This window comes from Pseudomonas pichavaramensis (assembly GCF_050473265.1).
In the GTDB taxonomy this organism is placed as follows: Bacteria; Pseudomonadota; Gammaproteobacteria; order Pseudomonadales; family Pseudomonadaceae; genus Aquipseudomonas.
On the sequence record NZ_JBJKFJ010000011.1, the window covers coordinates 1 to 114,079 of the forward strand.

A 114,079-nucleotide genomic window follows, 5' to 3' on the forward strand; every position below is an offset into this window, starting at 1 on the left:
TCGCGAGCAGTATCCAGAGGAACCTCTTGAGCTGCATCTTGAGCCCTTTAATGATGATGACGCGGCAACCTTCCTAAGCGCCTCGCTTGGGGGCGAGACCGCCAAGGCGGTGGTCGGGCATTTCAACGCACGCGGGCTCAACGGACTACTTGGCAATCCGCAGACTCTCGAACTCATCGCCCGTGTTGCCGGATCGGGAAACCTGCCTGAGACACGTAGCGAGCTCTTCGAGCGAGCAATCGAAGTTTTGCGAGTCGAGCATCGAGATGCCAAGGCCGACGGTCAGCTCGCACGGGAGACAGGGCTTGATGCCGCAGGCGCTGCTTTTGCTGGCTTGATTCTTACTGGCAGCGAAGCCATCGTCCGAACGTCCGCAGCGAACGACGCTGAAGGCGAGGTGCAGCTAGCCGATATTTCCCGACTCTCTGAGGGAGAGTCCATAGATGCCATGCTTGGCACACGGCTGTTTAAAGCCGATGGTGCCGATCGCTTCGGCTATCTGCATCGCCGTGTCGGCGAATATCTGGGGGCTCGATGGCTTGCGAAGCAGGCTGATACCCCGCCTAAACGCAGGCGTCTCTTATCAATGTTCCACAGCCATGGACTCGTGCCGGCAAGTCTACGTGGCATTCATGCGTGGCTTGCTCGTGATCCGGCTCTTGCCCAAGCGGTGATAGCCGCTGATCCAATGGGCTTGATCGAGTATGGTGATGCCGACGATCTAACGGTTGAACATGCTCGTTCGCTTCTTGCGGCGCTGGAGCGACTGGCAGAAAACAGTCCTCGTTTTCGTGATTGGGGACCATATTCTGTGGGTGGAATCACACAGCCCGAGCTAATCGAAGACATACGGCGACTGATCAACGTTCCTAAAACACCGTTCAACCTACGCCTCCTTGTGCTCGAAGCGATTAAGGGACAGAAGATTGCTACAGAGTTAGCAGGAGATTTAAGGAGGATTATTCTCGACCCTCAGGCGGTTTTCGCGAGCCGGAGAGCAGCAGGTGAGGCGCTTGCCGAGCAAAATGGCGAGGATGATTGGCCGGCCATCCTCCGTACGCTGCACAGTTATGACGATCAGCTCTCGACTCGACTGGCCATCGACTTGGCTGAGGACATTGGCTATGAAGGGATCGACGACGATCTGATCGTCGACCTAGTGATTGCTCACGCTCTAAATGACGGTCGTACGATTGGCGTGTTGATGGGCCTGGAAAGACACCTTCCTGCCCCTAGGATCGGAGGTGTACTTGATCGCTTAGCCGTAGTGGTAAAAACGCTCGGCAAACCGTACGAACGCCCCGGGAATGAAGTCGTAACGGATTTCGCATATCACCTGATCGTGCGTGGCGTGGCAGCCGGTGGCGTTACTGCCGAAAAGCTTTGGTCTTGGATTGAACCATTTGATACCAGCGTTGGGTATCAGCGCGAATCTCGTCAGCAGCTAGATGCCCTCATCCGTAATGACGATAGCTTTCGCCAGGCCATACAGCGTCACGTACTGCTCGAACTGCCCAGCGATAAGAGTCCCTGGCAACTAGCATGGCGGTTGCGCCAGCGGTCATCTGGTTTTTCGCCGACAGCCGCCGACGTCCTCACCTTACTTGAAACGCTTGATCCTCTTAATCACAGCGATGAACGCTGGCGCGATTTGGTTCAACTTACTCCACATGGCAAAGAAATAGGGGTAGAGGTTCGTGCGGCCGCCAAGCCCTTCGCAGCACACAGCCCCGAACTATTGGAGTGGATAGACAAGCTTGCCACGCCGGTTTTACCCGAATGGGAGATCAAGCAGGCTGAAAACGAACGCATTCGCCGAGCAAAGCAAGCTGCAGCGCACGCAGAACACCGAAAGCAATATGTGGCTTGTATCGACCAAATGCGTTTAGGTGAATACGAAACAATCATTGCCCCCGCTAAAGCCTATCTCAACCTCTTCAACGATATTGGAGAAGATCTGCCTGCCCATAAGCGAATCTCTCAATGGCTTGGTGACGATATCGGCGACGTCGCGCATGTGGGGTTCGAAGCGTTTCTGGTGCTCGATCCACCTACGCCCACTGCGCAGGACATTGCAGAAAGCCTTGCACAAGGCAAGTACTACGAGGCTAGCTACATTATCGTTGCCGCACTCGCCGAGCGTTTTCGGAAGGGTATAGGGTTCGACGACCTTGCTGATGAGCGCCTGATGGCGGGGTTCTTCGAGCTGCGCCGTACCAGTATCGACGGTCATGCTGGAGTTGTCGGCCTCAGAGAGGCGATCGAGGCCGCTATCCAGGGTCGCGGCATCTGGGGGGAGGCGATGCGGTTCTACCATGAACCTCAACTTCAGGCTCGGCGTGAATCAGTAGACGGCCTCTATGCACTTGTACGAGACGAGGCTCATGCTGAGTTGGCTGCCGAGCTGGCTGCAGAATGGTTAGAGCGTTTTCCAGATATTCCGGTCGGGCCGGAAACAGAACTGATCGATCGGCTTATCCGCTCAGGACGATTCGAGGCGTTACGCCGCGCCGCCGCTGATCACGTAGGGCTGGCTGACGATGAGCGACGGCGAAATTGGGATGCGATTGGTCTTATCGTCGACTTTGAGCAGACTGTGGCGCGGCTTGAGGTGTCCCCGATCGAGCCCGAGCTATTCTGGCACTTGCGGCATCGCACAGGTGGACGTTTCGACGACGGTGCCAATATTGCCCTTAGCCCCGCACAGCTTGAATGGATCATCACGACCTTCCGCCCACTCTGGCCAATGGTGGAGCGTCCCAGCGGCCCTTCTGGGGGCGATACCAACCCTTGGAATGCAAGTGACCATATCGTTTATCTGATTCGTCGGCTGGGCAACGACTCCAGTGAAGGCGCGGCCACTGCGTTGATGCGCTTGAGGACCGCGCCGGCCGACGATTATTCCGAATCGGTCAAGATTGTGATCGCCGAGCAAGCGCGCATCCGTGTCGAAGCGGCTTACGCTCCTCCCACTCTCGAAGCGATCAATGCAATTACCCGTAATCTCCTGCCCGTTTCAGCCACCGATCTGCAGGCTTTGGTGCTCGAAGAACTCGCGATCGTCCAGGCTAAGATCAAGAGCGACGATGCCGAATCCTGGCGCGGCTTCTATGACGACAATCGTGTGCCCTTCGCGGAGGAGCGCTGCCGTGATCATCTGCTAGGGCTGCTTCGTCAGGGGACGAAAGGGATCACGTTTGATCCCGAAGCGCATGTCGCTGCAGATAAAGAAGTTGATATTGCCTGTTCGGCGGGGGGAATTCGAATGCCGATCGAAGTCAAGGGGCAGTGGCATTCGGAACTCTGGCGAGGCGCAGATATGCAGCTAGATGCACTCTACACGCGAGATTGGCAGGCAGAGGATCGCGGCATCTATCTCGTCCTCTGGTTTGGCAATCAGCAACAAGCGAGCAAGCGTCTTAAAAACCCAGGGCGAGGTACGAAAGCACCTCAAACAGCGGACGAATTGCGGGAGATGCTCATTACCGAAAGCAAATCAGCTCGAGAAGGGCGTGTCGTCATTTTCGTGCTTGATCTGGTGCGTTCTTAGCCGGAAACCAAATGGCTGACTGTGACAGGTACGTTCGGCCCTTCATGATCGTCGACTCTCGACCCATTATAGGCGATTCAGAACCGGCAGAACGCGACCAATTGCAGGCGGTTGGAATCTGTCCCCTTTTCGTTCATGTCCCCTTTTCGTTTTCTGGGCTATTGCGCCTGCTGTTCCCGTTAAGCCAACCCTAGCCGCCTGAGTGGCGTGACAATTGGTTATGGGGTTATTGGTTTGTGCTCGGTGCATTGTAGGATCAAGGAGTAATAATGGCGCTTTATAAATATGTAACAGCAGGAACAGCGGTAAGAATTTTGAAAGGAAGTATTCGTTTTACTCAGCCTGGTGCGTTCAATGATCCATTTGAGTTGCTTCCGCAGTTCCTGGTTTCAACCGAACTGGAGGACGTTGAGAGGAGTTTCCGTTTTTGTATGTATAGCCCCCGTAGGACGGGTCTTGATCGAAAGCGCAAGGTCTCTATCGAGGCAATCCAAGGAGACTTCCAAGCAAGAAAAATCGTCGCTTCCTTAAACGACAAAGTTGGTATTTTGTGTTTAAGCAAGAATCACGAAAGCCTTCTCATGTGGGCACACTACGCTGACGAATATGCCGGGGCAGTCGTAGAATTCGATGAAAGTCACGAGTTCTTTACAGGGCCAATTCCTGTCAAATATCAGACGCGTCGTCCGGTCTATGACTTAAAAGACTTTTACGATTGCACCATCCCCCTTGCGGACTTGTGTGTGAAGTCGAATGTCTGGAGTTACGAACGAGAGGTTAGGTTAATTCGCGCTCTCGCTGACTGCAAAGAAACAGGAGGCACTGCTGCTTCAGGCCACCCAATTTATGCCATGGATGTGCCAATAGAGGCGATTTCCGGGGTGATTTTGGGTGGAAGAATGAATGTAGATAATCAGAAGGAAATTTGGAATTTGGTGAAAGATACGAATATAGCTCTCTGCCATGCAGCAGTTGGTAACTGGGAGTACGGATTCATGCGGGAACCGATCAAATTCAAGGGGCCACTGGTGGGAACGCCAGTGGTCTCTCCGAGAACTGCTCTTATGTTTATTGATGAGCCTGGACCGTTGGGAGAAATGGCCAGATGGGTTCTTGCCAGTCATCCGATGATGCCGCTCGCTGAGCTAAGGGCATAAGCCCAGTAGCACCACCTAAACCCACTGGCCGAATTGGCAAGGAAGTGCCGGGGGGAGTGGGTTAGATAAGACCATCCAACGATGACCGGGGCATGTTTTCCACGGCATGACGAACTCGGAAAAGGGGACCGATTCTTTGCTAAACGCTCGCTACAGGCCGATTCTGTCTAAAACAGTCTCGCCGCGATTTTTGCCGACGAAAGAGCGTTAGTGACGTTGGAACCTGGCTCGCTCAGAAGTCGTATCTTTCTTGGTTTTTACGTGGAAACGGCAAAGTCGAGCGATTGTTGAGCTGCCGAACAGCAGCTCTCTCAGAGGCCGACGCTCTCCACAGAGTTAGCCGGAGGCAGACGCTGGTGGTCAGTTAAATCCAGAGCCGCAAGCGGGTGTGAATCAGGCTATCCAAAGCAAATTCTATAATCACTCTATGATTGACTATAAATTCCTATAAAGCTGACAACAGTGCGTTATATGTGGCAGTGCTTTTTGCACAAAACCTAGCTCAAGCTAAGCACAAGTGACGTTTAATTGGGTACCGGGCAAGGATGAGTTAGTCGAGTTCTTGGTTGCTACCTATGCAGGACGGACCGTTGAGTCAACGATATGTGCTACACAACTGGCTTCTGAGCGCAAACCGTATCGAAGACGAAAAAATGAAAGATGAAGTGTTTGCACTAGTTCTTGTTGGTATATTTACTGTTCTATAATAAAAGTCAGGAGACTTTGAGAGACCTCTGTGTTTGTGAGAGATCTGTTTTAAAATCGAATATTTATCGAAGCTGACCTTCGAAAAGGCTATTTTTTGAGGGGCTTCTGGTTTGTTAAATATTGCATTCAGCGCTAGCATAGTCTTCTCCGAGGGCTCCCATATTGCGTATTTCTTCAATTGAGTCCAGAGTAATTTGTTCGAATTCGCCATTTGGACCAAAGTACAGAATAGCCCCGAGACGCTGGCCTCTAATATTTAGTACTGTGCCAATTTGCGCAAGAGACGCGATTGGTGATGCCTGATAGCAACCATAAGAAATTCCCTTGCCGAATTTGGCGAGTCTGCTGACCGGATCTTTGATGCTCATGTCTAAGCTTTCATTTCCCCAATTTATCCCGCTAAGATCTCGAGTGCGGAGTGCTTTGTTTTCATTGGAGAGGAAAGAACGTATAGATTTTTCGTCACCTGACTTTATAGCTTGAAGGACTGGACCTATAATTCTTGTCACATCTTTATCGCGGCGTTCATCATTCATCCGGGTCGGGTCTTGTAGCGGGAAGTAGTTAGGGTATTTTTCTAGTGTTTTTCTATCGCTGGCGTTTATGCATATCTCATTAGCAAATTTCGGATTTGTTAGGGTCTGTGGGGCGAAGCTATTTAGTATAGAGTATTTTGCAATAGTAACATCTGTGTTTGTAAATGCCTTGCCTAATCCCTGCTCTAAATTTTTACATGCTAATTCGGCCTGTTTGAAAGTGCTGATGTTCTCTAGGTTGCTTGGTGTTACACCTTCGATACCCTTTCTTAGAAGTTCTAGCAAGGTTCCATGGTCAGGTATTTCTGTTCTGGCAAGCTGTGTAGAAATCACTTTGTAGTATGGTGTTGGAGTGTCGTTGGCTATGAAATGTGATTTCATTGTTTCTAGCCCGATTGTAAAGGATGCATATTTTTCTGAGTCGAGACTAGAACCGGTGGCAGCATTGTTTACTTGGGGTAGCTTGATTCTTAAGGCTTTAATGTTGCCTTTTCCAGGAATAACGCTTAATTGTTCTATTTTGGTGTCTTGTGTTGAGATGCTTACGTTGTCTTCCACACTTTTGCGAAGGCTTTCTGAAACATTCTTAAAGCCTTGGCTTGCAAGTTGTTTCACCATGAAGCCGTTAGTTCCAATTGATAGTATTTTCATCCCTTCTGAGAGAGAGCTTAGATTTTCAGATGCTTTGAAGTCAAATTTCTTCTTATGCCCGAATTCTAGTTTTATTGTTTGAGTGGCGTTAGGAGTTGCCACATTCCATGGGGAAAGTGAAGCGGAATACGTATAGCTATGGCATTTGTTAGCTTCATTGGCTTGCTTTGTCTCGTCTATAGCGAAGCTATATATCGGGGCCTTAATTTCGGATAGGCCTGAGTTTTCGAAGGTGATAATTGCAAAGACCTCTGTTGCATTTTTATAAAGAATTTTTCTAAAGTAATCGAGTAGTCCTTGGTCTATGCACTGATTTGATGATATGACTGTTTTTTCTGAAATACTTTTTAGGGATACGTAGTATTCGTTGTTCTTGAGTTCGTCTCTTTCGCTGTCAGACCAATACACCGGTTCAATAATGAACTCGGCAGGTCTAGGTGTGGTAGCAGGCTTCACGCATCCAAGAGTTGTAGTGCAGGCCAGCAGTGTGGCAACGGTTTTAGATAGAGTTAGTCCCGGCATATGATGCTCCCTGAGTAACTTAATGAAAAAAGAAGAACACGAGGACGGACTGTAGAAATCTAGAAGGACATTGAGGATCTGGCAAATAGCCATCGTTGATGAGGTTTTGTACGTTAGGCCCAAACACAGAAGTCGTTGGAGCAGCGACAGTGTTCAAAGTACAAGGCCACCGAAGGTGGCCTTGGTTTACGCCGCAATGAGTTGTCTGGCCAAGGCCATCTCAACCGAGTCACCGCCCTGGTTCAACGAGTCGAGTCCTGATTCCGATACGTCTCCCGACGTGCTCTGTGCCACGGCTATTTTCTTTGCCATCAGCTGCAGGCAGGTAATCTGTGAGCTGCTTGCATAGCCGAAGAACACCACCTGTACTGGCTGCCTTTGTCCGGAAGCTGACGCTGGTGGTCAGTTGAATCCAGAGCCGCAAGCGGGTGTGAATCAGGCTCTCCAAAGCGGATTCTATAATCACTCTATAATTGACTATAAAAGCCTATAAAGCCCACCCTAGAGCTGTCGTGCTACCCCTGCATGCCTCAGCGCGAAGCTGGAAAATTCCTTCCGACGCTTGGTGTCAGACTGTGCAAACAGGTGGTCAAGTCAGGGCAATTTCATAGTGGGTTGCAGGAGATATCCACTTGCTAGGCCCCTCTAACCGACTTTATTCCCAGACGTTAAAGCATTTCGTGGAAAAACCAGGGATCGAACCGACTTTGGATTTTTCCCCATAAGGCTGGAGGCCGCGCTGTCTTGGGGGGACAGTAGAACCGACTTCATTCCTGAATATCAGCAGTGCCAGCGTGGCCAGCAGGCCACCGCCGGGGCGTGCGGTGAGCGTCAGGCTGCCGCCATGGGCGCTGGCGATCTGCCGGGCGATGCTCAGCCCCAGGCCATAGCCGGCAGTGCCTTCGCCACGAGCTTCATCCCCGCGGTAGAACGGTTCCATGACACGTTCCAGCAGCGTTTCTTCGATACCCGGTCCGCGGTCGGCGATGCCGATACGCACCTGCTCATCGCGATCTTCGAGCTGAATTTCGATGGGGCCGCCGGCATGCCGCACGGCATTCTCCAGCAGGTTCTGCAGGCAGCGGTGCAGGCCACTGGCATGCGCCACCATGGGACGCGTGCTGCCATGGACCGTCACATCGGCGCCGAGATCATCGAAGTCCGCCTGCAGGCCCTGCAGCAGGGCGTCGATATCCACCTGCTCGCGAGCATCGTCCAACTCGCCGCTGCGCAGGAAGTCGAGGCTGGCCGAGACCATTTCCTCCATGCGTTGCAGGTCGTCGCGAAAGCGCTGACGGGTGGTTTCGTCGGCGAGCATTTCGGCACGCAGGCGCAGGCGTGTGATCGGCGTGCGCAGATCATGCGAAACAGCGGCGAAGAAGCGCGTGCGCTCGGCGATGCTGTCGATCAGGCGGCGCTGCATGACATTGAACGCCTGCGCCGCCTGGCGCACCTCGCGCGGGCCGTCGACTGGTAACGGCGGGCGGTGGATGTCCTGGCCGAGCGTTTCCGCCGCTGCGGTCATGCGCTGCAGCGGGCGCAGCACCAGGCGTACGGCAAACAGGGCGATGAGCACGACGACGACGATGCGTAGCAGGTAGATGCGGGTCAGGTAGTCGAGCAGCAGCGACAGCGGCGGGGTGTTCGTCCAGCCTTGTTCCTCGGTGGCCTGCAGGTAGAGTTGCGGGCCGCTGGCCAACTGCAGCTCCACCAGGAAGCGACCGCTGGCCAGGCCGGTGCCGAACAGCACCGGCAGACTGGCCGGGTGGCCGTCCTGATCGAGTACCTCGAGGCTCAGCAGGCGCAACCTGGGGCGTTCGCCAGTGCGTTGCTCGACCACTTCACGCAGCAGCGTTTCACGATTGCGATCGACCTTGTCCAGCACCGGTAAGCTCGGGGGATGTTCGAGCAGACGAAAGTCATCGGTTTGCAGGGCACTGATCAGCTCCAGCGCCTGATCCGGGTTGCGCCGGTCGAGCAGAATCAGGTCGGCCAGTCGTGTGGCCAGCAGGCGCGTGGGGATCTCCAGCACCTGGCCATGGCGCACTTCGTACCAGATGCTGCTGGTGAGGATCTGCGCAGCGAGCAGGCCGGTCACCAGGATCAGCACCAGGCGACCGGACAGCGAGTCGGGCCAGAAGCGCTTCACCCCTGTTGCACCTGCTCGACGGTCAGCGCATAGCCTTCGTTGCGCACGGTGCGAATCAGCTTGGGAACGCGTGGGTTGTCTTCCAGATGCTGGCGCAGACGGCTGATGCACACGTCGATGCTGCGGTCGAACGGTGCGCGTTCCTTGTCGAAGGCGTGGCCGAGCAGGAAGTCGCGGCTCAGCGGGCGGTTGGGGTGCTGCAACAGCAGGCGGAGCACGCGGTAGTCGGAATTGCCCAGGCTGATCACCATTCCGGCGGGTGAGCGCAATTGTCGCGTGGCAGTGTCCAGACGCCAGTCGGCGAAACGCAGGATGGTGGCCTCATCGAGGCGCGCCCGGTCCGGGAAGCTTTGTGTGCGGCGCAGCACCACCTTGATCCGTGCCAGCAGCTCGCGCGGATCGAAGGGCTTGCCCAGGTAGTCGTCGGCGCCCATTTCCAGGCCGACGATGCGGTCGACCAGGGTGCCACGCGCGGTGAGCATGATCACCGGCACATTGCTGCGCACACGCAGTTCGCGGCACAGCGAGAGGCCGTCCTCGCCAGGCAGCATCAGGTCCAGCACGACCAGATCGATCAGGTGTTCCTCGAGGCGTTTGCGCATCTCCACGCCCTGACTGGCAACGTAGGTCTGGTAACCGGCATCGCTCAGGTAGGTGGACAGCAACTGACGAATCTCGGGGTCGTCATCGACGATGAGAATGTGATTCGGTCGGGACATGGGTATCACCTGTGGGTGGGACGGGCACCTTACACCGGCCCCGCGGGAAAAATGTAATGGAATGTTGTGGCTGGCGTGTTCATGTCGCCATCGATACATCTGCCGGACAGGGGGAGAAGGGACTGTCGATAGTATTCGCCGAATACAAATGCGACTGATTGTATTTAAGGAATCTTGATGTCCCAAGTGCTCCCCGCTGCGCCCTCGAGTCTGTCCAGAACCCTGGCCCCGGCATTTGGCCTGATGCTGGGCGCCTGCGCTTTGCCGACGCTGGCCGACGACGCAGCGGTCGAACTGTCGGCCACCCAGGTGACCGGCCAGAACGTGCCATACAAGGCTGACCGCGCTTCCTCGGCGAAGATCGCCGTGCCGCTGCTCGATGCCCCTCAGAGCATCAACGTGGTGCCACGTGAGGTGCTCGAGGAACAGAATGCGCAGAGCCTGCAGGACGTGCTGCGCAACGTGCCTGGCATCACCTTCATGTCCGGCGAGGGCAATCTGGGCTGGGGCGATCTGTTCTCCATTCGCGGTTTTTCCTCGGAGCAGAGCCTGACCGTCGACGGGGTACGTGATTCCGGTATGTCCAGCCGCACCGACACCTTCAACCTGGAGCAGGCCGAGGTCTACAAGGGGACCGGCTCGGTGGAATCCGGCGTCTCGGCCATCGGCGGCAGCGTCAACCTGGTCAGCAAGCGCGCCCACCTCGGCGATGACGGCAAGCTGTCGGCAGGCATCGGCAGCGACAACTACAAGCGCCTGACTGCGGACATCAACCGCGAAATCAACGATACCAGTGCGGTGCGCATCAACCTGATGAAGCACGGCAATGCCGTGGCCGAGCGTGACGAAGTCGACTACGACCGTTGGGGCCTGGCCACCTCCTTCGGCTTCGGCCTGGGCAGCGACACCCGTTTCTGGCTCGATGCCTTCTACCAGAAGGACGAGAACACCCCGGACGGCGGTGTGCCGATCCAGCGTGGCAGCAACGGCAAGCGTATGCCCGGGGTATCGCGCGACGCCTGGTACGGCGACTCGAGCCTGTACACCCAGCAGACCGAAACGCGCTCGCTGACCGGCCTGTTCGAGTATGACCTCGATGACAGCACCATGCTGCGTAACCAGTTGCGCTGGCAGCAGACCGACAACTGGGCGGTGCTGTCGCCGGCGCGCTTCGTCGCCGCCAACGCCGATGGCAGCCGCACCTGCACCGGCACACGCTGCGCCAGCCTTGGCTATGTCGGCGTCGGTCCGGTCAGCTCGGTCAATGGCGTCAATTCCTACACCGACTACGCCAACAGTAGCGATACGCGCTATGGCTACCTGCGCGGCAGCGACTTCGGCCAGTCCAAGCGCTATTCGATCATCGACAACCAGACCGACCTGAGCTTCGCCTTCGCCACCGGCAGTATCGGCCACCAGGCGGTGACCGGCGTTGAGCTGTACAAGGAAACCTACGCCGGCCTGCACAAGAGCATGAAAGTGCCGGACGGCACGATGTTCTTCGACATGACCGACCCGGCCTATCACTTCACCTCTACCTATGCGCGCAAGGGCTACGGCGACCCGGCCACCGAGGTGAAGAACGCCGGCCTGTACGTCTCCGATACCCTGACCTTCAGCCCGCAATGGCAGCTGCTGCTGTCGTTGCGTTATGACCGCTGGAAGGTCAGCACCGAGAATGGCGGCAACGAAACCAATCGTCGTGACGACACCTTTGGCGGTCGTGCCGGGCTGGTGTTCAAGCCCGTGCACAACGGCAGCATCTACCTGTCCTATAGCCAGTCGGCGCAGCCTTCGGCCATCGGTGCCACCACCAATAATCAGGTCTACGGCGCGGCCAGCACGGCGAGCTACGAGCCAGCCAAGGCCAGCACCTACGAGCTGGGCACCAAGTGGGAACTGCTGGGCAAGCGTCTGGGCCTGACCGCCGCGATCTTCCGCACCGAACTGGAAAACAGCTGGGAGTACAGTGAAGGCGAGGCCACGCCGGTACGTGCGCTGCCGGCCAAGCGCGTCGACGGCATCGAGCTGGGTCTGCAGGGCGAGCTGACCTCGAAGTGGAGCGCCTACGCTGGCTTCGCGGCGATGAAGAGCCGCCAGACCAAGGGCACCAACAAGGGCGAGGAGGCGAAGAACGTTCCCGATCTGACCGCCAACCTGTGGACCACCTACGACCTCAGCAATGACCTCAGCCTGAGCTATGGCGCCAACTACGTGGGGCGTCGTCGCTACAGCGACAACAAATACGTCGGTGGCCTGAACAACAACAGCAGCTACGCCGACGGCCCCGGTGGCGTGTTCCCCATCTACACCCGTGACCATGAGAAGGCGCCAGGTTACTGGTTGCACAGCGTCGCCGCGCGTTACCGGGTGGATGCCAGCACCACGGTCAACCTCAACGTCGACAACCTGTTCAACAAGTACTACTACAGCCGCATCGGCGCCTCGCTCGATGGCTTCCAGCTGTATGGCGTGCCAGGCGCCGGACGTACCGTCACCGCCAGTGTGGATTACAGCTTCTGATGCTGATCGAAATCGAAGGGCTGCTCAGCGCCGAGGAACTGGACCAGGTGCGCCGGCAATTGCTGGCGCAACCTTGGGTCGACGGCAAGGCCACTGCTGGCGTGCAGTCGGCGCAGGTCAAGAGCAACCGCCAGCTGGACGAGGAAAATCCACTGGCCCGCCAGCTCGGTGAGCTGATCCTGCGGCGCCTGTCGGACAACGCGTTGTTCATGTCCGCTGCGCTGCCCAAGCGCATCTACCCGCCGCTGTTCAATCGTTACGGCGGTGGCGAGGCGTTCGGCTTCCACGTCGACAACGCCATTCGCGGCATCAAGGGCGTGCGCGAGCGGGTGCGCACCGACCTGTCGGCGACCCTGTTCCTGGCTGACCCTGCCAGCTACGACGGCGGTGAACTGGTGGTCCGCGACACCTTCGGCGAGCAGCGCGTGAAGCTGGCGGCCGGGCACCTGGTGCTCTATCCCGGCAGCAGCCTGCATCGTGTCGAGGCGGTCACACGCGGCGAGCGCCTGGCAGCGTTTTTCTGGATCGAGAGCCTGGTGCGCGAGGACAGCCAGCGGCAGATGCTGCTGGACATGGATGTGGCCATCCAGCGCCTCACAGCCCAGGGCGCCGACGATCAATCACTGCTGGAACTCACCGGCGTCTATCACAACCTGCTCCGCCGTTGGAGCGACACCTGAATCCACTCGAGGTCACCTGCGTGAACATTTCCCTGCTGCGGCGCGTCTGCGCGCTGCCTCTGTTGCTGCTGGCTCTGGCCGGCTCCGCCCATGCCGTGGAAGTCACCGACGTGCTCGGCCGCAAGGTCGAGGTGCCGGCCGAACCCAAGCGCGTGGTGCTCGGCGAAGGCCGGCTGTTCTTCGCCCTGGCCCTGCTCGACCGCGAAGCACCATTCAAGCGCGTGGTCGGTTGGCAGAACGACATGCGCCTGCTCGATCCGCATACCTATGAGGTGTATGCCGAGCAGTACCCGGCCATCGCTGACCTGCCGCTGATCGGTCAGGCCTCGGAGCAGAGCGTCAGCGCCGAGCAGATTCTGGCCCTCAAGCCCGATCTGGCCGTGTTCAGCATCGCCGGCGAAGGCCCGACCCAGCACAGCCCGGTGGCCGATCTGCTGGCTGCGGCGGGCATTCCCGTGCTGTTCATCGATTTTCGCGTGCACCCGATCAAGAACACCCGCGTCAGTCTGGAGGCCTTGGGCAAACTGCTCGGTCGCGAGCATGAGGCACAGGAATATCTGAGCTTCTATGACCGTCACCTGGCGCGCATCACCGATGCGCTTGTCGGCCTGCCCGAGGAGCAGCGACCCAAGGTGTTCCTCGAACTGCTTGCCGGTGTCTGGCAGGCGCCGGGTCACACTACCGGCAAGAGCGGCCTGGGCGGCGTGGTGGAGGCGGTCGGTGGGCGCAACATCGCCGCTGGCGTGGTGCCCGGGGCGCTTGGCGATGTCAGCGTGGAATACGTGCTGACCGCCGATCCGGATGTCTACATCGCTACCGGCAACCGTAACCCTGGCGTGTTGCTCGGTGCTGGCGTAGACGAGAAGACCGCCCGCGACAGTCTGGCGAAGATCACCGCGCGCCCGGAGTTCGCGCCGTTGCGGCCGATCCAGAACGGTCAGGCCCATGGTCTGTGGCATGACTTCTACAACTCGCCGTTCAACATCCTGGCGATCGAGAACATGGCGCGCTGGATTCACCCCGAGCGCTTCGCCGACCTCGACCCGCAGGCGACCCAGGCCGAGATCAACCGCTTCCTGGCTGTTGGCCTGGATGGCCACTACTGGATCGATGCAACGCCGTGAGTGCCTATCTGCAAAGCACCGCCGCGCCCGCGCTGGAGGCGGCAGCGCTGAGTTACCGCCGGCTGTTGCTGCGGCGTTGCGTATTGGTGGGGCTGTTGCTGGCCCTCTTGGTCTTCAGTGTGCTGACCGATCTGGCCAGCGGTGCCTCGGGCATGGGGCTGGGCCAGTTGCTGGCTGGCGTTCTCGACCCTGGCGCGTTGAGCCCCACCGAACGGGTGATCATCTGGAACGTGCGCCTGCCCTATGCCTTGATGGCGGTGCTGGTGGGTGCTGCGCTGGCGCTGGCTGGCGCCGAGATGCAGGCGATCCTCGATAATCCGCTGGCCAGCCCCTTCACGCTGGGGGTGTCCTCGGCGGCCGCGCTCGGCGCCTCGCTGGCCATCGCTTATCCGCTGGCCATCGACTGGCTCAGTCCGAGCGGCCAGGTGACGGTGGCGGCGTTCGTCTTCGCCTGCCTGTCGGTGCTGCTGTTGCAGGCCATGTCACGCCTGCGCGGTGCCGGTGTGGAAAGCCTGGTGCTGTTCGGCATCGCTCTGGTGTTCAGCTGCAATGCGCTGGTGTCGCTGCTGCAACTGCTGGCCACTGAAGACGTGTTGCAGCAACTGGTGTTCTGGACGCTCGGCAGTCTGGCGCGAGCCAACTGGGAAAAGCTCGGCATTCTCGCCGCGGTGCTTGCCGTGCTGCTGCCGTTTTCTCTGCGTGCGGCGCCAGGCATGACCCTGCTGCGCATGGGCGAGGACCGCGCACGCAGCTTCGGCGTCGACGTGCGCCGCTTGCGCTACGCCTCGCTGCTGCGCATCAGCTTGCTGGCGGCGACCGCGGTGGCCTTCGTCGGCACCATCGGTTTCGTCGGCCTGGTCGGTCCGCACATGGCGCGGCTGCTGGTCGGTGAGGATCAACGCTTCCTGCTGCCGGCCAGCGCGCTGGTCGGTGCCTTGCTGCTGTCGCTGTCATCTATCGCCAGCAAACTGATCCTGCCGGGTGTGATCGTGCCGGTGGGCATCGTCACTGCGCTGGTCGGCGTGCCGGTATTCGTCGTGCTGGTATTCCGCCGCGGGAGGCGCCTGTGAGTCTCAAGGCCGACAACATTGCGGTGGCCTACGGTCGCCGGCAGATCCTTCACGGTCTTTCACTGCCCGATTTACCGCCTGGCGGCCTGGTGGCGCTGGTCGGCCCCAACGGCGCTGGCAAATCGACCCTGCTGCGCGCCTTGGCCGGGCTGGAGCGGATGCAGGGCGAGCTGAGCCTGAATGGCCGTGACCTGACCCGGCTGAGCGCCGCCGAGCGCGCGCGGCTGCTGGCCTACATGCCGCAGCAATTGCCCCCCGGCATCGCCCTCGGTGTGCTGGAAAGCGTGATTGCCGCCTTGCGCGTGGGCAACGAGAGCGATGTGCTGCGCTCGGCCTTCGAGGCGCTGGCGCGGATCGGCATCGAGCATCTGGCCGAGCACTCGCTGGATGGTCTGTCCGGTGGCCAGCGGCAACTGGTTTCACTGGCCCAGCTGATCGCACGCAAGCCCCAGGTGCTGCTGCTCGATGAGCCGACCAGTGCGCTCGATCTGCATTACCAGCTGCGGGTGATGGACTGCGTCCGTGACCTGGTGCGCGAGCATCACCTGCTGGCGGTGGCGGTGCTGCACGACATCAATCTGGCCGCGGCCTGCGCGGACGTGATGGTGGTGCTGCACGGCGGGCGGGTATATGCCAGCGGCACGCCCGAGGCGATCCTCACGCCAGCGCTGCTGGCCGAGGTGTACGGCGTCGAGGCGCGCGTCGAGCGCTGCTCGCGCGGTCGCTTGCAGGTGCTGGTGGATCGGGCCATCAGTGGCGCTCGACAAGCCGTCAGCGCGGTAGCCGGTTAGTCTCCTCCTGGCGCAGTGTCAGCACCTGCACCCCAGTGGCGGTAACCGCCACGGTGTGCTCGAACTGCGCCGATAACCGGCCATCGCGAGTGACCACCGTCCAGCCGTCGCGCAGGGTGCGGACATCCGCCTTGCCCTGATTGAGCATGGGTTCGATGGTGAAGGTCATGCCTTCACGCAGCGTCAGCCCGGTGTTGGCTCTGCCCCAGTGCAGGACCTCGGGCGGTTCGTGCATTTCCCGGCCGATGCCATGGCCGCAGTATTCTCTGACCACTGAATAACCGTGGGTTCGTGCGTGCCTTTCGATGGCATGCCCTATATCGCCCAGGCGAGCGCCAGGGCGCACGGCCGCGATACCTTTGCACATCGCTTCATAGGTCACGTCGACCAGCTTACGCCCGGCTTCTGGAACCGCGCCAAGCAGATAGGTCTTGCTCGAATCGGCGATATAGCCGTTTTTCTCCAGGGTGATGTCGAAGTTCACCAGATCGCCATCGCGCAGAACGTCGTCAGCACTGGGCACGCCGTGGCACACCACTTCGTTGCGCGAGGTGTTCATGGCAAAGGCAAACCCGTACTGGCCCTTGCTCGCAGGGCGGGCTCCGAGCGTGTGGACGATGTAGTTATCCACAAGGGCATTGACCTCGAGTGTCGACCTGCCGAGCAGGTCCAGGCCATCGAGGTAAGTGAATACGGAGGCCAGCAGGCGGCCGGACTCGGCCATCAGGGCGATTTCCTGCGCACTCTTGGGCATGCCAGGGCCTCGGCGTTGACTGGCACCGCGACGCCGGCCGCACGCAGCTCGGCAGCCATGACTTCGTTGAAGCTCAATGTCGGATTCATTTCGCAGAGCATGCCGATGCGAATCCAGAAACCCGCCTGGGCATTGATGGAGCGACTCGACACGGCGCTCGCGCGGCGAATCTGATCATGCAGTTGGTCATCGATATTGACGATCCCCACGATGCTTGCCTCTATACGTTTCGTATATGAATCATATAGAAACGATCAGCAATTGCCATCCACCGATTGCGTCTGGCAATGCTGACCAAGCGTCTGCATCGCACCATCCTTTAAAATGCAGGTGCCATTCGCAGGCAGATGCACTCGAGTGGTCGGAAAATTGGAGTCATGTTGAAACAGGAGAGACGATGAAGCGCGCGGATGTAAAACGCAGAACGGCTGAGGGGATCACGTTCGACACCCAGATCATGGCCAATCCGGCCAATACTGCCGAATGGATCGTCTTCTTCAAGAAAGATGCCGGACGCAGCTTTTTTCTAGTGGATGCGGCGGAGCAGGTCGAGAGCTTTGCCTGCCTTGATGAATTGGTGGTGGAGTTGCGGGCGCTTGGCATCAAGCGGTTGGAAGTTCAGCTTTGAGCAGTTGCTAACAATTGGCGTGGATCATCCTGTGGATATCCTCGTGATACCTGGCTGAAACCGTTGTAGTCAGTGATCTCAAGCCAGTTGTACAAAAACTGATCCTCTTTTGAGCATTATCCACAAAGCTTTGGGGTAACTTCTTTTCTATCCTGTGGATAATCATCTGAAAGCCATTTGTATCAAGGGTTTCAGCGCTTTGTACAGTTTTTCGACAAACGCTGCTCAGTCTCGGTCGCTGCCTGGCCGATAGAGATGGCGATGTGTGGCGTTGTACAGTGCCGACTCTGCAAAGTGGTCGGGGTCCAATACGCGTCCGACAAGGATCAGCGCGGTGCGACGAAAGCCCTTGTTGGCGACTTTGCCTTCGATGTCGCTCAGAGTACCCAGCACCCAATCCTGGTCCGGCCAGCTCGCTTTGTGGATAACCGCTATGGGGCAGTCAGCGCCGTAGTGCGGCAGCAGTTCGCTGACGATGGCCCGCAACTGGCGTACGCCGAGGTGGATGGCCATGGTCGCGCGGTGGCGGGCCAGGTCGTGCAGTTGTTCACCCTCGGGCATCGGCGAGGTGGTGCCGTAGCGGGTGAGGATCACCGTCTGGGCGATGCCGGGCAGGGTCAGCTCGGCTTCCAGCAGCGCGGCGCAGGCGGCGGTGGCGGTGACGCCGGGGATGATCTCGAAGGGAATGCCGAGCGCGCGCAGCTCGCGAATCTGCTCGCCGATGGCGCCATACAGCGAGGGGTCACCGGAATGCACGCGGGCCACGTCCTGGCCGCGTTCATGGGCCTGGCGCAGCAGTGTGATGATCTCGCCCAGGTTCAGCTCGGCGGTGTTGACCACCTGCTCGGCACGGTGGCCCTGCAGCACGGCCTCGGGCACCAGCGAGCCGGCGTAGAGAATCACCGGGCAGCTGTGGATAAGGCGCTGGCCCTTGACGGTAATCAGCTCGGGGTCGCCGGGGCCGGCGCCAATGAAGTAAACGGTCATGCACGGGGTTCTCGGTCAAACTGCGCCAGCGCGCAGGTGGCGCTGGCGCTACGGGTTCTGTCGGCCAGCAGGCGGGCGTTGTTGCCCAGGCGCGCAGCCAGGGCCAAGGCGCAGGGTTCGGCGACGGCCGGGCTGCCGGTGGCGGCCAGGGTCAGCGCGCTGCCTGGCGTCGTCTGGTAGGGTGCCAACTGCTCCGGACTGAGCCAGGTGATGGGCAAGCCAAGACGCGCGGCGAGCTGCTGCAGGCCGGCTTCTTCCTGTTTATGGCTGATGCTGGCCAGCGCCGCGAGGTTATCCACAGTCTGCCCCTGTTGCTGCAGGCTGTGCTCGAGCAGGCTGTGCAGCTCGTCCAGGCTGCAGCCGCGGCGGCAACCCAGGCCGGCGACAAGGGCGCAGGCGGGGCGTGTGGTGTGCTCGGCGGGGCTGGGCATCATGAGGCAGATTCGTCTGGGGCAGGGCAGTAGCTCATCATGGCCCCTTGCCGGCGGTCAACCGCGATTGACCGGCCCAGCCGGGCTGCGTAGCCTTCACCGTTTCGAGGTTCTTGGCCGCCGGTTGCGGCCAAGCTAAGAGGGAACAGGGTCGATGCCCTGGCTGCCCCCGCAACTGTGAACGGTCTTAAACCCTTCGATATACCACTGCCAATGGCGGGAAGGTGAAGGGCGCACATCAGTGCAGACCCTGAGCCAGGAGACCTGCCTCGATCAACCGCCATTTGCTCGGACGGGGTGTTCCGCAGCGGCCAGCACGCTCAGGCGTGCCTGTCTGCGTGCGCCCCGTTCGCCGAACTCATCGTCGCCACGGGGCCTTTCATGCAAACCCTCGCCAAACTGCCTGTCACTATCATCACCGGTTTTCTCGGTGCCGGTAAAACCACCCTGCTGCGTCACCTGCTGGCCAATGCCGGCGGCCGCCGCATCGCGGTGATCGTCAACGAGTTCGGCGAGCTGGGTATCGACGGCGATATCCTCAAGCAGTGCTCCATCGGTTGCAGTGAGGAAGAAGCCAACGGCCGCGTCTTCGAACTGGCCAACGGCTGCCTGTGCTGCACCGTGCAGGAAGAGTTCTTCCCGGTGATGCGCGAGCTGGTGGCGCGCCGTGGCGACCTCGACCACATCCTCATCGAGACCAGTGGCCTGGCGCTGCCCAAGCCGTTGGTACAGGCCTTCAACTGGCCGGAAATCCGTAACGCCTGCACCGTCGACGCGGTGATCACCGTGGTCGACAGCCCGGCGGTGATTGCCGGCACCTTCGCCGCCTTCCCTGATCAGGTCGACGAGCAGCGCAAGCTCGACCCCAACCTCGACCATGAATCGCCGCTGCACGAGCTGTTCGCCGACCAGCTGGCCAGCGCCGACCTGGTGATCCTCAACAAGGCCGACCTGCTCGACACCGAAGCCCTGGCGGCGGTGCGCGCGGAAGTCGCCGAGGAGCTGCCGCCGGCGGTCAAGGTGATCGAGGCGCACGGCGGCGAGCTGCCGCTGGATGTGCTGCTGGGCCTGAACAGCGAAACCGAGCTGCATATCGACAGCCGCCGCACTCACCACGACGATGAAGACGAAGACCACGATCACGAGGAATTCGACTCGTTCCACGTGGAACTACCGGAAACAGAGGAGGCGCGCCTGCTCGCTGCACTGAAAGCGGTGGTGGCCAAGTACGGCATCCTCCGGGTGAAAGGCTTCGCGGCGATTCCCGGCAAACCCATGCGCCTGCTGGTGCAGGGTGTAGGCCAGCGCTTCGACCGTCACTTCGACCGCGCCTGGCAGGCCGACGAGCCGCGCATCAGTCGTCTGGTAGTGATCGGCCAGCAGCTCGACCGCGAGGCGATTCAGGCCGAGCTGCAAGCGGCGCTGGCCTGAGTGATTGTGGGAGGGGCTTCAGCCGCGAGCGGGTTTGTTGATAGTCGCGGCTAAAGCCCCTCCCACAAAACGAATATGCATTTATTACGCACCCAGCCCGGCGCTCAATTGCCGGCCGACAGCATTGCCGATCTCGGCCAGACGCCCGCCGAGCTGGTCATTCTCTGCACTGGCGACTCGCACCTGTCGCTGCTGGCCGAGGCGGCCAGGCAGTTGCCGGACGACTACCCCAGCCTGCGTCTGGCCAGCCCGGCGCAGCTGAGCAACCACGCCTCGGTGGACTTCTACGTCGAGCAGGTGCTGCAGCACGCCAAGGTCATCCTCATCTCCGTGCATGGCGGGGTGAGTTACTGGCGCTACGGTATCGAGCGGCTGGTCGAGCTGGCCGGGCTGGGCGCGCAGGTGATCATGGTGCCGGGCGACGATCAGCCCGACCCGCAGCTGATGGCCATGGGCAACGCCAGCGAGGAAGACAGCCATCGCCTCTGGCAGTACCTGCGTCAGGGCGGGTTGGAGAATGCCGGGCAGCTGTTCCGCTTTATCGGCAGCCGCTGGCTGGGGCGTGGCGACAGCTGGGGCGAGCCGCAGCCGCTACCGCGCGTCGGCCTCTATCACCCGCAGCACAGCCCGGCCACGCTGCGCGACTGGCAGGCGCAGTGGCAAGCCGGCGCGCCGGTGGCAGCGCTGCTGTTCTACCGCAACCATGTGCAATCGGCGAACACCGCCTTTGTCGATGCCTTCTGTGCTCACCTGCAACAGCAGGGCCTCAACCCGCTGCCGATCGCCGTCGCCAGCCTCAAGGAGGCGGCCTGTTTTGCTCAGGTGCAGGACTGGCTGGATGAAACCGCCACGGCGCTGATCATCAATACCACCGGCTTTGCCCTGTCCAACCCCGAGGCGCCGCAGAGCCGGCCGTTCCGCCGTGATATTCCGGTGCTGCAGGCGATCTGCGCGCTGGATAACCAGGCGCAGTGGCAGGCCAGCGCGCAGGGCCTGGGCAGCCGCGATCTGGCCATGCACGTGGTGCTGCCGGAGCTGGACGGCCGCCTGATCGGCACCGCCATCAGCTTCAAGGGTCTGGCCTGGCGCAGCGAGCGCAGCCAGAGCGATGTGGTCTGCTACCAGGCGCATGCACCAGGCATGGCCCATGTCGCCGCGCTGGCGCGCAAGTGGTGCGATCTGGCGGAGAAAAACAATGAAAACAAGCGCATCGCGCTGATCCTGGCCAACTACCCGACCCGCGACGGCCGCATCGGCAACGGCGTCGGGCTGGATACGCCCGCGGCTGCGCTGAATATCCTCCGTGCCCTGCAGGCGCAGGGCTACCCGGTGGATAACCTGCCGGCCAGCGGCACCGCGCTTATCCACAGCCTGCTCGGCGGCGTCACCAACGACCTCGACAGCCTCGACGCGCGGCCTTGCGCGCAGAGCCTGGCGCTGGACGACTACCTGGCGTTTTTCCACAGCCTGCCGCAGCAGAACCAGCAGGCTGTGCGCGAGCGCTGGGGCGAGCCGCAGAACGACCCGATGTTCCGCAGCGGGCGGATGATGGTCGCCGGCCTGCGCTTCGGCCTGACCTTCGTCGGCATCCAGCCGGCGCGCGGCTATCAGCTCGACGCCGCAGCGGTCTATCACGACCCCGATCTGGTCCCACCGCACGGCTATATCGCCTTCTACGCCTGGCTGCGCACGGCCTTTGCCAGCGATGCGCTGATCCACGTCGGCAAGCACGGCAATCTGGAATGGCTGCCGGGCAAGAGCGTCGGCCTTTCCGAACAGTGCTGGCCGCAGGCGCTGATCGGCCCGCTGCCCAACGTCTACCCGTTTATCGTCAACGACCCGGGCGAGGGCGCGCAGGCCAAGCGGCGTACTCAGGCGGTGATCATCGACCACCTGATGCCGCCGCTGACCCGCGCCGACAGCTACGGCCCACTGCGCGATCTGGAGCGCCTGGCCGACGAGTACTACGACGCCAGCCAGCTTGACCAGCGCCGCGCCGTGGAGCTGCGCGGCGAGATTCTGGCCAAGGTGCGCGAGGCCAGCCTCGACCGCGAGCTGGGCCTGCAACTCAATGATGACGGCGACAGCTGGCTGCCGCAGCTCGACGCCTACCTGTGCGACCTCAAGGAATCGCAGATTCGCGACGGCCTGCATGTGTTCGGCGAATCGCCCGCCGGGCAACTGCGCCGCGACACCCTGCTGGCGCTGCTGCGCATTCCCCGTGGCGACGGCCAGGGCGCCAACGCCAGCCTGTTGCGCGCGCTGGCGCGCGGCCTGGAACTGGGCCTCGACCCGCTCGACTGCGACATGGGTCAGCCTTGGGAGGGCGCGCGGCCCGAGGCGCTGCAGGCTGTGGATAACAGCCCGTGGCGCACCGTCGGCGATACCCGCGAGCGCCTGGAGCTGCTGGCGCTGCGGCTGATCGAGCAGCGCCTCGGCGGCACCACCAGCGACGCCTTCGGCGCGGCGGTCGCGCTGATTCTCGATGGCCTGGCGGAACAGATCGCACCGCTGCTGGATGCCTGCGGCGCTGCCGAAATGGGCGGCCTGCTCGCCGCGCTGGAAGGGCGCTTCGTCCCTGCCGGGCCGAGCGGCGCGCCGAGTCGCGGGCGCCTCGATGTGCTGCCCACCGGGCGCAACTTCTTCACCGTCGACGTGCGCCACCTGCCCACGCCCACCGCCTGGCGCCTCGGCGTGCAGGCGGCGGATCGTCTGCTCGAACGCCATCTGCAGGACGAGGGCGACCACCTGCGCCAGCTCGGCCTGTCGGTGTGGGGCACGGCGACCATGCGCACCGGCGGCGACGATATCGCCCAGGCGCTGGCGCTGATGGGTGTGCGCCCGGTGTGGCAGCCGGGCAGCCAGCGCGTCGAACGCTTCGAAGTGCTGCCGCTGGAGCAACTGGGGCGGCCACGGGTGGACGTCACCCTGCGCGTGTCGGGCTTCTTCCGCGATGCCTTCAGCAACCTGATCCGCCTGTTCGACGACGCCGTGCAGGCGGTGATCGAGCTGGACGAACCGGAAGACATGAACCCGCTGTCGGCGCGGGTCTGGCGCGAGTCGCTGGCGCTCAAGGACGGCGGCCTGGATGAAGCCGAGGCGCGCCGCCAGGCCGGCTGGCGGGTGTTCGGCGCCAAGCCGGGCGCCTACGGCGCCGGGGTGCAGAACGCCATCGAGGAACGCCTGTGGCAGAGCCGCGCGGATCTGGCCGAGGTCTACCTGAACTGGGGCGGTTACGCCTACGGCAGCGGCGCCGAGGGCGCCCCGGCGCGGCAGCGCTTCGTCGAGCGCCTGGAGCAGATGCAGGCGGTGCTGCACAACCAGGACAACCGCGAGCACGACATCCTCGATTCCAACGATTACTACCAGTTCCAGGGCGGCATGCTGGCGGCGGTGGAAACCCTGCGCGGGCTCAAGGTGGCCAGCTACTTCGGCGACAACAGTCAGCCGGACACCCCGCGCATCCGCAGCCTCAAGGAAGAACTCAATCGCGTGGTACGCGCCCGCGCGGCCAACCCCAAGTGGATCGAGGGCATGAAGCGCCACGGCTACAAGGGCGCCTTCGAACTGGCCGCGACCATCGACTACCTGTTCGCCTTCGACGCCACCAGCGAACTGGTCGACGACCACCAGTACGCGCTGCTGACCGATGCCTACCTGCTGGACAAGGACACCCGCGACTTTATCCAGCAACACAACCCCGGCGCCCTCAACGACATGCTCGAACGCCTGCTGGAAGCCCAGCAACGCGGCCTGTGGGAGAATCCCGGCGAGTATCGGGCGGCGCTGGAGAATTTGTTGCTCGACAGTGAGGAAGGTGCATGAAAGAAACACTGGCCCGATTAGGCGTATGGTGGCGCCGGCCGATTACCCGGCGCGAGCGAGTTCGCTCGGCTTGCATCGGTGCTATGGCTGGCATATGGATTGGCTTGTTTTCGTTCATTCTGATTGCCAGCGGCCCCACCAGCCTTGCCGAAATCGGCATCTGGATTCTGTCTGGAGTAATAGGCAGTGCTGGATTGGCCGCTCTGTTTCCACGAGTGCTTGGGATCGTGCTTTTCCCTCTGAGCATCTGCGGTATCGGTAACTGAGCATGGTCTGCCATGCACCTGCTGTGGGAGGGGCTTCAGCCGCGAGCTTGTCGCCGCTAAAGCGCCTCCCACAGGGTCGTAGCCCGGATGCAATCCGGGTATCTCGCAACGGCCCCGGATTTCATCCGGGCTACAGTCGCAAAGCATTTATCCACAGGCCAGAGTCATGACCGAACATCACTTCCCCCTTGCCGCCGTGGTCGGTGCCGATTCGCTGAAGCTGGCGCTGTGTCTGGCGGCCATCGACCCGGCCATCGGCGGGGTGCTGATCGAAGGCCCGCGCGGCATGGCCAAGTCCACCCTGGCCCGTGGCCTGGCCGATCTGCTCGAAGGCGGGCGCTTTGTCACCCTGCCGCTCGGTGCCAGCGAGGAGCGCATCGTCGGCACGCTGGATCTGGACGCCGCGCTGGGCCAGGGCCAGGCGCGCTTTTCCCCCGGCCTGCTGGCGCACGCCGATGGCGGCGTGCTGTATGTCGATGAGGTCAACCTGCTGCCCGATCATCTGGTCGATCTGCTGCTCGATGCCGCCGCCAGCGGGGTCAACCATGTCGAGCGCGACGGCATCTCCCACCGCCACGCCGCGCGCTTCGTGCTGATCGGCACCATGAACGTCGAGGAAGGCGAGCTGCGCCCGCAACTGCTCGACCGCTTCGGCCTCAATCTGGCGCTGGATGGCCAGCCGCAACCGGCCGCGCGCGCCGAGATCGTCCGTCGTCGGCTGGCCTTCGACGCCGCGCCGGCGGCCTTCTGCGCACACTGGCAGGCCGAGCAGGATGTTCTCGCGGCGCGTTGCCAGAGTGCCCGCGAGCGGCTGGCCGCGATTCCGCTGGATGACGCCGCGCTGGGCGAGATCAGCCAGCGCTGCTTCGCCGCCGCTGTCGACGGCCTGCGGGCTGATCTGGTCTGGCTGCGCGCCGCTCGCGCCCATGCCGCCTGGCGCGGCGTCGCCGGCATCGAGGCTGTGGATATCGACGCGGTGGAAGATTTCGTCCTGCGTCATCGCCGTCGTCAGCAACCGCCGCAACCGCCCGCCGCTACGCCGCCCGAGCCGCCGCAGGCGCAGCAGCCCCAGCAACAGCAACAACAGCCGCAGCAGGGCGAAGGCCAGTGGGGCGATTTGCCGGCGCAGCAACAGGCCATGGGTGAGCGGTGGGTGCCGCCGCGCTGGACAAAAAAGCCCTGAGCATCCGCCCACGCAATGCCACAGGCGCGGATGCCGGCAAACGGCCCGGACGACTCGGCGGCGGCCTGCGTGGCGCCGCACGGGCGGGCGCGCATGGCCGTATCGACTGGCCGGCGACTTTGCGTCAGGGCCTCCCGCAGCGCCGCGAGCAACTGGTGCTGCGCCCGCGCAGCCGGCAGGCCGATGAACTCTGGCTGGTGCTGGTGGATGCCTCCGCCTCGACCCGCCGCCACGGCGCGCTGAGCCTGAGCAAGGGCCTGCTCGCCGAACTGTTCGACAGCGCCTACCGCCAGCGCGCGCGCCTGGCCGTACTGCAGGCCGGTGGCCGCGAGGCGCAGTGGCTGTGGCAGGGGCGCAAGGCCAGTGCCGAGCTGCATCACTGGCTGCAGCAACTCGGCGCCGGTGGCGGCACGCCGCTGCTCGACGCGCTGCAGCAGGCCGGCGACTGGCTGCTCCAGCGCCAGCGGCTCAAGCCTGCCGAGCAGCAGCGCCTGCTGATTCTCACCGACGGCCGTCTGCGCGACTGGCCGGCGCTGCAGCCACTGGGCTGCCCCACGTTACTGATCGACAGCGAACGCGCGCCGATCCGCCTCGGCCGCAGCCGCGAACTGGCGCGCCAGCTCGGCGCCGATTACCAACATATCGACGATCTGGCGCCGAGCGCGCCGGGCCGCACCTGGAGAACCCCATGAAAACCCTGCTGCTGGTCGGCATTGGCGCCGGCGACCCGGACTACATCACCTACCAGGCGATCAAGGCGCTGCGCCGCAGCGACGTGATCTTCCTGATGGACAAGGGCGCGGCCAAGCACAAGCTCAACGCCCTGCGCCGCGAGATCTGCGCACGTTTCCTCGACGGCCACACGCCGCGCTTCGCCGAGGGCCTGCAGCCGGAGCGCGAGCGCGAAGCCGCCGACTACCGCGCCAGCGTCGACGAACTCAACCGCGACAAGCAGGCGGTGTTCGAGCAACTGCTCGACGAGCAGATGGCCGATGGCGAAACCGCCGCCTTTATGGTCTGGGGCGACCCGTCGCTGTACGACAGCAGCATCCGCATCATCGAGGCCATCGCCGCGCGCCGCAGCGACTTCGCCTATGACGTGATCCCCGGTATCACCAGCCTGCAGGCGCTGACGGCCCGCCATCGCATCCCGCTCAACAGCATCGGCCGCGCCGTGGAAATCACCACCGGCCGCCTGCTCGCCGAAGGCTGGCCGCAGGGGGTGGACAGTGTGGCGGTGATGCTCGATGCCAAGGACACCTACCGGCGGTTTACCGGGCAGGGGCTGACCATCTATTGGGGGGCTTACGTTGGTACGGCGGATGAGATTCTGATGGCGGGGCCGTTGGATGAGCTGGCCGACAAAATTGCGGCCACTCGGGCGGAGGCGCGGGAGCGCAATGGCTGGATCATGGATAGCTATCTGTTGCGCAAGGAAGGTGCGGCGGGGGCGTGAGGCAAGAGCGTTGTTCAGTTGCCGTGATTGGCAAGGCTAGGCAACTTGCCTACACTTCTGTCCATGAAAGCGCTCTTTCTGGAAACCAGCAGCTTCACGGCTCATCTGGGTGACTACCTGACAGACGAGCAGTATCGCGAGTTGCAGCAAGCGATGTTGGCCAATCCGCAGATGGGCGATGTCATGGCGCGCACGGGTGGCTTTCGCAAACTACGCTGGGCCGACAACCGCCGCGCCAAGGGCAAGCGTGGCGGGTTGCGGGTGATCTATTACTGGCTGCTGGGTGATGGCCAGTTCTGGATGTTCGCCATCTATGACAAGGACGAACTGGAAAACCTGACTGCCGAACAGGAAAGAGCCCTGAAACACGCCATCACCCAAGAGCTGAAAGCACGAGGTGTCTCATGAAGAAACGTGACCTGTTCACCGAGCTGATGACGGGTGTGGAAGAAATGTCCGCCCATCGCGAGGGCAAGATCACCCTGCGCACTTCGACCTTGGAAGAGAAGCCCGCACCGCAGGTTTCGGCAGCCGAGATCGTCGCCTTACGCAAGAAACTGAGCATGTCGCAGGCGGTTTTTGCCCGGCGCATTCGCACCAGCACCGAGACCTTGCGTAACTGGGAGCAGCAAAAGTCCAGACCCAACACCCAGGCTGCTCTGCTGATCAAACTGGTCGAACAGTATCCGGACATGGTGGAGCGGCTGGAGGCGGTTTGAGGTTGAGCAAGTTGACTCGACGCCGTCTTGCGGGGCTTTAGACGCCCAGATAATTGCGTATCACCCATTCCTCGTCAGCGTCTGCTGGCGAGATGCGCGCCCATTCCCCGATAAGCTCGTAAACGGGAAGTTTTTCACCTAGTACTAGCCGCCGTACACGGGGCGATGTCCGTGACGGTAGTGCGTGGATGAACGCCGCATCGGTTTGCGCGTGGCCCCAGGCGATTACATCTTTGGGCTGAGTAACCTCGTACTTTAGTGGTTGCTTCTCTGGCTGAGCAGAGCTGTGGGACGGCTGAGTGACGCTCACGTCTTGCCGGGTTATCCACTCATCAGGCTGCCCCGACTCGGAGATACGAATCCAATCACCGACTTGTTGATAAGCGCGCACCATTTCACCAAATGCCAACCGCCTCAGGCGTCGGGCGGTATGAGTGGGAGTGCTGACGGAGTACGTATCATCACCTTGCACGTACAGCTCTGAGGCCGTTTTTGTTTCATAGGATGCTGCGGGAGGCTGCGCCTGAAGCGTAGACCTGGGCGCGACATAGCTGGATGTCCCTATGCGGCAGGTCTTGTTCCAGGAAATACAGGAGTTGCCGCATGGCTGGCTATTGCGGCAGTTCTTGGCCTAAGCGTCTGTGGTGATCAGGCCAAGCAAGATCAGGAGAGCCGGCAAGGCTTTCATGGCAATCCCTAGCGCGGTGGTGGATGGCATTAGGCTACTTCTGAACAAGGCTGCTGGACAGCAGCAAGTTATGCGGAACGCCGCGCAGCGTTATCCACAAGCCTGCAGCGTCTTTTCCATCACCACGGTGCGTTCCGCTCCGTGGTATTCATCGTGCACTTTGTGGTAACCCAAGCCAGCGTAGAACCCTTCGGCAGTGAGTGAGGACGGTACCCGCAGTTTGGTGATGCCGGCGTTCAGCGCCTGGGCGTGGAGCCTTTGCATCAGTTGGCGACCCACGCCGTTACCCTGCTGTGCGGGGTCGACGAAGACGGTTCTGACCACATCGCCATCGAGACTGGCAGTGGCGATCAGTGCGCCGTTTAGCGAGGCGACGAAGACTCTGCGCTGGTCGAGCAATGCCGTCACAGCTGCAGGGGTGAAGCTTTGCGCGACCTGATTGATCACCTCGGGCGGGTAGTCCGCGGCATTCGATTCGCGTAACGCGGTGATCACGATTCGGCTGATTGCCGCCGCATCGTCCGGTGTAGCCAGTCTGATCATGCAGTCCATGCCGCTCTCGCTCGATGATTCCTGAGCTCCGGTGGGAATGCAGCCCCCGGCGCTCTGCGTCCACCTGCAAGCCAGCCAGCAAGACGCAGGGCGGACATCGCTTTTCATGTCCGCCAATATGGCGGCTGCGAGGCCGGTTGCTGGATGAGCAGAGCGTCATCCACCCTGCGCGATACGGCTACTGCACCTTGAAGCCGTTTTCTTCCGCCCACTCGGTCAGCGCTTCGCGGGTGGCCTGGTTTTCATACTGATGCCAGCGATCCAGCAGGCCCTTTGCAGCCAGCAGGTTCTTGAAGCGCGAGTAGGCGCCTTTGTGCCGGAAGATGTCGTAGACGTCCTGTTCCAGATGGGGCGCCTGTTCGCCAATGAAGCGATGAATCAGCCGCTGGCCAAGGTCAAGGTCGTGCTGGCTGGGGACGCAGGCGTATTGGCTGTCATCCTCGATATCGTCCGGGATTTCATCCGGGCTCTCATCGCCGCAGTAGTAGCACTGGCCTGTCGAGCGCGAGATGTAAGCCGCCGTATCGTGACTGTACGAGCCGGATGCCCACAGGAAGGCTTCTTCCAGGTCGCTGAAGTCGATGGTCGTGGCCATGTTGCTGTCCTCGGTTACTGCTGGGTAAACCCTATCCTAGATCGATTGGTGATCAGCTTTCGATACCCTGTCAGTCAGCGCTGACCTCTTCCTTGTAAACCCGCATCCCCCGCGCCTGGTAGTTGGCCAGCGCCGCCGGGTGGTCGAGGGTGCAGGTGTGTACCCAGACGCGCTCGCTGCCCGGCCATTGCCAGGCCGAGGCGATGGCGTGGCTCAGCAGGGCGCCGCCGAAACCGCGGTCGAGGAACTGCGGGGCCAGGCCGAAGTAGCGGATTTCCACGTTGCCGCGCTCGTCGCGGTTGAGCTCGTAGTAACCGGCGATGGCGCCGCGGTGGTAGGCCACCCAGGTGCGGTGCCCTGGGTCTTCGACCTGGGCCTGCCACTGCGCGTCGCTCCAGCTGTCGAGATCACCCCATTCCCAGGTTGAACCGACCAACTGGTAGAGAAAACGGTTGAGCGCGCCCTGCGGCTCTTCGCATTCGATGATCTGCAGGTCGCTGCGTGGCGGTTTGGCGCGCAGCTGTTCGGCGCTGGTCATTTCCAGGTAGTAGGTGGTGCAGTGCTGACTCATTACGGACCTCACGGATAAAACCGGACTATAACCCGGCTCCTGCCGTGTATTGATATCGCCAGGTTTGTTGGCGCCAGAGCGTTGTCCACCCTACGCGGGGCATGCGTAGGGTGGATGTCGCTGTTTACATCCACCAGCGAGCGGGGGCTTACAGCCAGCTCCACGACAGCCCCGTATACACGCCAAAGCCTTCCCCCGGCGTCGAGCGGGCGGCGTCCGCGCCGTTGTCGTCATAACCCGGGGTGACGGTGGCGGCGTAGCGTTTGTTGGTGAGGTTGCGCAGGTCGAGCCAGGTTTGCCAGTCGCCTTTGGGGGCGTTGTAGCCGAGGGTGGCGCCGAAGGTGGCGTAGGCGTCGGCGTAGTAGGAGTTGGCGTAGTCCACCGCCACCTTGGAGGCGTACAGGGTGTTGAGGCCGGCGTAGAAGCCGCTCGGATGGTCGTAGCGCAGTTCGGCCTGGTAGCAGTGGCGCGGCAGGCCGGGCAGGCGGTTGTCGCCGAAGGTGTCGTCGTCACGGTAGTGGAAGTCGCCGAAGGTGTCGTCGTCACGGTAGTGGAAGTCGCTGAAGGTGTAGGCCTGGCGCAGGCTCAGCGCGCCGCCGCTGCCTTGCCAGAGTGTGCTGCTCAGGCCCGCTTCGATGCCCTGGTGCACGGTGGGGCTGGCGTTGGATTCGGAGAAGACGTTGTTTTCGACCTCGACGGTGAGCAGTTCGTGGCGTACCTGGGAGTAGTAATAAGCGAGATCCCATTGGCCCAGCGCCGAGTCGCCACGCCCGCCGATTTCCAAGGTGGTGGCGGTCTGGTTGTCCATCGAGATGGGCGCGCGCTGGCGGGTGCTGTACGGCTGGTTGCCAGCCGGGAAGCGTAGCGGTGAGCTCCAGATCATCGACCAGGCGTGCGGCGGCTCTACCGAGCGGCTGAGGTTGCCGTATAGCTGCACCTCGGGGTTGAGCTGGTAGCGCAGGCCGAGGCGCGGGGCGTAGTCCCAAGTATGTTCGCTGAGCTTGTCGTCGGTGGCCGGCCAGGTCACTTCGACCTGGCGGCGGGTATAGATCAGCGCCAGGCCGCTGGTCAGCCACAGGTCGGGCGCCAGCTCCGTGTCGTTGCTGAAGTGCAGCACGCTGTCCGAACCCAGGTGCTCGTAGGCGCGCATCAGGGTGCCGGCCGGGTAGGGCGTGCCACCGACGGTAATCGGCAAGGCGGCGTTTTCCTTCGATTTGCTGCTGGGCAGGTTGGTGGTGCTGCGCCAGCCGATGGTGGTGCTGCTGTCGAGCCCGAACAGGCTATGCCGCCGGATGTAGTTGAGGCTGGCGCTGACGTCGCTGTAGTCCACGCGAACACGGTAGGTGTTGCCGTTGGGCGAGCTGTTTTCGACGATATCCATGGGGTAATGGTGGTAAGCCAGGCCGGCCACCAGGGTGGAGTCGTCGTCGATCTGCCAGGTGGTCTTGTTGGCGATCCAGGTGCTGCCGGGCTGGTCGCGGTGAGCGTCGATGCGCAGGTTATTGGCGGCTGCCGCGCGCGGGTCATGTTTGATCTGCGCCTTGGTCAGGCGCCCCGGTACTTCATGCTCGGTTTCGCGGTAGCGCAGGTAGAAGCGCGTCTCCAGGTTCTCGTTGAGGTGATAGCCGAAGTTGCCGGCGATGCCTTTGCCCTTGCCGGAGGCGTGATCCTGATAGCCGTCGTACTCACTATCGGTGAGGTTGAGGTAGTAATCGAAGTCACCGAGCACCTGGCCGCTGGCGATGCTGCGCTTCTGGTAGCCGTGGCTGCCGGCCTCGTAGCGCAGTTGCAGCTTGGGCGCGGTGTAGCCGGTGTGGGTGATGTAGTCGATGGTGCCACCCAGGGCCAGCGAGCCACGGTCGAAGCCGTTGGCGCCGCGCAGCACTTCGGCGCGACTTATCCACAGCGGTTCCAGCAACTCGTAAGGCGTGCCGCCGGAGCCGGTCAGTGGCAGGCCGTCGAGCAGGATATGGGTGCCCGAGGCGTGCGAGCCAGGGCCACGGTTGATGCCCGAGCCGCGCACGCTGATTTTCACCCCTTCGTTGCCCGGCGACTGTGCATAAACACCCGGCTGGTAGGCCAGCACGTCGGCGACGCCGGCCACGCGGCCCTGTTCGACCTTGCCCATGTCCACCAGGTTGGTGGCGCCAGGTACGCGTTTGAGCTCGGTGGCCGCGGCTTCCGTTTCGCTTACCTGGGTGCCGCTGATCTGCAGTGCGTCCAGTTGCAGGGGTTGCTGCGCCAAGGCAGCGGGAACGGCCAGGCAGTTGAATGTCAGCAGGGCCAGGCGGGCCGGTCGGGCGTAAAGCGGCTTGGGCAACATGCGAAGGTTCCATTGAGCGGGCTACAAGCTTGTCTGATGGATGACCTAGGTAATTCGTCACCATCATCGGCAAACCTGCCGGTTTTCGGGCTCAAAAAACCTGCATGCTCATGCTTAGCAGAAAAAGTCGGCGACCTGCTCCGCGGCGGCGGCACGCGCCTGCAGCAACGCCTGTTCTCCTCTGGCCGTTCCCTCGACGCAGAAGAAATGCACATCCTTGAGACCCACAGTGCCCAGCGCCGCCTGCAGGTAGGGGCGCAGAAAGTCCGGCTGGCGCGCCTGTTCTCCGCTGATCAGCCCGCCCGACGCCACTGCCACGTACACCGGACGATCACGCAACAGACCGACCTTGCCCTGTGGCGTGCCGTTGAAGGTCACGCGAATGCGCACGATGTGATCGACCCAGGTCTTCAGCGCCGAGGGCACTGTGTAGTTGTGCATCGGCGTGGCGATCAGCAGTACATCCGCTTCGTCGAGCTGACGAATCAGCTCGGCGGAGCGCTGCAGGACGCTGCCTGGCTCGATCTGGCCAGTGTCAGTGGGTGAGGCCAGCGCCATGGCGTAGTCGTGGTCGACATGCTGCAGTGAGTTGAGGTCTACGTCCTGCACATCCAGCGTGTGGCTGCCGGCAAGACCCTCGAGTATCTGTTGCGACAGGCGCAGGCTTTCCGACTCAGCGCCACGCGGGCTACTGATCAGGCGCAGCACACGAAGAGATGCGGTCATGCTCGTAATCTCCCTGAGATAGCGGCCTCAGGCCAGATTGGCCTTGTCCAGACCAAATGCCTTGTCGGCCGAGCCCGGTACGGTGCGGAAGGCCACGTTCAGGCGATTCCAGCCGTTGATCGAGACCACCAGGAAGGTCAGGTCGGAGAGCTCCTGTGCGGAGAACTGCTCGCTAACGCTGGCGTAGATCGCGTCGCTGACGCCCAGTGGCGACAGCTGAGTCAGGGCCTCGGTCCACTCCAGTGCAGCGCGCTCGCGCTCGGAGAACAATGGCGACTCGCGCCAGATGGCGACATGGTGCAGACGCAGTTCGCGTTCGCCGTGAATCTTCGCTTCCTTGACGTGCATGTCCACGCAGAAGGCGCAGCCGTTGAGCTGTGAGGCGCGCAGGGTGACCAGATGGGCGAGTTCGGCCAGGAACGGTGTCTTGTTCAGCAGCATGGACAGTTCCACGTACTTGCCGGAGGCCTTGGGGGAGAGTTCGAAGTAGTCGAGACGCTGGCTCATGGTTTTCATCCGTATCCGAGTTGAGAAGAAACCGATGCCGCTCTGCGCTGCAGAACCACTGGCCCGGTGGAGAGAAATCTACTCACCAGTGGCCTATTCACATAGATCCATTCTTGCTGATTCGGATTGGTCCACTTTTCTCCAAGTGGTCCATGACCATGGCTGGCAGGTCAGCGGCGCGCACGCGGGCCGTGCGAGGAGGAGGCTTGCGGCTGATGCGCCGCAAGCCTGGTGCAGCCTTGTTCAGCTCGGTTGATAGTGCAGCGATCGCTTGGAGGTTTCCGGCAGGCACATGCCACCGATCAGGGCGATCACGGCGATCACGATCAGGTAGTAGGCCGGTGCCATGCGGTCGCCGCTCTGTTCGATCAGCCAGGTGGCCACCAGCGGCGCGGTGCCACCGAAAATGGTGTAGGCCACGTTGTAGGTGAAGGCCGAGGCGGTGTAGCGCACACGGGTGGGGAATTGCTCGGAGAGCAGCACGGCGGTGACCACGCCGCAGATCACCGCACCGACTGCCAGCAGCATGGCGCCGAAAGCTGAGGGTAGCAGCTGGCCGGAGGTGGCCAGGGAAAATGCCGGGTAGACCGCGACGATCAGTGCCAGGCAGGCGGTGAGGATGGTGCGGCGACGGCCGACCCAGTCCGAATAGCGGCCAATGAACGGACACAGCAGGCCGGCGAAGACCAGCGCCATCAGGTTGGCCAGCAGCGCGGTGGAACGGCTGGCGCCGCCGACCACCTGCATGTAGGTGGTCAGGTAGGTGCTGAACATGTAGAACGACAGCGCCGTGGCGGAGATGAATGCACTCAGGCAGACGATGGTCGCGCCATGATTGCGCAGGGTCTCGCGCAGGGGTGAATGCTCGGGCGCTTCCTCGGCGGCCAGGGCCTGGAACGCTGGCGACTCATCCAGGCGCAGGCGCATGTACAGGCCGACCAGGCCCAGCGGCGCAGCGACCAGGAATGGCAGGCGCCAGCCCCAGGCCTGCATCTGCTCATCGGTGACGAACTGATCGAGGCCGAACACCAGGCCGGCAGCGGCGGCGAAGGCGAGGAAGGTGGATACCGGCACGAAGCTGCCATAGCGTGCCTTGCGCTCGGTGGGCGCGTGCTCCATGACGAAGGCGCAGGCGCCGGCATACTCGCCACCCGCCGAGAAGCCTTGCAGGCAACGCGCCAGGGCCAGCAGCAGCGGGGCGAACAGGCCGATGCTGGCATAGGTCGGCAGCAGGCCGATCATGGTGGTGCAGCCGGCCATCATCAGGACGGTGATCGACAGCACGCGCTTGCGTCCGATGCGGTCACCGAGAATGCCGAAGAAGATCCCGCCCAGCGGGCGCAGGGCGAACGACACGGCGAATACCGCGAAGGTCTGCAGCAGGGCCAGGGTCGGGTTGCCCTGAGGGAAGAACAGCGAGGCGATGGTGACGGCGAGAAAGCCGTAGACGGCAAAGTCGAACCACTCGACGAAATTACCGATTGCCGAGGCGGCGATCACCTTGCGCAAGGTCGTCGGGCTGACCTCGTGCTCGTGTAGGGCGGCGGTCATTGAATACTCCTGAATTTCAACTCATATAGATATCCAGACCTTACGTGGCAAAGATGATGCCAGGCGCCCTGCTGTGCGACCCTGGCGTTGCCGGGAGCGACGTATCCGCGCCCATCGGCCTGCGCATTCATAGGAGAGATACCCATGCAGCACGTTGTACCTGTCGAGCTGGGCAAGGCCTATCGCCTGCTCAACCATGGCCCCACTGTGCTGGTTTCTGCACGTCATCGGGGCATCGATAACGTGATGGCGGCAGCCTGGTGCTGCGCGCTGGATTTCGACCCGCCGAAGCTCACCGTGGTGATCGACAAGATCACCCGTACCCGTGCGTTGATCGAAGGCAGTGGACTGTTCGCCATCCAGGTTCCGACCGTGGCGCAACTGCAGTTGACGCAGGCTGTGGGCAACAGCAGCCTGGCCGACGACCCGGCCAAGCTGGCACATGCCGGGGCCGAGCTGTTCGAGCAGCCAGGCTACGAGTTGCCTCTGGTGGCTGGTTGCTCGGCCTGGCTGGTGTGCCGCCTGCTCGATGAGCCACATAACCAGCAGGCTTACGACCTGTTCATCGGTGAGGTGATCGCGGCCTGGGCGGACGAGCGGGTATTTCGCGACGGTCACTGGCTGTTCGAGGAGGCCGACCCGTCCCTGCGCAGCCTGCACCATGTGGCGGGCGGGCACTATTACGCCATTGGTGAGGTGTTCAAGGCCTGATGTGGCAACCAGGAGCTTGCTTCAACGCGCCAGCGGCAACGCCACGCCGATCAGCACGAACAGCACGCCGCAGCTGCGGTTGAAGGCACGGCCGCCGCGTTGCAGCCAGGGGCGTATGCGAACGGCGGTCAGGGCCAGGAGTAGCTCGACGAGGAATTCGACCACGGCGAAGGTCGCCGCCATCACCACGAACTGCACGGCCAGGCCGCGTTGCGGGTCGACGAACTGCGGCAGGAAGGCGCCGTAGAACAGAATCACCTTGGGGTTCGACAGGGCCGACAGCAGGCCCTGGCGAAACAGTCGTCCGGCACTGGGTTTTACTCCACTACCGGCCAGGGTCAGGTTCATCGCTGGTGCGCGCCAGAGCTGGATGCCAAGCCATACCAGGTAGGCGCCGCCGATCCATTTGAGTGCCAGCAGTGCCGTGGGTGCAGTCTTGAGCAGGGCACCAAGGCCGAACATGGCCAGGGCGATCAGCGCACTGAACCCGACTACGCCGCCGAGGATGGTCGCCAGCGCCATACGCGCGCCGTACAGCCCGCCATGGGTCAGCGCCAGCAAGCTGTTGGGGCCGGGCGTCAATGCCAGGCCGAGGGTTGCGATGAAGTAGACGAGCCAGAGTTCGAGGGCCATGTGCAGTCTCCTGAGAAGGTGGCCAGTCTACTCAGCGCTGCAGCAGGTAATGAGGTAGATTCTGGTCATCTCACCGTCGATTCTGGACGACTCATGTCACAACGACCTGATCTGCGCTTCCTTCTGCTGCCCCTGCCGGAGTTCGCCCTGTTGCCGTTCGGTGGCTTCCTCGACAAGTTGCGCTTCAGCGCCGACGACGAGGATTACAGCCGCCAGCGCTACTGCACCTGGACCATCGTCGGCCTGCAGCCGGGGCATGTGCCGTCGAGCAGCGGTGCGGCGTTGCGTATCGAAGCCACGCCGGTCGAACTCGACCTGGCCGACTACGACTATCTGGTGCTGTTCGGCGGGCGCAATGCGCAGGCCACGGCGACGCTGGCAGCGGCCTACCGGCCCCTGTTGCGGCGTGCCGCGCGCGCCGGGGTGAAGCTGGTGGCGATCGACAACGCCAGCTTCCTGTTGGCCGCTTGCGGCCTGCTCGAGGGCCATCAGGTCGCGGTGCACTGGCGTCACGAGGCGGAATTTCGCACCAGCTTCCCGCACCTGCGTCTGGCGCGCGAACGCCTATACAGCATCGACTCCGAGCGGATTTCCTGTGCCGGGGGCACGGCCGCCATCGACCTGGCGGTGGAACTGCTGGCGCATGGCTGTGGCCGGGCGCGGGCGCTCAAGGGCCTGGCCGATATGCTGGTGGACGAAACGCGCAGTGGCCAGCATGCGCTGCGCTCGCTGCAGGGCAGCCCCAGCGGCGAACGTCACGTCGACCGTGCCATCGCCCTGATGCGCCAGGGGCTCGCCAGTGCCGAGGGTATCGAGTCATTGGCGGCCAGCGTCGGCATCAGCCGTCGTCAGCTCGACCGCCTGTTTCGCGCTCGCCAGGGCATGAGCGCGCGCGAGTACTGGAACGAGCTGCGCTTGCAACACGTGCGCTGGCGCCTGCTCAACTCCAGCCACAGCCTGGCGCAGATCGCCGACGAGATCGGCGCCAGCGACACCAGTCACCTGGGCAAGCTGTTTCGCCAGCGTTTCGGCGTCGCCCCCGGCGCTTTTCGCCGCCAGGGCGCAATGCCGCCCTCCGATCTGTAGGAGCCGCGCCCTCGCGGCGAATGTCGTGGGCAGCGCCGCTATTGCGCCAGGGCCACAATCGTTTCGCGCCGGGTCGGCGCGCCTACAGACGTATCAGCAACGGCAGCCACACCGAGGCCAGCAGCAACAGGGCCATGATCCGGTTGAACAACAGCAGTCGCGACGGTTGCCGCAGCAAGCGGGCGCTGCCGGCGCCGAGCAGGCCCCAGGCCAGCAGACAGGGCGTTGAAACCAGCAGAAATAGCGCGGCATAGAGGGCCACGCTGGCGGCCGAGGCCTGGCCTTCGAGAAAGATCGCCGTGACCGATACGCTCATCAGCCAGGTCTTGGGATTGATCAATTGCAGGCCGGCGCCCTGGACGAAGCCCTGACGCCGGTCGATCGGCCGTGCCTCGACACCGGCCGCATCGCGGCGCATCAACTTGCAGGCCATCCAACTGATCCAGGCGGCGCCGGCCCAAGTCATGCTCGTTTGCAGCAACGGGGCGCGCGCCAGCAGTTCGCCCAGGCCGAGGCCGACTACCAGCAGCATGAGACTGGCGCCCAGGCTGGCGCCGAGAGCAATGGTCAGGGCGATGGGCAGGCCGAAACGCGAGGCACTGCCGAGGATCAGCAGGTTGGTCGGCCCCGGGGTGATCGAGGCCGCCGAGGCGAAGAGGATAAAGGGCAGCCACTGGTTCATGGCCGGGGCCCTGGTGATGTGAAGGGCATCGATGATCGCTCCATGTTGGGGGCATGGCGGCGATTGTCCGGTTGCCTCGCTCAGCGGTCTTGAAGCTTTGTGCACAGGCTGCGGTAGGCGCCGGGGGTGACGCCATTGGCACGGCGGAACCAGCGGCCGAGGTGGCTCTGGTCGGCGAAACCCAGGTCGCTGGCGACATCCGCTGGCGCGCTGCCGAGGGCCAGCAGACGCCGCGCCCGCACCAGGCGCAACTGGATCAGATAACCGTGCGGGGCTATGCCGAAGGCGGCCTTGAAGGCGCGCGTGAGGCGAAAGCGGTCCACAGCGCAGGCCTGGGCCAGTTCACCGAGGCCGATGTTCTCGTGGAAATGTGCGTGCAGGTAATCGCGTGCGCGCAGGGCCACGCTGGGAATCTGCGGGTTGCCCTGCAGGCGCTGGCGCCAGTGCAGGTTGCGCGAGATGCGCTCGAGTAAGCCATCCAGGGCCGCATCGCGGACCATGCGCGGCTCGCCCTCGCGCAGTGCCTGCAGGGCATTGGCGATATGCGGCAACAGGCCGGGGTCATCCGGCTGTGTGCGTGGCACGCTGGGCAGGCAATCGACGGGCGCCTGTTCGAACAGCGCCGGCAAGGCGCTTTCGAGCCAGGCCGGCTCCAGGTACAGCGTGGAGTAGGTGAAGCCGCCCGGTGTCGGGGCGTTGCCGTCGTGAATGTCGCCGGGCTCGAGGAAGAAGGTCTGCCCCGGCACGCTGCTGAACAGGGCCCGGCGGCAATTGAACTGCTGCACGCCCTGCTCGGTGAAACCGATCAGGTAGCTGTCGTGCCAGTGCGGATCGTAGGCATGGCCCTCGAAATGCGCGCGGATGACCTCGATGCCGGTATCGGCATCCTGCTTGAGATCGACCCATGACTGCGCGTTCATTGCCCGGCCCGTTGTGGTAAGTGGAACGCCTGAGCTTAACCCGTTTGCCGGGCGCGCCTAGAACGTTTGTGCAGATGAGCGGGGTTGTGGATAAAACCAAGCGCCTTGATCCGTAGGAGCGGCTTCAGCCGCGAAATTCGCGGATAAATCCGCTCCTGCAAACGCTTGGTAATCCTGCTTGCGAGCGATGCTCTAGTCGGCCTGCGCGGGATACCAACGCGGCGTGTACACCCACTCGCCACCGTCGGCGCGCGAGAAGCGGCGGGTCTGGCTGGAGCCGATGATCACCAGGGTGCGCATGTCGACCATGTCCGGGGTCAGCTCGCCGAGGGTAAGGCTGCGCAGGGCTTCGGCCGGGCGGCCGATATCGCGGCCGAGCACCACCAGGGTCTGCGGTTCGCGATGCTGGCGCAGCAGTTCCAGGGCGCGGCCGAGCTGCCAGGGGCGGGATTTGGAGATCGGGTTGTAGAAGGCCATGGCCAGGTCAGCGAGGGCAGCATGCTGCAGGCGTTTTTCGATCACCGCCCAGGGCTTGAGGTTGTCGGACAGGGAGATCAGGCAGAAGTCGTGGCCCAGCGGCGCGCCCGCCTTGGCGGCGGTGGCCAGGCAGGCGGAAACGCCGGGTAGCACTTCCAGTTCGACGCCTTGCCAGGCCTCGCTCTGCGGGCTTTCCAGCGCCTCCATCACGGCGGCGGCCATGGCGAATACACCGGGGTCGCCGGAGGAGATCATCACCACCCTCCGGCCCGTGGCCGCCAGCTCGAAGGCATGGGCGGCGCGTTGCAGCTCTTCGCGGTTGTCGCTGGCGTGCAGGCATTGATCGGCGCGCAGCGGGCCGGCCATCTTCACGTAGGTGTCGTAGCCGAGCAGGTCTTCGGCTTCGTCCAGCGCGCGACGCACCGCCGGGGTCATGTGCTCGGCGGCGCCGGGGCCGAGGCCGATCACACTGAGCTTGCCGCGCCGCTGGCCAAGCAGGTCGAGGTCAATGGGCTGCGCGGCCTGCAGCAGGCGCAGGCCATCTCCGACATGGCACTTGGTGGGCAGCTCGGCATCGTTATGGATAAAGCGCAGGGGCAGCTGCAACTCGGCTGCTGCGGTGTGCAGCTCGGCATTGGCCATCGCGCTGGCGTCGGCCAGCAGGCAGGCCAGTGCCTGCGGCGCCAGCTTGGCATCGCTCAGCGCCTGGCGGATGCGCGCCGACAGTTCGGCGTCGGGTTGTTCGACCAGTACGGCAATACTGCGCGGGTGGATCAGCAGTTCATCGGCCTGCGCCGGGCGGGCCTGCGGGGTGATGTGGATAACCCGCTTCGCAGCGTTATCCACAGGCAGCTGGGCGGCCTCCAGCCAGGGCGCCTGGCCTTCGATGCGCACCGTTTCGCCGCCGAGCAGGTCGCTGACGAAGCGCTTGCCCTGCTGCAGATCGGCCAGTGCATAACCGGCCGGCGGCTCCAGCAGGCAGGTGCCGAAGCGCAGCTCGCCGCTGGTGGTGATGGCCGGCGCCACATTCAGGTACGCGCCAATCTCGCGGGCCAGGCGGTTGACCCCGGCCAGGCCGCCGAGCAGCGGCACCACCGCGCTGCCGTCTTCGGCCAGGGCCAGCACCGGCGGCTCGTTGCCTTTCTCCGCCAGCAGCGGGGCGAGGCTGCGGATGACGATGCCGGCGGCGCACAGCACCAGCAGCGGTTGGTCAGCCCGGTACAGGGCACGCAGGTTGTCGCCGAAGTCGTCGTAGTGGCGCTCAGCGGCCTCGACTCGCCCGCGCAGACCATGGATCACGGCCTGTGGATAAAGCGCCTTGAGGCGTTGTGCAGTGGCCAGCGCGCTGGCGCCGAGGATGACGATGTTCATGCGGTAAATCCTGTAGCCGGATGCAATCCGGGGTGTGAGTTTCCCGGATTGCATCCGGGCTACGAGCGAATGAATGTGAAAGCGGTTTCCCCGGTCTTGCCCTGTAGGAGCCCCGCCCCGGGGCGAAGCTCTTTAGGTGTGCCGCCTGTTGGGCCGCCTTCGCCGCGGGGCGCGGCTCCTACAAAACAGCGCACAGTCAGCAACAATCGACGCGCAGCAGCTCGTTCACCCCCGCCATTTCTGGCCGGGCACCAGAATCATCGAGAAGTACGGCGAATCCATCGGCTCCACTTCGTCCAGCGGCACGATCTTCTGGCTGGCCATGGTCGCCCGTTCGACGTAGTGCGCGCGGTCGTCCAGGCCGAGCTTGCGCAGCACGCGGCGAACCTTCTCGAAGTTGCGCCCGAGCTTCATCACCACGGCGGCTTCGGCATCGCGCAGGCGCTGTTCCAGCTCGTCTTCCGGCAGCACCCCGGAGAGCACGCTCAAGGACTGGTTGCGGTACACCAGCGGCGTGCCGAGCACCGAGGCGCAGCCGAGCATGGAGCACACGCCGGGCACCACGTCGACTTCGTAGCGATCAGCCAAGCGGTCGTGCAGGTACATGTAGGAGCCGTAGAAGAAGGGGTCGCCCTCACAGATCACCGCCACGTCCTGGCCGGCATCCAGCAACTGGGCGATCTGCTCGGCACAGGTGTCGTAGAAATCGGCGATCACATCCTCATAGGACAGCGGCGCAGCCAGCTTCTCGGTGGTCACCGGGTAGACCAGCGGCAGGCGCTGCTGGCTGTCAGTCAGGTGCGCTTCGATGATGCCGAAGGCATTGCCGCCCTGGCCGACGTTGTGTTTCGCCTTGGCTACGAAATAGGCCACCACGGGCGCCGATTGCAGCAGGCGCAGGGCCTTGAGGGTGAGCAGCTCGGGGTCGCCGGGGCCGACGCCGAGACCAAGCAGACGACCGGCCATCACTCCACCTCCGAGGCCAGCGCGTTGACCGCAGCCACGGCCATGGCACTGCCGCCGCGGCGGCCACGGACGATCACGTAGGGCACACCACGGCTGTCTGTGGCCAGTGCATCCTTGGACTCGGCAGCGCCGATAAAGCCCACCGGCATGCCGATGATCAGCGCCGGTTTCGGCGCGCCGGCGTCGAGCATTTCCAGCAGGTAGAACAGTGCGGTGGGCGCGTTGCCGATCACCACCACGCTGCCCTCCAGGTGCTCGCGCCAATGTTCCAGGGCTACCGCCGAGCGGGTGTTGCCGACCTCGCGGGCCAGCTCCGGCACGCCAGCGTCGTGCAGGGTACAGATCACCGCATTGCTCGCCGGCAGGCGCGGGCGGGTGATGCCTTCGGCAACCATGCGCGCATCGCAGAGAATCGGCGCGCCGGCCAGCAGGGCGGCGCGACCGGCGGCGCCGGCGCCGGCGGAGAAGCGCAGATCCTCGACCACGTCGACCATGCCGCAGGCGTGGATCACGCGTACGGCGAGCTTTTCCAGGTCGGCGGGAATGTCGGTCAGGTTGGCCTCGGCGCGAATGGTGGCGAAGGAGCGGCGGTAGATTTCCTGGCCGTCGCGGATGTAATCAAGCATCAGGGAGTCCTGCGGGAAGGTGGCGGGCGAACCAGGCGCCGGCCTCGTCGATGGTCATGGACGGCACCAGCAGGCGACCGAAACCGGTCACCTCAGGGGTGCGTTGATAGAGTTGGTAGTGTTCGGGGCTGCTGGCCAGCAGGGTATAGGGCTGTACCCGGGCGCTGGCACAACTGCGCGGGCAGGCGCTGAGATGCACCTGTGGGCGGGCGCCGCTTTCGCCTAAGCGTTCTGCCAGGTGCAGGGCATGGTGCTTGCTGTCGGCCAGGCCGCGGGCGCAGGCAGCAGAACCGGTACAGGCGACCAGGCCGAGCAGCGGCTCGTCGGGTTGAGTGAGCAGGCCCAGTTCGCTCAGCGCTGTCAGCAGCTCAGCGGACTTTTCCTCGGGCACATTGCCCAGCAGCAGACCCTGCCAGGGCGTCAGTCGCAGCTCGTCCCTGGCGTGGCGTTGGCTCAGTTCGGCGAGGGCCAGCAGTTGTTCGGCATGCAGGCGACCCAGCCGCGCGCCGACCACGACCATGCACAGGCCGCTTTGCGCCTGTGGATAAACCCCTGCGGGGGTACGTTCGACGCCATCAGCCGCTTGCCAGTCGGCAGGCGGCGGCTGCAGGGCAAAGTCCAGACGTGCCTGCAAACGCTGCAGCAGTTCGGTAGCCGGCAGCTGCGTCAGCAACTGGCGCATGCGCGACTGCTCCGGTGTGGCCAGCTCCAGGAACAACAGCAGCAGTTGGCGCACCAGCTCGACCGCCTGCACGGCCTCGATGCGTGCCAGCGGCGCTTCAAAGGGACAGCCGGCCAGGCCCAGCAACAGGTGCTGCTCGTCTTCGGCGGCCAGCCACAGATCATGCGGGTGTTCACGCATCGCCAGGGCTTCGCCGCCGTCCAGTTGCAGGGCGAACTTGGCTGACAGGGCGTGCAGCGCCGGGGTGTCCTGCAGCAGGTCGAGCAACTGCGCGGCCAGCGGGCGAACGTCCATCCGCGCCTGCGGATCGAGGCCGGCAGCAGGGCTGAGCAACAGGTTGCGCACATCGTCGGCGGCGGCCACGCGTGGACCAAGGTCGGCAGCGAGCAGCGCGTCGATCAGGGTGTTTTCCTGGCCGGGCAGCACGCCACGAATCTGCAGGTTGCTGCGGTTGGTCAGCTCCAGCACGCCGCTGGCGCAGTGCCGCGCCGCCTCGGCAATCGCCCGTGCCTGAGCACTGCGCAGCACGCCGCCAGGCAGCTTGACGCGGCAGATGCCACCGTCCAGCGCGGGGACGATGCGCAGCAGGCCGGGGCAGGCGGAAGGGCGAATGGAGGCGTTCAAGTGGTCACCTGTGGATAACGACGCGGCGACCGAACCAGCGAAACCCGCAGAAGGGATTTCATGGCATCGGTACACCCCGCCCGATGTTGGCACTCGCGACCAGCGTTCGTCGGCAGGTCTCCTGGCTGACAGGTCTTCGTCCTCCGCGCCTTCCCGGTTACCCAGTGGCCGATTGCATTGGACTCGCTGCTTACAGTTGCGGGGGCAGCCACGGTTTAGCCGTGTTCCCTCTTCGAGCCTATCTACGATCTGCTGTGCGTCGGCCCTGCCGCGTTAAAAGCAGACTCGGAATGCTCATGTGCTACAGCACACTCCGCTTCCTCGCCTGCTTTTGCCTTGCATGACTCTAGCTCGCGAGATCGTAAACAGACTCGTAGGCCCGTTTTATAAGGGCACCGACGAAGGCTGTATTATGCCCGCTTTGCCCGGAGCGCGGACAGGCGCTCCGTCGGGCCTGCGCGAGGACATTGGATGAAACCCTGGTTGACCCTGGTCGGCATCGGTGAAGACGGCTACTCCGGTCTGGGCAAGGCCGCGCGCCGAGCCTTGCTGGCGGCCACGCGTATCGTCGGTGCGCCGCGTCAGCTGGCGTTGCTGCCGCCGTGCATCAGCGGCGCGCGGGAAACCTGGCCGAGCCCCTTCGATCTGCAACCACTGCTGGCACGCCGCGGCGAGGCTGTGTGCGTGCTGGCCAGCGGCGACCCGATGTTCTACGGCGTTGGCGCCAGCCTGGCGCGGCAGCTGCCCGCCGACGAGCTGCAGGTGCTACCGGCGCCGTCTTCTGTGTCGCTGGCGGCGGCGCGCCTGGGTTGGCCGCTGCAGGAGCTGGAGGTGGTGTCGCTGGTCGGGCGGCCGCTGGCCACGCTCAATGCGCGGCTGTTTCCTGGCGTGCGCCTGCTGGTCTTGAGCGCCGATGGAGGCACGCCGGCGCAGGTTGCCGAAGCCTTGCGTGCGCGAGGTTTCGGCGCCAGCCGCCTGACCCTGCTGGAGCACCTCGGCGGCCCTGACGAGCGCCGTGTCGAAGGCTTGGCCGCGAGTTGGGCGTTGCCGCGAGGCGCCGATCTCAACCTGCTGGCGCTGGAATGTCTGGCCGACGCCGATGCCCAGTTGTTGCCGCCGACCTGCGGCCTGCCGGACGACGCCTATCGCCATGACGGGCAACTGACCAAGCGCGACGTACGCGCTGTCACCCTGGCGCGCCTGGCGCCATTACCCGGCGAGCTGCTGTGGGATGTCGGCGCCGGCAGCGGTTCCATCGGCATCGAGTGGATGCGCGCGCATCCGGCCTGCCGCGCCCTCGCCATCGAGGCCAACGACGGCCGCCAGGCGCATATCCGCCATAACCGCGATGCCCTGGGTGTACCCGGCCTGCAACTGGTCGCCGGGCATGCACCCGAGGCGCTGGCCGGGCTGCCGGCGCCGGATGCGATCTTCATCGGCGGTGGCGTCACCGTACCCGGCGTACTGCAGCAGTGCTGGGCCGCGCTCAAGCCTGGCGGGCGGCTGCTGGCCAATGCGGTGACCATCCAGAGCGAAGCGGCGCTGGTGGCCTTCCGCGAACAGCAGGGCGGCGAACTGCTGCGCCTGACGGTGGCGCAGGCGCAACCGCTGGGCGGCTTCGACACCTGGCGCGCGGCGCTGCCGATCACCCTGCTGGCGGTGCGCAAACCGTGAGTGCGCGCATTCTGCTGCTTGGTGGCACCACCGAGGCGCTGCGTCTGGCGCGGCGCCTGGGGGGGGATACGATCTACAGCCTGGCCGGCCTCGGCCGTGTGCCGAATGACCTGGCCTGCCGTGTGCGTGTCGGCGGCTTCGGTGGCGTCGAGGGGATGGCGAATTTCATCGCCGGCGAAGGCATCGAACTGCTGCTCGATCTGACCCATCCCTACGCCGCACAGATCAGCGCCAATGCCGCCGCCGCTGCCGGTTTGGCGGGTGTACCGTGCTGGGCGCTGCGGCGTTCCGGCTGGCAGGCAGGCACCGGCGATGACTGGCGCGAGGTGGACGGTTGGGATGACTTGGTGACGGCGCTGGCGCCGTTCCGGCGGCCGTTCTTCACCTCCGGGCGCGAGCCGCTGGCCCATCTGCATGAGATTCCCGCGCATCAGCACTGGACCGTGCGCTGCTTGCAGCGCGAGCCGGCGCCGCCGCGCGCCGAGGTGATCGGCGCGCGCGGGCCGTTCAGCCTGGAGGATGAGCGCGCGCTGTTCGCGCGCATCCGCTGCGACGTGCTGGTGAGCAAGAACAGCGGCAGCGCCTCCACCGAGCCCAAGTTGCAGGTCGCCCGCGAGCTGGGCCTGCCAGTGCTGTTGTTGCGCCGTCCCGAATTGCCGGCTGTGACGCGCGAGTTCACCGAACCGGACGCCCTGTGGGAGGCGTTGCAGGCTTTCCTCTAGGAGCCCCGCCCCGGGGCGAAGCCTTGCTTTGTCCATTCTTCTGTATTCGCCGCGAGGCGCGGCTCCTACAAAGCGAGATCGATGTGGTGGACGCGAAAAGCGAAATCCACCCTACGCCTGTGTTGCGTTAATTCCGTAGGGTGCGCCGCGCGCACCGGGCTTTCTATCACCTGCCGGATTGCCTCCGGACCACGACGCGCTGCTAGACTGCCGGCCCGTTTTGGAGACCGACATGAGCCAAACCCCTTACGCCCGCGTTCTGTTCATCGGCCCCGGCCTTAGCCGTGGAGCTTCTGCCGAGCGTTTGCAGCAGCGCATCCTGGCGCTGCTGGGCGAGGCGCATCTGGCTGATACGGAGCAGGACGGCTTCTGGCTGGCCATCGATCAGGCGCCGCGCCCACTGCTGGTGGTCGATCTGGAGCCGCGCGTCGACGCCGCACACCGCGACTGGCTGCGTGAACGCATCGCTGAGCGCGGTGACGGGGAGCAGGTGTTCGTGATTTGCACGGCCATGGAGGATGCCTGGCTCGATGGCCTGGGGGCGTTGCTCGAGCAGCGTGACGCACATCTTCCCTGCAGCGATGTGCCCGCTGTGCCGGAGCACCACGCCTGGTCGCAGATTCCGCCACATGCGCAGCGCCTGCTGCTGTGCAACGGCCCGCGCTGCACACGCAAGGGCGCGCTGGGGCTGTGGAAAACTCTGCGCCAGCGACTCAAGGCGGCGGGCAGGCTGGAGTGCGAGGGCGGGGTGCATATCACCCGCAGCCAGTGCCAGTTCCCCTGCGATCTGGGCCCGACCGCGAGCCTTTATCCACAGGGTGAGTGGTATGGCATCAAGGACGAGGCGGCAGTCATTCGCCTGGTCGACGAGCGCCTGGTGGCGGGCAGGGCGCTGCCGGAGTTGCGGATCGATAAGCAGGCATGAGGTTAATGTTTATCAGATAACGCATCCCGATGCCGCTGGGCGTAGGGGCCCCGCCCCGGGTGGAGCCGCGTCGTACGCGATTCACGGCGGGGCGCCGCTCCTTCAGGTTCGGCGCACAAGGTTTAACGGACTGGCAGCGAGCATGCGGCTCGGAGTGTTTGCCGCTGATGCGCAATGCCGCCCAGCCGCTCATACGGCAAGCAGTCGCCAGCAAAGTGTCCTCACATAGGCCCGCGCCTTGACTTGAACGGGTGTGGGTGGTCATATCCGCCCCCGCTTCAGGTGTCTCACGCCGCCGCGCGTGAGGTGAAACGGGAAGTCGGTTGAAGTCCGACGCTGCCCCCGCAACGGTAAGCGAGCGACCGCATCTATACGCCACTGTGCGCCACGCGCATGGGAAGGCGATGCGTTCATGACCCTCGCAAGCCCGGAGACCGGCCTGGAGTCACTCTGTCTGGCAACCCGCGGTGGGCGGGCGTTGACTCCAGTAGGGCGCGTTCGTGCTCCTGTCTGTCGTTGCGCATTTCCATCGGATTGCCGTGCCTTGTCCTTTGACGATGGAACTCTTATGGCGCGCCATTTCCGCTTCAACAACCCTTTATTTCAGGGCGTCCTGCACCAGCCAAGTGGCCGGGTAGAGCGGCTGCAAAAACCGATAATGTTATGTTATAACAATAACATTATGCCTTCCGACCATGACCCCTCGCTGTCATCACACGCCGATGAGCGCATGGGCCTGGTGCCGGCGAGGTCGGTTTCCCCGCGCAAATCTGGACGTTCTGCCGTGTCTCACTCCCCGTTGTATTGCTCCTTGCCACTCGCATTGGCGTTTGGCGGCTTGGCCGTGGCCAGCGAAGATCCCGTCGACCTACCCGAGTTGACTGTCCAGGCCAGGACTCTGCAGGAGGGTGAAAGTACGCTGCGTACGCCCACCACGGCCGGTTCGCGCCTCGATCTGCCGGCCCTGCAAACGCCCGCCAGCACCACCAGCCTGAGTGGCGCGCAGGTGCGCGAGCGTAACAACCTGACGCTGCAGGATGCTGTGACCCGCACGCCCGGCATCAGCTTCGTCGGCAGCCCCGGCAACGGCGGCACGGCGCTGTCGGCGCGCGGCTTCACCGGCCACTCGGCGACCATGCAGCTGTATGACGGCACCCGCCAGTACGTCGGTGCCGGCACCGTGACCTTTCCGGTGGACACTTGGTCGGTGGCGCGCATCGACGTGCTGCGCGGCCCGGCCTCGGTGCTTTACGGCGAGGGTGCGACTGGCGCGGTGATCAATGTGCTGCCGAAGAAGCCGTTCGCGGGCGAGATCCGCAACCAGCTGCGCCTCGGCTACGGCAGCGACGACCGCCGCCAGGCCGCGCTGGACAGCGGCGGCTCGCTGAGCGACGCGCTGAGCTATCGCTTCAATATCAACCAGCAGGCCAGCAATGGTTGGGTCGACCGTGGTGATTCCGCGAGCCTGGCGATCAGTGCCGCGCTGCGCTGGGAGGCCAGTGATGCGCTGAGCTTCACCCTGTCCCACGATCACGGCGACCAGGACCCTGAGCGCTACCTCGGCACGCCGCTGGTCGATGGCAAGTTTCGCGAGAGCCTGCGCGAGCGCAACTACAACGTCGATGATGCCGAGATCCGCTACAACGACCAGATCACCCGTCTGGTGACCGATTGGCGCATCAGCGATGCGCTGACGGCAAGCAACCAGCTCTACTACATCAAGACCCAGCGCTACTGGCGCAACGCCGAGGCCTACCGTTGGCAGCCGGGCGACAGGGTCGAGCGCAGCGAGTTCTACAACATCAAGCACACCCAGGAGCAGCTCGGAGACCGCCAGAGCTTCACCCTCGACCACGACCTGTTCGGTCTCGACAGCCGCACCGTGGTCGGCGTGGATTACAACCGCATCCATTTCGCCCGCCAGCACGATTTCGCCAGCAGCTTCAGCGACAGCGTGCCATTGGCCGGCTCCGGCGGCGGTCAGTACCAGAGCACCGACCCGCAGGGCTACGGCCCGCGCGAGCGCAACCTGGCGCGGCAGTTTTCGCTGTTCGCCGAGAACCGTACCCAGCTGACCGAGCGCCTGTCGCTGGTCACCGGTGTGCGTCGCGATCAGGTGCATATCCAGCGTGATGCGCTGGTCGATGGCAGCCGTGCGGATCGCAGCCTGAGTGGCGATAACTGGCGCGCCGGTCTGGTCTTCGCCCTGACCCCGGAGCTGTCGCTGTACGGCCAGTACGCCACCAGCACCGAGGGGGTGAACAACCTGCTGACGCTCAACGTTGCCCAGCAGAGCTACGACCTGGCCGAGGCCAAGCAAACGGAGATCGGTCTCAAGCAGGCATTCTGGAACGGGCAGGGCGAGTGGACGCTGGCCGCCTACCATATCGTCAAGGAGAAGCTGCTGAGCCAGACCACCGCCAGCGCCACTGCCGAGCAGATCGGCGAGCAGTCTTCCGACGGCCTGGAAGCGACGCTGGAGCTGGCGCTCGATGGCGGTTGGCAGGTGGCGGCCAACGCGGCTTTCATCCGTGCCCGCTATGACGACTTCAAGCAGAGCGTTGGCGGCGTGCTGCTTGACCGCAGCGGCAAGCGCCCGACCAATGTGCCCCGGCGCACCGCCAACCTGTGGCTGAGCAAGGACCTGGGGCAGGGTGTAGATGTCGGCATCGGCGCGCGCTATGTCGACGCCCGCTACGCCGACACGGCCAACACCGCCAAGGTGCCGGGCTACACCGTGGTCGATGCCAATATCGGCTGGCAGGCACTGCCCGATGTTCGCCTGGGGCTGGAGTTGAACAACCTGTTCGATCGCCAGTACGCCACCACGGCCAGCAGCGACGGCGAGCAGTGGTACCTGGGGGCGCCGCGCTCGTTCTTCGTCACCGCGGACTACAGCTTCTGATGCGACCGCGTCTGCACCTTAGTGGGCTGGCCTGGTCGCCGGACGGTCAGCGTACCTTGCTCGATGGTATCGACCTGCAGCTCGCTGACGGCGAGCTGCTCGGCCTGATCGGTCCCAACGGCAGTGGCAAGACCAGCTTGCTGCGCTGCGCCTATCGCTATCAGCGGCCCAGCGCCGGCAGCGTCGAGCTGGACGGCGAGGCGCTGTGGCAGCGCTCGCCACGCTGGAGCGCGCAGCGCGTGGCGGTGGTGCTGCAGGAGTTCCCGCAGGACTTCGGCCTGCGTGTGCACGAGGTGGCAGCGATGGGGCGTACGCCGCACAAGGGCTTGTTCGACTGTGACGATGCCGAGGATCAGCGCCTGGTCGAGCAAGCGCTGGCGCGGGTCGGTCTGAGCGAACTGGCGCAGCAGAATTTCGCCCGCCTGTCCGGTGGCGAGAAGCAGCGCGCCCTGCTCGCCCGCGCGCTGGTGCAGCAGCCGCAACTGCTGATTCTCGACGAGCCGACTAACCACCTCGACCCGCGTTACCAGCTCGAACTGCTACGCCAGATCAAATCACTGGGGCTGGCGACGTTGGCCAGTTTTCACGACCTCAATCTGGCGGCGGCGTTCTGTGACCGCCTGTGCGTGCTGGACCAGGGGCGCCTGGTGGCTGCCGGCACACCGGCCGAGGTGCTGAGCGCCGAGTTGCTGCAACAGGTGTTCGGTGTACAGGCACTGGTCGATACCCATCCACTGGCGGGACACCCGCGTATTACCTGGATCGTTTGATGAGTTTGTGCCATTCGCGGCTGAAGCCGCTCCGACCCACGCTCGTGCTCTCGGCGCTGCTGCTGGCCAGCCCCGCCTGGGCCGTGACCGTCAGCAGTTGCGAGCGCCAGGTGACCATCGACCAGCCGCCGCAGCGGGCGGTCAGCCATGACGTCAACATGACCGCCATGCTCCTGGCCCTGGGACTGAAAGAGCGCATGGCCGGCTATACCGGGATCAGCGGCTGGAAGACCCTCGACCCTGCGATGCGCGAGCAGCTCGAGGGGCTGCCCGAACTGGCCGCCCGCTACCCCTCGCTGGAGAACCTGCTGGGCGCCGGTACCGACTTCGTATTCGCCGGCTGGAACTACGGCATGCGCATCGGCGGCGAGCTTACCCCTGGCAGCCTGGCGCGCTTCAATATCCCGGTCTACGAACTGAGCGAGTCCTGCGCCCACGTCATGCCGCAGCGGGTCGCCCGCCTCGATGATGTGTACACCGACCTGCACAACCTGGGCCGCATCTTCGCCGTCGAGGAGCGGGCCGATGCCCTGGTGCAGGTGATGCAGAGACGGGTCGCGGCGGTGCAGGCACGGCTGGGCGCGCAGCCGACGCGGCCGCGTGTGTTCGTCTATGACAGCGGTGAGGACCTGCCCTTCAGCGCCGGGCGTCTGGGCATGCCGCAGCCGCTGATCGAGGCCGCCGGTGGGCGCAACGTGATGGACGGCGTGGCCGGCAGCTGGGTCAAGGTCGGTTGGGAATCGGTGGTCGAAGAGGACCCCGAACTGATCCTGATCGTCGACTACGGCGAGCGCACGGCGGCGCAAAAGCGCGATTTCCTGCTGCAGCATCCGGCCCTGCAAGGGGTGACGGCGATCCGCGATCAGCGCTTCGTGGTATTGCCCTATCTGGCGGTCACGCCAAGCCTGGACAATGCGGCCGCCGTCGAGACGCTTGCCGCTGCGCTGCATCCTGAGGCGTTCGCTCCATGAGCCGTTATCGCCTGCTGCTGCTTGGCCTGGTTGCGCTGCTGACGTTGTCCTGCGCGTTGTCGCTGGCATTCGGTGCGGCGCGGGTCGAGCTGGGTCAGGTGCTGACGATCCTTGCGCAGCACCTGTTCGGCATGGCGCCCGAGATGCCCGTCAGCAGCGCTCAGGACAGTATCGTCTGGCAATTGCGCGCGCCTCGTGTGCTGCTCGGCGCGCTGGTCGGTGCCGGACTGGCGTTGGTCGGCACGGTGCTGCAGGCGGTGACGCGCAACCCCCTGGCTGACCCGCATCTGCTCGGCGTCAGTTCCGGCGCGGCCTTCGGTGCGGTACTCGTGGTGCTGTATCTGGGCGAGTTCGCCGGTCTGCTCAGCCTGCCCTTGGCGGCCTTCGTCGGCGCGCTGGCGAGCATGCTGCTGGTGCTGGCCATCGCCAGCCGCAGCGGCCGGCTGGAAAGTGATCGCCTGCTGCTGGCCGGGGTTGCGGTGTCCTTCGTGATGATGGCGGCGAGCAACCTGCTGCTGTACCTGGGCAATCCGCATGCGGCCAGTTCGGTATTGTTCTGGATGCTTGGCGGCCTCGGTCTGGCGCGCTGGGAGTTGCTCTGGCTGCCGGCGCTGTGCCTGCTGTTGGCGCTGGCGGTGCTGCTCGGCCTGGGCCGCGCATTGAACGCGCTAATGGCCGGCGAGCAGAGTGCGGTGAGCCTGGGCCTCGAACCGCGCCGGGTGCGGTTGCTGGTGTTCGTGGTGGCGTCCCTGCTCACCGGTGTGCTGGTATCGCTGTCCGGTGCCATCGGCTTCGTCGGCCTGATGCTGCCGCATGTGGCGCGCTTTCTGGTCGGTGCCGAGCACCGTCGCCTGCTGCCGGTGGCGGCATTGCTCGGCGCAACGTTTCTGGTCTGGGTCGACGTGGCCGCACGCACCTGGCTGGCGCCGCAGGATCTGCCCATCGGCATCGTCACCGCCGCCATTGGCGGGGTGTTCTTCGTGGCCTTGCTCAGGCGCCGCTAGTCGTCGGAATCGAACCTGGGCCGGCTGCTCCGGTCATCTGCTTCAGGCTCCATCACAGCTGATCAGGAGGGATGACCATGCTCGCGCACCTGCCCACTGCACTTCGTGATCTGCAACTGCCGCTGCGCCTGAGGCTGTGGGACGGCAACCAGATCGATCTGGGGCCGCAGCCGCGGGTGACGCTGGTGGTGAAGGACCCCAGTCTGGTCACGCAATTGGCCCATCCCAGCCTGGATGCGTTGGGCGCCGCCTATGTCGAAGGCCGGGTGGATCTGGAAGGCCCCATCGAAGAAGCCATCGAAGTCGGTGACGCGCTGAGTACGGCGCTGCTGGGCGACGAGCCCGCTCCCTCGGAGCTGTATACCGCGCATGACAAGCGCAGCGATGCCGAGGCCATCAGTTATCACTACGATCTTTCCAATGAGTTCTACCGCCTGTGGCTGGACCGCGACATGGTCTATTCCTGCGCCTACTTCGAAACTGGCGAGGAAGAGCTGGATCAGGCCCAGCAGGCCAAGTTGCGTCATCTGTGCCGCAAGCTGCGCCTGCAACCCGGTGACCGGCTGCTCGACGTCGGTTGCGGCTGGGGCGGCCTGGCACGCTTCGCCGCACGTGAATTCGAGGCCGAGGTGTACGGCATCACCCTCAGCAAGGCGCAGCTGGAGCTTGGCTTGCAGCGCGTGGCCGAGGAGGGGCTGGAAGGGCGCGTCACCCTGGAGTTGCTCGATTACCGCGACCTGCCGCAGGACGGCCGTTTCGACAAGGTGGTCAGCGTGGGCATGTTCGAACATGTCGGCCACGCCAATCTGGCCCTTTACTGCCAGCGCCTGTTCGGGGCGGTCAAGGCCGGCGGCCTGGTGATGAATCACGGCATCACCTCGCGTTTCACCGATGGCCGCCCGGTTGGCCGCGGGGCTGGGGAGTTCATCGACCGCTACGTGTTTCCGCAGGGCGAGTTACCGCATCTGGTGACCATCGCCACGGCGATCAGCGAAGCGGGGCTGGAGATCGTCGATGTGGAGAGCTTGCGCTTGCACTACGCGCGCACCCTGCACCTGTGGAGCCAGGGCCTGGAGCGTCAACTGCAGAAGGCCGCGCAGTGGGTCCCGGAAAAGTCCCTGCGCATCTGGCGCCTGTATCTGGCCGGCTGCGCCTATGGCTTCCAGCACGGCTGGATGAACCTGCATCAGATACTGGCGGTGAAACCGCGCGACGACGGCAGTCACGATCTGCCCTGGACGCGTGCCGATCTGTACGCCTGATGCAGTAACATGCGGCTTGTCTCGATCCCGCGAGCCGCATCATGTCTTTGCCGCAGCGCCCCCGTTATCGCGTTCTGTTAACCGTTCTGGCGATTCTCGTCGGCCTGCTGCTGAGCGTCTGGCTGGGCGGGCGCTACGCCGAACGAAGGGCCTGGGATGAGCGCAGCGTCGAGGCCCGTGGCCAGCTGCAGCTCTATGCGCAGTCGATCCGTACCCTGGTCGAGCGTTTCAGCTCGGTGCCCGAGGTGCTGGCGCTGGACAGCGATATTCGCAGCCTGCTGCGCGCGCCTCATGACCGTCAACTGCGCCTGGCGTTGAACCAGCGTCTGGAGCGCCTGAACGCCGCTGCCGGTTCCACCGTGCTGTACCTGCTCGATGCCCGTGGCGAAACCCTGGTGGCCAGCAACTGGCGCGACTGGAGCAGCTTCGTCGGCAACAACTATGCGTTTCGCCCGTACTTTCAGAACGCCGTGCGCAACGGTGGCGCACGCTACTTCGCGGTCGGTGTGACCACCGGGATTCCCGGTTATTTCCTCTCTCATGTGGTGCGCGGTGACGACGGCGAGCTGCTTGGCGTGCTGGTGGTCAAGCTGGAGCTGGAGGATCTGCAGCGCGAGTGGGTCGGCCAGCCCGGTGTGCTGCTGGTCGCCGACAGCTACCAGGTGGTGATCCTCAGCAACAAGCCGGCCTGGCGCTTCCGCGCATTGCAGCCGCTGGACGAGCAGGCACGGGCCGAACTGGTGGAGGTGCGCCGCTACGCCGAGCAGGCCCTGCAACCGCTGACGCACCGGGTGCACCGGCGTATCGACGAGGAGGCCGACTGGGCGCGGGTCGACGGCCCCGACGGCAATCACGATTACCTCTGGCAACGTCTGGTCATGCCCGAGGAGGGCTGGACCCTGCACCTGCTCAGTGAGCCTGCGGGGCTGGCCGACAGCGTGCGCAGCTACCGCCTGGCCGCCGCCGGGGTGTGGATGACCCTGGCCTTCCTGCTGTTGTTCCTCGCCCAGCGGCGCAAGAACCAGCGTTTGCAGGCCGGTATTCGTGAGCGCCTGGAGCGGGAGGTGGCACTGCGTACCGCCGAGCTGCGCGAAGCCCAGGACGGCCTGGTGCATGCCGCCAAGATGGCCGCATTGGGGCAGATGTCGGCGGCCCTGGCGCACGAGATCAACCAGCCGCTGACCGCTCTGCAGATGCAGCTCGGCAGCCTGCGCCTGCTGCTCGACAGCGGTCGTCCGGAGGCGGTGCACGAGGGCCTGCAACGCATCGACGGTCTGCTGCAACGCATGGCCGCGCTGACTGGCCACCTGAAAACCTTCGCCCGCAAGACCCCGGCCGGACTCAGCGAGCGCCTGTGCCTCGGTGACGTGCTGGAGCAGGCCCTGCAATTGCTGGCGCCGCGCATGCGCAGCGAGCAGGTGGAGCTGCGCACCCAGGTCGACGGCGAGGCGGAAGTGCTGGGTGACGCCATCCGTATCGAACAGGTCATCCTCAACCTGCTGCACAACGCGTTGGATGCCATGCTCGACAGCGACTCGCGCATCCTGCTGGTACGCATCCGTCGTGACGGCGCCAGCTGTGTGCTGAGTGTCGAGGACAGCGGCGGCGGTATCGCCGAAGAGGCACTCGGTCGTGTGTTCGAGCCCTTCTTCACCACCAAGCCGGTGGGCCAGGGGTTGGGCCTCGGTCTGGCGGTGTCCTACGGCATCGTCCGTGACCTCGGCGGCGTGCTGGAGGCGCACAACGGCGAGCACGGTGCGGTATTCACCCTGAAGCTGCCGGCCGCGCCCTAGGGCGCACACCTCCGTTAATGCGTCGCGGCTGGTGCGCCGTGCGCACCGGTTTTCAGCGAAAACGTGCGCTCCCTCGCGGCCACCCCCGAACTATTGCAATCCGTGGGCGCAGTCTCATCGTCAGTGCTTCCCCCTGATTGCATCCGGGCTACACTGCCTGCCGTTTTCATCAGGAGGTGCCATGAGCGCTCAGGTCATAGTGGTCGACGACGAAGCGGCGATTCGCGAGGCGGTCCAGCAATGGCTGGAGCTGTCGGGGTTCACGGTGCGCGCCTGTGCCAGCGCGGCCGAAGCCCTGGCCCTGGTCGACCGTGACTTCCCCGGCATCGTCGTCAGCGATGTGCGTATGCCCGGCAGTGACGGCCTGCAACTGCTCGACAAGTTGCTGCAGGTGGACACCGACCTGCCGGTGATTCTGGTCACCGGCCATGGCGACGTGCCGATGGCGGTGCAGGCGTTGCGCACCGGTGCCTATGATTTCATCGAGAAGCCCTTCACCCCTGAGCGCCTGCTCGACAGCGTGCGCCGCGCGCTGGATAAGCGCCGTCTGGTCTGCGAGAACCGCCAGCTGCGTCAGCAGGTCGCCGACAAGGGACGTATCGAAAGCCAGCTGATCGGCATGTCGCGCGCGATGGAAAACCTGCGGCGGCAGATCCTCGAACTGGCCGGTACCTCGGTCAACGTGCTGATTCGTGGCGAAACCGGTAGCGGCAAGGAGCGCGTGGCGCGCTGCCTGCACGATTTCAGTCCGCGTGCCGGCAAGGCCTTCGCCGCGCTGAACTGTGCGGCGATTCCCGAGACCATCTTCGAAAGCGAGCTGTTCGGCCACGAGAGTGGTGCCTTCACCGGGGCCCAGGCCAAACGCATCGGCCGTATCGAGCATGCCGACGGCGGCACGCTGTTTCTCGACGAGGTGGAGAGCCTGCCGCTGGCGCAGCAGGTCAAGCTTTTGCGCGTGCTGCAGGAGAAGACCCTGGAACGCCTCGGTTCGAACAAGAGCATTCAGGTCGACCTGCGGGTGATCAGCGCCGCCAAGCCGGACCTGCTCGATGAGGTCAAGGCGGGCCGCTTCCGCGAGGACCTGGTGTACCGCCTCAACGTCGCCACCCTGCATATCCCGCCGCTGCGTGAACGGCGTGAGGACATCCCGCTGCTGTTCGAGCATTTCGCCCAGGAGGCGGCCAAGCGCCACGGGCGCGAAGCGCCGCCGCTGGCGCCCAGCGAACTGGCGCGCCTGCTCGGCCACGATTGGCCGGGCAACGTGCGCGAGCTGATCAACGCAGCCGAGCGTCATGCCCTGGGCCTGTCCAGCCCGCCGCCGGCGGAGCGCTTCGCCGGTCAGGCACTGGCGCAGCAGATGGAGGCCTTCGAGGCGCAGTGTCTGCACAACGCCCTGCTGCACTGCCAGGGCAACATCACTGCGGTGATGGAGATGCTGCAGCTGCCACGCCGCACCCTCAACGAGAAGATGCAGCGCCATGGCCTGGCGCGCGGTGACTATCTGCCGGGTGGCGAGGAGTAGGCCGGCGCGACGTAGGTAGGGTGCGCCGTGCGCACCAGGCAAATAGTTTGGTATCTGCGGTGCGCATGGCTCACCCTACGGGCAGGCAACCCTGATCGCCCTGACCTGTGGGAGCCCCGCCCCGGGGCGAAGCTTTTGGCTAGCCTCGGTGGCCACCATTCGCCGCGGGTGCGGCTCCCACAAGGGGGACTCGATAAGCGGATTTTTGCCTACTGCGTCACAGGTGTCGGCGGTTTCTCGCTCAGTGACCGGATAGTCGCTGAATGGAAACCCTCTACCTCGGGCTTTTCAGGCTCTGGCACGGCATCTGCTATAGCTATGGCAGCCGCGCAGCATCTTGCCGACGTGGCGACCATAACAACGACAAGAGGTCAGCCCATGAACTGCCATGCCCCTCGCACCATGCCGCACTCGCCGCTTTGCATGGGCCGCCTCCGCACCGCGCTTGCCGCGGCTCTTGTCCCACGCTGCACCCTGCGCCGCTGATCGCGCACCGCCGATGACGCCAGGCTGGCGTCGTCTAGAGTGAAACTCTGCATAAAGCCATAACAACGACGGAGATACTTCCATGCGACTGACCAAGAAAATCAGCCTGTTCGCCGCTGCTGCGGCCATCACTGCCAGCACCGCCGTGCTCGCTGCGCCGACCTTCATCAACGTGCTCACTGGCGGTACCAGTGGCGTGTACTACCCGATCGGTGTTGCCCTGTCGCAGCTGTACAGCAACGGCATCGAAGGCTCCAAGACCTCGGTCCAGGCGACCAAGGCCTCGGTGGAAAACCTCAACCTGCTGCAGGCCGGTCGTGGTGAGCTGGCCTTCGCCCTGGGTGACTCGGTAGCCGATGCCTGGAACGGCGTGGAAGATGCTGGCTTCAAGGCGCCGCTGAAGAAAATCCGCGCCATCGCCGGTACCTACCCGAACTACATCCAGATCGTCGCCAACGCCGAATCCGGCATCAAGACCCTGGAAGACCTCAAGGGCAAGCGCATCTCCGTCGGCGCGCCGAAATCCGGCACCGAGCTCAACGCGCGCGCCATCTTCAAGGCTGCTGGCCTGACCTACGAGGACATGGGCAAGGTCGAATTCCTGCCGTATGCCGAGTCGGTCGAGCTGATCAAGAACCGTCAGCTGGATGCCACCCTGCAGTCCTCCGGTCTGGGCATGGCGGCCATTCGTGACCTGGCCTCGACCATGAAGATCAGCTTCGTTTCCATTCCGGCCGATGTGACCGCGAAGATCGACAACGCTGCCTACCAGGCCGCCACCATCCCGGCCGGCACCTACGACGGTCAGGACGCCGACGTGCCCACCGTGGCCATCACCAACATCCTGGTCAGCCACGAAGGCGTCTCCGACGAAGTGGCCTACCAGATGACCAAGCTGATGTTCGACAACCTCGATCGCCTGGGCACTGCTCACTCCGCGGCCAAGGACATCAAGCTGGAAACTGCCACCAAGAACCTGCCGATCCCGCTGCACCCGGGTGCTGAGCGCTTCTACAAGGAAGCCGGCGCGCTGTAACGACGGTTCAGGCCGTGGCGTGAGTTGCGGCCTGATCGCTCTGCATCCACGCTGACCTTGCTGTTGTAGGAGCGGCTTCAGCCGCGATGTCCGCGAGCAGATCGCGGCTGAAACCGCTCCTACAGCGCAATGGCCAGAACCCCCAGAATCGCGAATAAAACCGGCGTTCATGGACGGTGGGTTTTGTTGGCGACTCTGCCTCCGCAATCGAAGTAGTCATGAGGTTTGCACTCCATGAGTGAACAGAACAACGGCCTGGCTGCCAGCCCGTCCGACTGGCCGAAGGCGCTCTTCGCCGTCGCGCTGCTGTTTTCCATCTTCCAGATCATCACGGCGGCCTTCCACCCCGTGTCGACCCAGGTGCTGCGTGCGGTGCACGTGGGCTTCCTGTTGCTGCTGGTATTCATCAGCTATCCGGCGCTGGGCAAGGGCCGTCCTTGGCAGCCGCTGGCCTGGCTGCTGGGTCTGGCCGGCATGGCCACGGCCATCTACCAGTGGTACTTCGAGGCAGACCTGATCCAGCGTTCCGGTGACCTGACCACGGCCGACATGATCATCGGCCTGACCCTGATCGTGCTGGTATTCGAAGCCGCGCGCCGGGTCATGGGCATCGCTCTGCCGATCATCTGCGCGCTGTTCCTGGCCTACGGCATGCTCGGTCAGTACCTGCCGGGTGATCTGATGCACCGCGGCTACGGCATCGATCAGCTGGTCAACCAGCTGTCGTTCGGCACCGAAGGCCTGTACGGCACGCCGACTTACGTGTCGGCCACCTACATCTTCCTGTTCATCCTGTTCGGCGCCTTCCTCGAGCAGGCCGGGATGATCAAGCTGTTCACCGACTTCGCCATGGGCCTGTTCGGCCACAAGGTCGGTGGCCCGGCCAAGGTCTCGGTGGTGTCGTCCGCGCTGATGGGGACCATCACCGGTTCCGGCGTGGCCAACGTGGTCACCACCGGCCAGTTCACCATTCCGCTGATGAAGCGCTTCGGCTACCGCCCGGCGTTCGCCGGTGGTGTCGAGGCCACCTCGTCGATGGGTAGCCAGATCATGCCGCCGATCATGGGCGCCGTGGCCTTCATCATGGCCGAGACCATCAACGTGCCATTCTTCGAGGTGGCCAAGGCCGCCCTGATTCCGGCCGTTCTGTACTTCGGTTCGGTGTTCTGGATGGTTCACCTGGAAGCCAAGCGCGCCAACCTGCGCGGCTTGCCCAAGGAGGAATGCCCGAACCCGTGGAAGTCCGTGCGTGAGCGCTGGTTCCTGCTGATCCCGCTGTTCATCCTCATCTACCTGCTGTTCTCCGGGCGCACGCCGCTGTTCTCCGGCACCGTCGGTCTGGCGCTGACCGCCATGGTCATCCTCGGCTCGGCGATCATCCTGCGGGTATCGTCCAAGGTCATGCGCTTCGCCTTCTGGATCGCCCTCGGCGTGCTCTGCGCCGGTTTCTTCCAGCTGGGGATCGGTGTGGTGTTCGGCGTCATCGCCGCGCTGGTGGCGGTGTGCTGGTTCGTCAAAGGTGGCCGCGAGACCCTGACTTTGTGCCTGCACGCGCTGGTCGAAGGCGCGCGCCATGCTGTACCGGTGGGGATCGCCTGCGCCCTGGTCGGGGTGATCATCGGTGTGGTGTCGCTGACCGGGGTGGCTTCCACCTTCGCCGGCTATATCCTCGCCATCGGCCAGGACAATCTGTTCCTGTCGCTGCTGCTGACCATGCTCACCTGCCTGGTGCTGGGCATGGGCATTCCGACCATTCCCAACTACATCATCACCAGCTCGATCGCCGCGCCTGCGCTGCTCGACCTGGGCGTGCCGCTGATCGTCTCGCACATGTTCGTCTTCTACTTCGGCATCATGGCCGACCTCACGCCACCGGTGGCGCTGGCCTGCTTCGCGGCAGCGCCGATCGCCAAGGAGCGCGGCCTGAAGATCAGCCTGTGGGCGGTGCGCATCGCCATCGCCGGTTTCGTCGTGCCGTACATGGCGGTCTACTCACCGGCGCTGATGCTGCAGGGCGACAGCCTGCTGGCCACCGTTTACGTGGTGTTCAAGGCGGCGCTGGCGATCGGCATCTGGGGCGTGGTGTTCACCGGCTTCCTGCAGGCCAAGTTGACCTGGTGGGAGCGCATCCTGGGTCTGGCCGCAGGTGCCAGTCTGATTCTCGCCACGCCGATCAGCGATGAGGTCGGCTTCGCCCTCAGCGCCCTGTTCATCGGTCAGCACTTCTGGCGCGCACGTCGTGCCGAGGCTGCCGCGGCGTGATCGGTCTGTGTCTGGGCCTGGCCGGGGCGGTGTGGGCGGAGCTGCCCACACCCGAGTTCACCCTGGCCTGGACCCACACCATCGAGAAGATCCGCTGGGAAGAGGATTACCGCGTCACCGCCGAGGGCCTGGTCCTCGGTGAGGCGCGGGTCAAGGGTTCTGGCGCCGGGATGGAAATTCCCGACGGCGCCGAACTGCGCAATGGCAGCTGGCACTACCAGCGTCAGCTACCGCCTTTGCAACCCCTGCGAGTCGGGCGTACGCCCGAAGCCGGGGATTACCAACTGTGTATCGACCAGCGTTGTCGCCCGATGAGCGACTGGCTCGGCCCGCCAAAAGCGAGCCAGCCGGCGTTGGAACTCTGGAGCTGCGAACAGAGCTCCCCTGCGGCTGACGCAGGCTAGGTTCGCCACAGCGAACCCATGTTCCCGGCGCCACAAGTGCCGGCTGAAAAAGAAGGAAACCCCCATGCGGTGCAAACCGGTGGGGGTTTTGTTCGTCTGCGGCTACGCTTGAGCAACGCCCCGTCCGAGGAGACCCGTCATGCACCCTGTCTTTCGCTCCGCCCTGTCACTCGCCCTCTGCCTGTCACCAACCCTGGCCAGCGCACTGGATATTCAACCCGGTGTCTGGGAAGTCAGTTCGCAGAACATGCAGGTCGGTGGTCAGGCCATGCCCGGCATGGAGGAAATGCTGGCGCAGTTGCAGAACCTGCCGCCGGAGCAACGCCAGATGATGGAGAACATGCTGGCCGAACAGGGCATCAAGCTCGGTGCTGGCGGTGTACAGATGTGTCTCACCGCCGAGCAGATCAAGGCGCAGGAAATCCCTCTGCATGACCCTGAGTCTGGCTGCAGCAACGAAATCCTCGAACGCAGTGCGACGCTGTGGAAGTTTCGCTTCACCTGCCCGGATGCTCAGGGGGAGGGGGAGACGCGTTTCGTCAGTGACAAGGAGTTCACCACCCAGGTCAAGGGCACCTACAACGGCCAGCCGAGCAGCATGGAGAGTCGCGCGCACTGGGTGGCGGCAGATTGTGGTTCTCTCAAAAATAAGTGATACGCAGTTCAATATGTAAATAATTCGTATTGACTGGTATTTCTTCTGCTGCGAGGATTTGTCGTTAATAGTTCGCATTTGCGTATGGCAGATGCATGCCAGTGAGGCACCAGCTGCAAAGGGACTGTCAGCGGCTAACGACAGCGCAACAGGAGAGGTCCCTTGTTCAGCAGGAAAAGCCACCTGGCCGCAGCGATCGCGGCCGTCTGCAGTTTCAATCACGCCATGGCAGCCGAGCAGCGCCAGCTTGAGCTGGATGCTCAGACGGTTGTCGGTGAAAGTTCTGCGGCAGATGTCGACAGCTACAAATCCACGCCCAGTAGTGCTGCGGCCAAGCTCGACCTGACGCCGCGCCAGACGCCGCAGGCGATCTCCACCCTGAGCAGCGCCCAGTTGCGCGACTTCAAGCTCACCAGCGTCAACGATGCGCTCAAGGCCGTACCGGGCGTGCAGGTGCAGGAAGTCGAAACCGATCGCACCTACTACACCGCCCGCGGCTTTGACATCACCAACTTCCAGTACGACGGTATTTCCGTACCCTTCGTCTACGGCAATGTCGAGGGTGATCTGGACACCTCAATGTACGAGCGCGTGGAGGTCGTGCGCGGCGCCAATGGCCTGATGTCAGGCACCGGCAACCCCTCGGCGACCGTCAACTTCGTGCGCAAGCGGCCGACTGCCGTCCCTCAGGCTCGCATCGATCTGACGGCGGGCTCGTGGGACAAACGCCGTATCGACACCGATGTATCCGGCGCATTGAATGACGCCGGCACGGTACGTGGCCGCGTGGTCTACGCCAACGAAAACAAGAACTCCTACCTCGATCGTTACTCGCGCGAGAAGAACGTATTCCACGGTGTGCTGGACTTAGACCTCGACGACAGCACCGTCTTCACCCTTGGCCATACCCTGCAGACCAGCGACGCCAACTCGCCGATGTGGGGTGCATTGCCCTTGGTCTATCAGGACGGCGGCAAGACCAACTATTCCCGTTCGACCAGCACGGCAACCGACTGGGCCTACTGGGATAACAAGGAGAACCGCACCTTTGCCGAGCTGGCGCACACGTTCGACAACGGTTGGCAGGCCAAGGCCGTGGTCACCCGCGTGGAGAAGAAAAGCGATGGCTCAATGTTTTATGTCTACGGTACCCCCAACCGCGAGACGGGGGCCGGTCTGTATTCCTACCCTTCCGAGTACCGCGAAAAGAACACCCAGCTGATCGTCGATCTGCAGGCCAGCGGCCCATTCACCCTGGCGGGTCGCCAGCATGAGGCGGCGCTGGGGGCCAGTTGGTCGCGCTCGGAACTGGAGGACCTGTCCGTGTATGACTCGAGCACCGGGACCATGTTGCCGCCGCTGGAGCAGTGGACCGGAAACTACCCGACGCCGCTCAACGACAACGGTAGCGACGGCAGCGACTTCACTGACCGGATGAAGAGTTTCTACGCAGCTGCACGCTGGAGTCTGACCGACGACTTGAGCCTGATCACCGGCGCCCGAGTCGTCGACGTGAAAAGTGACGGTACCAACTACGGCCTGGAGAAATCGTCGAAGAACAGCGACAAGGTCGTGCCTTATGCAGGCGTGGTCTACGATCTCAACGAGCAGTACTCGGTCTATGCCAGCTATACCGAAATCTTCGACCCGCAGACCGAGACCGACGTCAGCGGCTCGCGTCTGGCCCCGGTCGAGGGGGTGAACTACGAAGCCGGGATCAAGGGCGAGCTGTTCGACGACACGGTCAATGTGGCGCTCTCGGTGTTCCGTACCGAGCAGGACAATTTCGCCGAGCAAGCCGGCATGAATGGTTCTGTTGCCTACTACCGCGCCATCGAAGGCTTGACCAGTGAAGGTTACGAACTGGAGTTTTCCGGCGAACCGCTGGAGGGCCTGCAGCTCAGTGCCGGTTATACCTTCGTCGACATCACCGATGCCGATGGCGGACATGCTGTGACCTACTCGCCCAAGCACATGATCAAGACCGCTGCTACTTACCGCATACCGGGAATGGAAAAGCTCAAGATCGGCGCCGCCGTACGCTGGCAGGACGACATCAAAATTGCTGTGCCGCTGACCGCCGATGATGGTTTCACCTCGATTGGTACTGCCGACGCCAAGCAGAAGGCCTACGCCGTGGTCGATCTGATGGCCAGCTACGACATCGATCCGAACTGGAGCGTGTCGGCCAATCTCAACAACCTCACTGACGAAAAGTACCTGAGCAGCCTGTACTGGACCCAGGCCTATTACGGTGCTCCGCGCAACGTCAGCGCGACCCTGACCTGGAAATACTAGGCAGGAGGGTTGCCGCTGGATGACCTGCGACCCCGCGTGTGGATGCCTTCATGCAGAGTCAAAGACCATGGCGTGAGCGAATCGCCGCGACTTCTTCGGCGTGCTCGTCGAGAAAGCGATTGAATGCCTCGATCACCTGCGGGTGGCGGATGCTCGAGAGGTAATAGTGGTCTTCCACGTGCGGCAGCTGTGGATCGAGCACCAGCGCCTGCTCCGGCTGACCCATCTGGTGTAGTTGATGGGCCACCACCCTGGGGTTGAGGTAGACCGCATCGACCCGGTCGTTGATGGCCATCAGTAGCAGCGATTCGATCTGGTTGGCCTGGATCAGCTTGAAGCGGCCTGCGCGGATCTCCGGCAGGTAGGGCCAGGGCGTGAAACCGTTCTGCGTGCCGAGTAGCTGGATGCGCGCCGTGCCTTGGCCAAGATATTCGGGTTTGACCAGTACAGCGTCGACGTAAGGGGCCGCCGGATGGCTGTAGTGGATGTCGTGGCCAGCCTTCTGATCGGCATTCCATTGCGGGTGGTCGGGGAACTTGAGGTCAACCCGGTCTGCCAGGAAGTCGCCGAGCAGACGCCTGACCGGCAGCGGTGCATAGACGAAGCGGTAGCCATACTTGGCGGCGAAGGCATCCAGCAGATCACGGGCATAGCCGCGGTATTCGCCGTTCTCCACGTCGGAATAGGGTGGGTAGGGCTGCAATTCCACGCCGACGCGAATCTCCTCCTGCGCCAGGCCGGGCAGAGCGCACAGAATGAGGCAAAGCAGCAGGACAAAGCGGTGGCTCATGACAGGGCAGGTTGGCGACGGCTGACCTGATAACCATAGCCGCGCCTCAGAGGATTGGCGAAATCAGCCGTGCCACGCGCATGCCCAGTTGCTGCAGGCGATGCAGGTTGCGTCGGTCGGCATTGGCCAGTTCACGCGAACGGCTGAAGTCGTTCTCCAGCATGGTGGCGACTTCGGCGTTGAAGGCCTCGTCGAAGACCAGCAGGTTGGCTTCGAAATTCAGGCGGAAGGATCGGTTATCCAGATTGGCGCTGCCGATGAGGCTGGCGTCATGATCGATCAGCAGGGCTTTCTGGTGGAGGAAGCCAGGCTGGTAGCGGAATACCCTGACCCCTGCCCGCAGGGCCTCGAACGCGTACAGACTGGAGGCCGCATAGACCACGCGGTGGTCAGGCCTCGCCGGCAGCAGCAGGCGCACATCCACGCCACGCATCACGGCCAGGCGCAGGGCGGCGAACAGCGCTTCGTCAGGCACGAAGTACGGGCTGCTCAGCCAGAGCCGCTCACGGGCCGCGTGAATCGCTTCGACGAACAGCAGTGAGCAGGTTTCCTGCGGGTCCGCAGGGCCGCTGGTGATTACCTGGCAGAGCACGCCGGGCTCGTCCTGCTTGCTGGGCATCAGCAGCGGCGGCAACTTCTGGCAGGCCCAGTACCAGTCCTCAGCGAAGGCTTCCTGCAGACTGGCAACCACCGGGCCGCGGACTTCGATGTGGGTATCGCGCCAGGGTGCCAGTGGCGGCTTCTGGCCAAGGTATTCGACACCGACGTTGAGCCCGCCGAGAAAGCCGATCTCGCCGTCGACCACGACGATCTTGCGGTGGTTGCGAAAATTCAGCTGAAAACGGTTGAACAGACCGGCGCGGGTGGGAAAGGCGTGGACCTCGACGCCACCGCGACGCAGACGGTCGATATAGGCAGCAGACAGCGCGTGGCTACCGACTCCGTCATACAACACATGCACCTTCACGCCAGCGGCGGCACGCTCCAGCAGGATATCGTGCAGGCGCCGACCGAGGCTGTCGTCGCGGATGATGAAGAACTGCAGCAGGATCACCTGCTGCGCGCTGGCCAGTGCCGCGAAGATCGCGTCGAAGGTGGCATCGCCATCGACCAGCAGCTGCACTCGGTTGCCGGTCAGACCCGGCAGGTGCGACAGACGCGGCAAGGCCCGCAGGCGTGCGTAGGCGGGCGACTGGTGCGCCGCCTTGGCTTCCTCGATCCACGGACGCCAGTCCTGCTCGGCCATGGCCAGGCGCATTTCTCTGTCAGCCTGGCGGCGAGCTCTGACGTAGGCATCGAAGCGGCTGCGGCCGAACACCAGATAAGGCAGCAAGGTCAGGTACGGCATGAAGAACAGTGACAGCCCCCAGGCCAGTGCGCCCTGTGCCGTGCGCACGGTGAGAACTGCATGAATCGCCGCGACCACGCCGAGGGCATGGATACTGGCGATCAAGTAGGCAAACAGATGGGGAATGCCGAAATCCGCAGGCATGCAGGGTCTTCCTTCGCACGGGCTGTGTGCAGCTGACCACGGGGGTTGCGTAGCGTTCGCCAGGCATCCTGCCACGGCCAACCGGCGAATGGCAGTGTTGGGCCAATCGCCATCTGCCAGGGAATTATTCAGGGCGTTCACGTGTCTTGATTTCTGGGTGAGCGGAATTCATGTGTTACCCTTTTTCGTTCGACCCGCTTGTAGGTCGTCTTTAATTTGAGGAGGGCATCCGTCCTGTTCACGCTCGTAAAGCGAGTCAAACGCATCAAGGAGTACGCCACGTATGGGAAACGTCCCTTCGAATGACACGACCCCGCCATCCGCAGCGGAAACCAATGAGGGCATCCCGGCACCGACCGGTGAAGCCAACCTGATCGATACCGATTACGTCATCGGTCAGGACAACATCCAGGGGCAGTTCATCTTTTCTCTGGATATCCACGGCAAGGTCTTCACCATCTCCGCTCTGGTAGCGGTGCTGTTCGTGGTGTTGGCCCTGGCTCTGCAGAACCAGATCGAACCGCTGTTCAGCGGCTTGCGCGACTGGCTCACCCACCACATGGCCTGGTTCTTCATCGGTGCCGCCAACATCTTCGTGTTGCTCTGTCTTGGTCTGATCGTCTCGCCACTCGGCAAGGTGCGTATCGGCGGCAAGGACGCAACCCCCGACTACACCTACATGGGCTGGTTCTCCATGCTGTTCGCAGCCGGCATGGGCATCGGTCTGATGTTCTACGGTGTGTCCGAACCCATGTCGCACTACAGCTCGGCCATCGGTGGCATCAGCGTCGGTGAGGATGGTGTGCGTACCGACTGGGCACCGCTGGGTGGTGCCGAGGGCAACGCCGAAGAAGCGGTACGTCTGGGTATGGCCGCCACCATCTTCCACTGGGGCCTGCACCCCTGGGCGATCTACGCCATCGTCGCCCTGGCGTTGGCGCTGTTCTCCTTCAACAAGGGGCTGCCGCTGTCGATTCGCTCGATCTTCTATCCGATTCTCGGCGAGCGCGTCTGGGGTTGGCCGGGCCACATCGTCGACATTCTCGCGGTATTCGCCACGCTGTTCGGCCTGGTCACTTCGCTTGGCGTCGGTGCCGAGCAGGCGGCTGCAGGTCTGGAGTTCTTGTTCGGCATCGAGGCCACTGACACCAGCAAGGTACTGCTGATCATCGGCATCACCTGCGTGGCGCTGCTGTCGGTGGTTGCTGGGTTGGACAAAGGGGTCAAGCGTCTGTCCGAAGTGAACATGGGCCTGGCGCTGCTGTTGCTGTTGTTCATCATCATTGCCGGCCCGACCCTGGTGATCTTCACCGATTTCTTCAAGAACCTCGGTGCCTACCTGCAGTACCTGCCGGCCCTGTCCAATCCGGTTGGCCGTGAAGACGCCAACTTCAGCCAGGGCTGGACCGCGTTCTACTGGGCCTGGTGGATCAGCTGGTCGCCGTTCGTGGGCATGTTCATCGCCCGTGTCAGTCGTGGCCGCAGCGTGCGTGAATTCCTCACTGCCGTGCTGCTGGTGCCGTCGCTGGTGTCGGTGCTGTGGATGACTGCATTCGGCGGTACCGCCATCAACCAGCTGTTGGTCGATGGCTTTACCGGTGCCCAGGAAGCCGGTCTGGAACTGAAGCTGTTCAGCATGCTCGGCGAAATGCCGCTGACCGCCATCACCTCGTTCATCGGCATCGTGCTGGTGGTGGTGTTCTTCATCACCTCGTCGGACTCCGGCTCGCTGGTGATCGACACCATCACCGCAGGCGGCAAGGTCAACGCGCCCGTGCCACAGCGCGTGTTCTGGGCGAGCATCGAAGGCGTCATCGCCATCGCCCTGCTGCTCGGTGGTGGATTGGTGGCATTGCAGGCCATGGCCGTCTCGACAGGACTGCCGTTCACCATCGTGTTGCTGGTGGGCTGTATTTCCATCGTCAAAGGGTTGATGAGCGAGCCTCGCTAACGCGCGTTCTCATCGCGATCAGAAGCGCGCCTACGGGCGCGCTTTTTTGTTCTCGTCGTTTTTTGCACCCTTTCGGAGCGCTTCAGGCGCCAGTATGGGGCATGCCTGGCAGGCCTCTAACCCGCATGGTGCCTAGGATCGAGGCGAATAGCGCCAGAACCTCGGCAGACGGTTTTTTGTCATCTGTCGCCCTTTCGACCCCGCAGTCGTTAATGGGAAAAACCGCGGCGTTTCCGCAGTGCAGGTCTGATTTTCCTTCTGATAGCGTCGGCTTCCGCGATTAGCAGCGGCGGTCGCCGCATTGCTCGCGAGATAAAAAAAGAAGGAGCAGCCCCTTGAGCCAAGGCCCCGTATCCCGCAAAACCGAATCATCCACCGACGGTATTCCCGCCCCAAGCGGTGCCGCCAATCTCATCAACACCGATTATGTAGTTGGCCAGGACAACATCCGTGGCCGTTATCTGGTCAATCTCGATATCCACGGCGTGGTGTTCCTGATATCGGCAGTGACCGCCCTCATCTTCGTCGTGCTGGCGCTGGCCATGCACGATCAGGTGGAGCCGTTGTTCAAGGCCGTGCGTGACTGGCTGACGGTACACCTGTCCTGGTTCTTCATTGGCTCGGCCAACATCTTCGTGCTGCTGTGCCTGGGGCTGATCGTTTCCCCGCTCGGCAAGGTGCGTCTCGGCGGCACGCTGGCGCGTCCGGACTATTCCTACGCGTCGTGGTTCTCCATGCTGTTCGCAGCGGGCATGGGCATCGGCCTGATGTTCTATGGCGTAGCCGAGCCGATGTCGCACTACGGCACTGCGCTGGGCGGTACCGCGATGGGCGACAATGGCGTACGCACCGACTGGGCCCCGCTGGGTGCTGCAGCCGGCGACAGCGCCGAAGCCGCTCGCCTGAGCATGGCCGCCACCATCTTCCACTGGGGTCTGCACCCTTGGGCGATCTACGCCATCGTCGCGCTGGCGCTGGCACTGTTCGCCTTCAACAAGGGCCTGCCGCTGTCGTTCCGCTCGATCTTCTTCCCGCTGCTCGGTGAGCGCGTGTGGGGTTGGCCGGGACACCTGATCGACATTCTGGCGGTGTTCGCCACCCTGTTCGGTCTGGTCACCTCCCTCGGCCTGGGGGCAGAGCAGGCCACTGCGGGTCTGCACACCCTGTTCGGCCTGCCGGCCGACACCACCACCAAGGTGCTGCTGATCACCATCATCACCCTGATCGCGCTGTGCTCGGTACTGGCCGGTGTCGACAAGGGGGTCAAGCGCCTGTCCGAGATCAACCTGGTACTGGCCATCGTACTGCTGCTGTTCGTCATGGTCGCCGGCCCGACTGCACTGCTGCTGAGCGGCGTGCTGGATAACCTCGGTGCCTACCTGCAGTACCTGCCGGCCCTGTCCAATCCGGTCGGCCGTGAAGACGCCAACTTCAGCCAGGGCTGGACTGCGTTCTACTGGGCCTGGTGGATCAGCTGGTCACCGTTCGTGGGCATGTTCATCGCCCGTGTCAGCCGTGGCCGTACCGTGCGTGAATTCCTCACTGCCGTGCTGCTGGTGCCGACCCTGGTGTCGGTGATCTGGATGAGCACCTTCGGTGGCACCGCACTGAGCCAGGCGCTGGGCGGTCTGACCGAGCTGAGCCAGGCTGCGCTGGAACTGAAGATGTTCGTCATGCTCGACCAGCTGCCGATCAGCGCCATCAGCTCCTTCGCTGCCATCGTGCTGGTCGTGCTGTTCTTCATCACCTCGTCGGACTCCGGCTCGCTGGTGATCGACACCATCACCGCTGGCGGCAAGATCAACTCGCCGGCCTCGCAGAAGATTTTCTGGGTGGTCATGGAAGGTGCGCTGGCCGTAGCCCTGCTGCTCGGCGGTGGCCTGGTCGCGCTGCAGGCCATGGCGGTTTCCACGGGGCTGCCGTTCACCATCGTGCTGCTGGTGGGCTGCGTGGCGATCGTCAAGGGACTGGCTAGCGAACCGCGCTAAGCGCTCGCCGCTGCTGACTGCAGTCAGCACGCCAGGCAACAAACGACGCCCCTATCGATGATAGGGGCGTTGTCGTTTATGAGCCTTGAAAAGGGCGGCAACTTCTCTCGCGGTGTATGGCGTGGGCGTGGGTGTGGCTCGTTGCCGAGGGGGCATCGCGTTGGCAGAGCGACCCTGCTGAGGATGCTGATCGAGAGACACGCTCGTCGGGCTGTATCACATCCACCTCAACAACCCTCGATTGAACGTGCCGGGCCTGTGGGAGTCGCGCCTCGCGACGAATGCCTGATCGCGCCGCATTCAGTCGAGGTCGATGCTCAGGCGCCTGGCTCCGGGCTCTCGCACGAATGAAGTGCTGCAAGACCGACGCTGATGCTGAGCGAAATCGACATTCGCCAGAAACGAAAACGCCCCGGCTCTCCGGTAATGCTGTTCACATAAGAAGTGGTCGGACGCGATTAGTCCCCTCGCCCCTCTGGGGAGAGGGTTGGGCGGGCCGCGTTCGGCGAGGGGAAACTGGCAGTTTTGCTGCATTTCAGCCCTCTCCCCCAGCCCCTCTCCCATAAATGGGAGAGGGGAGCCAACGTCTGTAACCTTAAATGAACAGCATTACCGGAGAGCCGGGGCGTTTTCAGTACCGCGCGAGCATCAGCACTCGATGATGTTCACCGCCAGGCCACCGCGAGCGGTTTCCTTGTACTTGGTCAGCATGTCGGCGCCGGTTTCGCGCATGGTCTTGATCACCTTGTCCAGGCTCACGTAGTGCGCGCCGTCGCCGTACAGCGCCATGCGCGCGGCGTTGATGGCTTTCACCGAGGCGATGGCGTTGCGCTCGATGCAGGGAATCTGCACCAGACCGCCGACCGGGTCGCAGGTCAGACCCAGGTGGTGTTCCATGCCGATCTCGGCGGCGTTCTCGACCTGCTCCGGGGTGCCGCCGAGCACTGCACACAGGGCACCTGCGGCCATCGAACAGGCCACGCCGACTTCACCCTGGCAGCCCACTTCGGCGCCGCTGATCGAGGCGTTTTCCTTGTACAGGATGCCGATGGCACCGGCGGTGAGCAGGAAGTCGATGATGCCGCGCTCGTTGGCGCCGGATATGGCGTTGGCATAGTAGTGCAGCACCGCCGGGACGATGCCGGCGGCACCGTTGGTCGGTGCGGTGACCACGCGGCCGCCGGCGGCGTTTTCCTCGTTGACCGCCAGTGCCCACAGGTTGACCCAGTCGAGCATGCGCAGCGGATCTTCGATGTAGCTGCGTTGGAAGCCGCCGAGCTTGCGCGCCAGGATGGCGGCGCGGCGGCGTACCTTGAAGCCGCCGGCGAGGATGCCCTCGGTACGGCAGCCACGATCGACGCAGGCCTGCATGACCTTCCAGATGTTCAGCAGGCCGGCGTCGGTCTCTTCGTCGCTGCGCCAGTGGCGCTCGTTGCGGCGCATCACTTCGGCGATGCCGATACCGTGTTCGCGGGTCAGCTTGAGCAGATCGGCGCCGCTGCGGAACGGCAACGGCAGGGAGGTGGCATCCGGCGCGATGATCTTCTGCTTGCTGCCATCGGCCAGCACCGCCTCGCTGACCACGAAGCCGCCGCCGACCGAGTAATAAGTGGCGTCGTGTAATTGAATACCGGCGGCATCGAAGGCGGCGAAGCGCAGGCCGTTGGCGTGCAGGGGGAGTGCCTTGCGGAACATCTTCAGGTCGGCTTTTTCGTCGAAGGCGACGGCATGCTTGCCGGCCAAGACGATGCGCTTGTCGCGACGAATGCTCTCGATGTACTCGGGCACCTGATCGACGTTGACGGTATCCGGCTCATGGCCGCTGAGGCCGAGCAGCACCGCCTTGTCACTGCCATGGCCCTTGCCGGTGGCGCCCAGCGAGCCATACAGCTCGGCGACCACGCGGGTCACCTTCGGCATATGGTCGTGGTTTTCCAGGGCATGGGTGAACAGCGCGGCGGCGCGCATGGGGCCGACGGTGTGGGAGCTGGACGGGCCAATACCAACTTTGAACAGGTCGAAAACGCTGATAGCCATGGCGGAGTTCTTCTTGTCGATTGAATGGACACGCGCCCGGTTACGCGCGTGTGGATGCCCTATCTAAGAACGGCCATATCATTATGTATACTGATTTATTTTTAACGTATTCGTTAGCGTCACTTAACCATTGAGATTGCGCCATGGACATAACCCGCCTGCGAACCCTGCGCGAACTGGCCCGCTGCCGCACCATGGCGGCCGCGGCCGAGTCGCTGCACCTGACACCGTCGGCGGTATCGCAGCAGGTTGCCCAGCTCGAGCGTGAAGTCGACGTGGCGCTGATCGAGCGGCGCGGACGCGGCGTTGTGCTGACGCCGGCAGGGGAGCGTCTGGTGGCGCATGCCGAGCGCATCCTCGTGGTGCTCGACGAAGCGCGCTCGGAGTTGGCCCTGCTGCGCGGTGAAATCGCCGGTGAACTGCGTGTGGCGGCCTTCCCCTCGATCGCCGTGGCGGTGATCGCGGAAACCGTACGCGCGCTGCGCAGTGCCTATCCACGACTGAACGTGGTGGTGTTGGATCTGGAGCCGCAGGAAAGTCTCAGCGCGCTGGGCTCCTGGCAGATCGACGTGGCGGTGATCGACGATCTGGCCGTGACCCCGGACGAGAACCGTGAACACTACGCGCTGATTCCCCTGACTCAGGATCTGCTGCATGTGCTGCTGCCCGTCGACCACGGGCTGGCCAGACGCGACAGCCTGACCGTCGCCGACCTCCGCGACGAGGCCTGGGCGCTGGACTCAAGCGGTAGCTCGTTCGGGGAATTCATCGCCAACCTGTGTCGCCGTTCCGGCTTTGCACCGCAGATCAACGCGCACTGCGCAGGGTTCGAGATGGTCGCGGCCATGGTCGCTTCGGGTAACTCCATCTCCATCGTCTCCGGCCTGCGCCTGGTGCGCCCGCTACCCGGCGTCATCGCGGTGCCGCTGCTGCCCGATATCCAGCGCGGCGTGTTTCTCGCCTACCGCAAGGGCGAGCGCGACCATCCGGCGGTGAATGCCTTTCTTGACGAGGCGGTATATACGGCAGACAGAGTGTTGGGCTAGCACCCCTGAGTGCTGTGGCAGGCTTGGCCGCGATGCTTTCGCGGCGTCGGGTAGACGGTGCTGTGCCAGTCACGCCTCAGGTATCCACCTGTCTAAGCCCTGCAGGAGCGGCTTCAGCCGCGATGTTCTCATGTCCGCACTTTACATGGGTATCCCGAGCTTTAGTCAGCAGGCGTGACGCCCTCTTGAGCCGCTTCAGCCGCCAACTTCGCCCGGTCAGCCTTGCTGATGTACTTGGGTTTGTTGCTTTTGGGTGCAAACTTGGCGTTGGCCTTCTTGGCGTGGGCTTCGAGCAGTTGCTTGATCTTTTTGCGGCGATTCATGGTGTGTGTCTGCGTTGCCTTGAATGAATGGCGCCCACTCTAGCTGCGCAAGCGCCAATAGGTGTACCAACCGTTGTTGATGACCTGGCTGTTCTTCGGGGTTCCCAGCAGCACCGCAAAAAAACCGAACAGATCGACGCTGGACGCGACCGCATTCCCCAGGATCAGTGCTCCCACCCACCATGCGTTCGTCTGGAATGCGATTGCCCACAACAGAGGCACTACAGAAAGCAGCAGGAAAGGGCTGATCAGGCCGATCAGGAAGCTGGCGCGGCTTCGTGCACCGCCATAGTGGGCGTAGAAGACCAGATGAGACGGCCAGAAGCCCAGCGTGGTTCGCGCAGATGTGCCCCGGTCGGGTTGCATCATGGCGTGTATCGCCTCGTGAGTGATGACAAGCACTGCATAAAGCAACAGCAGCTTGTAAAGCGTCAGACCCTGAAGATCGATAGGCGTGAGCTTGAATAGCATCACGGTAAAGCTGACCGCCAGCAGAAGACTCAGGGGAATCGAAATGAGCCAGGTCGATACCCACGGTTTGGGTTCTTTACACGGGGTCCAGTTACCGGCGAGAGGATCGAAATCCTCGTTCACCGGTATCGAGCCAATTCTGAACTTCACCATGACGCTTGCCTGCAGCGTAATGAACACGGGGCGCAGCGCTACCCGGGGTGACGGCGACAGGGAAACTGCATTGGCCGCCGTCTTCGAGCACTCAATGCCTTCAGTCAGTTCTCAATGTATTCGGAGTTGACCAATTGCGTGTGCCTCGCGGTCAACGTTTGCCGGCTGCTATCGGAATAGATGCTGGTGATCACGGCGTAATTCGTGTGTGTGGCGATGCCCTGTACGGCAGGTGAGGTCAGCACCCACACATTGGGGTAGGGCGATGGCGTCATTTTCTTCAGGTCTTCGAGAGGGCCCGCCAGGACAAACGGCTGCGAACTGTCGGCTGGGTTCTGGAACTCGACCACTGCGTAGGCACTTTCCGGCAGTGTCTTGGTGATGACTAGGTTTACGCCGTACTGATAGGTGGGAGGATTGCCCAGCGTGATGACGAAGCCACCGCCGAGAGTCGTGAAATATTCACTTTGCTCCGGCTTTGGCAGGTTGGAGAGCGATGCGCAGGCGGCTAGGAGAAAAGACGCGAGGATAAGGATGGGTAAGGTTTTTTTCATGAAGTCCCTTTGATAATCAGTCCTGTTGCAGTGCATGGCAGCGACATTCGAGCTACGGTGCCAGCAGGGGCGGACGCTAGAGCATTTGTCCCGAAGTGTCCATGCGATGAAAACGGCTGGCCTCCTACACCGCTTCGGTATTTGTGAGCAAAAACACAAGCTTCGCGGCTGAAGCCGCTCCTACGGTGCGTTGAGCGGGCTCAGCTCCAGAGCGCACCCACCGGCGTATGCGCCGGGTAGTGCTTGGCTACCTGGGCCTGTAGCAGTTCACCGCAGGCCAGGGCGTCGGTCAGGGCATGGTGGGCGCTGTACAGCGGCAGGCCATAGCGCAGGCGGCTGTCGGCCAGGCGGATGGAAATGGGATTACGGCCGCGCAGGCGATCCCACCAGCTCACCGTACGCTTGGGGTTCAGGCGCGCTTCCAGTTCCATGGTGTCGATGATGGGGAAGATCAGCCCTTCGCCAAGGTGTTCGCGCAGGGCCTGGTCGAGGAAGTTGCGCTCGATGTTGCGGTAGTGCGCCACCACCACCTTGCCGGCCAGGGCTTCCAGCAGTTCATCCAGGACATGGGCCAGGCGTGGCGCGTGGCGGATGTCGGAGTGGGTGATGTGGTGGAAGGTGACCGATTCGGCGCTCAGCTCCGAGGTGGGTTTGACCACCCAGTAACGCGACTCGGCACAGCGCACGCGCTCCAGGTTGAGCGGTACCAGACCGAGGCTGACGATGGCGTGTTCGCGCGGGTCGAGACCGGTGGTTTCCACGTCCAGCGCCACCAGCGGGACGTCCGCCAGTGGTGTCTCGGCCTCGATGCAGCCCGCGCCGTAGAAAGTGCGCAGACGTTCATCCTGGCTGCTGTCTGCGAGACTGGCGAACAGCTGCGGCCAGTCCTGGTTCTGATAGGCAGTCATTGCGGACGGGTCAGAGGCTGGGCCGGATAGCGGAAGCGCAGGAATTTCTGTGCATTGCTCACCACCTGGAACGCTTCCTTGAGGTGGTGGCGCTCGCTGGAGCTGAACTTCTCCGGCTCGACGTAGTTGTCCGGCGGGTTGCCGGCCTCCACCTCACGTGCCTGGTGGCGGATGCGCACCAGGCTGAGGAACTCGAAGGCGTAGCGCAGATGATCCAGTGCTTCTTTGGGCAGCAGTTTGGTTGCCGCGATGGCGTCGAGGCGCTCCAGCGAGTTCTGCGCCTTGGAGCCGCAGGCCAGGGCGTGCACGCGGATCAGGTCGGTGAGCGGCGCAGTGCCACGGCCCTTGAGGTTGATGATGTTCTTCTGACGGCCGTCGGTTTCCATCACGAAGGTGCGGAAGAAGCCCAGCGGCGGCGTGCGGTTGAGGGCGTTGCGAGCCAGCGCGGCGAGGAAGGCCGGGGTCGCGCTGGCCTTTTCCGCCAGCAGCTCCTTGAGGTTTTCCACCAGCGCGGTCTTGCCGTACACGCCGTCGAGGTCGAAGAAGATGCTGCTGTTGAGCAGGGTCTCCGGGTTGGGCTGCTCGATCCAGCGGGTGAAGTAGCCACGCCAGACTTTGAGCGGCTGGCGCCACTTGGGGTTGCTGGCCATGATGCCGCCCTTGCAGTAGGCATAACCGCAGGCGGACAAACCATTGCTGACGAACTGCGCCAGCTCGGCGAAATAGGGGTCGTGCACTTCCGGGTCGAAGCTGTCGTCGAGTACCAGGGCGTTGTCCTGGTCGGTGAGCAGCAGTTGTTCGTCGCGGGCCATCGAACCGGCGATCATGAAGCAGTACGGCACCGGCGGCGGGCCGAGTTTCTCCTCGGCGAGCACCAGCAGGCGGCGGGTGAAGGCGCGGCCGATGCTGCTCATGGCGCGGCCGACCATATGCGCGCTGGCGTCGTCGGCGACCATGCGCACGAAGGTCGCATGCAGGTCGGGCAGCAGGCTCTTGAGCCCCTCGACCGAGTCCTTGTTGAAGATGCTGTTGACCAGGTAGAGGCTGCTGCGCGACTCGTAGCGAATGACGTCGGCGAGGGAAATCATGCCGACCGGGCGCCGGCGCTGCAGCACAGGCAGGTGGTGGATGTTGTTGCGCAGCATGCACAGCATGGCCTCGAACACCGACTCGTCGGCCTGCACGGTGACCGGGCCGGGCGTCATCACCTGGCTGACCGGTGTATCGCCCGGTAGCCCTTCGGCCAGCACGCGTACGCGCAGGTCGCGGTCGGTAAGAATGCCGGCCATCACCTGAGTCTGCTGATCGGCCACCTGCACCTGCGCGGGGTTGGGCCAGCGCCGGGCCGGGTTGACGATGATCACCGACGACACGCCCTGTTCGGTCATGACCCGCGCCACCTGCTGCACGGGCATGTCCAGCGGCACGCTGACCGGCGAGCGGCCGATCAGCTTGCGGGCCTTGATCTTCATCAGCTCGCTGGCTTTGCCGTGGCTGTCTTCCAGCGCCGACTTCAGCCGCGACTGGCCTTCGGCCTCGACGAAGTCGGCGAAGTTGTCGAACTGATCGCACAGCTGCTGGAACAGCGGGCCGGGGATGAAGTAGATCAGGCTGTCTTCCAGGGCCCGGGCGGCCAGACGTACCTTGTTGCCGCGCAGCAGGCCGGCCTGGCCGAAGATGTCGCCTTCGGTCAGGCGATTGTGCAGCTCGCCCCCGCGCCGGTGAATTTCCACGGCGCCACTGCGAACATAGTGCAGCTCGTGGATCGGCGCGCCAGCGGCGAGAATCTCGCTACCGGCTTTGAAGTAGCCCACCTGCACCTGTCGGGCGATGTCATCGAGCGTCTGCTCCGGCAGATTGTCGAAGGGGGCGAAGCGATTCAGGTGATCGCGGATTTCGATCAGCTCGATCTGCATGAGAGACTCGCTGGCTGGCTGGGATTACAGGATACGAGCATAACGTTGGGATGTCCTCCCAGGGTGTCGCTATGAGGAAAGTGGCCGTCACAACAGGCCAAACAAGGAGGGACTATGCAAGGTTCGGGTTTATGGTGGATCGTCGGTGCGCTGCTGCTGGGCGCCGCAGCGACGGTCTTCTACTACAACCGTCTGGTATTCAACCGCCACCGTGTGGCTGAGGCCTGGAGCGGCATCGATGTGCAGCTCAAGCGCCGCTCCAGCCTGATTCCGGCGCTGGTCGAGTGCGTGCGGCAATACATGAGCTACGAGCAGAGCGCGCTACAGGCGCTGGTGCAGGAGCGCCAGCGCGCCGTGCAGCTGAGCGACTCGCCATTGGCTCAGCGCGCACCGGTCGAGGCGCAGTTGGGTAGCCAGCTGCGTCAGCTGTTCGTGCTGGTCGAGGACTACCCCGAGCTCAGGGCCGACAGCCGCTTTCATGAGCTGCAGGGCTCGATCAGCGAAGTCGAGAATCACATCCAGATGGCCCGGCGTTACTACAACGGCGCGGTACGCGAGCTGAATATTCTGGTCGAGTCGGTGCCCAGCAATCTGGTGGCCCGTTTGTTCGCCTTCGAGCAGGCCGAGTACTTCAGTCTGGATGAGCCGGACGACGCCCATTCCCCGAAACTGGAGTTTTGAACATGCAAGGATGGCTGCGTAGCCTGCTGCTGTTGTGTTGTCTGCTGCCCGGCCTGGCGCTGGCGCAGGAGGTGATCGAGGATTTCGCTGTCAGCCTGCAGGTCGAGAGCGACGGCAACCTGCTGGTGACCGAGCGCATCACCGTGCGCGCCGAGGGGCGGGACATTCGCCGGGGCATCTATCGCGATCTGCCGGTCAGCTATGCGCTGCCGATGGGGCTGCAGCAAAGCAACCCGATCAGGCTGCTGGAGGCGACCCGCGATGGCAAGCCGGAGTCGGTACGCAGCGAGCGCAATGGCGCCTGGGTGCGCTTCTACCTCGGCTCTGCCAACGTGTTGCTGGAGCCGGGACGTTATCGCTATGAGTTGCGCTACAGGGTCGGACGGCCTTTGTTGCATCACGCTGATCGCGACGAGCTGTACTGGAATGTCACCGGCAATGGCTGGCTGTTCCCCATTCGCCAGGCCTCGGTCGAGGTGCGCCTGCCAGCCGGTGCGCGTATTGGCCAGCTGGCCGCCTACACCGGAGCCAGCGGTGCGCAGGGGCAGGCCTATGAAGTGCAGCAGCGCACGGACGACTTTCTGCGTCTGGCCACTACCGAGCCGCTGCCGGCCTCGAGCGGGCTGACGGTGGCGGTGGACTGGCAGGCCGGTTTGCTGCCGCGACCTACAGCGTTGCAGGGCGCTGTGCAGTTGCTGCGCGATAACCTGGGTCTGTGTGTCGGCGCGCTGTTGTTGCTCGGTCTGCTGATCTTTTACCTGCTGGCCTGGCACCGCGTCGGTCGTGATCCGCGCAAGGGCGTGATCATCCCCCTGTTCGAGGCACCGCAGGGCATGAGTGCGGTGCAGGCGGGCTATCTCTGGCATCGCGGCCTGCGTGGCGGCTTCTCGGCGGCGCGTGCCTTTGGCGTATGGCTGACCAGCATGGCCATCGGCAAGCACCTGCACCTCGAGGACCGGGCTGGCGGTGGTTTCAGCCTGGCTCGCGACCAAGGTGCGAGCGCCAGTTTGAGCGAGCTCGACCGTGACGTGCGCAAACGGCTGTTCCCGGCGAACAAGGAAGGCATCGGTCTGCAATCGGTAGTGACTACGAGCCGCGTCTGGCTGATGCGGTAGACGCGCTGAGCAGTCGGCTGGACGTGGAGGGCAAGGCCTGGTTCGTCAACAATCGGGGGCTCTGGGTCTGCGGCCTGATCTGGGCGCTGCTGTCCTGCGTGGGCATGCTGCTGTTGAGCGTCGACGGTGAGAACGACCGGGTCGGTGCGATCGTCGGGCTGGTGTTCTCGCTGGCATTCAGCGTGCCGTCGATCATTCTGTTCGGCATGGCCTGGCGTCAGCCCAGCGTCGGTAAACGCATCAAGTTCTGCCTGATGGCGCTGATGTTCTTCTGGCCGGCACCTGTCGGCCTGGGCATGGTTGGCGCCATGGCGTCATTGCCGGTGTTGCTGCTGATCGCGCTGTACCTAGCGCTGGTGGCGCTGTTCTACTTTCTGCTGCCGGCGCCGACGCTTGCCGGGCGGCGCCTGCTCGATGCGTTGGAAGGCTACCGCAACTACCTGCAGCTGGCGGAGAAGGACGCGTTGGCACTGGCCGGCGATGCCCCGGCGATGAGCATTGCGCTGTACGAGCGTCATCTGCCCTATGCCATGGCCCTGGGCGTGGAGGACAAATGGAGCGCGCGTTTCAGCGAGGCGCTGGCCAGCGGCCTGATCGACCCGGCGCAACGCGACTATCAGCCGACCTGGTATCACAGTCGCAGCAGCTACAGTTCCCCGCAGGCTCTGAGCAGCGCCCTGGCCGCTGGCCTGAGTAGTGCGGCGGCGTTGGCATCGACGCCGCCTGCGAGCAGCTCTTCGGGGGGCGGTGGCTCATCCGGTGGCGGTTCCTCCGGTGGTGGCGGCGGAGGCGGAGGCGGCGGCGGCTGGTAGCCGACGTTCAGAACTCGTTCTGCAGGGCCTTGTAACCGCGCACCAGGTCGATGTTGGTACGCGCTACGTCCTCCGAGAACTCGCTGGCCGATACGCTCACCCGTGGCAGGCTGGCGAGGTCGGTCTGCGGCCCGATGCGCTGGGTCGAGGTGACATGAAAGCCCGGCGGCAGGTCGCAGCCGTCGACCACGGCGTTGTGCCGTACCACGCAGCCATCGCCGACGGTGCAGTTGAACAGCACGCTGTTGAAGCCGATGAACACGCGATCGCCCACCGCGCAGGGGCCATGGATGATCGAGCGATGGGCGATCGAGCTGTGCTCGCCGATGGTCACCGCAGCGCCGGATTTGGAGTGGATCACCACGCCATCCTGGATGTTGGAGTTGGCGCCGATGACGATGGGCTGCATATCGCCGGTTTCGTCCAGCTCATCGGCGCGAATTACCGCGTAGGGTCCGACGAAGACGTTGTCGTGAATGATCACCTTGCCGCAGATGATCGCGGTCTTGTCGACATAGGCCGATTCGGCGATCAGCGGCAGATGGCCGGAGGGGTTCTTGCGGATCATGCTGGCTCCTTGAGCGTGGGGTGGCAGACGGCGACCCTGGTGCCGACGCCAGCGGCGCGGGCTGATCATGGCCGGTTCCAGTTCCAGCGACTGGTGGCCACGGCGTCGTGGGCATGCAGGCTCTCGCCATGGACCACCTTGATGCGAAACGCCTGCGCCTGTGGCAGCTGACGCACGGCCCGGTGCAGGCGGCGTGCGGCGTCTTCGCAGAACATCAGGTTCTGCCCGTTGGCCAGGGCGAAGGCCTGTTCATCGGCGCGTTTGACGGCGGTCTGCACGGCAGTGCCCAGCGCCTGCTCGGCCGTGTCGACCAACGCCAGCAACGGCAACTGCCGTGTGCCGGCGTCCAGACGCACCTGCAGGGTGGCGCTGCTGCGCTGGCTATGCGGCGTCGCCACGATGCCCTGGGTCGAACCCAGCCAGTCATGCAGTTGCTGGCGATCCACCTGACCTTCGGCGAAGTCCTCGGCGAAGCGCTGCTGGATCAGCTGGCGCGCGAGTGCAGCAGAGCAGGGGCAGGTGGATGAGTAGCTGACCTCGACCTGCAGCTCCAGGCTCAGGCCGCGGCCGTCCTGGCGGGCGTGGATCTCGAACGGGTAGGGCTTCCAGCCATGCAGCGGGCTGACCAGGGCGGGGCGTTGCAGCACGACGTCGCCATGCAGGCTCAGACTGGCGCTGTCGGAGAGCTGCTGATGGCTGCCGAGGCATTCGTCGAGGACCTGCTGCAGGGCGGCAACGTCCAGCTCCCGGTGCGCCAGGCGCTGCGCCGCCAGGTACAGACGCGACATGTGAATGCCACGGGCGCCGGGGTCATCGAGGCTGACGCCGATATCGAGACGGGCCCCCACCGGGCTGTCGAGCAGACGAACGGGCAGGGCGATGCCGGCCATGCCCACCCAGTCCAGGCTGAGTTCATGGTGCGTGGGTTGAGCAGCGATATCCGGCAGAGTCATTTCGTTCATTGCGTATCCGTGGGTTGCTGGTAATAATAAATGTTATGTTATAACAATTAAAGTTATCCAGACGAAGCCATGAGCGAGACATCCCTGAGCCAAGCCAACCTGCTCGACCAGCCCGCCGAGGACTACATGAACGAAGCCCAGCAACGGTTCTTCCGTGAACTGCTGCTGGGCCAGCGCAGCGAACTGCAGCTGCGCATCGACGATGAATTGGCCCTGCTGCGCGAGCCGGACAGCAGCAGCGACGTCGCCGATATCGGCGCCGCCGAGGAGCAGCGGCAATGGCAACTGCGCCTGCTGGAGCGGGAAAAGAAGCTGCTCGACAAGATCGACCAGGCGCTCGAACGCCTGGCGCGTGGCGAATACGGCTGGTGCGCCGAGACCGGCGAAGCCATCGGCCTGAAACGCCTGCTGCTGCGCCCCACCGCGACCCTGTGCATCGAAGCCAAGGAGCGTCAGGAGCAGCGCGAAAAACATCAGCGTGACCGTGACTGAATGAGGAATCCCCGATGAACCAACGTCTACCCGTTACCGTGTTGTCCGGCTTTCTCGGCGCCGGCAAGAGCACCCTGCTCAACCATGTGCTGAAGAACCGCGAGGGCCGCAAGGTCGCGGTGATCGTCAACGACATGAGCGAAATCAACATCGACGGCAGCGAAGTGCAGCGCGATGTCAGCCTCAACCGCGCCGAAGAAAAACTGGTGGAGATGAGCAACGGCTGCATCTGCTGCACCCTGCGCGAAGACCTGCTCGACGAGGTCAGCCGCCTGGCCAGCGAAGGCCGTTTCGATTACCTGCTGATCGAATCGACCGGGATCAGCGAGCCGCTGCCGGTGGCCGAGACCTTCACCTTCCGCGACGAGCAGGGCCGCAGCCTGTCCGACCTGGCGCGGCTCGACACCATGGTTACGGTGGTCGACGGGGTGAATTTCCTGCGCGACTTCCATGAGGCCGACAGCCTCGCCAGCCGTGGCGAAACCCTCGGCGAAGAAGACGAGCGCTCGATCACCGACCTGCTGATCGAGCAGGTGGAGTTTGCCGATGTGATCCTGATCAGCAAGATCGACCTGATCAGCCAGGCCGAGCGCGAGGAACTGATGGCCATCCTGCGCGGCCTCAACACCCACGCCGATATCCAGTTCATGAGCATGGGCCAGATCGCCCTGGACAAGATCCTCGACACCGGCCGCTTCGATTTCGAGCGCGCTGCTCAGGCGCCGGGCTGGCTCAAGGAACTGCGCGGCGAGCACGTGCCGGAAACCGAAGAGTACGGCATCGCCTCCAGTGCCTACCGCGAACGCCGGCCGTTCCACCCGCAGCGCTTCTTCGACTTCCTCAGCCGCGAGTGGGACAACGGCCGCCTGCTGCGCTCCAAGGGCTTCTTCTGGCTGGCCAGCAAGTATCAGGAAGCCGGCAGCTGGTCGCAGGCCGGCGGCCTGATGCGTCACGGTCTGGCCGGGCGCTGGTGGCGCTTCGTGCCCAAGCAGCACTGGCCGCAGGACGAGGAAGGTCTGCAGGGGGTAATGCGCTACTGGAATGCCGAAGTCGGCGATTGCCGCCAGGAACTGGTGTTCATCGGCCAGAACATCGACTTCGCCCGTCTCGGTCGCGACCTCGATGCCTGCCTGCTGAGCGATGAGGAAATGGCCGCTGGCCCCGAGGCCTGGCGCCAGTTCGACGATCCCTTCGGCAGCTGGCAGGAGCAGGCCGCATGATGCACGCCCTGCGTTTGCCGGAGGCGCCGAGCCAGGTGCTGGAGCGCAACATCGATGTGCTTGGCGCGGTGCTTGACGATGGCTGCAACCTGGCCGTTTGGCAGCGCCAGCTGCCGGCGCAGATTGCCGACTTCGCCACGGCCCTGTTGATTCAGGGTGAGCCGCTGGCGCAGTCGATGACCTTGCAGCTGGCCGATGCCGATGCTCAGCCGAACCTTGACGGGCTGGTCGCGCAGTACGCCGACCTGCCGGGGCAGGCGGCCTTCCTCGCCGATGTCAGCTGGCTGGTGCGTGCCTATGCCTGCCTGCTCGATGCCCGTCGCGTCGGCTTGCGCCTGCGGGTGCTGGACAAGGCCATGTGTCCGCGTTTTCACGTCGACCATGTGCCGCTGCGGCTGATCACCAGCTATGCCGGCCCCGGCAGCGAATGGCTGGAGGAGAGCGCCATGTCGCGTCGTGGGCTTGGCCAGGCCGATGCCGAACCGCAGGACGATACGTCCATCCAGCGGCTGCAGGCCGGCCATGTGGCGCTGGCCAAGGGCGAGAAATGGCAGGGTAACGAGGGCCGTGGTCTGATCCACCGTTCACCGCAGCCGCCAGCGGGTCAGCGGCGCCTGCTGTTGACGCTGGACTGGTTGGCCTGAGCATCGTGTTGCATCGGCTGTAGGAGCGCCGCCTCGGCGCGAAGCGGCTGCAGCCACTGCGGTATTCGCGGCGGGGCGCCGCTCCTGCAGGGCCTGCCATTCAAGGCTGGCGCAGTAGCTTTTGGTAGGGGCCCTGCCTCGAAGCGAGGCCTATGCTGCTGCCAGGCATGACGGACAAAAAACTTCCGGGAGAAGTTTTTGACGTCGCGCAGCGACGGCCCGGAGGGTGGCCGCCAGGGATGGCAGGCCACAAAAAAACAGGCCGGAGCGACTGCCCCGGCCTTAAGCACCAAGAGATCATGTCGACGCGTGACTCGACATGAGGGTTACGTGAGGTACCCGTGGCTATTAGGCGCTAGTTTGATGACGCTTTGATGTCAGGGCTTGATCCACTGACCGCGATACTGGCCGGTGCAGGCCGGCTCGAGGTACCGCGCATCGCTGGCCACACCGTAGTAATGGATGTTCTGCTGGTACAGGTCGTTACCGGCCAACGCGTTCTGGCAAACGCCGTAGGCACCCTCAGGGCATTGCTCGACGAACTCCACCTCGACCTTCTGCCCCTGCAACTGCGGCTGACAGAAGCCTTCGCGGAACAGCGTGCTGGGTACGTTGCGATTCTCCTGGCACACCTTCACGTCCAGGCGCTCGGCCTTACTGCGCACGACGCAGGCCTCGGCAAGCGCCAGGCCCGGCAGTAGGGAAAACAGCAACAACCATGCACGCATCTGCTCGACTCCAGGAAAAACTGCCCGCGAATCTAACACGCCGACCCGTTGCAGTCTGTGCCACGAAGCACCGACCATAGCGCCATGCTCAGTCATATCCCCACTCATCTGATCGCCGGTCCTCTCGGCGCCGGCAAGACCAGCCTGATCCGTCATCTGCTGGCGCAGAAGCCGGCGGCTGAACGCTGGGCGGTGTTGATCAACGAATTCGGCCAGATCGGTCTGGACGCCGCACTGCTGGAGCAGGGCGACGAAGGCATCGCCATGGCCGAGATCGCCGGCGGCTGCCTGTGTTGCGTCAATGGCGCGCCCTTTCAGGTCGGCCTCGGTCGCCTGTTGCGCAAGGCCCGCCCCGATCGCCTGTTGATCGAACCATCCGGTCTGGGCCACCCGGCGCAGTTGCTGGCGCAATTGCGTCAACCGCCCTGGGTCGGTGTGCTGGCTGTACAGCCGGCGGTGCTGGTGCTTGACGCTCAGGCGCTGGCCGGGGGGCAGCCGTTGCCTGATGTGCAGCTCCAGGCGCTGAACGAAGCTGGGCTCTTGTTGCTGAACAAGAGCGCTGGCCTGGATACGGCCACGCGCGCGCGAATCACCCGCGCGCTGCCGGCTGTACCGCTGGTATGGAGCGACCATGGCCGGCTCGATCTGTCCCTGCTGCCGGGGCAGGCCGTACAGGCGTGCTCCGTCGCGGTGGTTGCCGAACTACCCAGCGGCGCGTCGCCGCTGGCGCAGCTCTGGCGCCATGCTGATGAGCCGATCTGGCAGAGCCAGGATCAGGCCGAGGGCTGGAGCATCGGCTGGCGCTGGCACCCGAGCCAGCGCTTCGATCTGGCTCGGGTCACGCAGTGGCTGCAGTCGCTGGCCTGGCTCAGGGCCAAGGCCGTGCTGCACGGCGATGAGGGCTGGTACGCGCTCAACGCCGTGCAGGAACAGGCTGTGGATAACTGGCGCGACAGCGAGTGGCGCAAGGATTCGCGGCTCGAGCTGATCTTCAGTCAGAAGCAGGACGTCGAGGCATTGACGGTCGCTTTCGCACAGTGCCGAATCGAGACGACTGGCTGATACACTCGCTGCGCTTTCATCGTTGTGGATAACCTTCATGCAACTGCTTCCCTGGTCTCACGCCACTTCTGCTGGCTTTACCCTGCGCGGCTGGCACACTCCGGCCTCGGGCAAGCCGCTGCTGCATTTCCTGCATGGCAACGGCTATTGCGGGCGCGTCTATACACCGATGCTGGCGCAACTGGCCGAAGACTTCGATCTCTGGTTGTGTGACGTTCAGGGTCACGGCGACAGCGATCATGGCGGCCGCTTTCACGGTTGGAACCGCAGTGCCGAGCTGGCTGTGGAGGCGTTCGAAGCGCTGCGTGGTCCGTTCGGCGAGGTGCCGCGTTTTGCCGTTGGGCACAGCTTTGGCGGCGTGCTCAGCAGCCTGATCCTGGCTCGTCATCCCGACCTTTTCCGGCGTGCAGTGCTGCTCGACCCGGTGCTGTTCAGCCCGGCGATGATCGGCGTGATGGCGCTGTCCGATGTGGTCGGCCTGGCGCAGCGCACCGGTATGGCAAAGAAGGCACAGAAGCGCCGTCGGCAATGGCCGGACCGGGCCAGCGCTTATGCGGCCTTGCACGGCCGGGGCATGTTCAAGGGCTGGGACGAGGCGGCGTTCGCGGCCTATGTCGAACATGCCCTGAAGGATGTCGAGGGTGGGGTGGAACTGAAGTGCCGGCCGAGTCGTGAAGCCGATATTTTCGGCTCCTATCCGCGTCGCTTGTGGCCATCGCTGGGCAAGGTCTCGACCCCGACGCAAGTGATCCACGGCGTGCATACCTATCCCTTCGTCGCCAAGTCGGTGGCGCGCTGGTGTGCAGGCAATGCCCATGTCCGCAGTCAGGTGGTTCCGGGTGGGCACTGTTTCATGCAAGAGCAGCCGGCGGACAGCGCTGAGCGGGTGGCGAACTTCCTGCTGCAGCGCGGCTGAGACACGCTGGCGGGATCAGTGCGCCTTGCGTCGCCAGTCTTCCAGGCGGATGACATTGCCCGGATTCTGCACCGCGACTGGTTCGGGCTGCGGCTCCAGCACCGGATGGGGTTCCAGCTCGATGCGTCCGAGGTGCGAGCCGAACATGCTGATCTGCCCACGCAGGCGCTGTTCGCCGGTGACGGTGAACTCGAAGTCGTAGAGCCGTGCCAGGCGGCGGTGGCCCTTGGCGTCACGCTGCATGGCCAGGCGACGTAAGGCCACGGCGCCATCGAGCAACTCGACGTTCAGCTTGGCGCAGTGCTGCTTGGCCAGTGCCAGCGCCCGCTCGCGAATGCCGTGCCCGCGCCACAGCCAGGCGCAGACGGCGGCGAACAGCATCAACAGGAATACATCGAACAGGTTGATCATGGTGACTCCGAGGCCGGGAGAGAGAGCTTAGCCTATCTGCCACCCAGTTCTCAGCATCCTCCTTGCCCTTGCGTCGGCTGTGCATTAGCGTTCGCCCACTTCACAGGAAAAGGACGTCACCATGCATTGCCCCGCCTGCCGCACCAGCCGTCTGCAACCGGCAAAACTCGAAGATGGCCTGCTTGGCCATGGCTGCCCGCAGTGCGCGGGCACCCTGGTCAGCCTGCTGCACTACCGAGATTGGGTCGAGCGCCAACCACAGCAAGAGACTACTGAGGCACTGGCCGCCGAGGAGGAAGCGGGGGAAACCAGCCATGCACTGAGCTGCCCCAAGTGCGCCAAGCTGATGAGCAAGTTCCAGATCAGCGGCACCCGCGCCAACCGTCTCGACCTATGCGGTACCTGTGACGAGGCCTGGCTCGACAGTGGCGAGTGGCAACTGCTCAAGGCGCTGGAGCTGAGCCACCGCATGCCGGCGATCTTCACCGAGGCCTGGCAGCGCCAGGTGCGTCAGCAGGCCAGCGAGCAGGCGCGGCGCGAGCGCTTCACGCGCATCGCTGGGGATGAGGCCATCGCCCGTGCCGACGAGGTCCGCGAGTGGCTGAAGGACCATCCGCAGCGCCGCGAACTGCTGTTCTACATCGGTCACGACTGAGGCAGATTCTTTTCCTCGCTCAGCGCCTGGTAGCGTTGCTGCAATTCTTCACGAATCTGCCGGCGCTGTGCGGCCTGGCGCTGGCGGCGCAGGCCGTCCGCGGTGTCCGGTTGCAGTTCGGGCACCGCTGCCGGGCGCCCCTGGTCGTCCATCGCCACCATGGTGAAGAAGCAGCTGTTGGTGTGACGCACCGAGCGCTCGCGGATGTTCTCGGTGATCACCTTGATGCCGATCTCCATCGAGGTGCGCCCGCAGTAGTTGACCGAGGCGAGGAAGGTGACCATCTCACCGACGTGTACCGGCTCGCGGAAGATCACCTGGTCCACCGACAGAGTCACCACGTAGCGGCCGGCATAGCGGCTGGCGCAGGCGTAGGCCACCTCGTCGAGGTACTTGAGCAGCGTGCCGCCGTGAACATTGCCGGAGAAATTGGCCATGTCCGGGGTCATCAGTACGGTCATCGTCAGTTGTGCGGTTCCGGCTTCCATCGTTGCTCCAAATGCGTGTGGGGCTGCTGAGAGTGCGGCCTGATGCAAGATTCAAACTAAACTCGCCAATTTCTGTTGCAAGGATGCCATCCATGCTCACCCGCTCGAAACTTCTGTCTCTGCCCCTGCTGCTGGCCTTCACCAGTGCAGCGCAGGCAACCGATGACTGCGCCACCGCAGTGCAGTGCAATCAGCAGGGCACTGCCGCCTACCAAGCCGGCCACTATGACGATGCCATCGAAGCGTTCGAGCGTCAGCTACGACGCGTCGAGCAGGGCGACGGGGCACAGTTGGAGCTGGCCTTGAACAACCTGATCCTGACCAACCTGCGTGCGGGCGATGCCGGCATGGCGCGAGCCTGGCTGGCTGTGGCGCTGGACAACCAGCTCAGCGGCGCCTCGACCCGCCTGCACCTGGGCAAGGTGGCCGAGGTGCTGGACTACCAGGCGCTGACGGCCAGCCCGCAGGGCCGTTACCTGCGTTACGGCGGCCAGGCGGTGTGGAGCAAGTTGCAGATCACGCCTGACCCAGCCGGCGGCTACCGCGCCAGCTTCTCGCCGCTGCGCGCCGGGGCACGGGTGGAGGAATACGGCCCGGCGGCCATCGGCGAACTGGACGGCCGCCTGCGCGGCGACGGAGCCCTGATGACCCTGGATAACGCCCAGCTTGCCGCCGGTTGTAGCGTGCAACTGCTGCGCGAAGGCATCACCCTGCGCGTGCTGGAGGTGTTCGACGAGGGCTGTCAGGACTACGGTGGCATGGGCATCAGCGTGGCGGGTGAGTACATCAAGGTGGGCCGCTGATGCGCCGAGCAATCATTGCATTGGCGTTGTTCCTGCTGCTGTTGCTGGGCGCGGGTGGCTTTGCCTGGATGCGCGATGAGCCGCTGAGTGCCGACGCTCAAACCTGGCTCGAACAGGCTCAGGTCGATGAGGGGCAGAGTCGGGCCTATGTGTTTCTCAATGGTCTGGATGCCGCCAGCGGGCAGTCGCCAGAGGCGCTGGGTGCCGAGCGGCTGCAGGCCTATCGCACCTGGCGCCGCAGTCACGGCCCGATGGATGAGGGCTTTGCGGAGCCGAAGGTCACCACGTTGGCGTTACCGCAAGGCCCACTGTTCTGTTCGATAGAAAAAGATGACTGCCGGAGCACATTGCTGCGTGAGGCGTCTGCCTGGGTCGAGACGGACGAGCAGCGCCTGCTGCGTGAGCGCTATTGGCAGTTCCTTCAGCTCGATGACTATCGAAATCTGTTGGAGCCCAGCATCAATGCTCCATTGCCGCCCCATCATTACCTGATCCGCGGCCAGCACTTGCTGACTCTGCAACTGCTCAAGGCGGCTCAGGAAGGGGATGGTGAGCAAGTCCGGGCGCGCCTCGATGACGAGTTACATCTGCTGCGTGAACATCTGCGCCGGGCCGATACGCTGATCGCGAAGATGATTCTGGCGCGTATGGTCGAGTGCAATATGCTTTGGCAAGCGGTGCTCTATCGTCAGGGGCTGATGCCTGCACCGAGCAGCGTGCCTGCATTCGATAAGGCTGAACGCAGCCTGCTGCTGCCGTTGCAGTATGAGTTTCACAGCGTGGCTGTGATGTTCAAAAGCCACCCTACCGCCAATTCGAACTGGAAGGAGCACCTGTTCATGTGGTGGGGCTTGCGCCCACAGATGAGTATCAACGCCAGCCTGATTTTCTATCAGCCGTTGGCCGAAATTTCGCCGCTCTCGCCTGAGACGTTTGCTCGTGAGGTGAAGCAGTTACCGCTGCCTCAATTGCACAAAAATCGGCGTAACCCGGTGGGTAATGTACTGCTGGACGTGGCCATACCGGACTTCCGTGAATACGCCGCGCGCGTGCAGGACCTCGAAGCTCAGCGCCGTTTACTACAAGGGCTGGTGCAGTTACCACCGGGAACGCCAAGTGCCGAGCAGCTACGCGCTTTCGACAATCCCTACTACCCGGGCCAGCCAGCGCTGCTTGATGAACAGGGCCGGCTGTGTTTTGCCGGGCCAGTCGCGGGGCTGGACGGCGCGCGCTGCCTGCCGCTGTGAGCGGGACTCCCTCCGGATTTCATCCGGGCTACAGGGCGTATTCGGGTGGATGAGGCTGTTTTCATCCACCTGGTGAACTCAGGCGTGGCTCAGATACCAGCGCCAATCCTGCTCGCCCACTTCACCCATGAACTGGCGGTATTCGGCCCATTTGATTGCCAGGAATACCTTGAGGAAATCCTCGCCCAGTGCCTCGCGTGCCCAGCTTGAACCTTCCAGGTTGCGCAGTGCGCTGAGCCAGTCGGTGGGCAGGGTGTCGCGGGCCTGTTCGTAGCCGTTGCCGACGATGGCCGGGCCCGGATCGATCTGCTCGCGGATGCCTTTGTGGATACCGGCGAGAATCGCCGCTGTGGCCAGGTAAGGGTTGGCGTCGGCGCCGCAGATGCGGTGCTCGACATGCCGGCTGTGCGCCGGCCCGCCCGGCACGCGGAAGGATACGGTGCGGTTGTTCACCCCCCAGCTCTTGGCCAGCGGCGCATAGCTGTTGGCCTGGAAGCGGCGAAAGGAGTTGGCGTTGGGGCAGAAGATCGCCAGTGCATCGTCGAGCGTGGTCATCATGCCGCCGATGGCGTGACGTAGCAGCGGCGTACCTTCTGGATCGTCGCTGGCCATCAGGTTGTTGCCGTGCTCATCCGCCAGCGACACGTGCAGGTGCAGGCCACTTCCGGCCAGCTCGCCGAAGGGCTTGGCCATGAAGCAGGCCTGCAACCCGTGTTTGTTGGCCACGCCCTTGACCAGGCGCTTGTAGCGCACGCCTTCGTCCACCGCCTGCAGCGCGTCGACGCGGTGCTCCAGGGTCAGCTCGAGCTGGCCGGGAGCGTATTCGGAAATCGCCGTGCGCACCGGCAGGCCCTGCGTTTCGCAGGCAGCGTAGAGGTCGTCGAGAAACGGCTGCAGCTGCTCCAGCTCATACACGCCATACACCTGCGGCGCCTGCGGGCGCACGCCGTTCATCTGCATGGCTGGCTGCGGGCGGCCGTTGGCGTCGCGTTGCTTGTCCAGCAGGTAGAACTCCAGCTCCACCGCCATCACCGGGTGGTAGCCGTCTGCCTTGAGCGCGTCGATGGCGCGCACCAGCACGTGGCGCGGGTCGCCCGGTGTGGCCGGCAGTCCCTGAGTCGGGTGCATGCTCACTTGCAACTGGCCGGTGGGTACGGTGCGCCAGGGTTGCAGGGTCAGGCTACCGGGCAGCGGGTAGGTCCAGCAGTCGGCATCGGCCACTTCCCAGACCAGGCCACTTTCCTCGACGTCTTCACCCTGGATGGTCAGTGACAGGATCGAGCTGGGCAGGGGCCGGCCATGCTCGTAGATGGCCAGCAGTTCGTCGCGGTGCAGCAGCTTGCCGCGCGGGATGCCATTGGCGTCGATCAGCATCAGCTCGATGCTGCGCACCTCGGGGTAGCGTTCGAGGAAGTCGCGGGCTTCCTGGGGATCGGCGAATTGCATGGTGGTTCTCGCAAAAGGACGTGGTGCTGCCAAGTTCATCTTGTGGGGGGCTTTAGCCGCGACTGTCGCCGCTGAAGCACCTCCCACGGGGGTTACTCGCGGGCGCCGGGGATGGCCAGCAGCTCGCTCAACGCCTGATCCAGAGTGGCGACCAGCCTGTCCACATCATCTTCCGTGGTGCTCGGGCAGCACAGGGTCATGTTGTGGAACGGGGTGATGAGAATGCCGCGGTTGATCAGGTACAGGTGCAGGGCCATCTGCAGCTCATCATGGAAGGCCGCTTCGGCCTCGGCGCCGGTGCGCGGCGGCCTGGCGCAGAACTGAAATTCGCAGCGCGCACCCAGCTCGGTCACCGACCAGTTCAGTGCATATTTGCCGATCAGCTGACGGAAGCCTTCGGCCAGGCGTGCGGCCAGCGGCAGCATGTGATCGTAGGCGGCCTGGGTCATCACCTCTTCGAGGTTGGCGCGCATGCAGTGCATGGCCAGGGCGTTGGCCGACAGGGTGGTGCCCATGCCGCTGTGGCCATGACCGTGGCTGCCCTCGCTGGCGCGTTGGCGGGCGGCGCTCATGGCCTCGGCCATCTGCGCGCTGCAGCCGAAGATGCCGCACGGCACGCCACCGGCGATGGGTTTGCCGACCACGAAGAAGTCCGGCTCCAGCCCCCACAGGCGGGTGCAGCCACCGATATCGGTAGAAATGGTGTGGGTCTCGTCGATGATCAGCAGGCTGCCGTACTTGCGCGTGAGCTCGCGGCATTTCTGCATGAAGCCCGGGTCGGGCATGACCATGCCGATATTGGTCATCGCCGGCTCGCAGAGCAGGGCGCAGACATCGCCCTGGGCCAGCGCGGCTTCCAGCGCGGCGACATCGTTGAAGGGAATGGCGCGGCTGTGCTCGGTCAGGTCGTAGGCTTGGCCGATCAGCCCCGAGCGGTGCACCGTCTGGCCATCGCGATGACGCACCATCACGTCATCGACGGTGCCGTGGTAGCAGCCATCGAACACCAGCAGGGTCTTGCGTTGGGTAATCGCGCGGGCCCAGCGCAGCACGTAGCGGTTGGAGTCGGTCGCCGTGGCGGTGACCTGCCAGTAGGGCAGGCCGAAGCGCTGCGCCAGCAGTTCGCCGCAGACCACGGCATCCTCGCCCGGCAACATGGTGGTCAGGCCGTTGCCCGCCTGTTCGGCGATGGCGCGGGCCACTGGGTCGGGCGAGTGGCCGAACATGCTACCGGTGTCGCCCAGGCAGAAGTCGACGTACTCATGACCGTCCACGTCGAAGAAACGTGCGCCTTTGGCACGCTCGACGAATAGCGGCACCGGCGTCGACCAGTCGGCCATCCAGTGCATTGGCACGCCGCCGTACAGCGAATGACGTGCACGTTCGGCCAGGGCTGCGGATTTCGGGTTACGGGACAGGAACAGCTCGCGCTCGGCAGCGACGAAGCGCTCCACGGCGGCTTGGCTGATACCACTGGCGGTGGTCATGGGATAGGCCTCGGCGTGATTTCGAAGAATACTATTTTGTGATCACAAAATAGTAAATGGCTCGCTGATTTGCGCTTCACGGCCAATTTATTGCCGATTTGTGATTAGGTAAGATTTATTCGATGTCGGTTTCTCACACAAAATGCTTGGCGAAATAGACTCGTCACCTGCCCTGAATGGAGCTCTTCATGCGCGACTGTAGCCTCACGCTTGCCCAACTGCCGGCCCCGCCGATGGAACTGGCCCATGGCTGACAACCTGCAGGAACATCTGTATCAGAACATCCGCTCTGGCCTGCTGGCCGGGCGTTTCCAGCCGGGACAACGGCTGAAGATTCGTGATCTCGCCGCCGAGTGGGGGACCAGCTCGATGCCAGTACGTGCCGCCCTGCAACGGCTGGTAGCGGAGGGCGTACTGGAAGGTGAGCAGCAACGCTCGGTACGGGTGCCGTCGATGACCCGTGAGCGTTACGAGAATATCTTCCAGGTGCGTCTGGCGCTGGAGGGCATGGCGGTCGAACTGGCGACTCCACGACTGGGCAGCGCGGACATGGCACTGCTGCGAGACTGCGTGCAGCGCATGGACACGGCCATCGAACAGCGTCAGGTGCAGGACTATCTGAACGCCAACAGCCAGTTTCATTTGCACCTGTATGGCGCGTGCGGTAACCCGGTGCTGCTGCGCTCGATCGAGGCGCTGTGGCTACAGATCGGCCCCTTCTTCAACCGTCTGTTCACCGGTGCCGACCTGTCACTGCGGCTCAACGACTTTCACGAGGATGCCTTTGCCGCCATCGAAGCCGGCGATGCCAAGGGCGCGCGCCAGGCGATGGAGCAGGACCTGCTGTACTTCGCGCGGTTTCTGCTCAACCTGCTGGCGCTTGAGCAGGGCGAGGCGTGAGCCGGGGCTGGCTTATGCGTGGTGACGGTCGCGCTGAAGCCCCTCCGGCCCGTCAACTGCAGGAGGCGCTTTAGCGGCAACTCGGCTCAGCTTTCCAGCCAGACGTCGCGGCACCAGTGCCAGACCGAGTCCCAGCTTTCGTCGGTCAGCTCTTCTTCGTCACCGTCCCACAGCCACACCTGGCCTTCCACGTCCACGGCGTAGTAGTCGCGGCCACTCTGGCATAGCGGCACCAGATCGCGCGGCAGGCCAAGATCCCAGGCCACCGAGGCGACTTCCGGCAGGTAGGTGTGCGATTGCGGGTCGCTGGCGGTCACCGGCTCCAGGCGGCCGTAGACCACGTCGCTGACCTTGAGCAGAAACTCGCGCAGCTCGAAGGGCAGGTGGATGAGGATTTGCTCCTGAATCTCCACCAGGGTTTCTTCGTCCGGCAGTTCCAGTGGTACCGGCACCGGTTCGTTGAGTTCGCGCAGCTGTTCGATGACTTCTTCCACGGTGTCGGCTCCTCATCATGTGGGTCGGCTTTATACAGTAGCTGGCGGGGAGAATGAAAACATGTCGCCGTCATCTCATAATGGCGCTTTTGCGGGGCTCTCCCATGTCGTCTGTCACCTGGCAATGTCTGCACCACCGCGAACTCGATACCGCCACGCTCTACGAGCTGCTGGCGCTGCGTACCCAGGTGTTCGTGGTCGAGCAGAACTGCCCGTATCTGGAAACCGATGGCCAGGATCTGCTGGGCGACACCTGCCACCTGCTGGCGCGTGACGAGCATGGTCTGGTGGGCTATCTGCGTCTGCTCGATCCGCAGCGCATGGACGGTGAAGCGGTGATCGGTCGGGTGGTGATCGCCGCGTCGGCGCGAGGCAGCGGCCTGGGGCATCAGTTGATGCAGCGGGCCTTGCTCGAGTGCGAGCAGCGCTGGCCGGGCGTACCGCTGTATCTGTCGGCGCAGGCGCACCTGCAGGGTTACTACGGGCGTTATGGTTTCGAGGCGGTGACTGAGGTCTACCTTGAGGATGACATTCCGCATATCGGCATGCGCCGGGCGGCTACCGCTCCAGTGTGAGCTGTAGGCGCGATAGCTGGAGAAACAAAAAAAGCCGGGCAAGCCCGTAATGCTGTTCATTTAAGGTTACAGACGTTGGCTCCCCTCTCCCATTTATGGGAGAGGGGCTGGGGGAGAGGGCTGAAAATGCCGCAAAACTGCCAGTTTCCCCTCGCCGAACGCGGCCCGCCCAACCCTCTCCCCAAAGGGGCGAGGGGACTAATCGCGTTCGACCACTTCTTATGTGAACAGCATTAGGGCAAGCCCGGGGTTTTTCATGTTGCGCGGCGATCAGTTCTGGCGGATGCCGGCGATCAGCCAGGGCTGGTTGTCGCCCTGGGCGCGCTCCAGGCGCCAGCTTTCGCTGAACGGCTCGCCCTGATCGAAGCGCGAAGTCTTCGATACGCCACTGAAGGTCAGGGTGGCGATGGTCCTCTCGGCGTTGTCGTCGACGCCGTCGAGCTGCACGTCGAGTTCGTCGATATAGGTGGACTGGAAACCATCACCCAGCTCGGCGCGTTCACGCTTGAGGAAGTCCAGCAGTTGCGGGGTGACGAACTCGGCGATCTTGTCCATTTCGTTCGCGTCCCAGTGCTGCTGCAGGTTCATGAAGTGCTCGCGGCCGGCAGCCAGGAAGCTCTGCTCGTTGAACCAGGCCGGGGCATTGATCACCGGTGCAGTCGAGGCCAGGCGAGCGCCGAAGATATTGCTGCCAGCCGCCGGAGCGTTGGTGGCATTCGGCATTTCGCGCTGGTACGGGGCGCCAGCGGTGGCGGCTTGCGGCTGCTGCTGGGCACGACGGGCGGCGAGGAAGCGGAAGATCAGGAAGGCGATCAGGCCGAAGATCAGGAAGTCCATGATCTGCAGGCCTTCGAAGCCGTCACCCATGAACATCGAGGCGAGCAGGCCGCCAGCGGCCAGGCCGGCCAGCGGGCCGAGCCAGCGCGAGGCGCCGCTGGCGGCAGCAGGCTGGCGACCAGCGGTGGGCGCGGTGGCGGCCGGTTGCGACTGCGGTGTGGCTTGACGCGTCTGGTGGCTGGGCGCGGAGCCGAAGGATTTGCCTCCGCCAAAACGCTTGGCGTGGGCTTCGAAGCTGAAGGTCAGCGCCAGGCACAGAACCATGGCGATACTGAGGAAACGCTGCATCACGGTTTTCTCTCTGGTGGAAAAGCTTGGTCGGCATCTTGCCCGGCAAGGGTGGGCGTGGCTAGTGACAGAATGTTTCCAGCTTTTGCCTGCGCCAGGTGCCATCGTGCGTGCCCGGTTCACTCCCTGAGCGGTCACGGTGCGCATGGCGCACCCTACTGGTGTTGCAGCAGTAGAGGCAGTGGACCGCAGCGCAGTTGCCGGCGGAGAAAGGCGCGGAACGCTGCTGCGTCTTCTTCAGGGTGGCGCAGCCAATGCACGAAGCTGCGCAGATAGGCGTTGGTGAGCAGGGTTTCTTCTGCGATGCGGCGCAGATGCAGTGTTTGTCGGCCAGCGGCTTCACGCCACCATTGCACCGTGCGGCTGATGCGCATGAGACCGAGCACCTGCAGGTGGATATGACCGGGCTCCAGTTTGTACAGCAGCATCTGTGCGGTGACGGCCCGATGAGCGGCGAGGCTGCCGAGCCAGGCCAGCAGGCAGCTTTCCAGGCGCTGTTCGGCGTTGAGATCGTGCAGGTCGGTATTTGCGGCGTGGCCGAGCATGGCCTGGTCGGCGCGGTCGAACCAGGCCTCCACCAGGTCGTCCTTGTCGCGGTAGTGACGGGCGATCTGGTCCAGGCCGATATCAAGAGCGCCGGCCACCTCGAACAGATGCAGGCGCTCCCAGCCGCAAACGTCGGCCAGTTGCAGGGCGGTGTCGAGAATCTGGGTAGCGTCGGTCGGCTCGCTCTTCATCCGTGAAGTATGGTCGCCAAGGCCTGAGGTGACGCCTGAAACGACAAACGGGGTCTGATAGGTGAGACCTGGTCGCGCCGAACGGGTAGGAGCGGCGCCCCGCCGCGAAGCTGGGGGTAACGAACGCTTCGCCCCGGGGCGGGGCTCCCACAAGGGTAACTGCTATACCCTGAGCGGCTCAGCGCCAGTCGTACAGCTCTTTTTCCGACAGCCCCTGCATCGAGGTCGCCAGCGCCTGGAAGGCCTGCATCGAGGCCCAGATGCGGCCGTTCAGTTCGCTCTGCGCGGCCAGTTCACCGAGTACCTGTTCAGTCTCGCGTTGCATGGCCTGCAGCACCTCGTCAGGGAAGCGCTTGAGCTGCGTGCCGCTTTTCTTCAGCTCGTCCAGCGCCAGGGCGTTGTTGAACACGTAGTCGTCCATCATGTCCAGGGTCGAGGCGCGGGCCGCTTCGGTGACGATGGCCTGCAGATCAGCCGGCAGGCTGTCGTAGGCCTTCTGGTTGATCAGCAGTTCGAGCACCGACTGCGGCTCCTGCCAGCCCGGGTAGTAGTAGTACCTGGCCGCCTTGTGCAGGCCGAAGGCCAGGTCGTTATAGGGGCTGACCCAGTCGGTGGCGTCGATGGCTCCGGTCTGCAACGCAGTGAAGATTTCGCCGCCAGGCATCACCACGGTGGTGGCGCCGAGGCGGCTCCAGACTTCGCCGCCGAGACCGGGCATGCGGATCTTCAGGCCCTTGATGTCCTCCAGACTATGGATTTCCTTGTTGAACCAGCCGCCCATCTGCATGGTGCTGTTGCCAGCGGTCAGCGGCTTGATGCCGAAGGGGGCATAGGCCTCGTCCCACAGTGCCTGGCCGCCGCCGTGGCTGAGCCAAGCATTCATTTCGAGTGTCGACAGGCCAAAGGGCACGGCGCCGAAGAACTGCGCCGCAGGCACCTTACCCTTCCAGTAGTACGGCGCGCCGTGGCCAAGCTCGGCAGTGCCGCGGGAGACCGCATCGAACACTTCCAGCGCCGGCACCAGCTCACCGGCGGCATAGACCTTTATGGTCAGGCGTCCGGCGCTCATGGCGTTGATGCGCTCGGCCAGACGCTCGGCGGCGGTGCCGGTACCGGGGGCGTTCTTCGGCCAGGTGGTGACCATCTTCCAGTGGAAGCTTTGCGCAGGCGCCCGGGCTGCGTCGGCAGGGGCGGAATCGTCCTTGCAGCCGGTCAGGCCGAGGGCGAGCAGGGGGAGGAGTAGCAGAGAGCAAAGGCGCATTAACAGTCATCCCTAAAGGAAAACGGGGCCTGTTCAGGCCCCGTTCGTTTGGCTTAGCGCCAGTTGTACAGCTCTTTCTCGGTCAGTGCCTGCATGGCGCTGGCTTGTTCGAGGAAGGCTTTTTGCGAGGCCCAGATACGGCCGTTGAGGTCGCTTGTCGCGGCCAGTTGCTCGAGTACCTCGGCGGACTCCTTGCGCATGGCCTGCAGCACGTCGTCCGGCAGGCGCTTGAGCTGCACGCCTTCGGCCTTGAGGCTGTCCAGCGCCTTGGCGTTGTTGAACACGTAGTCGTCCATCATGTCCAGGGTGGCGGCGCGGGCGGCCTCGACGACGATCGCTTGCAGGTCGGCCGGCAGGGCGTCGAAGGCCTTCTGGTTGACCATCGACTCGACCACCGCCTGCGGTTCCTGCCAGCCGGGGTAGTAGTAGTACTTGGTTGCCTTGTGCAGGCCGAAAGCCAGGTCGTTGTACGGGCCGACCCAGTCGGTGGCGTCGATTGCGCCAGTCTGTAGGGAGGTGAAGATTTCGCCACCGGGCAGGTTGACGGTAATCGCACCGAGCTTGCTCCAGACTTCGCCGCCGAGGCCCGGCATGCGGATCTTCAGGCCTTTGATGTCATCCAGGCTGTTGATTTCCTTGTTGAACCAACCGGCCATCTGCATGGTGGTGTTACCCGCCGACAGCGGCTTCACGCCGAAGGGCGCGTAGGTTTCGTCCCACAGGGCCTGGCCGCCGCCGTGGCTGAGCCAGGCGTTCATTTCCAGGGTGGAGAGACCGAACGGTACGCTGCTGAAGAATTGCGCGGCCGGGACCTTGCCTTTCCAGTAGTACGGGGTGCCGTGGCCCATCTCGGCGGTGCCGCGGGAGACGGCATCGAACACTTCCAGGGCGGGCACCAGTTCACCGGCGGCGTAGACCTTGACGGTCAGACGCCCGGCGCTCATGGCGTTGATACGCTCGGCCAGGCGTTCGGCTGCGGTGCCGAGGCCGGGAAAGTTCTTCGGCCAGGAAGTGACCATTTTCCAGTGGATGGTCTGCGCGGGCGCGGCTGCGGTTTGCTCGCTGCCAGCCTTGTCTTCTTTACAGCCGAGCAGGCCGAAGGTGGCCATCACGGCCAGGGCGGCGCCGAACAGGTTGCGGCGATTCATCGATGCTTCTCCAGATACGGTAGGTTCTAACAGGCTTCCAGCTTGGCGTATGCCAGCATCAGCCACTTGCTGCCTTCGTTTTCGAAATTCACTTGTACCCGCGCCTGCGCGCCTGCGCCCTCGAAGTTGAGGATGGTCCCTTCGCCGAACAGACTGTGGCGTACACGCTGGCCCAGGCTGAAGGGCGTTTGCGGTACGGCACTGCCTTCGAACAGGCTGCCACCGCCCAGCGAGCCGGTGCTCACCGGGCGGCTGACGCTGTTGTTCAGGCGTACTTCCTGAATCAGAGGTGCGGGTATTTCGCGGACGAAGCGCGATACCTTGTTGTAGGTTTCGCTACCGTAGAGACGCCGGGTTTCGGCGTAGCTGATCACCAGCTTCTGCATGGCACGGGTAATGCCGACATAAGCCAGGCGGCGTTCTTCTTCCAGTCGGCCCGGTTCTTCCAGGCTCATCTTGTGTGGGAACAGACCCTCTTCCATGCCCACCAGGAACACCAGCGGGAATTCCAGGCCCTTGGCACTGTGCAGGGTCATCAACTGAATGCTGTCCTCGTTCTCGGCGGCCTGGGTGTCCCCGGCCTCCAGCGAGGCATGAGTGAGGAAGGCCTGCAGCGGCGTTAGCTCTTCGTCCTCGTCGTTCTCGAAGGCGCGCGCGGCGCTAACCAGTTCCTCGAGGTTTTCCACCCGGGCCTGGCCTTTTTCGCCTTTTTCCGCCTTGTGATAGGCGAGCAGGCCGCTCTGCTCGATGACCACTTGGGTCATCTGGTGCAGGGGCATCGCCAGGACCTTTTCCGCCAGGCCTTCGATCAGCTCGATAAAGCCGCTTAGCGCACCCGAAGCGCGGCCGGGCAAGACCTTGTTGGCGAGCATCAGGCGGATCGCCTCCCACATGTGCACATCATGCGCGCGGGCGTATTCGCGAATGGTCTCGATGCTCTTCTCGCCGATACCGCGCGCCGGCACGTTGATGATGCGCTCCAGCGCGGCATCGTTGCCGCGGCCGTCGAGCAGGCGCAGGTAGGCCATGGCGTTCTTGATCTCGGCGCGCTCGAAGAAGCGCTGACCGCCGTAGATGCGGTAGGGAATCTTCTCGCGCAGCAGCGCCTCTTCCAGCACCCGCGACTGGGCGTTGGAACGATAGAGGATGGCGATCTCGCTGCGCTTGAGGCCGTCCTTGCGCAGGGCGTCCTCGATGCTCTCGACCACGTAGCGCGCTTCGTCGTGCTCGTTGAACGCGGCGTACAGCGCCAGGGGCTCGCCGTCGCCGCCGTCGGTCCACAGCTCCTTGCCCAGGCGCCCGTTGTTGTTGGCGATCAGGGCGTTGGCGGCCTTGAGGATGCCGGCCGTGGAGCGATAGTTCTGCTCCAGGCGGATCATCTGGGTGTCGGGGAAGTCGCTGGAGAACTGCTGGATGTTCTCGATCTTCGCGCCGCGCCAGCCATAGATCGACTGGTCGTCGTCGCCGACCACCATCAGGCTGTCGCCGCCCTTGGCGAGAAAACGCAGCCAGGCGTACTGCACGGCGTTGGTGTCCTGGAACTCGTCGACCAGGATATGGCGGAAGCGCCGCTGGTAGTGCTCGAGCAGGCCCGGCTTGTCGCGCCAGAGGTCGAGCGCGCGCAGCAGCAACTCGGCGAAGTCGATCACCCCGGTGCGTGCGCAGGCCGCTTCATAGGCCTCGTAAATGCCGCGCATGGTGGCCAGGAACAGGTCGCCGCCGGCCTGTATGTGCGCCGGGCGCAAGCCCTCGTCCTTTTGCCCGTTGATGAACCACTGCGCCTGCTTGGCTGGCCAGCGTTGTTCGTCCAGACCGAGGTCGCGAATCACCCGTTTGATCAGGCGTTGCTGATCGTCGGAGTCGAGAATCTGGAAGTTCTCGGCCAGGCCGGCTTCCTGCCAGTGCGCGCGCAGCAGGCGATGGGCCAGGCCGTGGAAGGTGCCGACCCACATGCCGGCCGGGCTGTGCCCGAGCATGTCTTCGATGCGGTGACGCATCTCGGCGGCGGCCTTGTTGGTAAAGGTCACCGAGAGGATCGAATGAGGCGAAGCGCCCATCGCCTGAATCAGAAAGGCAATGCGGTGCACCAGGACGCGGGTCTTGCCGGAGCCGGCACCAGCCAGCACCAGTTGGCGGCCGAGCGGAGCGGCCACGGCCTGGACCTGGGCGTCGTTGAGCGAAGCGAGAAGGAGTTCGGGGTCATTTTGCATCGCGGCATTCTAGGGGGCCGGACAGGGGAGGGCAAACCGTGTTGACCAGGCGGTTTGCCGAGGCCTGCGCGCGGAGTAGACTGCGCCTCTCAAAGGATCTGAAGGAGTCGTTACGCCGATGTCTACCGGTACCCACGCCATGGAAAGTCCCCTGCTGGGCATCGACCTGGGCACCACCAACAGCCTCATCGCCGTTTGGCGCGAGGGGCGTGCGGAGCTTATTCCCAATGCCCTCGGCGAGGTCCTCACGCCCTCAGCGGTGAGCCTGGACGAAGATGGCAGCATCCTCGTCGGCAGCGCTGCCCGTGCCCGGCTGACCACTCATCCACTGCGCAGCGTGGCGGCATTCAAGCGCTACATGGGCAGCGACAAGCGTTTCACGCTGGGCAACCGTCAGTTCACCCCGGAAGAACTCTCGGCGCTGGTGCTCGGCTCGCTCAAGGCCGATGCCGAGGCTCACCTCGGCATGCCGGTGAGCACGGCGGTGATTTCGGTGCCCGCCTATTTCAGCGATGAACAGCGCAAGCGCACGGTGTTCGCGGCGGAGCTGGCCGGGCTGCGCGTCGAGCGCCTGATCAACGAACCGACTGCCGCGGCAATGGCCTACAGCCTGCACGAGCAGCAGTTCGAGCGCACCCTGATCTTCGACCTGGGCGGCGGCACCTTCGACGTCACCGTGCTCGAATACGCGCTGCCGCTGATCGAGGTGCATGCCTCTACCGGCGACAACTTCCTGGGGGGCGAAGATTTTACCGAAGCTCTGCTCGGGGCCTGCCTGGACGATTGGCAACTGGCGCGCAGCGCGCTGGACAGCCAGGCGCTGGCGAGCCTGGAAGATGCCCTGGAGCAACTCAAGCGGCGCCTCGCCGACGGTCCGCAGACGCTGGACTGGATGGGTCGCCAGTGGCAGCTGGACGAGGCGCGCGCCCTGCAGATCTGGACGCCGCTGCTGACCCGTCTGCGTCAGCCGATCGAGCAGGCCCTGCGCGATGCGCGGCTCAATCCGCGTGACCTCGACAGCCTGGTGCTGGTCGGTGGCGCCACGCGCATGAGTGCGGTGCAGCAACTGGTGGCGACCCTGTTCGGCCGTCTGCCCTACCGGCACCTCGACCCGGACACCATCGTCGCCCTCGGCGCCGCCGCCCAGGCCGCCTGCAAGGCGCGCGACCATGCCATCGAGGAAGTCATCCTCACCGACGTCTGCCCCTATACTCTGGGGATCGCCTCGCGCCGCAGCGACGAGCAGCCCGGCGCCTTCTCACCGATCATCGAGCGCAACACGGTGATCCCGACCTCGCGGGTGCAGCGCTACTACACCACCCACGCGCAGCAGGAGTACATCCGCATCGAGGTCTACCAGGGCGAGCGCCCCTGGGTGCGCGATAACATCTTCGTCGATGCCTTCGAGGTGAAGCTGGTCCAGACCGGGCAGGTGCAGGCACTGGATGTGCGCTTCAGCTACGACATCAACGGCCTGCTGGAAGTGGACGTGACCCTGGAGAACGGCCAGCGCCACGGCCATGTGATCGACCGCAGCCCCACCGGCCTGAGTGCCGAGGCACGGGCCACCAGCCAGGCACGCCTGGCCGGGTTGAAGATCCACCCGCGCGATACCTTGCCCAACCGCACGCTGCTGGCACGCCTGGAACGCGCCTGGATGCAGACCCTGGGGGCCGAGCGCGAGCAGATCGGCCAGTGGCTGGACGAGTTCCAGAACGTACTCGGCACCCAGCAGGAGCAGCCGATCACCGCCGCGCGGCAGCGCCTGGAGCAACAGCTCGAAGTGCTAAGGTTCTGATTTCGGCAGTGCCTGTCTGCCGTTGTTCAGGCGTCGCAATTGCGCTTGCAGAGACTTCACCCTAGGCGTTGCGGCACCGCTCGGTAAGCCGTAGCGGTTGGCAAGTGGATCACCCGGCCAGACGAAAAGTATTAACAGCATGTAGGGCAGCAAGAAACTGCCGCTCAGCAGCATCAGCAGGGTTCCGATGCCGCGGCTCATGTCATGCAGGCGGCGCAGCAGGTTGCCAATCAGCACCAGCACTGCAATACCTAGTACTCCCAAGGCCAGGTCGCCGCTTAGTTCGTCGGTGGCGACGATCAGCGGTAATGTCACGCCTGCCAGGCACAAGGTCTGCAAGATGAGATTCAGGCGGTTCAGACGACCGCCCAGGCGCCAGAACTGCCATTGCGCTGCCCGCCCAGAAGTCTGCTCGGGTTGCGGTAGCAGGCCTTCGCAGCGCGACAACAGCAGGGCCAGGGTCAGGCGTGTGGCTAGAGCTGTGGCGTCGCTGTCCTTGGCTTTCTGCAGTTTGCGCATCACGGCGGTGCGCGGCAGCTGCGGGTGCTTGTCGCCGAACAGCTCGCGCATGGCTTCGAATACAGCCTGTATGACGGCATATTCCAGCTTATTGTCCCGGCACACCCCCTGTGAAAGCGCCTGTGGGTTGCCCTTGATCAGACCCTGACGAAAGGGTTCGAACCACTTCTCGGCACAGGTGAAGCCCTTCAGCCGTTGCAGGGCCTCGTCGTGTTGCTTCTGTCCCAGTGTTGGGTCGTGATAAAGCGCGGCATCCAGCAGCATCTGGCCAACGGGATCGTTGTGCAGTTCATGACCATACCTTTGCACGCAGGCCTCGATGCGCGCCGCCGACGGCAGTCGCAAGGGGTTGAGCAGAATCTCTGGACTAACCAGCTCGCTGGCTATGAGCCTCTGCAGGACATCCCGCTCGTCGAGCTCTAGTACCCAGTGCCATGGCGTATCCGCGGCCAGCAACTGCGCCTTCACTTCATGCGCCGGGTGTGCGGGATCGGTGGGCAGCCTCGCTAGGTTGTCGCCCAGGCGCTCCAGCCAGCCTTCCGGCTGTTCCATCAAGCCCAGCAACAGCAGCGTCTGGCATTGCCAGCGCCAGCGTGCGGCCAGCTCGTCAGGTACTGCCGGTAGGCTGCGGCCGGACTGCTGTAGCGTCAGTTGCAGTTCGAAGCAGGAGGTTTTGTGCCAGTTCTCGATCGGCGCCAGTAGTCTGCACAGGCTTTGCAGCGTGGCGTTGTCGTAATGGCGCAGGCGGCGAAGCCAGCTCAGCATCTGCGCGCGGGCGACGGTGTTGTCGCACAGGGCCTGGGGCAAGGCCGCGCCGGGCGTCGCCAGCGCATGTTGCAGTGCCTGCACGGCGGGCGATTCACGCAGCCATTGCAGCTGTTGCCCGGCCAGGTAGACGAAGCCTTGCTGCACGATGACGCCGAGCGGGTGCTCATCGGCCGCCAGGTTCAGCAGCGGCTCAATGTCCGCCGCCTCGCCACGCTGTAGCAGCCAGGCCTGGCGATACAGGCGGGTCAGCGGCGTATCCAGTGCGCTGAACAGTTCGGCGAGGAACGGCCATTCGCTGTCGCCCAGCTGCCAGGCGACGAAGGTGCGTGCGAGGGCCGGCAGGTTGGTGTCGGTCGCTCGCAGCCAGCGGGCCAGGGTCTGCGGGCTCTGCGCCGGCTCGGCATCGCTCAGGCGGTTGTCGTCGAGGGCGTACTGTCGGCCCAGGTCCTGCTGGCTGCGGTCGCAGGCCATGATCAGCAGGGGCAGGTGCTCCGGTGCATGGTAGGCGCTCCACGCCAGCAGCCAGGCGGCCGCTTCGGGCATCTCGCGTTCCAGCCACAGGCGTGCCCACAGGTCGAGAGCATCCTGGTCATGGTGCTGTTTCTGCAGCGCCAGCAGGTAGAGGATGTCGAGATCGTCCGGCTCCTCGGCGTGACGCGCCTGGTAGTGCTCCAGGGCACCGCTGAGGGCCACGCCGGCCAGGGTGCACTGACGGTACAGATGCGGGTAGTAGGCCGGATCGGCGGGCATCGGCAGGCACAGGTGCAGGGAGCTCCAGCCGCGGAACTCCTGCAGCGGCCGGTTCTGGAACAGGTGCTCGAGGGTGCGCACGTACCAGAGGTTCTCCACCTGCGCCACGCTCGGCCAGTCGCGGAGGGTGGCGAGGTCGAACGGGTCGGGTTCGGCAATGCGCTGCAGCAACTGGTCGAGCGGCTCGGCTTCTTCGAAGGGTAGCTGCATCAGGCGGTTGGCCCAGGCCATGCGCTCGGTCAGCAGCCGTGCGCAGCGGTGCGACAACGGCCCGTTACTGAGCAGCAGGTGGCGCAGCGAGCCGTCGATGCTCTCCAGCACGTCCAGCGGCAGCTGGTCCAGCGACCGGCAGTAGTCCTGCCAGGCCTCGGGGCGAAAGCGCCGGCCGGCATCCTGCAGCAGCTCGGCGAACTGCTGTACGGCCTGTTCGCTGGCGCTGGGCATTGCGGCCGCTTCGCTGGCCTCGCCGCGCGCGTGGCGCAGGGCATCCTCGTAGGCCCCGCGCAGCGCCTGGAAGCCTTCGGGGTCGCGCTCCGGATGGACCTCGGGCAGGCGTGTGCGGTAGGCCGTGCGAATGGCGTTCTGATCGTCTGTCGGCTCGATGCCGAGGTGTTCCCAGCAACTCATGACCAGTCGAACGCCTCCAGCGATTCAGGTTTTTCCGGCAGATCCAGCTCCAGGTCCCAGTGCAGGTCGTCCAGTCCTGCCGCCGGGTTCATCACCAGCTCGCGGGCCAGCGCGACGTGCGTCGGGTTGCTGCCCTGGCGGCTGATGCACAGCGCCAGTTCGTCTGCCTGCTCGTGGCCGAGGCAACTCCAGTAGCTGCGGCCGATGAGAAAGCCGGCCAGGTAGCTCTGCCAGTTCTGGTAGTAGTAGCGCGCCCGCAGGCCCAGACGGCTGTGCAGCCAGAGGTTTTCCTCGAGGCTGAGCCAGCCGTTGAGCTGACCGATGCGGGCGAGGAAGCTCATGCGCCCCAGGTCCCAGGCGCGAATGCCGCCGGAGCCGCACACCAGGATGGTATCGGCGACGTAGCGGTAGGCGACCTGCTGGCTGGCATCCAGGCTGTCGACCAGCCTCTGCCATTCGCTTGGCAGCAGGCGCGCGTTGTCCCAGTAGGCACCGCTCAGATCGCTGGCATGGCCGTTGTCGGTCATGCGCTGGATCATCGCCAGCAGGGCCGGGCGATCGGCGATGTCCCAGGACTCGGTCAGGTCGACGAATTCGTTGTCCGGATAGAAATTCGGCAGGTCGTAGCGGGCGTCGTAGCGGGCATTGATCGCCACCATCGGTGCGGAAAGGGCGAAGAGCCAGCGTCGTTGCAGTTCATCCATGGGCGGAGGGCCATTCTTCCTTGAGCGGGAGGGCGCCATCCTAGGAGCTGTGGGCAGGGCGCTGCAAGTGCCTCGCGGGAGTCCTGGGCGAAAGCGCTCAACCGACGACCGGTAGGTCAGCCGGCTGCATCCGCCCTGCTGCGGCCAGGGTGCGGCGTCAGTTCGTGGCGTCCGGCGAAAGTTGGACGCCAGGCTGTGAAATTGTCCACATCCCGGTTGGGCACTGCGTCTGTCTCGGGTATTCTGCCGCCACGTCAGGGCTGCCGCCGCCGCGCCAGGTGCGAAGCACGCCCTTAGGCACCATTACAAGAACATCGCCTATGACCGCCACGACTAGCGCCGTAATCCAAGAGGTGACGCTGGACCCGCATCAGGCTGCACGTCAGTTCGCCACTGACATTGCCGTCGAGCGTACGCGCTTGCTGTTTCAGGGCTCGCGTCTGCCCACGCTGTTGATGTTGCTGGTCGGCCTGGCCTGCACGTCTTTGCTCTGGCAGCAGCAGAGTGCCTCGCTGCTGGTCGCCTGGCTGGTCTGGGTGGTGCTGTTGGCGCTGTTGCGTCTGACCCAGGTGAAAGCGTTCAACGATGCCCCGGCAAGACGACAGGCAGAGCCTTACTGGCGGCGCGTTTTTCTGTTGGGTGCCGGTGCTTCGGGCCTGAGTCTGGCTTTTGCGGTAATCGCCCTGGTTCCCGCCGACGTGTTCTTTCAGCAGGTCCTGGTGTATGGGCTGATTGCCGCGGCGATTCTGTCCGCCAGTGTCGCCTACGCCGTCAGCCTGCCGGCTTTCCTGACCTTCGCTTTGCCTTGTCTGCTGCCGTCGGCGGCCTTCCTGCTGTTGAGCGACAACAGCCTGCAGCGTGGCTGGGGGCTGATCAGCGTGATTCTCTTGCTGACCCTGCTGATCGTGGCCTGGCAGGTCAATCGCCTGGTGCAGCGCAGCCTGCTGCAGCGTTTCCACAATCTGGCGCTGATCACCAACCTCGAACAGGCCAAGCAGCGGGCCGAGGGGCTGAACGAAGAACTGGCCCGTGAAGTGGAGCAGCGTCGTCGGGCCGAGCGCGAGTTGCGAGGGGCTCATGGCGAGCTGGAGATGCGTGTGGCCGAGCGTACCCTGGAGCTGGACGAAGCCACGCACGCGCTGGGCAAGAGCCAGGCGCGCCTGGCCCTGGCGCTGGAGGCCAGTGAGCTGGGGCTTTGGGACTGGGATCTGCAAAGCGATCAGGTGCATCACTCGCACCTGCGTGAGTTGTTCGGCCTCGACCCCGAGCAGGTCAGGGAAATGCTGCGTGATCTGCGCCCTCGGCTGCATCCCGACGACCTGCCGACGCTGCGCCGCGCCTTGCTCGAGCATATGAAGGGGCGCAGCGAGGACTATCACGTCGAGTACCGCGTGCGCCATGCCGAGGGCCACTGGGTGTGGGTCGAGGACCGTGGCCGCGCGGTCGAGCGCGACTCCAGTGGGCGAGTGCTGCGCATGCTCGGTACTCGTCGCAATGTCAGCGCACGGCGTCAGCAGGAGGAACAGCAGCGCCTGGCCGCCATGGTGTTCGAAGCGGCCAGCGAGGGCATTTTCATCCTCGACGCGGAGTACCGGCTGCTGGCGGTGAATCGGGCCTTCAGCTGTGTGACCGGTTATTGCCGCGAAGAGGTGCTCGGGCAGCGGGTCAGCAGTTTGCTCGGTAGTGACGAGATGCGCCGACAGTACCTGCAGATCAAAGAGGAACTGGACGTCAGTGGCAGCTGGCAGGGCGAGCTGACCGAGACGCGCAAGAGCGGCGAACTCTATCCGCAGTGGTTACAGCTCAATCTGGTACGCGACAGCGCGGATCGGCCCAGTCATATCGTCGGCTTCTTCGCCGACCTGAGCGCGCGGCGTGAAGCCGAAGAGCGCCTGCGCTATCTGTCGCATTACGACGAGCTGACAGGCCTGGCCAACCGCACGCTGTTTCGCGAGCGCCTGCACGAGGCCGCTCAGCGTGCCCGGCAGAGTGGCCGCAGCATCGCCCTGATGCATATCGATCTGGACCGTTTCAAACTGCTCAACGACAGCCTTGGCCATGAGGTCGCCGACCAGTTGCTGCGGCAGATCACCCGCCGTCTGACCCACAACGTGCCGGAGGCCGACTGCATCGCGCGGCTGTCCGGGGACGAGTTCGCCATCGTCCTCGATGTCTATGGCAGCCTCTCCAGCCTGGCGCGGGTGGCCAGTCGTCTGCTGGCCAAGCTGCGCGTGCCGATGAGCGTGGGCGGTCATGAGCTGGTGGTCAGCGCATCGCTGGGGATCAGCCTGTTGCCGGACTATGCCCGGGAAATCAGCGCGCTGATCAGCCAGGCGAACATGGCCGTCCAGCATGCCAAGCACTTGGGCGGTAACACCTTCCAGTTCTTCACCGACAACCTGCAGGCCTGCACCCTGGAGCGCCTGCAGCTGGAAAACCAGCTGCGCAAGGCGATCGAGGAGGGGCAGCTGGAGGTGTTCTACCAACCGAAGCTGAACCTGGCCGACGACCAGCTCAACGCTGCCGAAGCACTGGTGCGCTGGCGCCACCCGCAGCAGGGTTTGGTACCGCCTGGGGAGTTCATCGGCTTGGCCGAGGAGACCGGGCTGATTACCGCGATCGGCGAGTTCGTCCTGCGCCGGGCCTGTAGCCAGGCGTGCGAGTGGCAGCGCCAGGGGCTGGCGGAGATTCGCGTGTCGGTGAACATCTCGGTGCATCAGCTGCGCCAGGGCAACCTCACCAGCCTGGTGCGCCAGGTGCTCGAGGAGACCGGCCTGGCGCCGCAGTATCTGGAACTGGAGCTGACCGAGAGCCAACTGCTGGACAACGTCGAGAGCGTTATCGTGACCTTCCAGCAGTTGCGCGCCCTGGGCGTGAAGCTGGCGATCGACGATTTCGGCACCGGCTATTCCTCGCTCAGCTACCTCAAGCGCTTCCCGGTGCACTACGTGAAGATCGATCAGACCTTCATTCGCGACCTGTCACCGGGTGGCGAAGATGCGGCAATCACCCGCGCCATCATCGCCATGGCGCACAGCCTGGAACTCAAGGTCGTCGCCGAGGGCGTGGAGACCCAGGCGCAGATGGACTATCTCAAGAGCCAGGGCTGCGACGAGATTCAGGGCTTCCTGATCAGCCGCCCGGTGGAGGCCCAGGCCTTTGCCGAGTTACTGCGTACGCAGATCGACAATCCCCTCGATTGAGACGTGGCCCGAGCCGGGCGCGGCCGATGCTCACTTGGCGAACAGCTGACCGATGTCCTTGAACGCCTTGAACTCCAGGGCGTTACCGCACGGATCGAGGAGGAACATGGTGGCCTGCTCGCCGACCTGGCCCTTGAAGCGCACATAGGGCTCGATGACGAAGGCGGTTTCGCGGCTGCGCAAACGCTCGGCCAGCGCCTCCCAGTCGTCCCAGCCGAGCACCACGCCGAAGTGCGGCACCGGTACATCGTGGCCGTCCACCGGATTGCTCACCGCGGCTTCCTGATAGGCCATCTTCGGCGCCTCATGGAGCACCAACTGGTGGCCGAAGAAGTCGAAATCGACCCAGTGCTCGCTGCTGCGGCCCTCGGCGCAGCCGAACACCTCGCCATAGAAATGCCGCGCCGCGGCCAGGTCGTAAACGGGAATCGCCAGGTGAAAGGGAGCCAAGGCCATCACGGAATACCTCTGTTGGTTTTTCTGCCAGCCTAACAACAACAGAATTGTTCGAAAGCGAATATCCTTGCCGGCAAGCTCAATAAATTTTGATCAGTCGAGGCGCGGATGCTGCGTGAACTGAAGACCTTCGTCACCGTCGCTCGCCTTGGTACCTTCGCCGCTGCCGGGCAGCAGGTCAGCCTCACGCAGTCAGCGGTCAGCGCGCAGATGCGCGTGCTGGAACAACAACTCGGCGTGCGCCTGTTCGACCGCAGCGGGCGTAGCGCGGTGCTCAACGCCGCCGGCCGGCACGCCCTGCCGCTGGCCGAGCAGATGCTCGTGCTGTACAGCCAGATGGCGCAGCCGCCGGGCGCCGGTGAATGGCTCGGCGAGCTGCGCGTGGGTGCTATCGCCACCCTGCAGACCGGCTTGCTGGCGGAGGCGCTGCCGCGTTTTCGCCAGCTGGCGCCACGGGTCGAGCTGAAGCTGGTGCCGGGCGTTTCACTGCAGCTGTTCAGCCAGCTGGATGCTGGCGAACTGGATCTGGCGCTGCTGATCCGTCCGCCCTTCGCCCTGCCCAAGGAGCTGCTCGAAGTGCCGCTGGCGCGTGAGCCGTTCGTGCTGATTGCACCGCTCGACGTAGCCGGCGATGACCCGCTGCACCTGCTCGCCGAGCAGCCTTTCGTGCGCTACGACCGCGCCTCGTTCGGCGGCCGCCAGGTCAGTCGCTTCCTCCGCGAGCAGCGCCTTACGGTACGTGAGGCGCTAGAGCTCGACGAGCTGGAAGCCATCGTGCGCCTGGTGGAAAACGGCATGGGCGTGGCGCTGGTGCCGCGTGCTGGCCTGTGGCTGCAACGGCCGCTGCGTTTGCGGATGATCGAGCTGGGTGAGTTGACCTTTCACCGCGCGCTGGTTGCTCTGGTACGGCGTGCTCAGCGGCAGCCGGCGCTGGATTGTCTGCTCGACTGTCTCACTGCAAGAAATTGAAAATGGTTCTCAATAAAAATAAGATGCTGCCTCCTTCTGCCCAAGACCAGGGATGTACGTGTGTCGGACTTGGATCTCAAAGGCCTGTTCCAGAAGCACGCCAAGGCGCTGCACAGCTTCCTGCTGCGCAAGAGCCGCGACCCGCAGCTGGCGGCTGACCTCACTCAGGAAAGCTTCCTGCGCCTGGCCGAGCAGGGCACTGGCGAGCGTATCGACAACTCGCCGGCCTATCTCTATCGCACCGCCAGCAACCTGCTGATCGACCACCAGCGTCAGCTGGTACGGCGCAAGACCGACCTGGCCGGCGAGGAGGTGCTGCAGGCGATCGAGGCCGGTGGCAGTTCGCTGGATGACATCACTGCCGCCCGGCAGAGCGTCGAGCGCCTGCAGCAGGCCCTCGCCGAGCTGCCGCTGCGTACCCGGGAAATCTTCCGGCTCAATCGCATCGAAGGCCTGACCCATGCCCAGGTGGCACGCGAGCTGGGTATATCCGACAGTTCGGTGCAGAAACACCTGGCCCGCGCTCTGGCCCACGTGATGGAACGACTGCAGGAAACGGATGCTCAGAGATGAGCGCGCATTACGGTAAACACCCGCGTCGCACGTCATTACATCAGGCGGGTACCATTCGGCCGGCCGCAACGACCCATAACGAGAATCGACAGTGAGCGTGATTAGCCAAGATGCGCAGGAGCGCAGCATTCGCCAGGTGGCTGCCGAGTGGGCGGTGCTGCTCGCCGACGAAGCACTCGATGAGGCCCGGCGTGAGGCATTGCAGCAGTGGCTGCAGGCCGACACCCGGCATGTCGAGGCGCTGGCCTTCGCGCAGCGTACCTGGGTGGCGCTGGGGAGCGTGTCGGCTGATGGGCCTGCGCCGCGGCGTGCCACGCCTGTGGCTGTGGTTCGTCACCCGCGGCGTCATGCGCGTCTGCGTCGCTGGAGCGCGGCCGCCTGCCTGGCGCTGTTGCTCGGCGGGCTTGGCCTGAGCCAGGGTGATCGCCTGTTGCTGCCATTGTTGGCCGACCAGCGTACGACAACGGGTGAGGTGCGCAGCCTGACCCTGGCCGACGGCAGCGAAGTCACGCTCGACAGCGCCAGTGCCATTCGCCTGGATTACTCGCCCGGCCAGCGCCGGGTCGAACTGCTGGCTGGCGCGGCAATCTTCCAGGTCGCGCCGCAGGCCGATCGGCCTTTCGTGGTCGCGGCTTCAGGCGGTACCGCGCAGGCGCTGGGCACGCGTTTTCTGGTGCAGCGCGACGATAGCGATGGCGCCCTGGTGGCGGTGCTGGAGCATGCCGTACAGGTCACTGCCGGAGGCCAGCAGCAGCGTCTGGAGGAGGGCGACAGCCTGCATTACGACGCCAGCGGCATGAGTCGCACGGCGCTCGATTTGCAGCGTGCCACCAGCTGGCAGCGTGGCCTGCTGGTGTTCGACCGTATGCCGTTGGCACAGGTGGTCGAGCAGCTCAACCGCTACCGCCCGGGCCTCATCATGATCGGCGATGAAGCGCTGGCACAGCGCGAGGTCAGCGGCGTATTCCGCCTGGATGCACTCGACGATGCGCTCGCCACGCTGGTGCGGGAAATGCACCTGCAGCAGGCGCAGTTGCTGGGTCTCAGCCTGATCTA

At 63.9% G+C, this 114,079-nt stretch carries 99 protein-coding genes, 1 pseudogene and 3 riboswitches (1 of these 103 cut by a window edge); of the genes and pseudogenes, 54 read left to right on the forward strand and 46 right to left on the reverse strand.

The genetic code is table 11. The features are described 5' to 3' along the window. On the forward strand, positions 1-3,550 hold a 3,550-nt coding region (locus tag ACJRW5_RS17740), incomplete at its 5' end, for an NACHT domain-containing protein (RefSeq protein ID WP_484571812.1). 269 nt (positions 3,551-3,819) lie between these two features. Further along, positions 3,820-4,707, forward strand: coding sequence for a DUF2971 domain-containing protein (locus ACJRW5_RS17745; protein ID WP_484571813.1), 888 nt, complete (start codon positions 3,820-3,822; stop codon positions 4,705-4,707). Positions 4,708-5,528: 821 nt separating this feature from the next. On the opposite strand, the gene ACJRW5_RS17750 is transcribed toward ACJRW5_RS17745, so the two are convergent. From ACJRW5_RS17750 to ACJRW5_RS17765, 4 genes and pseudogenes are all read right to left on the reverse strand, one after another. Further along, on the reverse strand, positions 5,529-7,124 hold the full coding sequence (locus tag ACJRW5_RS17750) for a hypothetical protein (RefSeq protein ID WP_484571814.1): 1,596 nt from the start codon (positions 7,122-7,124) through the stop codon (positions 5,529-5,531). A 186-nt stretch (positions 7,125-7,310) separates the two neighbouring features. Next, positions 7,311-7,508: pseudogene (locus tag ACJRW5_RS17755) on the reverse strand (DNA topoisomerase III); the annotation flags it as partial. A gap of 271 nt (positions 7,509-7,779) precedes the next feature. Then, positions 7,780-9,273 carry an ATP-binding protein gene (locus ACJRW5_RS17760; RefSeq protein WP_484571815.1) on the reverse strand — a complete coding sequence of 498 codons (1,494 nt, stop codon included), beginning with the start codon at positions 9,271-9,273 and terminating at the stop codon, positions 7,780-7,782. Further along, positions 9,270-9,992, reverse strand: coding sequence for a response regulator (locus ACJRW5_RS17765; RefSeq protein ID WP_484571816.1), 723 nt, complete (start codon positions 9,990-9,992; stop codon positions 9,270-9,272). The genes ACJRW5_RS17760 and ACJRW5_RS17765 overlap by 4 nt, the downstream gene beginning before the upstream one ends. Before the next feature lie 177 nt (positions 9,993-10,169). Here ACJRW5_RS17765 and ACJRW5_RS17770 point away from each other — a divergent pair, with 177 nt between their 5' ends. Genes ACJRW5_RS17770 through ACJRW5_RS17790 form a run of 5 tightly spaced genes read left to right on the forward strand, consistent with a single transcriptional unit; the run spans position 10,170 to position 16,180 of the window. After that, entirely contained in the window at positions 10,170-12,515 is a 2,346-nt protein-coding gene (locus ACJRW5_RS17770; protein ID WP_484571817.1) for a TonB-dependent receptor, read from the forward strand. Then, on the forward strand, positions 12,515-13,195 hold the full coding sequence (locus ACJRW5_RS17775) for a Fe2+-dependent dioxygenase (RefSeq protein ID WP_484571818.1): 681 nt from the start codon (positions 12,515-12,517) through the stop codon (positions 13,193-13,195). Before ACJRW5_RS17770 ends, ACJRW5_RS17775 begins: the two co-directional genes overlap by 1 nt. Before the next feature lie 20 nt (positions 13,196-13,215). Continuing rightward, positions 13,216-14,319 carry an ABC transporter substrate-binding protein gene (locus ACJRW5_RS17780; protein WP_484571819.1) on the forward strand — a complete coding sequence of 368 codons (1,104 nt, stop codon included), beginning with the start codon at positions 13,216-13,218 and terminating at the stop codon, positions 14,317-14,319. Beyond that, the gene (locus ACJRW5_RS17785) at positions 14,316-15,389 is read left to right on the forward strand and encodes a FecCD family ABC transporter permease (RefSeq protein ID WP_484571820.1); all 1,074 of its coding nucleotides are present in this window, start codon (positions 14,316-14,318) and stop codon (positions 15,387-15,389) included. The genes ACJRW5_RS17780 and ACJRW5_RS17785 overlap by 4 nt, the downstream gene beginning before the upstream one ends. Further along, complete coding sequence (locus ACJRW5_RS17790; protein WP_484571821.1) at positions 15,386-16,180, forward strand: ABC transporter ATP-binding protein; 795 nt, start codon at positions 15,386-15,388, stop codon at positions 16,178-16,180. The genes ACJRW5_RS17785 and ACJRW5_RS17790 overlap by 4 nt, the downstream gene beginning before the upstream one ends. Here ACJRW5_RS17790 and map read toward each other — a convergent pair. Both map and ACJRW5_RS17800 read right to left on the reverse strand, forming a co-directional pair. After that, on the reverse strand, positions 16,161-16,934 hold the full coding sequence (gene map, locus ACJRW5_RS17795; RefSeq protein ID WP_484571822.1) for a type I methionyl aminopeptidase: 774 nt from the start codon (positions 16,932-16,934) through the stop codon (positions 16,161-16,163). The two genes, ACJRW5_RS17790 and map, sit on opposite strands and share 20 nt — an antisense overlap. Beyond that, on the reverse strand, positions 16,904-17,143 hold the full coding sequence (locus tag ACJRW5_RS17800) for a ParD-like family protein (protein WP_484571823.1): 240 nt from the start codon (positions 17,141-17,143) through the stop codon (positions 16,904-16,906). Before ACJRW5_RS17800 ends, map begins: the two co-directional genes overlap by 31 nt. A 188-nt stretch (positions 17,144-17,331) precedes the next feature. On the opposite strand from ACJRW5_RS17800, the gene ACJRW5_RS17805 reads away from it, so the two are divergent. Continuing rightward, complete coding sequence (locus tag ACJRW5_RS17805) at positions 17,332-17,562, forward strand: hypothetical protein (protein WP_484571824.1); 231 nt, start codon at positions 17,332-17,334, stop codon at positions 17,560-17,562. A gap of 225 nt (positions 17,563-17,787) precedes the next feature. Here ACJRW5_RS17805 and cobM read toward each other — a convergent pair whose 3' ends face one another. Both cobM and ACJRW5_RS17815 read right to left on the reverse strand, forming a co-directional pair. Next, a complete protein-coding gene (gene cobM / locus ACJRW5_RS17810; RefSeq protein WP_484571825.1) occupies positions 17,788-18,549 on the reverse strand; it encodes a precorrin-4 C(11)-methyltransferase in 762 nt (253 codons plus the stop codon). Beyond that, positions 18,546-18,983 carry a cobalamin biosynthesis protein gene (locus ACJRW5_RS17815; protein ID WP_484571826.1) on the reverse strand — a complete coding sequence of 146 codons (438 nt, stop codon included), beginning with the start codon at positions 18,981-18,983 and terminating at the stop codon, positions 18,546-18,548. Before ACJRW5_RS17815 ends, cobM begins: the two co-directional genes overlap by 4 nt. Positions 18,984-19,070: 87 nt before the next feature. Then, a riboswitch (cobalamin riboswitch) is annotated at positions 19,071-19,266 on the forward strand. Between the two features lie 95 nt (positions 19,267-19,361). On the opposite strand from ACJRW5_RS17815, the gene cobW reads away from it, so the two are divergent. The 8 genes from cobW to ACJRW5_RS17855 all read left to right on the forward strand — a co-directional run bounded on the left by cobW (position 19,362) and on the right by ACJRW5_RS17855 (position 27,860). Continuing rightward, positions 19,362-20,411: a cobalamin biosynthesis protein CobW gene (gene cobW / locus ACJRW5_RS17820; RefSeq protein ID WP_484571827.1), complete on the forward strand. Its 1,050-nt coding sequence runs from the start codon at positions 19,362-19,364 to the stop codon at positions 20,409-20,411. A 75-nt stretch (positions 20,412-20,486) separates the two neighbouring features. Continuing rightward, positions 20,487-24,236 carry a cobaltochelatase subunit CobN gene (gene cobN, locus ACJRW5_RS17825; RefSeq protein ID WP_484571828.1) on the forward strand — a complete coding sequence of 1,250 codons (3,750 nt, stop codon included), beginning with the start codon at positions 20,487-20,489 and terminating at the stop codon, positions 24,234-24,236. Beyond that, complete coding sequence (locus ACJRW5_RS17830) at positions 24,233-24,502, forward strand: hypothetical protein (protein WP_484571829.1); 270 nt, start codon at positions 24,233-24,235, stop codon at positions 24,500-24,502. The genes cobN and ACJRW5_RS17830 overlap by 4 nt, the downstream gene beginning before the upstream one ends. A 166-nt stretch (positions 24,503-24,668) precedes the next feature. After that, a complete protein-coding gene (locus tag ACJRW5_RS17835) occupies positions 24,669-25,685 on the forward strand; it encodes a magnesium chelatase ATPase subunit I (protein WP_484571830.1) in 1,017 nt (338 codons plus the stop codon). Further along, positions 25,667-26,377 (forward strand): vWA domain-containing protein, encoded by a 711-nt coding sequence (locus ACJRW5_RS17840; RefSeq protein WP_484571978.1) that lies wholly within the window; start codon positions 25,667-25,669, stop codon positions 26,375-26,377. The genes ACJRW5_RS17835 and ACJRW5_RS17840 overlap by 19 nt, the downstream gene beginning before the upstream one ends. Continuing rightward, positions 26,374-27,141, forward strand: coding sequence for a precorrin-6A synthase (deacetylating) (gene cobF / locus ACJRW5_RS17845; protein WP_484571831.1), 768 nt, complete (start codon positions 26,374-26,376; stop codon positions 27,139-27,141). Before ACJRW5_RS17840 ends, cobF begins: the two co-directional genes overlap by 4 nt. A 63-nt stretch (positions 27,142-27,204) precedes the next feature. Next, a complete protein-coding gene (locus ACJRW5_RS17850) occupies positions 27,205-27,549 on the forward strand; it encodes a toxin (RefSeq protein WP_484571832.1) in 345 nt (114 codons plus the stop codon). Then, the gene (locus ACJRW5_RS17855) at positions 27,546-27,860 is read left to right on the forward strand and encodes a helix-turn-helix domain-containing protein (RefSeq protein ID WP_484571833.1); all 315 of its coding nucleotides are present in this window, start codon (positions 27,546-27,548) and stop codon (positions 27,858-27,860) included. Before ACJRW5_RS17850 ends, ACJRW5_RS17855 begins: the two co-directional genes overlap by 4 nt. A 778-nt stretch (positions 27,861-28,638) precedes the next feature. Here the strand turns inward: ACJRW5_RS17855 and ACJRW5_RS17860 are convergent. The 7 genes from ACJRW5_RS17860 to ACJRW5_RS17890 form a co-directional block, all read right to left on the reverse strand. After that, the gene (locus ACJRW5_RS17860; protein ID WP_484571834.1) at positions 28,639-29,100 is read right to left on the reverse strand and encodes an N-acetyltransferase family protein; all 462 of its coding nucleotides are present in this window, start codon (positions 29,098-29,100) and stop codon (positions 28,639-28,641) included. Between the two features lie 178 nt (positions 29,101-29,278). After that, on the reverse strand, positions 29,279-29,695 hold the full coding sequence (locus ACJRW5_RS17865; RefSeq protein ID WP_484571835.1) for a UPF0158 family protein: 417 nt from the start codon (positions 29,693-29,695) through the stop codon (positions 29,279-29,281). 70 nt (positions 29,696-29,765) lie between these two features. Then, positions 29,766-30,266 carry a GNAT family N-acetyltransferase gene (locus ACJRW5_RS17870; protein ID WP_484571836.1) on the reverse strand — a complete coding sequence of 167 codons (501 nt, stop codon included), beginning with the start codon at positions 30,264-30,266 and terminating at the stop codon, positions 29,766-29,768. Positions 30,267-30,414: 148 nt separating this feature from the next. Continuing rightward, entirely contained in the window at positions 30,415-32,589 is a 2,175-nt protein-coding gene (locus tag ACJRW5_RS17875) for a TonB-dependent receptor family protein (protein WP_484571837.1), read from the reverse strand. 114 nt (positions 32,590-32,703) lie between these two features. Continuing rightward, complete coding sequence (locus ACJRW5_RS17880) at positions 32,704-33,315, reverse strand: FMN-dependent NADH-azoreductase (protein WP_484571838.1); 612 nt, start codon at positions 33,313-33,315, stop codon at positions 32,704-32,706. A 27-nt stretch (positions 33,316-33,342) separates the two neighbouring features. Further along, positions 33,343-33,831: a carboxymuconolactone decarboxylase family protein gene (locus ACJRW5_RS17885; RefSeq protein ID WP_484571839.1), complete on the reverse strand. Its 489-nt coding sequence runs from the start codon at positions 33,829-33,831 to the stop codon at positions 33,343-33,345. Positions 33,832-34,065: 234 nt separating this feature from the next. Continuing rightward, positions 34,066-35,373 (reverse strand): MFS transporter, encoded by a 1,308-nt coding sequence (locus ACJRW5_RS17890; protein ID WP_484571840.1) that lies wholly within the window; start codon positions 35,371-35,373, stop codon positions 34,066-34,068. Between the two features lie 144 nt (positions 35,374-35,517). Between ACJRW5_RS17890 and ACJRW5_RS17895 the strand changes: the two genes are divergently transcribed. Continuing rightward, complete coding sequence (locus ACJRW5_RS17895; RefSeq protein WP_484571841.1) at positions 35,518-36,084, forward strand: flavin reductase family protein; 567 nt, start codon at positions 35,518-35,520, stop codon at positions 36,082-36,084. A 21-nt stretch (positions 36,085-36,105) separates the two neighbouring features. Here the strand turns inward: ACJRW5_RS17895 and ACJRW5_RS17900 are convergent, their stop codons facing one another. Next, positions 36,106-36,717 (reverse strand): LysE family translocator, encoded by a 612-nt coding sequence (locus tag ACJRW5_RS17900; RefSeq protein ID WP_484571842.1) that lies wholly within the window; start codon positions 36,715-36,717, stop codon positions 36,106-36,108. Positions 36,718-36,810: 93 nt separating this feature from the next. Between ACJRW5_RS17900 and ACJRW5_RS17905 the strand changes: the two genes are divergently transcribed. Beyond that, the gene (locus ACJRW5_RS17905) at positions 36,811-37,803 is read left to right on the forward strand and encodes a GlxA family transcriptional regulator (protein WP_484571843.1); all 993 of its coding nucleotides are present in this window, start codon (positions 36,811-36,813) and stop codon (positions 37,801-37,803) included. A gap of 82 nt (positions 37,804-37,885) precedes the next feature. Here ACJRW5_RS17905 and ACJRW5_RS17910 read toward each other — a convergent pair whose 3' ends face one another. The 6 genes from ACJRW5_RS17910 to cobG form a co-directional block, all read right to left on the reverse strand. Continuing rightward, positions 37,886-38,485 (reverse strand): LysE family translocator, encoded by a 600-nt coding sequence (locus ACJRW5_RS17910; RefSeq protein ID WP_484571844.1) that lies wholly within the window; start codon positions 38,483-38,485, stop codon positions 37,886-37,888. Positions 38,486-38,565: 80 nt separating this feature from the next. Further along, entirely contained in the window at positions 38,566-39,405 is an 840-nt protein-coding gene (locus tag ACJRW5_RS17915; RefSeq protein ID WP_484571845.1) for an AraC family transcriptional regulator, read from the reverse strand. A 192-nt stretch (positions 39,406-39,597) separates the two neighbouring features. Further along, positions 39,598-41,253: a precorrin-3B C(17)-methyltransferase gene (gene cobJ / locus ACJRW5_RS17920; protein WP_484571846.1), complete on the reverse strand. Its 1,656-nt coding sequence runs from the start codon at positions 41,251-41,253 to the stop codon at positions 39,598-39,600. Between the two features lie 225 nt (positions 41,254-41,478). Next, positions 41,479-42,219, reverse strand: a complete 741-nt coding sequence (locus tag ACJRW5_RS17925) for a precorrin-2 C(20)-methyltransferase (RefSeq protein WP_484571847.1) — start codon at positions 42,217-42,219, stop codon at positions 41,479-41,481. Continuing rightward, positions 42,219-42,845, reverse strand: a complete 627-nt coding sequence (locus tag ACJRW5_RS17930; RefSeq protein WP_484571848.1) for a precorrin-8X methylmutase — start codon at positions 42,843-42,845, stop codon at positions 42,219-42,221. The genes ACJRW5_RS17925 and ACJRW5_RS17930 overlap by 1 nt, the downstream gene beginning before the upstream one ends. Beyond that, a complete protein-coding gene (gene cobG, locus ACJRW5_RS17935) occupies positions 42,838-44,151 on the reverse strand; it encodes a precorrin-3B synthase (RefSeq protein ID WP_484571849.1) in 1,314 nt (437 codons plus the stop codon). The genes ACJRW5_RS17930 and cobG overlap by 8 nt, the downstream gene beginning before the upstream one ends. A gap of 94 nt (positions 44,152-44,245) precedes the next feature. Further along, positions 44,246-44,412, reverse strand: a riboswitch (cobalamin riboswitch). 210 nt (positions 44,413-44,622) lie between these two features. Between cobG and cbiE the strand changes: the two genes are divergently transcribed. The 15 genes from cbiE to ACJRW5_RS18010 all read left to right on the forward strand — a co-directional run bounded on the left by cbiE (position 44,623) and on the right by ACJRW5_RS18010 (position 64,840). Further along, positions 44,623-45,825, forward strand: coding sequence for a precorrin-6y C5,15-methyltransferase (decarboxylating) subunit CbiE (gene cbiE / locus ACJRW5_RS17940; protein WP_484571850.1), 1,203 nt, complete (start codon positions 44,623-44,625; stop codon positions 45,823-45,825). Next, a complete protein-coding gene (locus ACJRW5_RS17945; protein WP_484571851.1) occupies positions 45,822-46,547 on the forward strand; it encodes a cobalt-precorrin-6A reductase in 726 nt (241 codons plus the stop codon). Before cbiE ends, ACJRW5_RS17945 begins: the two co-directional genes overlap by 4 nt. A 232-nt stretch (positions 46,548-46,779) precedes the next feature. Continuing rightward, on the forward strand, positions 46,780-47,472 hold the full coding sequence (locus tag ACJRW5_RS17950; protein ID WP_484571852.1) for a (2Fe-2S) ferredoxin domain-containing protein: 693 nt from the start codon (positions 46,780-46,782) through the stop codon (positions 47,470-47,472). Positions 47,473-47,735: 263 nt separating this feature from the next. Further along, a riboswitch (cobalamin riboswitch) is annotated at positions 47,736-47,929 on the forward strand. Between the two features lie 327 nt (positions 47,930-48,256). Then, positions 48,257-50,377 (forward strand): TonB-dependent receptor, encoded by a 2,121-nt coding sequence (locus ACJRW5_RS17955; protein WP_484571853.1) that lies wholly within the window; start codon positions 48,257-48,259, stop codon positions 50,375-50,377. Continuing rightward, on the forward strand, positions 50,377-51,147 hold the full coding sequence (locus ACJRW5_RS17960) for an ABC transporter ATP-binding protein (RefSeq protein WP_484571854.1): 771 nt from the start codon (positions 50,377-50,379) through the stop codon (positions 51,145-51,147). The genes ACJRW5_RS17955 and ACJRW5_RS17960 overlap by 1 nt, the downstream gene beginning before the upstream one ends. Next, on the forward strand, positions 51,147-52,118 hold the full coding sequence (locus tag ACJRW5_RS17965; protein WP_484571855.1) for an ABC transporter substrate-binding protein: 972 nt from the start codon (positions 51,147-51,149) through the stop codon (positions 52,116-52,118). Before ACJRW5_RS17960 ends, ACJRW5_RS17965 begins: the two co-directional genes overlap by 1 nt. Further along, positions 52,115-53,122 (forward strand): FecCD family ABC transporter permease, encoded by a 1,008-nt coding sequence (locus ACJRW5_RS17970; RefSeq protein WP_484571856.1) that lies wholly within the window; start codon positions 52,115-52,117, stop codon positions 53,120-53,122. Before ACJRW5_RS17965 ends, ACJRW5_RS17970 begins: the two co-directional genes overlap by 4 nt. A 77-nt stretch (positions 53,123-53,199) precedes the next feature. Further along, complete coding sequence (cfaB, locus tag ACJRW5_RS17975) at positions 53,200-54,384, forward strand: C17 cyclopropane fatty acid synthase CfaB (RefSeq protein WP_484571857.1); 1,185 nt, start codon at positions 53,200-53,202, stop codon at positions 54,382-54,384. Between the two features lie 41 nt (positions 54,385-54,425). Then, positions 54,426-56,177: a sensor histidine kinase gene (locus ACJRW5_RS17980; RefSeq protein ID WP_484571858.1), complete on the forward strand. Its 1,752-nt coding sequence runs from the start codon at positions 54,426-54,428 to the stop codon at positions 56,175-56,177. A gap of 181 nt (positions 56,178-56,358) precedes the next feature. Beyond that, positions 56,359-57,699 (forward strand): sigma-54-dependent transcriptional regulator, encoded by a 1,341-nt coding sequence (locus ACJRW5_RS17985; protein WP_484571859.1) that lies wholly within the window; start codon positions 56,359-56,361, stop codon positions 57,697-57,699. Between the two features lie 568 nt (positions 57,700-58,267). Next, positions 58,268-59,221 (forward strand): TAXI family TRAP transporter solute-binding subunit, encoded by a 954-nt coding sequence (locus ACJRW5_RS17990; protein ID WP_484571860.1) that lies wholly within the window; start codon positions 58,268-58,270, stop codon positions 59,219-59,221. Positions 59,222-59,455: 234 nt separating this feature from the next. Further along, positions 59,456-61,483, forward strand: a complete 2,028-nt coding sequence (locus tag ACJRW5_RS17995) for a TRAP transporter permease (protein WP_484571861.1) — start codon at positions 59,456-59,458, stop codon at positions 61,481-61,483. Further along, positions 61,480-61,887 carry a DUF1850 domain-containing protein gene (locus ACJRW5_RS18000; RefSeq protein ID WP_484571862.1) on the forward strand — a complete coding sequence of 136 codons (408 nt, stop codon included), beginning with the start codon at positions 61,480-61,482 and terminating at the stop codon, positions 61,885-61,887. Before ACJRW5_RS17995 ends, ACJRW5_RS18000 begins: the two co-directional genes overlap by 4 nt. Before the next feature lie 139 nt (positions 61,888-62,026). Continuing rightward, positions 62,027-62,542 carry a DUF3617 domain-containing protein gene (locus ACJRW5_RS18005; protein ID WP_484571863.1) on the forward strand — a complete coding sequence of 172 codons (516 nt, stop codon included), beginning with the start codon at positions 62,027-62,029 and terminating at the stop codon, positions 62,540-62,542. A 162-nt stretch (positions 62,543-62,704) separates the two neighbouring features. Further along, positions 62,705-64,840, forward strand: coding sequence for a TonB-dependent siderophore receptor (locus ACJRW5_RS18010; RefSeq protein ID WP_484571864.1), 2,136 nt, complete (start codon positions 62,705-62,707; stop codon positions 64,838-64,840). 58 nt (positions 64,841-64,898) lie between these two features. On the opposite strand, the gene ACJRW5_RS18015 is transcribed toward ACJRW5_RS18010, so the two are convergent. Further along, entirely contained in the window at positions 64,899-65,630 is a 732-nt protein-coding gene (locus ACJRW5_RS18015) for a substrate-binding periplasmic protein (RefSeq protein WP_484571865.1), read from the reverse strand. A 46-nt stretch (positions 65,631-65,676) separates the two neighbouring features. Continuing rightward, positions 65,677-67,122: a cardiolipin synthase gene (cls, locus tag ACJRW5_RS18020; protein ID WP_484571866.1), complete on the reverse strand. Its 1,446-nt coding sequence runs from the start codon at positions 67,120-67,122 to the stop codon at positions 65,677-65,679. 283 nt (positions 67,123-67,405) lie between these two features. On the opposite strand from cls, the gene ACJRW5_RS18025 reads away from it, so the two are divergent. Further along, the gene (locus ACJRW5_RS18025) at positions 67,406-69,073 is read left to right on the forward strand and encodes a BCCT family transporter (RefSeq protein WP_484571867.1); all 1,668 of its coding nucleotides are present in this window, start codon (positions 67,406-67,408) and stop codon (positions 69,071-69,073) included. 335 nt (positions 69,074-69,408) lie between these two features. Beyond that, positions 69,409-71,061, forward strand: a complete 1,653-nt coding sequence (locus ACJRW5_RS18030) for a BCCT family transporter (RefSeq protein ID WP_484571868.1) — start codon at positions 69,409-69,411, stop codon at positions 71,059-71,061. Between the two features lie 648 nt (positions 71,062-71,709). Here the strand turns inward: ACJRW5_RS18030 and ACJRW5_RS18035 are convergent. After that, positions 71,710-73,098: an L-serine ammonia-lyase gene (locus ACJRW5_RS18035; protein WP_484571869.1), complete on the reverse strand. Its 1,389-nt coding sequence runs from the start codon at positions 73,096-73,098 to the stop codon at positions 71,710-71,712. A gap of 143 nt (positions 73,099-73,241) precedes the next feature. On the opposite strand from ACJRW5_RS18035, the gene ACJRW5_RS18040 reads away from it, so the two are divergent. Continuing rightward, positions 73,242-74,144 carry a LysR family transcriptional regulator gene (locus tag ACJRW5_RS18040; RefSeq protein ID WP_484571870.1) on the forward strand — a complete coding sequence of 301 codons (903 nt, stop codon included), beginning with the start codon at positions 73,242-73,244 and terminating at the stop codon, positions 74,142-74,144. Between the two features lie 161 nt (positions 74,145-74,305). On the opposite strand, the gene ACJRW5_RS18045 is transcribed toward ACJRW5_RS18040, so the two are convergent. The 5 genes from ACJRW5_RS18045 to ACJRW5_RS18065 all read right to left on the reverse strand — a co-directional run bounded on the left by ACJRW5_RS18045 (position 74,306) and on the right by ACJRW5_RS18065 (position 78,469). Further along, positions 74,306-74,467 (reverse strand): DUF2986 domain-containing protein, encoded by a 162-nt coding sequence (locus ACJRW5_RS18045; protein ID WP_484571871.1) that lies wholly within the window; start codon positions 74,465-74,467, stop codon positions 74,306-74,308. 39 nt (positions 74,468-74,506) lie between these two features. Next, positions 74,507-75,091, reverse strand: a complete 585-nt coding sequence (locus tag ACJRW5_RS18050) for a DUF3267 domain-containing protein (protein WP_484571872.1) — start codon at positions 75,089-75,091, stop codon at positions 74,507-74,509. 104 nt (positions 75,092-75,195) lie between these two features. Then, positions 75,196-75,645, reverse strand: coding sequence for a hypothetical protein (locus tag ACJRW5_RS18055; protein ID WP_484571873.1), 450 nt, complete (start codon positions 75,643-75,645; stop codon positions 75,196-75,198). A 200-nt stretch (positions 75,646-75,845) separates the two neighbouring features. Continuing rightward, entirely contained in the window at positions 75,846-76,553 is a 708-nt protein-coding gene (locus ACJRW5_RS18060; protein ID WP_484571874.1) for a 3'-5' exonuclease, read from the reverse strand. After that, positions 76,550-78,469 (reverse strand): DUF294 nucleotidyltransferase-like domain-containing protein, encoded by a 1,920-nt coding sequence (locus ACJRW5_RS18065; RefSeq protein WP_484571875.1) that lies wholly within the window; start codon positions 78,467-78,469, stop codon positions 76,550-76,552. Before ACJRW5_RS18065 ends, ACJRW5_RS18060 begins: the two co-directional genes overlap by 4 nt. 114 nt (positions 78,470-78,583) lie before the next feature. Here ACJRW5_RS18065 and ACJRW5_RS18070 point away from each other — a divergent pair, with 114 nt between their 5' ends. From ACJRW5_RS18070 to ACJRW5_RS18080, 3 genes are read left to right on the forward strand one after another with little or no spacing between them, the layout of a single operon-like run. After that, the gene (locus ACJRW5_RS18070; protein ID WP_484571876.1) at positions 78,584-79,150 is read left to right on the forward strand and encodes a LemA family protein; all 567 of its coding nucleotides are present in this window, start codon (positions 78,584-78,586) and stop codon (positions 79,148-79,150) included. Positions 79,151-79,152: 2 nt separating this feature from the next. Continuing rightward, positions 79,153-80,265 carry a DUF2207 domain-containing protein gene (locus ACJRW5_RS18075; protein WP_484571877.1) on the forward strand — a complete coding sequence of 371 codons (1,113 nt, stop codon included), beginning with the start codon at positions 79,153-79,155 and terminating at the stop codon, positions 80,263-80,265. 23 nt (positions 80,266-80,288) lie between these two features. Further along, positions 80,289-81,077: a DUF2207 family protein gene (locus ACJRW5_RS18080; RefSeq protein ID WP_484571878.1), complete on the forward strand. Its 789-nt coding sequence runs from the start codon at positions 80,289-80,291 to the stop codon at positions 81,075-81,077. Positions 81,078-81,084: 7 nt separating this feature from the next. Here the strand turns inward: ACJRW5_RS18080 and ACJRW5_RS18085 are convergent, their stop codons facing one another. Together ACJRW5_RS18085 and folE2 are read right to left on the reverse strand one after the other, a co-directional pair. Further along, the gene (locus ACJRW5_RS18085) at positions 81,085-81,645 is read right to left on the reverse strand and encodes a gamma carbonic anhydrase family protein (protein ID WP_484571879.1); all 561 of its coding nucleotides are present in this window, start codon (positions 81,643-81,645) and stop codon (positions 81,085-81,087) included. A 65-nt stretch (positions 81,646-81,710) separates the two neighbouring features. Beyond that, positions 81,711-82,607, reverse strand: coding sequence for a GTP cyclohydrolase FolE2 (gene folE2, locus ACJRW5_RS18090; RefSeq protein WP_484571880.1), 897 nt, complete (start codon positions 82,605-82,607; stop codon positions 81,711-81,713). 69 nt (positions 82,608-82,676) lie between these two features. Between folE2 and dksA the strand changes: the two genes are divergently transcribed. Genes dksA through ACJRW5_RS18105 form a run of 3 tightly spaced genes read left to right on the forward strand, consistent with a single transcriptional unit; the run spans position 82,677 to position 84,963 of the window. Further along, entirely contained in the window at positions 82,677-83,099 is a 423-nt protein-coding gene (gene dksA / locus ACJRW5_RS18095) for an RNA polymerase-binding protein DksA (protein ID WP_484571881.1), read from the forward strand. Between the two features lie 14 nt (positions 83,100-83,113). Further along, positions 83,114-84,319, forward strand: a complete 1,206-nt coding sequence (gene zigA, locus ACJRW5_RS18100; RefSeq protein ID WP_484571882.1) for a zinc metallochaperone GTPase ZigA — start codon at positions 83,114-83,116, stop codon at positions 84,317-84,319. Next, positions 84,319-84,963, forward strand: coding sequence for a DUF1826 domain-containing protein (locus tag ACJRW5_RS18105; RefSeq protein ID WP_484571979.1), 645 nt, complete (start codon positions 84,319-84,321; stop codon positions 84,961-84,963). The genes zigA and ACJRW5_RS18105 overlap by 1 nt, the downstream gene beginning before the upstream one ends. A gap of 377 nt (positions 84,964-85,340) precedes the next feature. Here ACJRW5_RS18105 and ACJRW5_RS18110 read toward each other — a convergent pair whose 3' ends face one another. Next, positions 85,341-85,691: an NADH:ubiquinone oxidoreductase gene (locus ACJRW5_RS18110; protein WP_484571883.1), complete on the reverse strand. Its 351-nt coding sequence runs from the start codon at positions 85,689-85,691 to the stop codon at positions 85,341-85,343. An 84-nt stretch (positions 85,692-85,775) separates the two neighbouring features. On the opposite strand from ACJRW5_RS18110, the gene ACJRW5_RS18115 reads away from it, so the two are divergent. Next, entirely contained in the window at positions 85,776-86,753 is a 978-nt protein-coding gene (locus tag ACJRW5_RS18115; protein WP_484571884.1) for a CobW family GTP-binding protein, read from the forward strand. A gap of 37 nt (positions 86,754-86,790) precedes the next feature. Beyond that, positions 86,791-87,669 carry an alpha/beta fold hydrolase gene (locus tag ACJRW5_RS18120; RefSeq protein WP_484571885.1) on the forward strand — a complete coding sequence of 293 codons (879 nt, stop codon included), beginning with the start codon at positions 86,791-86,793 and terminating at the stop codon, positions 87,667-87,669. Positions 87,670-87,684: 15 nt separating this feature from the next. Here ACJRW5_RS18120 and ACJRW5_RS18125 read toward each other — a convergent pair whose 3' ends face one another. Beyond that, the gene (locus tag ACJRW5_RS18125) at positions 87,685-88,080 is read right to left on the reverse strand and encodes a DUF3301 domain-containing protein (RefSeq protein ID WP_484571886.1); all 396 of its coding nucleotides are present in this window, start codon (positions 88,078-88,080) and stop codon (positions 87,685-87,687) included. 121 nt (positions 88,081-88,201) lie between these two features. On the opposite strand from ACJRW5_RS18125, the gene ACJRW5_RS18130 reads away from it, so the two are divergent. After that, entirely contained in the window at positions 88,202-88,735 is a 534-nt protein-coding gene (locus tag ACJRW5_RS18130; protein ID WP_484571887.1) for a TFIIB-type zinc ribbon-containing protein, read from the forward strand. On the opposite strand, the gene ACJRW5_RS18135 is transcribed toward ACJRW5_RS18130, so the two are convergent. After that, positions 88,726-89,223 carry an acyl-CoA thioesterase gene (locus ACJRW5_RS18135; protein ID WP_484571888.1) on the reverse strand — a complete coding sequence of 166 codons (498 nt, stop codon included), beginning with the start codon at positions 89,221-89,223 and terminating at the stop codon, positions 88,726-88,728. The genes ACJRW5_RS18130 and ACJRW5_RS18135 overlap by 10 nt on opposite strands. A gap of 92 nt (positions 89,224-89,315) precedes the next feature. Here ACJRW5_RS18135 and ACJRW5_RS18140 point away from each other — a divergent pair, with 92 nt between their 5' ends. Continuing rightward, positions 89,316-90,026: a tetratricopeptide repeat protein gene (locus ACJRW5_RS18140; RefSeq protein WP_484571889.1), complete on the forward strand. Its 711-nt coding sequence runs from the start codon at positions 89,316-89,318 to the stop codon at positions 90,024-90,026. After that, a complete protein-coding gene (locus ACJRW5_RS18145; protein WP_484571890.1) occupies positions 90,026-91,273 on the forward strand; it encodes a hypothetical protein in 1,248 nt (415 codons plus the stop codon). Before ACJRW5_RS18140 ends, ACJRW5_RS18145 begins: the two co-directional genes overlap by 1 nt. Positions 91,274-91,351: 78 nt before the next feature. Here the strand turns inward: ACJRW5_RS18145 and ACJRW5_RS18150 are convergent, their stop codons facing one another. Further along, a complete protein-coding gene (locus tag ACJRW5_RS18150; RefSeq protein WP_484571891.1) occupies positions 91,352-92,719 on the reverse strand; it encodes a glutamine synthetase family protein in 1,368 nt (455 codons plus the stop codon). A gap of 92 nt (positions 92,720-92,811) precedes the next feature. Then, complete coding sequence (locus ACJRW5_RS18155; protein WP_484571892.1) at positions 92,812-94,206, reverse strand: aspartate aminotransferase family protein; 1,395 nt, start codon at positions 94,204-94,206, stop codon at positions 92,812-92,814. 246 nt (positions 94,207-94,452) lie between these two features. Between ACJRW5_RS18155 and ACJRW5_RS18160 the strand changes: the two genes are divergently transcribed. Then, on the forward strand, positions 94,453-95,106 hold the full coding sequence (locus tag ACJRW5_RS18160; protein ID WP_484571893.1) for a GntR family transcriptional regulator: 654 nt from the start codon (positions 94,453-94,455) through the stop codon (positions 95,104-95,106). 86 nt (positions 95,107-95,192) lie between these two features. Here the strand turns inward: ACJRW5_RS18160 and ACJRW5_RS18165 are convergent, their stop codons facing one another. Next, the gene (locus ACJRW5_RS18165) at positions 95,193-95,600 is read right to left on the reverse strand and encodes an SMI1/KNR4 family protein (protein WP_484571894.1); all 408 of its coding nucleotides are present in this window, start codon (positions 95,598-95,600) and stop codon (positions 95,193-95,195) included. A gap of 104 nt (positions 95,601-95,704) precedes the next feature. Between ACJRW5_RS18165 and ACJRW5_RS18170 the strand changes: the two genes are divergently transcribed. Next, entirely contained in the window at positions 95,705-96,175 is a 471-nt protein-coding gene (locus ACJRW5_RS18170) for a GNAT family N-acetyltransferase (protein ID WP_484571895.1), read from the forward strand. A gap of 270 nt (positions 96,176-96,445) precedes the next feature. Here ACJRW5_RS18170 and ACJRW5_RS18175 read toward each other — a convergent pair whose 3' ends face one another. The 5 genes from ACJRW5_RS18175 to uvrD all read right to left on the reverse strand — a co-directional run bounded on the left by ACJRW5_RS18175 (position 96,446) and on the right by uvrD (position 102,656). Continuing rightward, positions 96,446-97,300: a Tim44 domain-containing protein gene (locus ACJRW5_RS18175; protein ID WP_484571980.1), complete on the reverse strand. Its 855-nt coding sequence runs from the start codon at positions 97,298-97,300 to the stop codon at positions 96,446-96,448. Between the two features lie 155 nt (positions 97,301-97,455). Then, a complete protein-coding gene (locus ACJRW5_RS18180) occupies positions 97,456-98,037 on the reverse strand; it encodes a TetR/AcrR family transcriptional regulator (protein WP_484571896.1) in 582 nt (193 codons plus the stop codon). Between the two features lie 178 nt (positions 98,038-98,215). Further along, a complete protein-coding gene (locus ACJRW5_RS18185; protein ID WP_484571897.1) occupies positions 98,216-99,298 on the reverse strand; it encodes a TRAP transporter substrate-binding protein in 1,083 nt (360 codons plus the stop codon). 53 nt (positions 99,299-99,351) lie between these two features. Beyond that, positions 99,352-100,446 carry a TRAP transporter substrate-binding protein gene (locus ACJRW5_RS18190; protein ID WP_484571898.1) on the reverse strand — a complete coding sequence of 365 codons (1,095 nt, stop codon included), beginning with the start codon at positions 100,444-100,446 and terminating at the stop codon, positions 99,352-99,354. 26 nt (positions 100,447-100,472) lie between these two features. Further along, positions 100,473-102,656 (reverse strand): DNA helicase II, encoded by a 2,184-nt coding sequence (uvrD, locus tag ACJRW5_RS18195; RefSeq protein ID WP_484571899.1) that lies wholly within the window; start codon positions 102,654-102,656, stop codon positions 100,473-100,475. A 118-nt stretch (positions 102,657-102,774) separates the two neighbouring features. Here uvrD and ACJRW5_RS18200 point away from each other — a divergent pair, with 118 nt between their 5' ends. Further along, positions 102,775-104,454, forward strand: coding sequence for an Hsp70 family protein (locus ACJRW5_RS18200; protein WP_484571900.1), 1,680 nt, complete (start codon positions 102,775-102,777; stop codon positions 104,452-104,454). On the opposite strand, the gene ACJRW5_RS18205 is transcribed toward ACJRW5_RS18200, so the two are convergent. Continuing rightward, positions 104,443-107,118, reverse strand: coding sequence for a DUF805 domain-containing protein (locus ACJRW5_RS18205; RefSeq protein WP_484571901.1), 2,676 nt, complete (start codon positions 107,116-107,118; stop codon positions 104,443-104,445). The genes ACJRW5_RS18200 and ACJRW5_RS18205 overlap by 12 nt on opposite strands. Next, positions 107,115-107,822, reverse strand: coding sequence for a DUF1266 domain-containing protein (locus ACJRW5_RS18210; protein WP_484571902.1), 708 nt, complete (start codon positions 107,820-107,822; stop codon positions 107,115-107,117). The genes ACJRW5_RS18205 and ACJRW5_RS18210 overlap by 4 nt, the downstream gene beginning before the upstream one ends. 320 nt (positions 107,823-108,142) lie before the next feature. On the opposite strand from ACJRW5_RS18210, the gene ACJRW5_RS18215 reads away from it, so the two are divergent. Next, a complete protein-coding gene (locus ACJRW5_RS18215; protein WP_484571903.1) occupies positions 108,143-111,025 on the forward strand; it encodes an EAL domain-containing protein in 2,883 nt (960 codons plus the stop codon). 30 nt (positions 111,026-111,055) lie between these two features. Here the strand turns inward: ACJRW5_RS18215 and ACJRW5_RS18220 are convergent, their stop codons facing one another. Further along, a complete protein-coding gene (locus ACJRW5_RS18220; RefSeq protein ID WP_484571904.1) occupies positions 111,056-111,481 on the reverse strand; it encodes a VOC family protein in 426 nt (141 codons plus the stop codon). A gap of 108 nt (positions 111,482-111,589) precedes the next feature. Here ACJRW5_RS18220 and ACJRW5_RS18225 point away from each other — a divergent pair, with 108 nt between their 5' ends. The 3 genes from ACJRW5_RS18225 to ACJRW5_RS18235 all read left to right on the forward strand — a co-directional run. Then, positions 111,590-112,450, forward strand: coding sequence for a LysR family transcriptional regulator (locus tag ACJRW5_RS18225; protein ID WP_484571905.1), 861 nt, complete (start codon positions 111,590-111,592; stop codon positions 112,448-112,450). Positions 112,451-112,510: 60 nt separating this feature from the next. Beyond that, the gene (locus ACJRW5_RS18230) at positions 112,511-113,023 is read left to right on the forward strand and encodes an RNA polymerase sigma factor (protein ID WP_484571906.1); all 513 of its coding nucleotides are present in this window, start codon (positions 112,511-112,513) and stop codon (positions 113,021-113,023) included. A gap of 97 nt (positions 113,024-113,120) precedes the next feature. Further along, positions 113,121-114,079, forward strand: partial view of a FecR family protein gene (locus ACJRW5_RS18235; RefSeq protein ID WP_484571981.1) — the 5' portion only. Its footprint extends 4 nt past the window's final position; 959 of the gene's 963 nt are visible here — the first part of the coding sequence; the start codon lies at positions 113,121-113,123; its stop codon lies off the right edge, out of view.

Bases quoted from the DNA above. Each gene is read 5' to 3' on its own strand.
- ACJRW5_RS17745 (WP_484571813.1), top strand. From the start codon at position 3,820: ATGGCGCTTTATAAATATGTAACAGCAGGAACAGCGGTAAGAATTTTG.
- ACJRW5_RS17750 (WP_484571814.1), bottom strand. From the start codon at position 7,124: ATGCCGGGACTAACTCTATCTAAAACCGTTGCCACACTGCTGGCCTGC.
- ACJRW5_RS17765 (WP_484571816.1), bottom strand. From the start codon at position 9,992: ATGTCCCGACCGAATCACATTCTCATCGTCGATGACGACCCCGAGATT.
- ACJRW5_RS17770 (WP_484571817.1), top strand. From the start codon at position 10,170: ATGTCCCAAGTGCTCCCCGCTGCGCCCTCGAGTCTGTCCAGAACCCTG.
- ACJRW5_RS17775 (WP_484571818.1), top strand. From the start codon at position 12,515: ATGCTGATCGAAATCGAAGGGCTGCTCAGCGCCGAGGAACTGGACCAG.
- map (WP_484571822.1), bottom strand. From the start codon at position 16,934: ATGCCCAAGAGTGCGCAGGAAATCGCCCTGATGGCCGAGTCCGGCCGC.
- ACJRW5_RS17805 (WP_484571824.1), top strand. From the start codon at position 17,332: ATGAAGCGCGCGGATGTAAAACGCAGAACGGCTGAGGGGATCACGTTC.
- cobM (WP_484571825.1), bottom strand. From the start codon at position 18,549: ATGACCGTTTACTTCATTGGCGCCGGCCCCGGCGACCCCGAGCTGATT.
- ACJRW5_RS17815 (WP_484571826.1), bottom strand. From the start codon at position 18,983: ATGATGCCCAGCCCCGCCGAGCACACCACACGCCCCGCCTGCGCCCTT.
- cobW (WP_484571827.1), top strand. From the start codon at position 19,362: ATGCAAACCCTCGCCAAACTGCCTGTCACTATCATCACCGGTTTTCTC.
- cobN (WP_484571828.1), top strand. From the start codon at position 20,487: ATGCATTTATTACGCACCCAGCCCGGCGCTCAATTGCCGGCCGACAGC.
- ACJRW5_RS17830 (WP_484571829.1), top strand. From the start codon at position 24,233: ATGAAAGAAACACTGGCCCGATTAGGCGTATGGTGGCGCCGGCCGATT.
- ACJRW5_RS17835 (WP_484571830.1), top strand. From the start codon at position 24,669: ATGACCGAACATCACTTCCCCCTTGCCGCCGTGGTCGGTGCCGATTCG.
- cobF (WP_484571831.1), top strand. From the start codon at position 26,374: ATGAAAACCCTGCTGCTGGTCGGCATTGGCGCCGGCGACCCGGACTAC.
- ACJRW5_RS17850 (WP_484571832.1), top strand. From the start codon at position 27,205: ATGAAAGCGCTCTTTCTGGAAACCAGCAGCTTCACGGCTCATCTGGGT.
- ACJRW5_RS17855 (WP_484571833.1), top strand. From the start codon at position 27,546: ATGAAGAAACGTGACCTGTTCACCGAGCTGATGACGGGTGTGGAAGAA.
- ACJRW5_RS17860 (WP_484571834.1), bottom strand. From the start codon at position 29,100: ATGGACTGCATGATCAGACTGGCTACACCGGACGATGCGGCGGCAATC.
- ACJRW5_RS17865 (WP_484571835.1), bottom strand. From the start codon at position 29,695: ATGGCCACGACCATCGACTTCAGCGACCTGGAAGAAGCCTTCCTGTGG.
- ACJRW5_RS17870 (WP_484571836.1), bottom strand. From the start codon at position 30,266: ATGAGTCAGCACTGCACCACCTACTACCTGGAAATGACCAGCGCCGAA.
- ACJRW5_RS17875 (WP_484571837.1), bottom strand. From the start codon at position 32,589: ATGTTGCCCAAGCCGCTTTACGCCCGACCGGCCCGCCTGGCCCTGCTG.
- ACJRW5_RS17880 (WP_484571838.1), bottom strand. From the start codon at position 33,315: ATGACCGCATCTCTTCGTGTGCTGCGCCTGATCAGTAGCCCGCGTGGC.
- ACJRW5_RS17885 (WP_484571839.1), bottom strand. From the start codon at position 33,831: ATGAAAACCATGAGCCAGCGTCTCGACTACTTCGAACTCTCCCCCAAG.
- ACJRW5_RS17890 (WP_484571840.1), bottom strand. From the start codon at position 35,373: ATGACCGCCGCCCTACACGAGCACGAGGTCAGCCCGACGACCTTGCGC.
- ACJRW5_RS17895 (WP_484571841.1), top strand. From the start codon at position 35,518: ATGCAGCACGTTGTACCTGTCGAGCTGGGCAAGGCCTATCGCCTGCTC.
- ACJRW5_RS17900 (WP_484571842.1), bottom strand. From the start codon at position 36,717: ATGGCCCTCGAACTCTGGCTCGTCTACTTCATCGCAACCCTCGGCCTG.
- ACJRW5_RS17905 (WP_484571843.1), top strand. From the start codon at position 36,811: ATGTCACAACGACCTGATCTGCGCTTCCTTCTGCTGCCCCTGCCGGAG.
- ACJRW5_RS17910 (WP_484571844.1), bottom strand. From the start codon at position 38,485: ATGAACCAGTGGCTGCCCTTTATCCTCTTCGCCTCGGCGGCCTCGATC.
- ACJRW5_RS17915 (WP_484571845.1), bottom strand. From the start codon at position 39,405: ATGAACGCGCAGTCATGGGTCGATCTCAAGCAGGATGCCGATACCGGC.
- cobJ (WP_484571846.1), bottom strand. From the start codon at position 41,253: ATGAACATCGTCATCCTCGGCGCCAGCGCGCTGGCCACTGCACAACGC.
- ACJRW5_RS17925 (WP_484571847.1), bottom strand. From the start codon at position 42,219: ATGGCCGGTCGTCTGCTTGGTCTCGGCGTCGGCCCCGGCGACCCCGAG.
- ACJRW5_RS17930 (WP_484571848.1), bottom strand. From the start codon at position 42,845: ATGCTTGATTACATCCGCGACGGCCAGGAAATCTACCGCCGCTCCTTC.
- cbiE (WP_484571850.1), top strand. From the start codon at position 44,623: ATGAAACCCTGGTTGACCCTGGTCGGCATCGGTGAAGACGGCTACTCC.
- ACJRW5_RS17950 (WP_484571852.1), top strand. From the start codon at position 46,780: ATGAGCCAAACCCCTTACGCCCGCGTTCTGTTCATCGGCCCCGGCCTT.
- ACJRW5_RS17960 (WP_484571854.1), top strand. From the start codon at position 50,377: ATGCGACCGCGTCTGCACCTTAGTGGGCTGGCCTGGTCGCCGGACGGT.
- ACJRW5_RS17965 (WP_484571855.1), top strand. From the start codon at position 51,147: ATGAGTTTGTGCCATTCGCGGCTGAAGCCGCTCCGACCCACGCTCGTG.
- ACJRW5_RS17970 (WP_484571856.1), top strand. From the start codon at position 52,115: ATGAGCCGTTATCGCCTGCTGCTGCTTGGCCTGGTTGCGCTGCTGACG.
- cfaB (WP_484571857.1), top strand. From the start codon at position 53,200: ATGCTCGCGCACCTGCCCACTGCACTTCGTGATCTGCAACTGCCGCTG.
- ACJRW5_RS17980 (WP_484571858.1), top strand. From the start codon at position 54,426: ATGTCTTTGCCGCAGCGCCCCCGTTATCGCGTTCTGTTAACCGTTCTG.
- ACJRW5_RS17985 (WP_484571859.1), top strand. From the start codon at position 56,359: ATGAGCGCTCAGGTCATAGTGGTCGACGACGAAGCGGCGATTCGCGAG.
- ACJRW5_RS17990 (WP_484571860.1), top strand. From the start codon at position 58,268: ATGCGACTGACCAAGAAAATCAGCCTGTTCGCCGCTGCTGCGGCCATC.
- ACJRW5_RS17995 (WP_484571861.1), top strand. From the start codon at position 59,456: ATGAGTGAACAGAACAACGGCCTGGCTGCCAGCCCGTCCGACTGGCCG.
- ACJRW5_RS18005 (WP_484571863.1), top strand. From the start codon at position 62,027: ATGCACCCTGTCTTTCGCTCCGCCCTGTCACTCGCCCTCTGCCTGTCA.
- ACJRW5_RS18015 (WP_484571865.1), bottom strand. From the start codon at position 65,630: ATGAGCCACCGCTTTGTCCTGCTGCTTTGCCTCATTCTGTGCGCTCTG.
- cls (WP_484571866.1), bottom strand. From the start codon at position 67,122: ATGCCTGCGGATTTCGGCATTCCCCATCTGTTTGCCTACTTGATCGCC.
- ACJRW5_RS18025 (WP_484571867.1), top strand. From the start codon at position 67,406: ATGGGAAACGTCCCTTCGAATGACACGACCCCGCCATCCGCAGCGGAA.
- ACJRW5_RS18035 (WP_484571869.1), bottom strand. From the start codon at position 73,098: ATGGCTATCAGCGTTTTCGACCTGTTCAAAGTTGGTATTGGCCCGTCC.
- ACJRW5_RS18040 (WP_484571870.1), top strand. From the start codon at position 73,242: ATGGACATAACCCGCCTGCGAACCCTGCGCGAACTGGCCCGCTGCCGC.
- ACJRW5_RS18045 (WP_484571871.1), bottom strand. From the start codon at position 74,467: ATGAATCGCCGCAAAAAGATCAAGCAACTGCTCGAAGCCCACGCCAAG.
- ACJRW5_RS18050 (WP_484571872.1), bottom strand. From the start codon at position 75,091: ATGGTGAAGTTCAGAATTGGCTCGATACCGGTGAACGAGGATTTCGAT.
- ACJRW5_RS18055 (WP_484571873.1), bottom strand. From the start codon at position 75,645: ATGAAAAAAACCTTACCCATCCTTATCCTCGCGTCTTTTCTCCTAGCC.
- ACJRW5_RS18060 (WP_484571874.1), bottom strand. From the start codon at position 76,553: ATGACTGCCTATCAGAACCAGGACTGGCCGCAGCTGTTCGCCAGTCTC.
- ACJRW5_RS18065 (WP_484571875.1), bottom strand. From the start codon at position 78,469: ATGCAGATCGAGCTGATCGAAATCCGCGATCACCTGAATCGCTTCGCC.
- ACJRW5_RS18070 (WP_484571876.1), top strand. From the start codon at position 78,584: ATGCAAGGTTCGGGTTTATGGTGGATCGTCGGTGCGCTGCTGCTGGGC.
- ACJRW5_RS18075 (WP_484571877.1), top strand. From the start codon at position 79,153: ATGCAAGGATGGCTGCGTAGCCTGCTGCTGTTGTGTTGTCTGCTGCCC.
- ACJRW5_RS18085 (WP_484571879.1), bottom strand. From the start codon at position 81,645: ATGATCCGCAAGAACCCCTCCGGCCATCTGCCGCTGATCGCCGAATCG.
- folE2 (WP_484571880.1), bottom strand. From the start codon at position 82,607: ATGAACGAAATGACTCTGCCGGATATCGCTGCTCAACCCACGCACCAT.
- dksA (WP_484571881.1), top strand. From the start codon at position 82,677: ATGAGCGAGACATCCCTGAGCCAAGCCAACCTGCTCGACCAGCCCGCC.
- zigA (WP_484571882.1), top strand. From the start codon at position 83,114: ATGAACCAACGTCTACCCGTTACCGTGTTGTCCGGCTTTCTCGGCGCC.
- ACJRW5_RS18105 (WP_484571979.1), top strand. From the start codon at position 84,319: ATGCACGCCCTGCGTTTGCCGGAGGCGCCGAGCCAGGTGCTGGAGCGC.
- ACJRW5_RS18110 (WP_484571883.1), bottom strand. From the start codon at position 85,691: ATGCGTGCATGGTTGTTGCTGTTTTCCCTACTGCCGGGCCTGGCGCTT.
- ACJRW5_RS18115 (WP_484571884.1), top strand. From the start codon at position 85,776: ATGCTCAGTCATATCCCCACTCATCTGATCGCCGGTCCTCTCGGCGCC.
- ACJRW5_RS18120 (WP_484571885.1), top strand. From the start codon at position 86,791: ATGCAACTGCTTCCCTGGTCTCACGCCACTTCTGCTGGCTTTACCCTG.
- ACJRW5_RS18125 (WP_484571886.1), bottom strand. From the start codon at position 88,080: ATGATCAACCTGTTCGATGTATTCCTGTTGATGCTGTTCGCCGCCGTC.
- ACJRW5_RS18130 (WP_484571887.1), top strand. From the start codon at position 88,202: ATGCATTGCCCCGCCTGCCGCACCAGCCGTCTGCAACCGGCAAAACTC.
- ACJRW5_RS18135 (WP_484571888.1), bottom strand. From the start codon at position 89,223: ATGGAAGCCGGAACCGCACAACTGACGATGACCGTACTGATGACCCCG.
- ACJRW5_RS18140 (WP_484571889.1), top strand. From the start codon at position 89,316: ATGCTCACCCGCTCGAAACTTCTGTCTCTGCCCCTGCTGCTGGCCTTC.
- ACJRW5_RS18145 (WP_484571890.1), top strand. From the start codon at position 90,026: ATGCGCCGAGCAATCATTGCATTGGCGTTGTTCCTGCTGCTGTTGCTG.
- ACJRW5_RS18150 (WP_484571891.1), bottom strand. From the start codon at position 92,719: ATGCAATTCGCCGATCCCCAGGAAGCCCGCGACTTCCTCGAACGCTAC.
- ACJRW5_RS18155 (WP_484571892.1), bottom strand. From the start codon at position 94,206: ATGACCACCGCCAGTGGTATCAGCCAAGCCGCCGTGGAGCGCTTCGTC.
- ACJRW5_RS18160 (WP_484571893.1), top strand. From the start codon at position 94,453: ATGGCTGACAACCTGCAGGAACATCTGTATCAGAACATCCGCTCTGGC.
- ACJRW5_RS18170 (WP_484571895.1), top strand. From the start codon at position 95,705: ATGTCGTCTGTCACCTGGCAATGTCTGCACCACCGCGAACTCGATACC.
- ACJRW5_RS18175 (WP_484571980.1), bottom strand. From the start codon at position 97,300: ATGCAGCGTTTCCTCAGTATCGCCATGGTTCTGTGCCTGGCGCTGACC.
- ACJRW5_RS18180 (WP_484571896.1), bottom strand. From the start codon at position 98,037: ATGAAGAGCGAGCCGACCGACGCTACCCAGATTCTCGACACCGCCCTG.
- ACJRW5_RS18185 (WP_484571897.1), bottom strand. From the start codon at position 99,298: ATGCGCCTTTGCTCTCTGCTACTCCTCCCCCTGCTCGCCCTCGGCCTG.
- ACJRW5_RS18190 (WP_484571898.1), bottom strand. From the start codon at position 100,446: ATGAATCGCCGCAACCTGTTCGGCGCCGCCCTGGCCGTGATGGCCACC.
- uvrD (WP_484571899.1), bottom strand. From the start codon at position 102,656: ATGCAAAATGACCCCGAACTCCTTCTCGCTTCGCTCAACGACGCCCAG.
- ACJRW5_RS18200 (WP_484571900.1), top strand. From the start codon at position 102,775: ATGTCTACCGGTACCCACGCCATGGAAAGTCCCCTGCTGGGCATCGAC.
- ACJRW5_RS18205 (WP_484571901.1), bottom strand. From the start codon at position 107,118: ATGAGTTGCTGGGAACACCTCGGCATCGAGCCGACAGACGATCAGAAC.
- ACJRW5_RS18210 (WP_484571902.1), bottom strand. From the start codon at position 107,822: ATGGATGAACTGCAACGACGCTGGCTCTTCGCCCTTTCCGCACCGATG.
- ACJRW5_RS18215 (WP_484571903.1), top strand. From the start codon at position 108,143: ATGACCGCCACGACTAGCGCCGTAATCCAAGAGGTGACGCTGGACCCG.
- ACJRW5_RS18220 (WP_484571904.1), bottom strand. From the start codon at position 111,481: ATGGCCTTGGCTCCCTTTCACCTGGCGATTCCCGTTTACGACCTGGCC.
- ACJRW5_RS18225 (WP_484571905.1), top strand. From the start codon at position 111,590: ATGCTGCGTGAACTGAAGACCTTCGTCACCGTCGCTCGCCTTGGTACC.